At 36.5% G+C, this 115,343-nt stretch carries 111 protein-coding genes, 1 pseudogene and 1 riboswitch (2 of these 113 cut by a window edge); of the genes and pseudogenes, 97 read left to right on the plus strand and 15 right to left on the minus strand.

Features of this window, described 5'->3' with window-relative positions; genetic code table 11:
- From ezrA to mreD, 10 genes are all read left to right on the plus strand, one after another.
- Positions 1-806: the final stretch of a septation ring formation regulator EzrA gene (gene ezrA / locus OZX59_RS01250; protein WP_277126332.1), read on the plus strand. Its footprint begins 910 nt before the window's first position; only the last 806 of its 1,716 coding nucleotides appear in the window; its start codon lies off the left edge, out of view; its stop codon occupies positions 804-806.
- A gap of 140 nt (positions 807-946) precedes the next feature.
- Positions 947-2,104: a cysteine desulfurase family protein gene (locus OZX59_RS01255; RefSeq protein ID WP_277126333.1), complete on the plus strand. Its 1,158-nt coding sequence runs from the start codon at positions 947-949 to the stop codon at positions 2,102-2,104.
- A gap of 4 nt (positions 2,105-2,108) precedes the next feature.
- Positions 2,109-3,326, plus strand: a complete 1,218-nt coding sequence (thiI, locus tag OZX59_RS01260; RefSeq protein ID WP_277126334.1) for a tRNA uracil 4-sulfurtransferase ThiI — start codon at positions 2,109-2,111, stop codon at positions 3,324-3,326.
- Between the two features lie 274 nt (positions 3,327-3,600).
- Complete coding sequence (locus OZX59_RS01265; protein WP_277126335.1) at positions 3,601-6,240, plus strand: valine--tRNA ligase; 2,640 nt, start codon at positions 3,601-3,603, stop codon at positions 6,238-6,240.
- A 1-nt stretch (position 6,241) separates the two neighbouring features.
- Positions 6,242-7,504: a folylpolyglutamate synthase/dihydrofolate synthase family protein gene (locus OZX59_RS01270; RefSeq protein ID WP_277126336.1), complete on the plus strand. Its 1,263-nt coding sequence runs from the start codon at positions 6,242-6,244 to the stop codon at positions 7,502-7,504.
- Positions 7,504-8,181: an HAD family phosphatase gene (locus OZX59_RS01275; RefSeq protein WP_277126337.1), complete on the plus strand. Its 678-nt coding sequence runs from the start codon at positions 7,504-7,506 to the stop codon at positions 8,179-8,181. The genes OZX59_RS01270 and OZX59_RS01275 overlap by 1 nt, the downstream gene beginning before the upstream one ends.
- A gap of 39 nt (positions 8,182-8,220) precedes the next feature.
- Complete coding sequence (radC, locus tag OZX59_RS01280) at positions 8,221-8,844, plus strand: DNA repair protein RadC (RefSeq protein ID WP_277126338.1); 624 nt, start codon at positions 8,221-8,223, stop codon at positions 8,842-8,844.
- Positions 8,845-9,005: 161 nt separating this feature from the next.
- Entirely contained in the window at positions 9,006-10,010 is a 1,005-nt protein-coding gene (locus tag OZX59_RS01285) for a rod shape-determining protein (protein ID WP_277126339.1), read from the plus strand.
- A gap of 48 nt (positions 10,011-10,058) precedes the next feature.
- A complete protein-coding gene (gene mreC, locus OZX59_RS01290; protein WP_277126340.1) occupies positions 10,059-10,910 on the plus strand; it encodes a rod shape-determining protein MreC in 852 nt (283 codons plus the stop codon).
- Positions 10,910-11,440 carry a rod shape-determining protein MreD gene (mreD, locus tag OZX59_RS01295; RefSeq protein ID WP_277126967.1) on the plus strand — a complete coding sequence of 177 codons (531 nt, stop codon included), beginning with the start codon at positions 10,910-10,912 and terminating at the stop codon, positions 11,438-11,440. The genes mreC and mreD overlap by 1 nt, the downstream gene beginning before the upstream one ends.
- Before the next feature lie 34 nt (positions 11,441-11,474).
- Here the strand turns inward: mreD and OZX59_RS01300 are convergent, their stop codons facing one another.
- The gene (locus tag OZX59_RS01300; protein WP_277126341.1) at positions 11,475-11,615 is read right to left on the minus strand and encodes a DUF4044 domain-containing protein; all 141 of its coding nucleotides are present in this window, start codon (positions 11,613-11,615) and stop codon (positions 11,475-11,477) included.
- 87 nt (positions 11,616-11,702) lie between these two features.
- Here OZX59_RS01300 and OZX59_RS01305 point away from each other — a divergent pair, with 87 nt between their 5' ends.
- The 29 genes from OZX59_RS01305 to OZX59_RS01445 all read left to right on the plus strand — a co-directional run bounded on the left by OZX59_RS01305 (position 11,703) and on the right by OZX59_RS01445 (position 38,810).
- Positions 11,703-12,029: a DUF3397 domain-containing protein gene (locus OZX59_RS01305; RefSeq protein ID WP_277126342.1), complete on the plus strand. Its 327-nt coding sequence runs from the start codon at positions 11,703-11,705 to the stop codon at positions 12,027-12,029.
- A gap of 172 nt (positions 12,030-12,201) precedes the next feature.
- Positions 12,202-12,633 carry a division/cell wall cluster transcriptional repressor MraZ gene (gene mraZ, locus OZX59_RS01310; RefSeq protein ID WP_277126343.1) on the plus strand — a complete coding sequence of 144 codons (432 nt, stop codon included), beginning with the start codon at positions 12,202-12,204 and terminating at the stop codon, positions 12,631-12,633.
- 2 nt (positions 12,634-12,635) lie between these two features.
- Positions 12,636-13,583 (plus strand): 16S rRNA (cytosine(1402)-N(4))-methyltransferase RsmH, encoded by a 948-nt coding sequence (rsmH, locus tag OZX59_RS01315; RefSeq protein ID WP_277126344.1) that lies wholly within the window; start codon positions 12,636-12,638, stop codon positions 13,581-13,583.
- Positions 13,584-13,596: 13 nt separating this feature from the next.
- Positions 13,597-13,959: a cell division protein FtsL gene (gene ftsL / locus OZX59_RS01320; RefSeq protein ID WP_277126345.1), complete on the plus strand. Its 363-nt coding sequence runs from the start codon at positions 13,597-13,599 to the stop codon at positions 13,957-13,959.
- Positions 13,959-16,115 carry a penicillin-binding transpeptidase domain-containing protein gene (locus tag OZX59_RS01325; protein ID WP_277126346.1) on the plus strand — a complete coding sequence of 719 codons (2,157 nt, stop codon included), beginning with the start codon at positions 13,959-13,961 and terminating at the stop codon, positions 16,113-16,115. The genes ftsL and OZX59_RS01325 overlap by 1 nt, the downstream gene beginning before the upstream one ends.
- Positions 16,116-16,121: 6 nt before the next feature.
- Entirely contained in the window at positions 16,122-17,084 is a 963-nt protein-coding gene (gene mraY / locus OZX59_RS01330; RefSeq protein ID WP_277126347.1) for a phospho-N-acetylmuramoyl-pentapeptide-transferase, read from the plus strand.
- A 10-nt stretch (positions 17,085-17,094) separates the two neighbouring features.
- Positions 17,095-18,474 (plus strand): UDP-N-acetylmuramoyl-L-alanine--D-glutamate ligase, encoded by a 1,380-nt coding sequence (gene murD / locus OZX59_RS01335; RefSeq protein ID WP_277126348.1) that lies wholly within the window; start codon positions 17,095-17,097, stop codon positions 18,472-18,474.
- A 1-nt stretch (position 18,475) separates the two neighbouring features.
- The gene (gene murG / locus OZX59_RS01340; protein ID WP_277126349.1) at positions 18,476-19,585 is read left to right on the plus strand and encodes an undecaprenyldiphospho-muramoylpentapeptide beta-N-acetylglucosaminyltransferase; all 1,110 of its coding nucleotides are present in this window, start codon (positions 18,476-18,478) and stop codon (positions 19,583-19,585) included.
- Positions 19,586-19,603: 18 nt separating this feature from the next.
- On the plus strand, positions 19,604-20,458 hold the full coding sequence (locus OZX59_RS01345; protein WP_277126350.1) for an FtsQ-type POTRA domain-containing protein: 855 nt from the start codon (positions 19,604-19,606) through the stop codon (positions 20,456-20,458).
- A gap of 60 nt (positions 20,459-20,518) precedes the next feature.
- A complete protein-coding gene (gene ftsA / locus OZX59_RS01350) occupies positions 20,519-21,865 on the plus strand; it encodes a cell division protein FtsA (protein WP_277126351.1) in 1,347 nt (448 codons plus the stop codon).
- A gap of 14 nt (positions 21,866-21,879) precedes the next feature.
- Positions 21,880-23,226, plus strand: coding sequence for a cell division protein FtsZ (gene ftsZ / locus OZX59_RS01355; protein WP_277126352.1), 1,347 nt, complete (start codon positions 21,880-21,882; stop codon positions 23,224-23,226).
- Between the two features lie 13 nt (positions 23,227-23,239).
- On the plus strand, positions 23,240-23,683 hold the full coding sequence (locus OZX59_RS01360) for a cell division protein SepF (protein WP_277126353.1): 444 nt from the start codon (positions 23,240-23,242) through the stop codon (positions 23,681-23,683).
- Positions 23,683-23,973, plus strand: coding sequence for a YggT family protein (locus OZX59_RS01365; protein ID WP_277126354.1), 291 nt, complete (start codon positions 23,683-23,685; stop codon positions 23,971-23,973). Before OZX59_RS01360 ends, OZX59_RS01365 begins: the two co-directional genes overlap by 1 nt.
- Positions 23,973-24,755, plus strand: coding sequence for a YlmH/Sll1252 family protein (locus OZX59_RS01370; RefSeq protein ID WP_277126968.1), 783 nt, complete (start codon positions 23,973-23,975; stop codon positions 24,753-24,755). Before OZX59_RS01365 ends, OZX59_RS01370 begins: the two co-directional genes overlap by 1 nt.
- A 29-nt stretch (positions 24,756-24,784) precedes the next feature.
- Complete coding sequence (locus OZX59_RS01375) at positions 24,785-25,525, plus strand: DivIVA domain-containing protein (protein ID WP_277126969.1); 741 nt, start codon at positions 24,785-24,787, stop codon at positions 25,523-25,525.
- 223 nt (positions 25,526-25,748) lie between these two features.
- Positions 25,749-28,538, plus strand: coding sequence for an isoleucine--tRNA ligase (gene ileS, locus OZX59_RS01380; RefSeq protein WP_277126355.1), 2,790 nt, complete (start codon positions 25,749-25,751; stop codon positions 28,536-28,538).
- A complete protein-coding gene (locus OZX59_RS01385) occupies positions 28,538-28,759 on the plus strand; it encodes a cold shock domain-containing protein (protein WP_277126356.1) in 222 nt (73 codons plus the stop codon). The genes ileS and OZX59_RS01385 overlap by 1 nt, the downstream gene beginning before the upstream one ends.
- The gene (locus OZX59_RS01390) at positions 28,759-29,331 is read left to right on the plus strand and encodes an NUDIX hydrolase (protein WP_277126357.1); all 573 of its coding nucleotides are present in this window, start codon (positions 28,759-28,761) and stop codon (positions 29,329-29,331) included. The genes OZX59_RS01385 and OZX59_RS01390 overlap by 1 nt, the downstream gene beginning before the upstream one ends.
- Entirely contained in the window at positions 29,324-29,638 is a 315-nt protein-coding gene (locus OZX59_RS01395) for a hypothetical protein (protein WP_277126358.1), read from the plus strand. The genes OZX59_RS01390 and OZX59_RS01395 overlap by 8 nt, the downstream gene beginning before the upstream one ends.
- A gap of 18 nt (positions 29,639-29,656) precedes the next feature.
- The gene (locus OZX59_RS01400) at positions 29,657-30,376 is read left to right on the plus strand and encodes a 5'-methylthioadenosine/adenosylhomocysteine nucleosidase (RefSeq protein ID WP_277126359.1); all 720 of its coding nucleotides are present in this window, start codon (positions 29,657-29,659) and stop codon (positions 30,374-30,376) included.
- On the plus strand, positions 30,354-31,511 hold the full coding sequence (locus tag OZX59_RS01405) for a cysteine desulfurase family protein (RefSeq protein ID WP_277126360.1): 1,158 nt from the start codon (positions 30,354-30,356) through the stop codon (positions 31,509-31,511). The genes OZX59_RS01400 and OZX59_RS01405 overlap by 23 nt, the downstream gene beginning before the upstream one ends.
- 47 nt (positions 31,512-31,558) lie before the next feature.
- Positions 31,559-31,900 (plus strand): DUF1831 domain-containing protein, encoded by a 342-nt coding sequence (locus OZX59_RS01410; protein WP_277126361.1) that lies wholly within the window; start codon positions 31,559-31,561, stop codon positions 31,898-31,900.
- Positions 31,901-31,906: 6 nt separating this feature from the next.
- Complete coding sequence (gene mnmA / locus OZX59_RS01415; protein ID WP_277126362.1) at positions 31,907-33,028, plus strand: tRNA 2-thiouridine(34) synthase MnmA; 1,122 nt, start codon at positions 31,907-31,909, stop codon at positions 33,026-33,028.
- A 104-nt stretch (positions 33,029-33,132) separates the two neighbouring features.
- Complete coding sequence (locus OZX59_RS01420) at positions 33,133-33,792, plus strand: histidine phosphatase family protein (RefSeq protein ID WP_277126363.1); 660 nt, start codon at positions 33,133-33,135, stop codon at positions 33,790-33,792.
- A complete protein-coding gene (locus tag OZX59_RS01425; protein ID WP_277126364.1) occupies positions 33,792-34,442 on the plus strand; it encodes a CDC27 family protein in 651 nt (216 codons plus the stop codon). Before OZX59_RS01420 ends, OZX59_RS01425 begins: the two co-directional genes overlap by 1 nt.
- Positions 34,435-36,807, plus strand: a complete 2,373-nt coding sequence (locus tag OZX59_RS01430; RefSeq protein WP_277126365.1) for an ATP-dependent RecD-like DNA helicase — start codon at positions 34,435-34,437, stop codon at positions 36,805-36,807. The genes OZX59_RS01425 and OZX59_RS01430 overlap by 8 nt, the downstream gene beginning before the upstream one ends.
- Complete coding sequence (locus tag OZX59_RS01435) at positions 36,797-37,186, plus strand: DUF1828 domain-containing protein (RefSeq protein WP_277126366.1); 390 nt, start codon at positions 36,797-36,799, stop codon at positions 37,184-37,186. Before OZX59_RS01430 ends, OZX59_RS01435 begins: the two co-directional genes overlap by 11 nt.
- A gap of 109 nt (positions 37,187-37,295) precedes the next feature.
- Positions 37,296-38,003, plus strand: a complete 708-nt coding sequence (locus OZX59_RS01440) for an ABC transporter ATP-binding protein (RefSeq protein ID WP_277126367.1) — start codon at positions 37,296-37,298, stop codon at positions 38,001-38,003.
- Between the two features lie 15 nt (positions 38,004-38,018).
- Entirely contained in the window at positions 38,019-38,810 is a 792-nt protein-coding gene (locus OZX59_RS01445) for a hypothetical protein (protein ID WP_277126368.1), read from the plus strand.
- A 45-nt stretch (positions 38,811-38,855) separates the two neighbouring features.
- Here OZX59_RS01445 and OZX59_RS01450 read toward each other — a convergent pair whose 3' ends face one another.
- From OZX59_RS01450 to def, 4 genes are all read right to left on the minus strand, one after another.
- Positions 38,856-39,791 carry a YegS/Rv2252/BmrU family lipid kinase gene (locus tag OZX59_RS01450; protein WP_277126369.1) on the minus strand — a complete coding sequence of 312 codons (936 nt, stop codon included), beginning with the start codon at positions 39,789-39,791 and terminating at the stop codon, positions 38,856-38,858.
- A gap of 60 nt (positions 39,792-39,851) precedes the next feature.
- Complete coding sequence (locus tag OZX59_RS01455; protein WP_277126370.1) at positions 39,852-41,531, minus strand: ribonuclease J; 1,680 nt, start codon at positions 41,529-41,531, stop codon at positions 39,852-39,854.
- 6 nt (positions 41,532-41,537) lie between these two features.
- Positions 41,538-41,762 carry a DNA-dependent RNA polymerase subunit epsilon gene (locus tag OZX59_RS01460; protein WP_277126371.1) on the minus strand — a complete coding sequence of 75 codons (225 nt, stop codon included), beginning with the start codon at positions 41,760-41,762 and terminating at the stop codon, positions 41,538-41,540.
- Between the two features lie 183 nt (positions 41,763-41,945).
- Complete coding sequence (def, locus tag OZX59_RS01465; RefSeq protein WP_277126372.1) at positions 41,946-42,500, minus strand: peptide deformylase; 555 nt, start codon at positions 42,498-42,500, stop codon at positions 41,946-41,948.
- Positions 42,501-42,791: 291 nt separating this feature from the next.
- Between def and typA the strand changes: the two genes are divergently transcribed.
- From typA to holA, 9 genes are all read left to right on the plus strand, one after another.
- Positions 42,792-44,633 carry a translational GTPase TypA gene (gene typA / locus OZX59_RS01470; RefSeq protein WP_277126373.1) on the plus strand — a complete coding sequence of 614 codons (1,842 nt, stop codon included), beginning with the start codon at positions 42,792-42,794 and terminating at the stop codon, positions 44,631-44,633.
- 95 nt (positions 44,634-44,728) lie between these two features.
- Positions 44,729-45,916 (plus strand): FtsW/RodA/SpoVE family cell cycle protein, encoded by a 1,188-nt coding sequence (locus tag OZX59_RS01475; protein ID WP_277126374.1) that lies wholly within the window; start codon positions 44,729-44,731, stop codon positions 45,914-45,916.
- On the plus strand, positions 45,906-46,250 hold the full coding sequence (locus tag OZX59_RS01480; RefSeq protein WP_277126375.1) for a YlbG family protein: 345 nt from the start codon (positions 45,906-45,908) through the stop codon (positions 46,248-46,250). Before OZX59_RS01475 ends, OZX59_RS01480 begins: the two co-directional genes overlap by 11 nt.
- Entirely contained in the window at positions 46,247-46,798 is a 552-nt protein-coding gene (gene rsmD / locus OZX59_RS01485) for a 16S rRNA (guanine(966)-N(2))-methyltransferase RsmD (RefSeq protein ID WP_277126376.1), read from the plus strand. The genes OZX59_RS01480 and rsmD overlap by 4 nt, the downstream gene beginning before the upstream one ends.
- A complete protein-coding gene (gene coaD / locus OZX59_RS01490; RefSeq protein ID WP_277126377.1) occupies positions 46,799-47,299 on the plus strand; it encodes a pantetheine-phosphate adenylyltransferase in 501 nt (166 codons plus the stop codon).
- Positions 47,286-48,320 carry a SepM family pheromone-processing serine protease gene (locus OZX59_RS01495; RefSeq protein ID WP_277126378.1) on the plus strand — a complete coding sequence of 345 codons (1,035 nt, stop codon included), beginning with the start codon at positions 47,286-47,288 and terminating at the stop codon, positions 48,318-48,320. Before coaD ends, OZX59_RS01495 begins: the two co-directional genes overlap by 14 nt.
- Positions 48,321-48,378: 58 nt before the next feature.
- Positions 48,379-49,104 carry a helix-hairpin-helix domain-containing protein gene (locus OZX59_RS01500; protein ID WP_277126379.1) on the plus strand — a complete coding sequence of 242 codons (726 nt, stop codon included), beginning with the start codon at positions 48,379-48,381 and terminating at the stop codon, positions 49,102-49,104.
- Positions 49,073-51,361: a DNA internalization-related competence protein ComEC/Rec2 gene (locus OZX59_RS01505; RefSeq protein WP_277126970.1), complete on the plus strand. Its 2,289-nt coding sequence runs from the start codon at positions 49,073-49,075 to the stop codon at positions 51,359-51,361. The genes OZX59_RS01500 and OZX59_RS01505 overlap by 32 nt, the downstream gene beginning before the upstream one ends.
- Positions 51,358-52,344: a DNA polymerase III subunit delta gene (gene holA / locus OZX59_RS01510; RefSeq protein ID WP_277126380.1), complete on the plus strand. Its 987-nt coding sequence runs from the start codon at positions 51,358-51,360 to the stop codon at positions 52,342-52,344. The genes OZX59_RS01505 and holA overlap by 4 nt, the downstream gene beginning before the upstream one ends.
- 47 nt (positions 52,345-52,391) lie before the next feature.
- Here the strand turns inward: holA and rpsT are convergent, their stop codons facing one another.
- Positions 52,392-52,643, minus strand: coding sequence for a 30S ribosomal protein S20 (rpsT, locus tag OZX59_RS01515; RefSeq protein ID WP_277126381.1), 252 nt, complete (start codon positions 52,641-52,643; stop codon positions 52,392-52,394).
- A 199-nt stretch (positions 52,644-52,842) separates the two neighbouring features.
- Here rpsT and rpsO point away from each other — a divergent pair, with 199 nt between their 5' ends.
- The 7 genes from rpsO (at position 52,843) to yihA (ending at position 60,702) form a co-directional block, all read left to right on the plus strand.
- Positions 52,843-53,112, plus strand: coding sequence for a 30S ribosomal protein S15 (gene rpsO / locus OZX59_RS01520; RefSeq protein WP_277126382.1), 270 nt, complete (start codon positions 52,843-52,845; stop codon positions 53,110-53,112).
- A gap of 150 nt (positions 53,113-53,262) precedes the next feature.
- Positions 53,263-55,044 carry a ribonuclease J gene (locus OZX59_RS01525; protein WP_277126383.1) on the plus strand — a complete coding sequence of 594 codons (1,782 nt, stop codon included), beginning with the start codon at positions 53,263-53,265 and terminating at the stop codon, positions 55,042-55,044.
- Between the two features lie 2 nt (positions 55,045-55,046).
- A complete protein-coding gene (locus tag OZX59_RS01530; RefSeq protein WP_277126384.1) occupies positions 55,047-55,880 on the plus strand; it encodes a tetratricopeptide repeat protein in 834 nt (277 codons plus the stop codon).
- A gap of 185 nt (positions 55,881-56,065) precedes the next feature.
- Complete coding sequence (gene tuf, locus OZX59_RS01535; RefSeq protein ID WP_277126385.1) at positions 56,066-57,256, plus strand: elongation factor Tu; 1,191 nt, start codon at positions 56,066-56,068, stop codon at positions 57,254-57,256.
- A gap of 144 nt (positions 57,257-57,400) precedes the next feature.
- Positions 57,401-58,723 (plus strand): trigger factor, encoded by a 1,323-nt coding sequence (gene tig / locus OZX59_RS01540; RefSeq protein WP_277126386.1) that lies wholly within the window; start codon positions 57,401-57,403, stop codon positions 58,721-58,723.
- A gap of 124 nt (positions 58,724-58,847) precedes the next feature.
- Positions 58,848-60,128 (plus strand): ATP-dependent Clp protease ATP-binding subunit ClpX, encoded by a 1,281-nt coding sequence (gene clpX / locus OZX59_RS01545; protein WP_277126387.1) that lies wholly within the window; start codon positions 58,848-58,850, stop codon positions 60,126-60,128.
- Positions 60,118-60,702: a ribosome biogenesis GTP-binding protein YihA/YsxC gene (yihA, locus tag OZX59_RS01550; RefSeq protein WP_277126388.1), complete on the plus strand. Its 585-nt coding sequence runs from the start codon at positions 60,118-60,120 to the stop codon at positions 60,700-60,702. Before clpX ends, yihA begins: the two co-directional genes overlap by 11 nt.
- 35 nt (positions 60,703-60,737) lie before the next feature.
- Here the strand turns inward: yihA and OZX59_RS01555 are convergent, their stop codons facing one another.
- A complete protein-coding gene (locus OZX59_RS01555; RefSeq protein ID WP_277126389.1) occupies positions 60,738-60,860 on the minus strand; it encodes an SPJ_0845 family protein in 123 nt (40 codons plus the stop codon).
- 169 nt (positions 60,861-61,029) lie between these two features.
- On the opposite strand from OZX59_RS01555, the gene uvrC reads away from it, so the two are divergent.
- The 8 genes from uvrC (at position 61,030) to OZX59_RS01595 (ending at position 70,063) form a co-directional block, all read left to right on the plus strand.
- Positions 61,030-62,832: an excinuclease ABC subunit UvrC gene (gene uvrC, locus OZX59_RS01560; protein ID WP_277126390.1), complete on the plus strand. Its 1,803-nt coding sequence runs from the start codon at positions 61,030-61,032 to the stop codon at positions 62,830-62,832.
- Between the two features lie 85 nt (positions 62,833-62,917).
- A complete protein-coding gene (gene obgE / locus OZX59_RS01565; protein WP_277126391.1) occupies positions 62,918-64,222 on the plus strand; it encodes a GTPase ObgE in 1,305 nt (434 codons plus the stop codon).
- Positions 64,223-64,252: 30 nt separating this feature from the next.
- A complete protein-coding gene (locus OZX59_RS01570) occupies positions 64,253-66,172 on the plus strand; it encodes an acyltransferase family protein (RefSeq protein ID WP_277126392.1) in 1,920 nt (639 codons plus the stop codon).
- A 14-nt stretch (positions 66,173-66,186) separates the two neighbouring features.
- Positions 66,187-67,122 (plus strand): ribonuclease Z, encoded by a 936-nt coding sequence (gene rnz / locus OZX59_RS01575; RefSeq protein ID WP_277126393.1) that lies wholly within the window; start codon positions 66,187-66,189, stop codon positions 67,120-67,122.
- The gene (locus OZX59_RS01580; protein ID WP_277126394.1) at positions 67,122-67,916 is read left to right on the plus strand and encodes an SDR family oxidoreductase; all 795 of its coding nucleotides are present in this window, start codon (positions 67,122-67,124) and stop codon (positions 67,914-67,916) included. Before rnz ends, OZX59_RS01580 begins: the two co-directional genes overlap by 1 nt.
- Before the next feature lie 10 nt (positions 67,917-67,926).
- On the plus strand, positions 67,927-68,148 hold the full coding sequence (locus OZX59_RS01585) for a LapA family protein (RefSeq protein ID WP_277126395.1): 222 nt from the start codon (positions 67,927-67,929) through the stop codon (positions 68,146-68,148).
- A 113-nt stretch (positions 68,149-68,261) separates the two neighbouring features.
- Positions 68,262-68,450: a 50S ribosomal protein L32 gene (gene rpmF / locus OZX59_RS01590; protein WP_277126396.1), complete on the plus strand. Its 189-nt coding sequence runs from the start codon at positions 68,262-68,264 to the stop codon at positions 68,448-68,450.
- Positions 68,451-68,518: 68 nt separating this feature from the next.
- Positions 68,519-70,063: a bifunctional UDP-sugar hydrolase/5'-nucleotidase gene (locus OZX59_RS01595; RefSeq protein WP_277126397.1), complete on the plus strand. Its 1,545-nt coding sequence runs from the start codon at positions 68,519-68,521 to the stop codon at positions 70,061-70,063.
- A 37-nt stretch (positions 70,064-70,100) separates the two neighbouring features.
- Here OZX59_RS01595 and OZX59_RS01600 read toward each other — a convergent pair whose 3' ends face one another.
- Positions 70,101-70,307, minus strand: a complete 207-nt coding sequence (locus tag OZX59_RS01600) for a YjzD family protein (protein ID WP_277126398.1) — start codon at positions 70,305-70,307, stop codon at positions 70,101-70,103.
- A 106-nt stretch (positions 70,308-70,413) separates the two neighbouring features.
- On the opposite strand from OZX59_RS01600, the gene OZX59_RS01605 reads away from it, so the two are divergent.
- The 17 genes from OZX59_RS01605 (at position 70,414) to OZX59_RS01685 (ending at position 88,808) form a co-directional block, all read left to right on the plus strand.
- On the plus strand, positions 70,414-73,542 hold the full coding sequence (locus OZX59_RS01605; RefSeq protein WP_277126399.1) for a DNA polymerase III subunit alpha: 3,129 nt from the start codon (positions 70,414-70,416) through the stop codon (positions 73,540-73,542).
- Between the two features lie 166 nt (positions 73,543-73,708).
- Positions 73,709-74,668: a 6-phosphofructokinase gene (gene pfkA / locus OZX59_RS01610; protein WP_277126400.1), complete on the plus strand. Its 960-nt coding sequence runs from the start codon at positions 73,709-73,711 to the stop codon at positions 74,666-74,668.
- A 30-nt stretch (positions 74,669-74,698) separates the two neighbouring features.
- A complete protein-coding gene (pyk, locus tag OZX59_RS01615; protein WP_277126401.1) occupies positions 74,699-76,468 on the plus strand; it encodes a pyruvate kinase in 1,770 nt (589 codons plus the stop codon).
- Between the two features lie 110 nt (positions 76,469-76,578).
- On the plus strand, positions 76,579-77,466 hold the full coding sequence (locus OZX59_RS01620) for a S1-like domain-containing RNA-binding protein (protein WP_277126402.1): 888 nt from the start codon (positions 76,579-76,581) through the stop codon (positions 77,464-77,466).
- A complete protein-coding gene (gene xerD, locus OZX59_RS01625; RefSeq protein ID WP_277126403.1) occupies positions 77,459-78,358 on the plus strand; it encodes a site-specific tyrosine recombinase XerD in 900 nt (299 codons plus the stop codon). The genes OZX59_RS01620 and xerD overlap by 8 nt, the downstream gene beginning before the upstream one ends.
- Positions 78,359-78,366: 8 nt before the next feature.
- A complete protein-coding gene (locus tag OZX59_RS01630) occupies positions 78,367-78,729 on the plus strand; it encodes a reductase (protein WP_277126404.1) in 363 nt (120 codons plus the stop codon).
- Positions 78,722-79,459 (plus strand): segregation/condensation protein A, encoded by a 738-nt coding sequence (locus OZX59_RS01635; protein WP_277126405.1) that lies wholly within the window; start codon positions 78,722-78,724, stop codon positions 79,457-79,459. Before OZX59_RS01630 ends, OZX59_RS01635 begins: the two co-directional genes overlap by 8 nt.
- Positions 79,449-80,057 carry an SMC-Scp complex subunit ScpB gene (gene scpB / locus OZX59_RS01640; RefSeq protein WP_277126406.1) on the plus strand — a complete coding sequence of 203 codons (609 nt, stop codon included), beginning with the start codon at positions 79,449-79,451 and terminating at the stop codon, positions 80,055-80,057. Before OZX59_RS01635 ends, scpB begins: the two co-directional genes overlap by 11 nt.
- The gene (locus tag OZX59_RS01645) at positions 80,058-80,777 is read left to right on the plus strand and encodes a pseudouridine synthase (RefSeq protein WP_277126407.1); all 720 of its coding nucleotides are present in this window, start codon (positions 80,058-80,060) and stop codon (positions 80,775-80,777) included.
- 28 nt (positions 80,778-80,805) lie between these two features.
- Positions 80,806-80,921: riboswitch (FMN riboswitch) on the plus strand.
- Between the two features lie 88 nt (positions 80,922-81,009).
- Entirely contained in the window at positions 81,010-81,690 is a 681-nt protein-coding gene (locus OZX59_RS01650; protein ID WP_277126408.1) for an ECF transporter S component, read from the plus strand.
- Positions 81,691-81,815: 125 nt separating this feature from the next.
- Positions 81,816-82,289, plus strand: coding sequence for a LysM domain-containing protein (locus OZX59_RS01655; RefSeq protein ID WP_277126409.1), 474 nt, complete (start codon positions 81,816-81,818; stop codon positions 82,287-82,289).
- Between the two features lie 42 nt (positions 82,290-82,331).
- Entirely contained in the window at positions 82,332-83,003 is a 672-nt protein-coding gene (cmk, locus tag OZX59_RS01660; protein WP_277126971.1) for a (d)CMP kinase, read from the plus strand.
- A 74-nt stretch (positions 83,004-83,077) separates the two neighbouring features.
- Complete coding sequence (rpsA, locus tag OZX59_RS01665; protein ID WP_277126410.1) at positions 83,078-84,283, plus strand: 30S ribosomal protein S1; 1,206 nt, start codon at positions 83,078-83,080, stop codon at positions 84,281-84,283.
- A 67-nt stretch (positions 84,284-84,350) separates the two neighbouring features.
- Positions 84,351-85,661: a ribosome biogenesis GTPase Der gene (der, locus tag OZX59_RS01670; RefSeq protein WP_277126411.1), complete on the plus strand. Its 1,311-nt coding sequence runs from the start codon at positions 84,351-84,353 to the stop codon at positions 85,659-85,661.
- A gap of 186 nt (positions 85,662-85,847) precedes the next feature.
- Positions 85,848-86,123: an HU family DNA-binding protein gene (locus OZX59_RS01675; RefSeq protein WP_277126412.1), complete on the plus strand. Its 276-nt coding sequence runs from the start codon at positions 85,848-85,850 to the stop codon at positions 86,121-86,123.
- 86 nt (positions 86,124-86,209) lie between these two features.
- A complete protein-coding gene (locus OZX59_RS01680) occupies positions 86,210-87,466 on the plus strand; it encodes a tetratricopeptide repeat protein (protein ID WP_277126413.1) in 1,257 nt (418 codons plus the stop codon).
- A 148-nt stretch (positions 87,467-87,614) separates the two neighbouring features.
- Positions 87,615-88,808, plus strand: coding sequence for a CCA tRNA nucleotidyltransferase (locus tag OZX59_RS01685; protein WP_277126414.1), 1,194 nt, complete (start codon positions 87,615-87,617; stop codon positions 88,806-88,808).
- 5 nt (positions 88,809-88,813) lie between these two features.
- Here OZX59_RS01685 and OZX59_RS01690 read toward each other — a convergent pair whose 3' ends face one another.
- The gene (locus tag OZX59_RS01690) at positions 88,814-89,479 is read right to left on the minus strand and encodes a hemolysin III family protein (protein ID WP_277126415.1); all 666 of its coding nucleotides are present in this window, start codon (positions 89,477-89,479) and stop codon (positions 88,814-88,816) included.
- Between the two features lie 119 nt (positions 89,480-89,598).
- Here OZX59_RS01690 and OZX59_RS01695 point away from each other — a divergent pair, with 119 nt between their 5' ends.
- The 11 genes from OZX59_RS01695 to OZX59_RS01745 all read left to right on the plus strand — a co-directional run bounded on the left by OZX59_RS01695 (position 89,599) and on the right by OZX59_RS01745 (position 100,595).
- On the plus strand, positions 89,599-90,453 hold the full coding sequence (locus tag OZX59_RS01695) for a DegV family protein (protein WP_277126972.1): 855 nt from the start codon (positions 89,599-89,601) through the stop codon (positions 90,451-90,453).
- Between the two features lie 6 nt (positions 90,454-90,459).
- Positions 90,460-90,690, plus strand: coding sequence for a YozE family protein (locus tag OZX59_RS01700; protein ID WP_277126416.1), 231 nt, complete (start codon positions 90,460-90,462; stop codon positions 90,688-90,690).
- 46 nt (positions 90,691-90,736) lie between these two features.
- Positions 90,737-91,576, plus strand: a complete 840-nt coding sequence (ylqF, locus tag OZX59_RS01705) for a ribosome biogenesis GTPase YlqF (protein WP_277126417.1) — start codon at positions 90,737-90,739, stop codon at positions 91,574-91,576.
- Complete coding sequence (locus OZX59_RS01710) at positions 91,573-92,334, plus strand: ribonuclease HII (RefSeq protein ID WP_277126418.1); 762 nt, start codon at positions 91,573-91,575, stop codon at positions 92,332-92,334. The genes ylqF and OZX59_RS01710 overlap by 4 nt, the downstream gene beginning before the upstream one ends.
- Before the next feature lie 46 nt (positions 92,335-92,380).
- On the plus strand, positions 92,381-93,217 hold the full coding sequence (gene dprA, locus OZX59_RS01715; RefSeq protein WP_277126419.1) for a DNA-processing protein DprA: 837 nt from the start codon (positions 92,381-92,383) through the stop codon (positions 93,215-93,217).
- 79 nt (positions 93,218-93,296) lie between these two features.
- Positions 93,297-95,402 carry a type I DNA topoisomerase gene (gene topA / locus OZX59_RS01720; RefSeq protein WP_277126420.1) on the plus strand — a complete coding sequence of 702 codons (2,106 nt, stop codon included), beginning with the start codon at positions 93,297-93,299 and terminating at the stop codon, positions 95,400-95,402.
- Positions 95,403-95,491: 89 nt separating this feature from the next.
- Positions 95,492-96,817 (plus strand): methylenetetrahydrofolate--tRNA-(uracil(54)-C(5))-methyltransferase (FADH(2)-oxidizing) TrmFO, encoded by a 1,326-nt coding sequence (gene trmFO / locus OZX59_RS01725; protein WP_277126421.1) that lies wholly within the window; start codon positions 95,492-95,494, stop codon positions 96,815-96,817.
- Complete coding sequence (xerA, locus tag OZX59_RS01730; RefSeq protein WP_277126422.1) at positions 96,810-97,736, plus strand: site-specific tyrosine recombinase/integron integrase; 927 nt, start codon at positions 96,810-96,812, stop codon at positions 97,734-97,736. The genes trmFO and xerA overlap by 8 nt, the downstream gene beginning before the upstream one ends.
- Positions 97,736-98,260, plus strand: coding sequence for an HslU--HslV peptidase proteolytic subunit (hslV, locus tag OZX59_RS01735; protein WP_277126423.1), 525 nt, complete (start codon positions 97,736-97,738; stop codon positions 98,258-98,260). The genes xerA and hslV overlap by 1 nt, the downstream gene beginning before the upstream one ends.
- Before the next feature lie 19 nt (positions 98,261-98,279).
- Complete coding sequence (hslU, locus tag OZX59_RS01740; protein WP_277126424.1) at positions 98,280-99,689, plus strand: ATP-dependent protease ATPase subunit HslU; 1,410 nt, start codon at positions 98,280-98,282, stop codon at positions 99,687-99,689.
- Positions 99,690-99,710: 21 nt separating this feature from the next.
- The gene (locus OZX59_RS01745; protein ID WP_277126425.1) at positions 99,711-100,595 is read left to right on the plus strand and encodes an aldose 1-epimerase family protein; all 885 of its coding nucleotides are present in this window, start codon (positions 99,711-99,713) and stop codon (positions 100,593-100,595) included.
- Between the two features lie 26 nt (positions 100,596-100,621).
- On the opposite strand, the gene OZX59_RS01750 is transcribed toward OZX59_RS01745, so the two are convergent.
- Complete coding sequence (locus tag OZX59_RS01750; protein WP_277126426.1) at positions 100,622-102,286, minus strand: IS1182 family transposase; 1,665 nt, start codon at positions 102,284-102,286, stop codon at positions 100,622-100,624.
- 218 nt (positions 102,287-102,504) lie between these two features.
- Complete coding sequence (gene plsY, locus OZX59_RS01755; RefSeq protein WP_277126427.1) at positions 102,505-103,137, minus strand: glycerol-3-phosphate 1-O-acyltransferase PlsY; 633 nt, start codon at positions 103,135-103,137, stop codon at positions 102,505-102,507.
- 95 nt (positions 103,138-103,232) lie between these two features.
- Here plsY and parE point away from each other — a divergent pair, with 95 nt between their 5' ends.
- The 4 genes and pseudogenes from parE (at position 103,233) to OZX59_RS01775 (ending at position 109,739) form a co-directional block, all read left to right on the plus strand.
- A complete protein-coding gene (gene parE / locus OZX59_RS01760) occupies positions 103,233-105,188 on the plus strand; it encodes a DNA topoisomerase IV subunit B (protein WP_277126428.1) in 1,956 nt (651 codons plus the stop codon).
- Between the two features lie 15 nt (positions 105,189-105,203).
- The gene (gene parC, locus OZX59_RS01765) at positions 105,204-107,654 is read left to right on the plus strand and encodes a DNA topoisomerase IV subunit A (RefSeq protein WP_277126429.1); all 2,451 of its coding nucleotides are present in this window, start codon (positions 105,204-105,206) and stop codon (positions 107,652-107,654) included.
- Between the two features lie 151 nt (positions 107,655-107,805).
- Positions 107,806-108,742 (plus strand): annotated as a pseudogene (locus OZX59_RS01770) (LysR family transcriptional regulator).
- 67 nt (positions 108,743-108,809) lie between these two features.
- Complete coding sequence (locus tag OZX59_RS01775) at positions 108,810-109,739, plus strand: manganese-dependent inorganic pyrophosphatase (RefSeq protein ID WP_277126430.1); 930 nt, start codon at positions 108,810-108,812, stop codon at positions 109,737-109,739.
- A 52-nt stretch (positions 109,740-109,791) separates the two neighbouring features.
- On the opposite strand, the gene OZX59_RS01780 is transcribed toward OZX59_RS01775, so the two are convergent.
- Positions 109,792-110,151 (minus strand): helix-turn-helix transcriptional regulator, encoded by a 360-nt coding sequence (locus OZX59_RS01780; protein ID WP_277126431.1) that lies wholly within the window; start codon positions 110,149-110,151, stop codon positions 109,792-109,794.
- 1,096 nt (positions 110,152-111,247) lie between these two features.
- Between OZX59_RS01780 and xerS the strand changes: the two genes are divergently transcribed.
- Positions 111,248-112,315, plus strand: a complete 1,068-nt coding sequence (xerS, locus tag OZX59_RS01785; RefSeq protein ID WP_277126432.1) for a tyrosine recombinase XerS — start codon at positions 111,248-111,250, stop codon at positions 112,313-112,315.
- A gap of 29 nt (positions 112,316-112,344) precedes the next feature.
- On the opposite strand, the gene OZX59_RS01790 is transcribed toward xerS, so the two are convergent.
- The 3 genes from OZX59_RS01790 to OZX59_RS01800 form a co-directional block, all read right to left on the minus strand.
- Complete coding sequence (locus tag OZX59_RS01790) at positions 112,345-112,968, minus strand: NUDIX hydrolase N-terminal domain-containing protein (RefSeq protein WP_277126433.1); 624 nt, start codon at positions 112,966-112,968, stop codon at positions 112,345-112,347.
- 43 nt (positions 112,969-113,011) lie between these two features.
- Positions 113,012-113,890, minus strand: a complete 879-nt coding sequence (locus tag OZX59_RS01795) for a DegV family protein (RefSeq protein ID WP_277126434.1) — start codon at positions 113,888-113,890, stop codon at positions 113,012-113,014.
- Positions 113,891-114,017: 127 nt separating this feature from the next.
- Positions 114,018-114,404, minus strand: a complete 387-nt coding sequence (locus OZX59_RS01800) for a MarR family transcriptional regulator (protein ID WP_277126435.1) — start codon at positions 114,402-114,404, stop codon at positions 114,018-114,020.
- A 267-nt stretch (positions 114,405-114,671) separates the two neighbouring features.
- Here OZX59_RS01800 and OZX59_RS01805 point away from each other — a divergent pair, with 267 nt between their 5' ends.
- On the plus strand, positions 114,672-115,343 hold the 5' portion of the coding sequence (locus OZX59_RS01805) for an NFACT RNA binding domain-containing protein (RefSeq protein WP_277126436.1). 1,017 nt of this gene lie beyond the right edge of the window; 672 of the gene's 1,689 nt are visible here — the first part of the coding sequence; its start codon is at positions 114,672-114,674; its stop codon lies off the right edge, out of view.

Genomic DNA, 115,343 nt, shown 5'->3' on the forward strand with positions numbered 1-115,343 from the left:
AATATCAGGCCAAACCATTTATCGAAGAAAACCAGGATAAGATTCAGCGTTTGCTAGCACGTGGTCAAGTTGAATCTAAAAATTTGGTTGAAAAATTGCGTCATATTGATGAAAGCTATGAATTAACTCATGGTGAACTTGATGAAAGTCGTGAGCTAGAACAAGAAGTTAATGATTTGAATCGGCAATATACGGTTGATACCCAAAATATTGCCGATGGCAAAGGCGTTTACTCTGAAATCAAAAATTCTTGGCTGGACTTACTTGATCGTTTGCGCGCAATTAGCGAACGGCAAAAGCAAATGGCGCAGGATGTTGAGGGACTTTATGATTCTGAGAATGTTGCCAATGATTCAATTAAGCGATTTAAACAGGAAATTTCGTTAGTATATCGTCGCTTAGAACGTAAAAATTTACCTGGTAATCCAGATACTTTTATTCAGATGTATACCTTAGTAGTTAATGAAGTTGGTCATGTTGCTGAAGAACTAAGTCAGGTTCGCATAAATATGGAAAAAATATCAACAGAATTAATTCAAATTTCCGATGATGTTGAGCGCTTAAAACGTGAAGCGGATGACATTATTAATTCTGCTGATCTAGTTGAGTTAACTCTCCAATATTCTAATAAATATTCTGGTAATGATGCTGTAAAACAGGCTCAACAAAAGGCGATGCAGCTTTATAGTCAAGACTTCAATTATAAAGAAGCTTTAGATACAATTGCAACGGCCATTGAAAAGGTAGAGCCTGGGTCATATCAACGTTTGGAAAATATTTATTATTCTGAACGTAAAAATAGTTAAACAAGTAAACTAAGCAGTTTTAGAATTGATACTAAAACTGTTTTTTATTGGTAAATATTGTTTGCTGGAAAGTTTAATTTAAGTTACAATTTATAAGTTAACGAATGCCTATTTATGGCTTTTTGAAGGGAAGTAAATCTGTGATTTATTTTGATAATAGCGCTACTACAAAAATTGATGATACAGTTTTGAGTACGTATAACACCGTTGCACGAGATATTTGGGGCAATCCGTCAAGCTTACACCAAATGGGCGACCGAGCGGCTCAATTGCTAACTAGTTCGCGTCAGCAAATTGCCCAACTCTTAGGTGTTAAGCAGGAAGAAGTTTTCTTTACATCTGGTGGAACTGAGTCTAATAATACTGCGATTAAGGGAACAGCTATTCAAAAACGTGAATTTGGTAAGCACCTGATTACTTCAAGCGTTGAACATGCTTCTGTGATGAATGCTTTTAATGCGTTAGAAAATTTAGGTTATCGGGTCACCAGATTGCCTGTTGATCGCCATGGTAGGGTTAATGTTAACGACTTACGTCAGGCGATTGATACAGATACTACTTTGGTTTCAATTATGGGAGTTAATAATGAAATTGGAACTATTCAGCCAATTGATGACATTAGCGATCTTTTAACTAATTATCCGACAATTCAATTTCATGTTGATAACGTTCAAGCTTTAGGTAAAAATATCTGGTCACAGGTATTTACTGAGCGAGTAGATCTAGCTAGTTTTTCTGCACATAAGTTTCATGCTCCTCGCGGAATTGGTATTTTATATAAAAAAACTGGTAAAATGTTGAGTCCATTGCTAGATGGTGGTGGTCAGGAAAAAGGCTTGCGTTCTGGAACTGAAAATTTACCAGCTATTGCTGCAATGGCTAAGGCAATTCGTTTGTTGTTAACTGATGAACAAGCTAAAGCTGAACAAGAATTAGCAATTAAAAGTAAAATTAATGATTATTTGCAAACCAAGCCCGGAGTAAAAATTTTTTCGGAACTTGATACTGGCTTTGCCCCGCACATTCTTTGTTTTGCTTTAAAGGGAATCCGGGGAGAAACTTTAGTTCATACGCTTGAAGACTATGATATTTACACTTCGACTACTTCAGCTTGTGCTTCAACTCGAAGTGATGAGGCCAGTACTTTAGCTGCTATGCATATTGATAATGATTTAGCAACCAGTGCAATTCGCCTAAGTTTTGATGAGAGTAATACCTTGGCTGAAGCGACAGAGTTTATCCATACTTTTGAACAAATTTATAATCATTTTGCGCAAATTAATCATTTAGGAGATTGAATTAATGAAATATACTGAAATTATGGTTCGTTATGGTGAACTGTCAACTAAAGGCAAGAATCGTAAGGACTTTATTGGCCGATTGGCAGGCAATGTGACCAAGGTGTTGCATGATTTTCCTGAAATTGAAATTCATCCTCGTCATGATCGGATGCATATTGTGCTTAATGGAGCGTCTTTTAGTGAAGTTGATCAACGTTTGCGTAAGGTGTTTGGTATCCAAACTTATTCACCAACGATTAAGGTAGAAAAAACACTGCAAGCAATTGAAGAAACTTCTCTGGAATTGATGAAAGAAACTTTTAAGCCAGGCATGACTTTTAAAGTAAATACTAGGCGTAGCGATCATCATTTTACCTATGATACCAACGAATTGAATACCATGGTTGGTGATTATTTATTTAAACATATGGCAGACTTAAAGGTAGAAATGAAGCATCCCGACTTAACATTAAGAATTGAAGTTCGCCAGGATGCTATTTATATTTCTAATCAATTATTGCATGGTGCAGGCGGGATGCCAGTTGGAACTGGAGGTCGCGCCGTGATGATGCTATCAGGTGGGATTGATTCACCGGTGGCATCATATTTGGCATTAAAGCGAGGTGTTGATATCGAAATGATCCATTTCTACAGTCCACCATATACAACGCAAAAAGCACTAAATAAAGCCAAAGAATTAACGGGTATCCTGGCCAACTATTCAGGACGGATTAATTTTATTGCAGTACCGTTTGCTGAAATCCAAGAGACTATCAAAGAAAAACTACCAGAAGGCTATTTAATGACGGTCCAGCGGCGGTTTATGCTGCGGCTAGCTGATAGAATTCGTGCTCAAAGAAATGAATTAGCAATTTTTAATGGTGAGTCTGTTGGTCAAGTTGCTTCACAAACTTTAGAGTCGATGGCGGCAATTAATGATGTAACCACAACACCAGTAGTACGACCGGTAGCAACGATGGATAAGACTGAAATTATTAAATTAGCTGAAGAAATTGGTACTTTTGACCTATCAATTGAGCCATTTGAAGATTGTTGCACCATTTTTGCACCACCAAGACCGAAGACAAGGCCCAAAATTGATAAGGCACGAGAATTTGAAGCAAGACTTGATGTTGAAGGCTTAATAGAGCGAGCTTTATCTGGAATTAAAGTGACAACAATTCATCCAAATGAAAAGTTTTTAGCAGATAAAGCTGAAGAAGATGCTGCTTTATTATAAAAGTCGTGCTATAATACCCTCAAAGCAATAATCAAGAGGAATTAATTTTATTAACAGAGAAAGGCCAGAATGCTGAAAGGCTGAAAATTAATTGGTAGCTTGGTTTTGACGCTGATTGACTGAACTAGTAGTAAGTTAATCCGGCCAAGATGTCGTTATCACGCTTATTAAGAGAAGCAATTATTGCTTAACTTAGGTGGTACCGCGGTAATTTAATCGTCCTAGACAGATATGTTCTAGGGCGATTTTTGTTTAAAAGAAAAGAGGAAAGCTTATGACTGATTTAGCAGCAAAGTATGACCATAAAGAAGTTGAAGAGGGAAGATACCAAGATTGGCTTGATCAAGGGCTGTTCAAACCATCGGGTGATAAAAAAGCCAAGCCATATTCGATTGTTATTCCCCCACCAAATGTTACGGGAAAATTACATTTGGGGCATGCCTGGGACACTGCGATTCAAGATACTTTAATTCGTTTTAAACGAATGCAAGGTTATGATACTTTATATTTGCCTGGAATGGACCATGCTGGGATTGCAACTCAAGCTAAAGTTGAAGCAAAGTTGCGTGATCAGGGCAAGGATCGTCACGAAATGGGACGAGAAGCCTTTGTCAAGCAAGTTTGGGACTGGAAAGATGAATATGCTAATATCATCAAAGGCCAATGGGGTAAGATGGGGTTGTCACTTGACTATTCTCGTGAGCGTTTTACTCTTGATGAAGGTTTATCTAAGGCAGTCCGCAGAGTATTTGTGCAACTTTACAATGAAGGCTTGATTTATCGCGGTGAATATATCATTAACTGGGATCCAGCTCTGCAGACCGCTTTGAGTGATATTGAGGTTATTCATCAAGACGATGAAGGTGCTTTTTATCATATTAAGTATCCATTTGCTGATGGGTCTGGATATGTTGATATTGCTACGACTCGTCCAGAAACGATGTTTGGTGATACCGCGGTTGCTGTTGCTCCAGGGGATGAACGCTACAAAGATTTAGTTGGTAAAGAGTTAGTTTTACCAATAGTTGGTCGTCATTTACCAATTATTGAAGATCAGCATGTTGATCCTGATTTTGGTTCTGGGTTAGTAAAAATTACACCAGCTCATGATCCCAATGATTTTGCTGTTGGTAATCGGCATAATCTAAAGCGGATTAATGTTATGAATGCTGACGGATCTATGAACGAAGAATGTGGCAAATATGCTGGAATGGATCGGTTTGACTGCCGTGAGCAATTAGTGGCTGACTTAAAAGAAGCTGGCTATTTGATTAAGGTCGATCCAATTGTCCATTCAGTTGGACATTCTGAACGTTCAGGAGTTCAGGTTGAACCGCGTTTGTCTAAGCAATGGTTTGTTAAAATGAAGCCATTAGCTGAAAAGGCTTTGGCTAACCAAAAAACTCAAGATAAGGTTAATTTTGTTCCGGAACGCTTCGAAGAAACGTTTAATCAGTGGATGGAAAACGTTCATGATTGGGTAATTTCACGTCAATTGTGGTGGGGACATCGCATTCCAGCTTGGTACAACAAGGAAACTCGTGAAATGTATGTTGGTGAAGAAGCACCTAAAGATATCGAGAATTGGGATCAAGATCCAGATGTGCTGGACACTTGGTTTTCAAGTGCATTGTGGCCATTTTCAACAATGGGCTGGCCAGATGAAGGAGCATCTGATTTTCAACGGTATTTCCCAACTGATACGTTAGTAACTGGCTATGATATCATTTTCTTTTGGGTTTCTAGAATGGTGTTCCAAAGTTTAGAGTTTACCAATAAAAGACCATTTAAAGATGTAGTTCTGCATGGATTAATTCGTGACGAGCAAGGCCGTAAGATGAGTAAATCTTTAGGTAATGGTGTCGATCCGATGGATGTAGTTGATCAGTACGGTGCTGATGCATTAAGATGGTTTTTGTTAAACGGAACTGCGCCTGGTCAAGATACTCGTTATAATCCTAAGAAACTTTCTGCTGCTTGGAACTTTATCAATAAGATTTGGAATGCCGCGCGTTTTGTGATAATGAACTTACCAGACGATGCTCAACCAGCTAAAATGCCAGATACAAGTAAGTTTGACTTAGCAGATAGTTGGATCTTTGATCGTCTAAATACAACAGTGGCTAACGTGATTCGTCTATTTGATGAATATCAATTTGGTGAAGCCGGCAGAGAATTATATAACTTTATTTGGAACGATTTCTGTGATTGGTATATTGAAATTGCTAAGGTTGATTTAAACAGCGATGATTCAGAACTTAAAACTAGAAAGCAAGAGAATCTAATTTGGATTCTTGATCAAACTTTACGTTTGCTTCATCCAATCATGCCATTTGTAACTGAAAAACTATGGTTATCAATGCCGCATACTGGGAAATCGATTATGGTTGCTAAGTATCCTGAGCCACATAAAGAATTTGCAAATCAGAGTGCTAGGGAAGACATGGCCTTTTTAATTGAAATTATTAAAGCGGTTCGAAAAATTCGTTTGGAAGTTAATGCGCCAATGTCGTCAGCAATTGATATTATGATTCAACTTTCAGAGCAGAAGAATGAACGGATTTTGACGGATAACGAAAACTACGTTAAAAACTTCTTGCATCCAAAGCATTTAGAAATTGCTACAAAGATTACAGCGCCAAAACTAGCTAAAACTGCTGTTGTTTCTGGAGCACAGATTTTTGTTCCATTGAGTGAACTAGTTAATATTGATGATGAAATTAACCGGATGGAAAAGGAGCAAGCTAGTCTCCAGCAAGAAGTAGCTCGTGCGACTAAAAAGCTTGCTAATGAAGGCTTCGTTGCCCATGCTCCGGAAGCGGTAATTAACAAAGAAAAGGCCAAACAAGCTGATTATGAAAATCAACTTGCTGGTGTTCAAAAGCGGATTCAAGAATTGAAAGAGAGTAAGTAATGTGATTTTTACCAATGCTCAAGCTGTAGTTTCATATTTATATTCATTACCTAAACTGCATGACAAAGCTGATTTATCTTATATTAAGCGTGTACTAGCAGTTCTAGATAATCCCCAAAATAAAGTAAAGACGATTCATGTTACGGGCACTAATGGTAAAGGCTCAACTTCTTATTATTTGAGTAATTTATTACAAAAGGCTGGTCAAAAGACCGGCCTTTTTGTCTCACCGTATGTCTTTGCCTTTGGCGAACGAATGCAGGTCAATGGCCAAAATATAAGTGATAACCAGCTTGTAATAGTTGCTAATCAAGTTGAAAGAGCTCTGTCCAAAATTAGCCGTAAAGAAAGTAACTTTGCTTTATCTACTTTTGAATATGAAGTTGCCATGGCTTTTACTTTTTTTGCTCAAGTAAAGTGTGATTATGCTGTAATTGAAGTTGGAATTGGCGGCAAACGAGATCAGACTAACGTAATAACTCCAGAAGTTAGCATAATTACCACTGTTGGCCTAGATCATGAAAAGTTGATTGGTCCAACTATCGAAGATATTGCTCGTGAAAAGAGTGGAATAATTAAAGCTAATCGACCAGTTGTCCTAGGCAATATTCCCACTAGTGTCTTGCCAATTATTGAGCAGCAGGCTAATCAAATGCATGCTCCGTGCTATCTGTTGAGCCGTGACTTCACAGTTAACTCTAATCAAAGATTATCTTATCAAGATAAGCAGCATAAGCTAGAATTTTTTATTAAGCCCGAAGTAGAAAGTTATGATATCGCAGTTGCCGTTCAAGCTTTTAACTTATTAAAAATCCCACTAACTGCTGCAGAAATTGTTGCAGCTATCAATCAAACTGTTATTCCCGGTCGTTACCAAATTTTGCAAAATGATCCGCTAATCATCCTTGATGGTGCTCATAATTTGCAAGCAATGAGCAATTTATTGGAGTTTGTGCATCAGGAACAAAAAAAACGTCATGGGCAAGTTAGAATTTTGATTATGATGATGAAAGATAAGGATCTTGGTCCAGTATTTTCACTATTCAGTGATACTGATCAAGTCGAATTAACGACAATTGATTATCCACGCGCGGCAAAAAAACAGGATTTTCCTAAGTCAATCCAGGCAAAGTATTCTTATCATGAAGATTGGCAACAAGCCTATAACAAGCTAAAACGAGTTAGTACTTCTCATGATATATTATTAGTAACGGGTTCTTTTTATTTGGTAGGCAATGTTTTACAAATGGAGGCAGGTAAATAATGCGAGTCAAAGGAATAGACAAAGAGATTACTGGTATCCTATTTGATATGGATGGCTTGCTAATTAATTCGGAGAATTTATACTGGCAGGCTAATATTCAAGCTGCACGAGAAGCAGGACTCAATATGCCAGATGATACATATTTAAAATTAGTAGGTTCAACTACTAATGATATGCAGGATTTTTATCATCGTTATTTTAAAAATCAAGACCAAAAGCAGCAGTTTATTGATCGCACTAATGAATTAGTTAAACAATGGAGCGAAGCAGGGCAGCTAAAACTGCGTTCAGGGGTTCAAGCTGCACTTGATACTTTTCAAAAGTTGGGCTTACCTATGGCAGTTGTCTCAAGCAATGACGAAGCAGTAATTGAATATGACTTATGGCAAACAGGAATTCGAAATTACTTTAAGTTTCATCTAAATTATGATGACGTTAAACGTGAGCAGCTTAAACCTAAACCAGCTCCGGATATTTATTTATGGGCTGCTAAAAAGTTGCAGATTCCTAAAGAAAATATTTTAGCTTTTGAAGATTCGGGAACTGGCCTTGCTGCTGCTAAAAATGCGGGGCTTAAATGCGTCATGGTACCCGACTTATTGCCTGCGACTGAAGTAGATCAAAAAAATGCGGTGTTTATTTGCGATGACTTTTTTAAATTTTTACAAAAAATATAGTCGATTTTGCGTATGTAAATACTGAAGGGAGTGATTTTGATGAATATCATCAAGTCCAAGCAATATTTGGTAGATACGGATATAGAGCTGCTAGATAATTTGGTTAAACAATTAGAAGAGGTGGAGATTTGTAACTTTGGTCAGTTAATCAGCCAGTTGCGGCAGTTACAAATTGCTGATTTTAATGATTTATTGCAATATCTTTCTAGCGCTAAATGTAATGATCAGCTTGCAATTCTTAGTGAGGAAGTATTAGAGCGCTTGCGTTTGGCGATCCCAGATCGTGAATCGGTTTTAACTTCGAGTAATGAGGTAGGCACTTATTTAGCTAATAAATTAGCAGGACGTAAACAAGAGGAACTTTGGGCAATCTATATTGATAACAGTAACCATATTATTGCTGAAAAGAAGTTATTTAAGGGTACTTTAGATAAGTCAGTGGTCCATCCACGTGAGATTTTTCGATGGGCGATGATTTATGCGTGTGCGGGAATATTCGTTGTCCATAATCACCCAAGCGGGAACGTTGCTCCCTCACAGAGCGATCTAAAATTAACCAAGATGCTACAAGAAGGTGCTGATTTATTGCAGATCGATTTTCTTGATCATTTTATTGTTGGTAAGGGTCATTATGTAAGCTTAAGAGAGCATGAGGTCTTTTAATAATGATAGAATTTTGTTGATTATTAACTACCTAAAATACTATCATAATGATTCGAATTAATTTAAATTCATCTTAAGCTTGAACTGAAAATTTTTTTGCTACGTGCTTTATGCTATAATTATTGAAGATTAAAGACTGCAATAATGAAGGAGAGATTTTCGTGTTTGGATTAGGAACAAAAAATATTGGTATTGATTTGGGTACTGCCAATACCCTTGTTTATATGGAAGGTAAGGGGATTGTTCTTAGAGAGCCATCAGTCGTTGCCAAAAATACCCAGACTAACAAGGTGATCGCGGTTGGTTCAGAGGCTAGAGAAATGATTGGTCGAACACCTGCCAGCATCGTTGCAATTCGTCCAATGAAAGATGGGGTAATTGCTGATTATGACACAACAGCAGCTATGCTAAAATATTTCATCGAGAAAACTGTTGGAACCTCAAAACCGTCTGCAATGATTTGTGTTCCTTCCGGAGTAACAGGTGTGGAAAAACGTGCTGTAATTGATGCTGCACGGGTAGCTGGTACTCGCGAGGCTTATGTAATTGAAGAACCATTCGCTGCAGCAATTGGTGCTGGGTTACCTGTAATGGATCCTACTGGTTCAATGGTAGTTGATATTGGTGGTGGAACTACTGATGTAGCAACTATTTCGCTTGGTGGGATAGTTTCATCTACCTCGATTCGACAAGCTGGCGATAAATTTAATGCGGCGATTGTTAATTATATTCACTCTAATTTTAATTTGTTAATTGGTGAACGAACCGCTGAAGATATTAAAATGCAAATTGGTTCTGCTTCAATTGAAAAAGCTAAGGGAATTGAAGCAGTTAATATTCGTGGACGTGACTTAGTCACTGGGTTACCAAAATCTGTTGATGTTAAAGCTGTTGACGTTGCTGAAGCGATTCAGGATGTAGTCCAGGATATTATTATTGCAATCAAAGAAACATTGGAACAAACTTCTCCTGAAATTGCTGCTGATGTAATTGATCACGGAATTGTACTAACTGGTGGTGGTGCATTACTTAAGAATTTACCGGATGTTATTTCTGAAGCAACTAAGGTACCGGTCTTTATTGCACAAGATCCGCTAGATTGTGTTGCTGTCGGAACTGGCGAATCTTTGAAGAACATTGATGTAATCCGCAGAAGTCATAAATAGTATAGAAGCTGGTAGATTTATTGCCAGCTTTTTTAGGAACGATTCCAAATGAAGAAATTTCTACAAAATAAAAAATTATTGTCAGTTTGTATTGTAATTATTATCATCCTCTCTTTTATGGGTGTTAGTGTTAATTTGCGTAATAAACGTAATACTCCAATAATTATTCAGAGTTTAGGAAACGATATAGTTAGCGTAGGTACTCGGATTGTTGATTTGCCAGTTAGTTTAGTATCTAATGGTTTGAATAATGTTCATGATTTATTAGAAACACAAAATGAAAATAATTATTTAAAGAGTAAGGTAATACAACTAGAGCAAACAAAGGCACGAAACTCAAGTCTGGAAGCTGAAAATAAACAATTAAAAGCAACATTAAAATTAAAGGCAACGTTGACTGACTATACAATGATTGATGCGTCAGTTATTTCGCGAACACCAACTAGTTGGACTGATTTATTAGTTATTAATAAGGGAACAACGGCTGGTATTCGAAAAAATATGGCAGTCATGTGCGCGGGTGGTTTGATTGGGCGTGTAATTGAGGTAGATGCTGCATCTGCTAAAGTTGAACTGATTACCACTAGCGATAAGGCTGCTAATCGATTTGCTGTCGAGGCAACTGCTACAGATGGTAAAAAAATTCATGGAATTGTTACTGTAATGAACAATAATGACTTAGCATTTACCCAGGCTCTTGATAATAAGAAGTTAGTTAAAGGTACTAAAGTTTATACTAGTGGATTGGGAGGCAATTCTCCTAAAGGACTGTTAGTTGGTAAAGTTGCTAGCACAACTCGTGATTCTTTTGGCTTGTCTGACCTAATTAAGATTACTCCGGCTGGTGAACTAAATGATCCTTCGGTGGTGACTGTAATTAAGCGGGAGGTAGCAGATTGATACACTCTTTGCGCAGATTTGTTCTAGCGTTTGCACTATATGTTGCCTTGGTGCTTGATGGTAGCTTGTCATTTTATTTACACCAATTTATGGTTATTGGGAACGGCGCATGTTTAATATTACCGATAGGAGTAATGTTGATTGCCTTATTTGATGATACCAATGAAAAAGAAATTTGGTTGGCTCTTATAGTTGGAATTATCAGTGACTTATATTTTTGGGGTTTTATTGGAATTTATGCTGTCGGCTTGCCTTTTTGCTGTTGGCTTTTACAAAAGGTGGCTCGGTTTTTGCCAGAAGTTTTCTGGGTAAAAATACTAGTAGTTTTGTTAACTTTAGCAGTTTTGAATATCTATAGTTGGTTGGTTTTGAATATTGTAGGATTAATTAATGTATCCATAAGAGCAATGTTAGCTGGCATATTGCCAACTTTAGGCTGGTCACTGATATTTACGCTATTGTCATATCCAATTTGGGCAAAGTTAGCTCAAAGTTATCCTTTCATGGTTAACTTAGATAATTATCGCTAATTAAAAAGCGTGAGAATTTAGTTCTCACGCTTTTTTAGCCGATTGTACCGTTGTTAATTAGTGCAGGGATAACTGCAACTAAGATACCTGCTAATGTAATAAAAGCCATTAGCCATGCCATAAAAATAGTCAATTTTTGAAATCCAGATTTTTTCTTCTTTTTTCTTCGAGCCATGTTTGTCCTCCTTACTTGAACAATATTTTATCCTTATTAATGTTTTTTTTCAATTATGTAGTAAAATAGATCTTTAGGAGGATGATCATGTTTTTGATTTTTTTTGCACCAATAATTGGCTTGGCCTTAGCATTTATGTTGAATAAAGCTTTTCCTAAGGCACTTTTTCGGGGATATGATGTTTTACCATTATTTTTTTGTTTTGCCTGTCATTTGATTACGACAAAGGAGCGAAAACCTGAATTTTTGCCCTATGGATTTTTGCTTTTCTTTATCTTAGTAATTGTAGTTGCAGTGTCTGAAACGATAAAGTACAAAAATATTTCTTTGCAAAAAACACTACGTCAATTGTGGGATTATCTGACTGCGTGCACAATTTTTTGGTATATCGGTTTGTTATTCTTAATGATTTAGTTTCCCCCACTTATTAAAAGTAAATTTTTAGCTATAAATGGCTTAGGATTAATATTAATCCTAAGCTGTTTTTTTAAGCTTGTTAAAATATTAAATAACTTAAGTTTTTTGGTAAAAATGTGGTAGAAAGTGGTGAATTGTGGTAAATTATTCTTTGGAAGGGGGCTAGGTCATGTTCATGGGTGAATACCATCACAATCTTGATAGCAAAGGGCGATTAATTATCCCTGCCCATTTGCGTGAAGAGATTGGAGAAAAAATGGTATTTACTCGTGGCATGGAGGGTTGCATTTTTGGTTATACTATTGCAGAATGGCAAAAAATGGAATCTAAACTGGCCCGTCTTCCGTTAACTAAGAGAAATGCGCGTAGTTTTACGCGATTGTTTTATTCTGGTGCGATGGAATGCGAATTCGATAAACAGGGGCGTGTTAATCTGACCACAACTTTGAAGAAACACGCGGCTTTAATAAAAGAATGTGTTATTGTAGGCGTTTCAGATCGAATAGAAATTTGGTCAAGTGAACGTTGGGAAAGCTTTAGCGATGAAGCTAACGAAAACTATGATAATATCGCAGAAGATTTGGATGATATTGAGCTTTAACTATGGAATTCAAACACACTAGTGTACTTTTACATGAAACAATAGATAATTTAAAACCAAAAAACCATGGCCTTTATGTTGATGCAACTTTTGGTGGTGGTGGTCATGCAAAATATTTGTTAAGCAAGCTTAATTCAGGTACTTTGATTGGTTTTGACCAAGATGAATTTGCAATAAAATCGGCTCGTTTAAACTTTGCGGATGTATTGGCAAATAATAGTAAACCGAGATTAGAATTAGTCCATGACAATTTTAGCCATTTGAATATGAACCTGGTTAAGCTAGGCTATGTTGATGGAATTGATGGAATATATTATGATCTTGGGGTATCTTCTCCTCAGTTTGATCAAGCAGCGCGGGGATTTTCATATCGCTTCAATGCTCGATTAGACATGAGAATGGATCAACAGCAATCACTTGATGCCTACCAGTTGATAAACAACTCAAGTCAAAAAGAGTTAGCAAATATTTTGTATAAATATGGTGATGAAAAATTTTCGCGTCAGATAGCCAGTAAAATTGTTATTAGAAGACAAGCTAAACCAATTGAAACAACTTTTGAGTTAGTGGAAGTTATTAAAGAAGCAATTCCGGCATATGCTAGGCGTAGCGGAGGCCATCCGGCTAAGAAAACTTTTCAGGCATTGCGCGTTGCAGTAAATCATGAGCTTGAGGTTCTTGAGCAATCGCTTGAAGAAGCCATTAAGCTGCTAAAACCTAAAGGTAGAATTAGCGTAATTACTTTTCAGTCTGATGAGGATAAAATAGTAAAAAAGATTTTTAAAAAATATTCAGAAGTTGAAGTACCACGTGGGATGCCAATGATACCAGATAGCATGAAGCCTACTCTTCGTTTAATCAATCGTAAACCTATTGTTGCTTCGACTAAAGAATTAGAGAACAATAACCGCTCACACAGTGCAAAGTTACGGATCGCGGAAAAGTTGTAAAGAGGAAAAGCCGATGGCTGATAATTTAGCAAGAAAAGTTACATTTAACCCTAATGAAAAAGATAAACCAAATGCTAAGCAACGAGTGTCTCTTAACCAAGAACACGTTGTTTGGTCTGGTTTTGAAAAAGTCTTGCTAATTTTAGGAACATTAATTACATTAGGACTAATGTTTACATTAGTTTCAGCTAGTGTTTCAGCCACGTCAGCTCAACATGAGCTGACTAATGTTCAGCAAACAGTTGTTAAAGAGCAAAATAAAGTTAGTGATTTACACCAAGAAATTGGTGAATTAACTTCAAGTGCAAGAATGAACAAAATTGCTCGAAGTAAAGGACTAACTTTAATTGAAAAAAACATTAGGAATGTTCACTAATGAAACAAAATATTAATAATTTGCGATCACAAAAATCCAAAGCCCACGGCTACCGTTTTACAGTGGGGAGATGTCTCCAAGTAGCTGCGGCTTTGGTTTTTCTTGTATTTGTAGGAAGATTTTTATATTTAGGAATTTCACAAACCGTTAATGGCAGAAACTTGAGTCAAAGAACTGAACAGTTATATAAACGGAATCAGGTTTTAAAGGCATCTCGCGGTACGATCTATGATCGGAATGGATTAGCAGTGGCACAAGACTCACATCTTTATACGGTTTATGCGATCTTAGATAAAACTTCAATAAATTATAAAAATAAACCAGAATATGTGGTTAATAAATCTAAAACAGCTGATAAATTAGCGACTGTACTACCTATATCTGCAAGTAAAATTTTGCAATATCTGAATCCTAGTCATTCAGCTTTCCAGGTTCAGTTTGGTGCAGCTGGAAGTGGACTGACTAAACGTCAGCGTGATCAAATAGTCAAGATGAAGTTGCCAGGAATTAAGTTTTTTGAGACGCCAGCTAGGTTGTATCCCAATGGTAATTTTGCTTCTCACATAGTTGGCTATGCTGAACCAAAGTATGATAAAAAGACTAATACTGAGAATTTAGTTGGTACAATGGGATTAGAAGCATGGTATAATGACTTGCTTTCGGGTAAAGATGGTACGCAAATTTCATCAGTTGATGCGGCAAATTATCAAGCTCCGAATCATGCACAATCTTATCGTGCCCCTAAGAATGGTAATGACTTGTATTTGACGATTGATTCACAATTACAAGACTATTTGGAAAATCGTCTTTCAGATGTGCAACAAACATATAATCCAGTTTCTATGACTGCAGTAGTTGAAGACATGAAAACTGGTAAAATTTTAGCTGCTTCTCAAAGACCTACTTTTAATCCACAGACAAAAAAGGGAATGGACAAATCCTATCGTAATATTCTGGTACAGGATACCTTTGAACCTGGTTCAGTTTTTAAAGTTTTAACTTTATCTGCGGCTGTTGATAGTGGAAATTACCATCCTAATCAGTATTACAATTCTGGTTCGGTTTCGGTTGGAGGATCCGTAATACATGATTGGCAGTCATCAGGTTGGGGTAGTATTCCCTTTTCACAAGCTTTTCCAAGATCTAGTAATACAGGGTTCGTACACCTTGAACAACAAATGGGTGCGAAAACCTGGCATAAATATTTGAAAAAGTTTCGAATTAATCAAAAAACTGGAGTTACTCTCCCTGGTGAACAATCAGGATTGCTAGCTTTTAAATCTCCAGTTGATCAGGCAGTAACTAGTTTTGGTCAAGGAGTTAATGTTAATGTTATGCAAATGATGCAGGCCTTTAGCAGTTTGGCTAATGAAGGACAAATGGTGAAGCCGCAGTTTGTTGAAAAAGAAACTAATGCTAGTGGTAAGACAATTAAATCGTACCAAGTTCAAGATGTTGGAGATCCTGTATATTCTAAGCAAACTGCCCAAGTTGTCTTAAAAAATATGAAACGGGTTCTCAATAAGCGAATAGGGACTGGTGCAACTTATCGAATGGATCATCAAAGTATTGCTATTAAAACAGGTACTGCACAAATAGCGAATCCACATGGAGGTTATCTTAAGGGCGATAATAATTATATCTTCTCAGTTGTCGGAGTTACCCCGGCTAAAAAACCACGTTATTGTGTTTATATCACAATGAAACAACCAAGACGGATGGTGAAGCCAGCAGAAACTATTTTGGCATCAATTTTTAAGCCAGTAATGAATCGTACTATTTTAATGTCAAAAAATGAGCACGATACTACTAAATTAGTTACTGTGCCTAATCTTACTAAAATGTCGTTTCAAAGCGCAAAACAAAAAGCTAGTCAATTGGGGATCAAACTGGTTAAGCTTGGACGGGGGGATAAGATAACTGCCCAGGCTGAAAATAAAAAAATTCAAGTTGGTAATAAGCTGTTTGTTCGTACAACCAAAAAAATCACTTGTCCAGAGATGCATGGATGGACACTTAACGATTTGCAGCAGTTTGCAACATTGGCTGATATTAAGCTAGATTTAAAAGGCAGTGGAGTAGTTCAAAAGCAGAGTATTAAACCTGGCGCGACTATTAAGCCTGGAACAAAATTAAAAATAGAATTAAAGGAGTAGCACTATATGCTCATTAATAGTATTATTGCATTGGTTAGTTCACTAGTATTAACAGGATTTATTTTACCTTGGATGATTATTTTTATGCGTAGTCATCATGAAGGACAGGAAATTCGCGATGAGGGTCCTAAATGGCATCAAAAAAAGTCAGGTACGCCAACAATGGGAGGAGTCGTTTTTGTTTTAGCAGCGGCTGTTTCTACTATTTGGGTGGCAATGTGGCAACATGAGCTAAATAAAAGTATTTGGATTTTAGTAATTAGTCTGTTAGGTTATGGTGTTATTGGCTTTCTTGATGATGCGATCAAGCTCTTTTTTAAGCGTAATTTAGGTTTGCGGGCATGGCAAAAGTTGCTGCTGCAAATTTTAATTGCGGCAGTAGTAGTAGGATTAGCCGCTAGTGATGGCTTTAAGTTTAAGCTATTTATTCCGTTTGTAGGAACTATAACCAGCGTAATTTTATTTATTGCCTTTGTTGTATTTTGGTTAGTTGGATTTTCTAATGCAGTCAATCTTTCGGATGGCCTAGATGGCCTAGCTACTGGGCTATCGATTCTGGCATATGGTACTTATGCTTATTTAGCTATTAAGCAGCACAATTCTGCTGTTTTATTCTTTTGTATGAGTGTGATTGGCGGATTAATTTCGTTCTTTATTTTTAATCATAAACCGGCTAAGATTTTTATGGGTGATGCTGGTTCACTTGCTTTAGGAGGCGGATTGGCCGTAGTCAGTATCCTCTTGAATCGGCCATGGTCTTTATTATTGATTGGCATTGTATTTGTTTGTGAAACCGCAAGTGTTATTTTACAAGTAATTTCGTTTCAAACTACAGGGAAAAGAATTTTTAAAATGACACCAGTTCATCATCATTTTGAAATGATTGGTTGGAGTGAATGGAAAGTTGATGGAGTCTTTTGGTTAATTGGCTTAATCGGTAGTTTTTTATATATAGTAATCTGGGGCTAAACAGAAACAAATGAAGCAACTAAATAAATATCGAAATAAAAATATTTTAGTGTTAGGATTAGGTAAAAGTGGTTTTGCAGTAAGTAATTTATTGCTGAAACTTGGTGCAAAGCTAACTTTAAATGATCGGGCAGATCTAAATGATAATCAGCAGGCGCAGCAACTAGCCCAAAAAGGTGTTCACATTATTGGTGGGTATCATCCACTTGAATTGTTAGCGCAGGAGCAATTTGACTATTTGGTAAAGAACCCCGGAATTCCTTATGATAATCCGTTGGTAAAAAAGGCACAGGAATTACAAATTCCGATTATTACAGAACCAGAAGTTGCTTTAAGTGTAAGCGATGCGCCCTATGTCTGTATTACTGGATCAAATGGTAAAACTACGACAGTAATGCTAACTCAACAGATTTTGGAGCGCCACTTGTCTGATAGTGGACACCATGCATACGCTGTTGGTAACATTGGCAAGCCAATTTCTGAAGTTGTTGATCATGTAACCAAAGATGATGTTTTAGTAGTTGAAATGTCAAGTTTTCAACTACTAGGAGTAACTGATCTTGATCCTAAAATAGCGGCAATTATCGATATTTATGATAATGTCCATCTTGATTATCATAAGACCTTTGCCAACTATGTAGCTGCCAAGTTAAATGTCACTAAAACTCAGAGTAGTGAGCATTATCTAATCGCCAATTATGATCAGAAAGAAATTTTTGCTCAAGAACAACAAATAACTAAAGCGAAGATTCAAACTTTTTCCGAAAAAGATAGCCAAGCTGATTATTTTATTGCTGATGGTTATTTACAAAGTAAAACTGGCAAAATTATGCCAATATCAGAAATGAGATTACCTGGTATACACAACCAACAAAATGCGTTAGTTGCGATTGCAATTGCGAATTTGTTGGGCGCAAGTAATTCAGATATTTGTAGTGTTTTGAAGACATTTACTGGAGCTAAACATCGATTGCAATATGTGACAACGCTAGCAGGTCGAAAAGTTTATAATGATTCTAAGTCTACTAATATTGAAGCAGCTTCTGTTGCGATTCCGTCTTTTGATCAGCCTGAAATCTTGATTGCTGGAGGTTTAGATCGAGGTTTTAGTTTCGACGCACTAGTTCCATTACTAAAAAAACACGTTAAGGCTGTTGTACTTTATGGAGAAACACGATATTTGCTGGCAGATGCGGCACGTAAGGCTGGAATTAAGCAAATTGAGATTGAAGACACCTTGCAAGTTGCTGTACCTAAGGCATATGAACTTTCTAGTGTTGGTGATGTATTGCTGTTTTCTCCTGCCTGTGCTTCATGGGATCAATTTAAAACCTTTGAAGAACGTGGCGATTGTTTTATAAAATTAATTGAGGATTTAAAGACAAATTAAAATGAAAGTTATTTTTACTGGCGGTGGCACAGGTGGCCATATTTATCCAATTATGGCGATTATCGAACGTTTAAAGCAGCGTGAATTAGCCACAAATGATGAAATCTTGTTTGTAGGTACTAAAAAAGGACTCGAAGCTAAGATTGTCCCTAGTGCAGGGGTTAATTTTGAAACAATTGAAATTCAAGGGTTTAATCGCAAGCATTTACTTAAAAATTTTGCTACTATTAGTTTATTCATCAAAGCAACTAAACGGGCAAAGCAAATTTTACATGACTTCAAGCCAGATATTGTAGTTGGGACTGGGGGATATGTCAGTGCTGCAGTTGTTTATGAAGCAGCTAAAATGCATATACCGACAATGATCCATGAATCTAACTCTGTAGTGGGATTGGCTAACAAATATTTAGGTCATTATGTAGACAAGATTTGTTATAGTTTTGATGATGCTGCCAAGCAATTTTCTGAAAAAAACAAGTTAGTTAAAACAGGTAATCCACGCTCCCAGCAAGTTTTAGCATTACCTGAAGTTAAAATTGATTTACATAAACAATGGCAACTTAATCCCAAGGTACCAACTGTGTTAATTTTTGGCGGTTCTCGTGGCGCTCTAGCAATCAATCGAATTGTGCTACAATCAATTATCAAGCTAAGTAAAAAGCCATATCAAATTATTTGGGCTACAGGAACTTACTATTATGACGAGGTCAAAGAAAAGCTGGCTGGAGTTGATTATGGTGATCAGTTAAAAATTACTCCATATATTAAGGATATGCCTGCTTTATTGCCAGAGATGACCTGTGTTGTTTCGCGGTCTGGTGCAACGAGTATTGCAGAGTTTACGGCATTAGGAGTTCCAGCAATTTTAATTCCTAGTCCTAATGTTACGCATAATCATCAAATGAAAAATGCAATTGATTTAGAAAAAGCGGGGGCGGCTTTGGTAATACCTGAAGACGACCTGAATCCTAACAATTTTATTTCTTCAATTGATCATATTTTGCTTGATGATAAGTATGCTCATGATATGAGGAAAGCTTCAAAATCATTGGGGATACCTGATGCATCAGATCAAGTAATTAAAGTAATGCAAGAGTTGGTAAATAAATAGAAAGTAAGGTGAGACTATATGACGAAGAGACGGGTTACTAAAATAGATCCAAAAGAAAAACTGTCACGTTATTTAGCTCACCAAACTAGTCAAAGCAAAAAGCAGTCTACTAAACATAAGGCTTCAGATTCGCTTGCTAAGTTGCGTAACGAGCGACGTTCAGCAATTGTTAAACGTTTAGGATCGATTATTATTATTTCTTTGGTGATGATAATTATATTGGGATATTATATTTCACCGCTAGCTATAATTAAGCAAGTAAAAATCCAGGGAGTTGCCGATCTGCCAGCTAATGAAATTGTTCAAACTTCTGGAATTAAAGCAGGCGATAAAGTGGTCAATTGTTTGTTTAATCAAAAGCAGTTAAGCAATAATTTAATGGACAAATATACAGAGATTCAAAGGGTTGAAGTTAAAGCAGATAAGCTTAATCGTCTGACCTTAGCAATAACTGAACATCCTCCAATCGGCTATATTAAAACGGGTAATAAATACCGTAAAATTCTAGCACACGGCAAACTTGGTACCAAACTTTTACCTTGGAATAAGGTAAATCAAGACAAGCCAATCTTTGTTGGTTATAATAAGCAGTTTTCTTTAAAAAAAGATTTGCAGCTATTTAATAGTTTACCTGATGAATTTAGATCTCAGGTTAAACTATTAAGTGGTAATACTAGACGTAAATCACAAGTTATTTTTCTAATGAAAGATGGCAATGTTGTAGTTGGTAATATCGCAACATTAAAAGATAAAATACATTATTATAATAAAATTAAAACAAAAACCGTGAAAAATAGTTTGATTGATTTGGAAGTAGGGGCATTTACTCGCCCACTTACCGTTAAAGAAAAGCAAAATTATGGTTTAACGTAAGCTGAATTTATGATTTTTTTATGGTAAAATTTCCTAGAGAGCGTTGATGGGGGATTAATTTTGGATAACACGAATCTTCTAGTGGGCCTAGACATCGGTACTACTAGTGTAAAAGCCGTTGTAGCTGATTCTGGTAAGGTAATTGGAGCAGTGGCAGTGCCTAATAAAGGTATGCGACATGGCAATATTACTGATATTGATGAAACAGCAAGTGCAATTGGACAAGCTTTAAAAGAAATTTCGAAGAAGACCAACTCAAATATTTATCGGGTGGTTACTGGCATTCCAGTTGGAATGTTGCAGTTAGAAACAGCCAGCGATTTAATTAATGTAAGTGATGTTGGACAAGAAGTAGGTGATCGTGATGTTCGTCGGCTTTTGCAAGCAGCAATTAAATCTGCAAGTAAAAGTGAACGTGAACCAATTGCGTTCTTGACTACACGATTTTTAATTGATGGCAAAGTTGAAGTTGACGATCCACGAAAAATGATTGCGCACTCGCTTGCTGTTCAAGGGATACTATTAACCGCTCCAGCTGGCCCACTACATAATATTAAGAAGGCAATCGAACGAGCTGGTTATCAAAATAACTTCTTTGTGCCAATCCCGTTGGCAATTGCTAGTGTCGCACTTGATGAAAGTGAACGAACATTCGGCTCGATTATTCTAGAATTAGGTGGTGGGGTTGCGACGGCAACCGTTATCCATGATGGTCAGATTAAGTATGCGAATATTGATTTAGAAGGTGGTAGTGATATTAGTAATGATATCTCTAGCGTACTAAGTACTTCTAAAAAGGATGCGGAGCAGATCAAACTTGATTATGGCTATGCTGATCCGGCTTTGGCCTCGGTTAAAGATAAGTTTGCGGTCAATAGTGTTGGTGCAGATGGCCAGGAAATGATTGACGAAGTTTATCTTAGTAAAATAATTAATGCCCGGCTAATGCAAATTATTGAGCGAATTGGTAAGGGATTAGATAAGCATGATGCATTGAAACTACCTGGAGGAATTGTAATTACTGGTGGTAATAGCCTGTTACAAGGAATTGATGATTTAGTTGCCAATTCCTTAAACATAAAAACTCGTGTCTATCAGCCAGATCAGATTGGTATGCGTAATCCAGTATATTCGGCTGCATACGGTATTGTTAATTATGCATATAATTTATCTGATATTGATTTTTTGGCAATCAATGCAATTTATGGTAAGAAAATAACAGATCAAGTCCAAGTTGCACCAGCAGAAAATAATTCTAAAAATTTAAAAAGATCTACTCATGTTAGTGAAACCAATACAAAAGAAGAATATAATAGACGGCAGAAGGCTGTGCAAAGCAGGCCCAAAAATAGCAATAAAAAAAGTGAAAATGGCATAAAGAGCTTCTTTAAAAAGTTCTTTGATTAAAGGTGGTTAATTAGATGGATTTTACATTCGATTCAGATGACAATAAAAATGCTGTCATTAAAGTGATAGGTGTTGGTGGTGCTGGAGGAAATGCAGTTAATCGGATGATTGATGATGGCGTTCAAGGGGTTTCCTTCGTTGCAGCTAATACAGATGTACAGGCGCTTAATAGCAATAAAGCAGAAAATAAAATTCAATTAGGCCCAAAGCTAACTAGAGGTTTAGGCGCAGGGTCTCATCCTGAAGTTGGACAAAAAGCTGCTGAAGAAAGTGAACAAACAATTGAAGATGCACTCAAAGGTGCAGATATGATTTTTATTACTGCTGGTATGGGCGGTGGAACTGGGACTGGTGCTGCACCAATTGTTGCTAAAATTGCTCGAGAAACTGGTGCTTTGACAGTTGGCGTTGTTACACGTCCATTTACTTTTGAGGGACCCAAGCGTTCAAAGAATGCTGCATCAGGGATTGCAGAATTAAAGCAATATGTTGATACTCTGGTGATCATTGCCAATAACCGCTTGCTTGAGATGGTTGATAAAAAGACTCCAATGATGGATGCTTTTAAAGAAGCCGATAATGTTTTAAAACAAGGTGTGCAAGGAATTTCGGATTTAATTACGTCAACAGATTATGTTAACCTAGATTTTGCTGATGTTAAGACTGTGATGGCTAACCAAGGTGCTGCCTTAATGGGTATTGGTCGCGCTAATGGTGAGAACAGAACTGTTGAGGCAACCAAACTAGCTATTTCTTCGCCATTACTTGAGGTTTCAATTGATGGTGCTCAGCAGGTGTTACTAAATATTACTGGTGGACCTGATTTAACTTTGTTTGAGGCTCAGGATGCTTCTGAAATAGTTTCTAAAGCTGCTGGTGACGATGTAAATATCATTTTTGGTACTTCAATTAATTCTAACTTGGGTGATGAAGTTGTCGTTACTGTAATTGCAACGGGGATAAATCCTGATGCTGAAGAAGAAGCGTCAAAGCAGTTACCAGGGCGTAGTCATCAAATCAAGTCACAGCCAGTATCAGCTCAAGCGGCTGATGATGTTCAGCAAGACGAAGTTGCACATGAATCACAACCGAATGTTCAATCAGAACAACCATTAAATCAATCAACTGTAGTTCAGCCAGCTCCTAAGCATAAGCCGATGGTTGATCCTACTAGTGTCTGGGGTCTAGATAATGATGATAACCGTGAACCTAGACGTGTTTCACCAACTGATTTTGACAAAAATGATGATATAAATTCATTTACTGCTGATGATCAAAATAGTATTTCACAAATTGAGACTAATGCACAAGATGACGATGTAGATGATATTCCATTTTTTAAGCATCGCGGTGAAAATTAACTAGGAGGCAAACATGTCGTTTAATAAAATAGGTAAATTTTTCGGCATTTCTGATGAAGATGAAGAAATGTATGATAGCGAAGACTATATTGATGATCAACAAAATGAAACCGAAAATACTGTCCCACTTGGTGCGATAGATCGAGATAAAGTTGTTTCGATTAAGTCAGGTGCAGATTCGGTTAAGAGTAAGATAGTCTTGTATGAACCGCGAGTTTATTCAGATGCTAAAGATGTTGCTCAAAACTTGTTAAATAATAAGGCTGTGATCATTAATTTTAGTCGAATGGATGATGCTTCTGCTAGAAGAATTGTTGACTTCATTACTGGGACTGTTTATGCACTAAGTGGAGAAATTCAACGAGTTGGTGATAAAATATTTTTAGCTACACCGCCAAAGTTTGTTACCAACGGCAAGATTAGCGATTTAGTTGATAAGAAAGATAATTTAAGCTGATGTGGCAGGCATTCTTTTATATTTTAAATGCGTTAGAACAGCTTATTGGGCTATATAGTCTTATTATGGTTTTTGATGCAATTATGAGCTGGATACCGTTTTTGAGAGATTCTGCTGTGGGTCGATTGTTTGATAAATTGATTGATCCATATTTAAGAATCTTTCGCAAAGGACCAATTCAACGTTTTTCTTATTCAACTGGGTTAGATTTATCCTTTCTAATTGGCTTATTGTTGTTATACTTTGCACAAGATCTGCTAAAAAGTATCTTGTTTAGGTTGTTTTCATGATTGAGAAAAGACAAGCAAGTAGTTTTTATGCATATTTTGAGCCTGAAGAAAAATCGACTATCGATCAAATGGTCGGTTTTTTTAATAGGGTAGTCTATCGTCACCAGCCTATCCTGACTGATTTTTTAGATCCTGGTCAAAGAAATATCCTGAAAACTGTTGTTGGTAAGGATTTAGTTGTGCAAGAATTCGGTGGTTATCAAAATGCTGAAAAAAAGCGTGTTTGGATTGGTTTAGATTGGCAAGAACTAGCCTTAGAGGATTTTTTGGTTACTCCTTGTGAAGTTAATTATCCAAGTAAGTTTGCCAAGTTGAATCATAGTGCAATTTTAGGTAGTTTGGCTAATTCAGGAGTTGAAGTAGATACTTTTGGTGATATCATTACTGATGGAAATGGAAAGTGGCAGTTTTTTGTAAAAACTACATTGTTAAATTTCTTTACTGAACAGATTACACGTATTGGCCGCAATCAAGTCAGAATTCTCCCAATTGATCAAAAAGATGTTTTAATACCAGAAGATGATAGTCGCGAGGTTACAATTGTTGTAGCATCATTGAGATTAGATGCAGTTTTAGCTGGACTCAGTAACCAAAGTCGTGGCCAAGTAAAAGCTGCAATTACGCAGAGAAATGTTAAATTAAATTGGCATGTAGTTCAAGATTCTAATATAATAGTAAAAGTAGCGGATATTTTCAGTTTAAGACACTTTGGTAGAAGTGAAATTGTCGATATTGTTACAACCAAAAAAGGAAAATATAGGGTGGTGCTGAAACTGTGGTAAACGAAGAAAAACAAGTAAAAATAACGCCAATGGATATTCATAATCAAGACTTTAAAAAACGGGGGCTTAATGGCTATGATCGCCGTGAAGTTGATAGTTTTTTGGATCAAGTGGTTGAAGATTATGGTAATGCTTTGGACCAAATGGTTGATTTAAAAAATGAAGTTGTCAATTTACAACAACAAGTCAAAGATGCACGCCAGCAAGCCGAGCAAGCAAAAGCCGAGGCGGATACAGCTAAACAAAATGAACAAGCTGCTAAACAGACAATTGTTGGAGCACAAAAACGAGCACAGGAAATTATTAATGAGGCCACTGAACAGGCGAAAGTTGATGCTAATTATCAGCGTCAACAAGAAGCAACGATCAGGGCTGATTATGAACGTTTAAAAAAGGAAGTATCCGGCTATCGTATTCATATTCAAGATTTACTGCAGATTGCAATTGATAATTTAAATGATGAAAAATGGCAAAAGGCTTTAGATAAATACTTTGATACTGAGCGTTTTTATCCACCAGATGGTTCTGAACCAATCACTTTAGCAGATGACGATGATGAAGAAGACCTTGACAATGATGATGAAGATGAAGTAGACTTTGATGAGGAGGACATTGACGAAGCTGATGATCTTGATGACTTAGATGAGCCTCAGCCATTGGCTGGAGACAGTCTAAATCATGAGACAATTAGTCAGTCAGAAATCACCCCTACAAACAATGGCTCTGAGCCAACAATTGTTTTTCCAGATGATTATAAAGATCATAAATAATAAACTAACAGTAAAACTTGCAGGCAATTCAGCGAATTAGCGAAGGTGGGAGGCTAATATAAGAGCCTAATGGTTGATCAGCTGTTTAGGATAGGTTTATTACGTCTTTTGCACGATACGCAAGATTTAAGTGGAGTGTAGCAACTCAATTTAGGTGGTACCACGGATAATGAACCTCGCCCTAATTTAGGACGAGGTTTTTTGTATAGAAAGGAATTTTATTATGAAAGTAAAAGATACGCTCAACTTGGGCAAAACAAAATTTAAAATGAGGGGTAATCTACCTGTTCGCGAAGTACAATGGCAAAAAGAATGGGAAGAAAATAACTTATATGAACAAAGATTAAAACTAAATGAGGGTAAGCCACGTTTTGATCTGCATGACGGTCCTCCATTTGCTAATGGTAATATTCATATGGGGCATGCAATGAACAAAATTTCTAAGGATATTATTGTTCGCTTCAAAAATATGAACGGCTATTATGCACCATATGTACCAGGTTGGGATACTCATGGTCTACCAATTGAGCAACAGCTTGCCAAGCAAGGTGTTAATCGTAAGACGATGAGTCGTGCTGAGTATCGTAAACTTTGTGAAGAATATGCCAGAAAAGAAATTGAAAAGCAAAAGGCTGATTTCAAGCGTTTAGGAGTAATGGGCGACTGGGATCATCCGTATATTACTTTGCAACCAGAATATGAAGCAGAAGAAATTCGTGTTTTTGGTAAAATGTATGAAAAAGGCTATATTTACAAGGGGAAACGACCAGTTTATTGGTCACCATCAAGCGAATCAACATTAGCAGAAGCAGAGGTAGAATATCATGATATTAAATCACCTTCAATTTATGTTGCATTTCCAGTTAAAGATGGTAAAGGTCTGTTAGATGCAAAAGATACTTACTTTTTAATTTGGACTACAACTCCGTGGACTATTCCATCAAATCAAGGAATTACTGTTAATCCAAAGTTTGATTACTCGGTAGTTAAAGTTGGCGATAAGCGTTATGTAGTTGGTACAGACGCTTTGGAATCTGTGGCAAAGGACTTGGATTGGACAGACTACCAAGTTGTGCAGCATCTCAAAGGTACGCAAATGGATCGAATGGTAGCAAAGCACCCGTTATATGATCAAGATTCGTTGCTAATGAATGCTTTGCACGTTACCGCAGATGACGGTACTGGATTAGTTCATACTGCGTCAGGATTTGGTGAGGATGACTGTAATGTTGCTCAAAAGTACGGTCTTCCTGTCTTTAGTCCAATGGATGATAAGGGTTGCTTCACTGAAGATATTCCTGATCCGGACCTAGTTGGCATGTTTTACAATGATGCTAATAAAGTGGTTAGTGAAAAATTAGAAAAATCTGGTAATTTACTAAAATTGAGTTTCTTTACGCACTCTTATCCACATGATTGGCGGACTAAAAAACCAGTTATTTATCGTGCTACTACTCAATGGTTTGCCTCTATTGATAAGTGTCGTGATCAAATCTTGGATCAAATTGAGCAAGTTGATTTTGTGCCTTCTTGGGGTAAATTACGCTTACATAATATGATTAAAGATCGCGGGGACTGGGTCATTTCTCGTCAGCGAGTTTGGGGTGTTCCACTACCAATTTTTTATGCTGAAGATGGCACTGCAATTGTTACTCCAGAGACCATTGAGCATGTTGCGGAACTTTTTGCTAAAGAGGGATCTAATGCATGGTATACTCATCCAGTTGAAGAATTATTACCGGCTGGTTTTACTTCTGAACATTCGCCAAATGGTAAGTTTACCAAGGAAAATGATATTTTAGATGTCTGGTTTGATTCTGGGTCTTCTCACAAGTCCGTTATGGATCATCGCCCTGGTTTGCATTATCCAGCCGATCTTTACCTTGAAGGTAGTGACCAATATCGTGGTTGGTTTAACTCTAGCCTGATTACCTCAGTTGCTACTACTGGCAAAGCACCATACAAAGGAATTTTATCTCAAGGATTTGTGCTAGATGACAAAGGACATAAGATGTCGAAATCGCTAGGCAACATAATTGCTCCTAATGATGTAATTAAGAAAATGGGTGCGGAAATTATTCGCTTGTGGGTAGCTTCAGTTGATGCCACTTCTGATGTCGCTGTTTCAAATGAGATTCTGCAACAAACATCTGAAAGTTACCGTAAGATTAGAAATACTTTCCGCTATATGCTGGCTAATACGACTGATTTTGATCCAAATAAGAATCGAGTTGCATATGAAAAACTCACTCCTGTTGATCAATATCTAGAAGTTCGGTTAAATGACTTGGTTGAGAGTTGTTTAGCTGATTATGAGAAATACGACTTTAATGCTGTTTATAAGAAGGTCTTTGCCTTTATTGCTAATGACTTATCAGCCTTTTATTTGGACTTTGCTAAAGATGTTTTGTACATTGAGAGTAAAGATGGTCAAGCTAGACGTTCAATGCAGACAGTTATCTATGATGCAACAGTTAAAATCGCGAAAATTCTGACGCCAATTTTGCCACATACTATGGAGGAAATTTGGTCATTCTTGAAAGAAAAAGAAGATTATATTCAACTATCCGATATGCCAGAGGTTGAGCAATACGCTAATCATGATGATGTCTTGGCTAATTGGAAGCAGTTTATGAACCTGCGTGATGATGTTCTTAAAGCCTTGGAGCTGGCTCGTGATCAAAAATTAATCGGTAAATCATTTGAAGCAGCTGTAACTATTTATCCTACTAAAGAAACTAAGGCAGTTCTTGATACTTTAGATGCTGACTTTAGACAAATTCTGATTGTTTCAAAATTAACGATTGCTGATGGTGATGCACCAGCTGATGCAGAAGAACTACCAAACGCAGCTATTAAGGTTGAAAAAGCAACTGGTGAGGTTTGTCCACGTTGTCGGATGGTTAGATCTGATATTGGCGTTGATCAAAGTTTGCCAATGCTTTGTGGACGGTGTGCTACAATTGTTAAAGAAGATTATCCTGAAGTAGTTCAAGAAGGATTAGAAGATTAATGCGACTAGGTACAGTAAAGCAATTTGACCAAGGCAGTAGTTTTGGATTTATTGAAGATCAAGAAAATCATAAGGCCTATTTTGTCTTTTATACTGCGATTAAAGAGGCCGGCTATCGGCGTTTGCAAGTTGGCCAAAAAGTAAAATACCAACTTGCCCAAGGCAAAAACGGTTTACAATGTGTCAATGTTTATTTGGCTGAGTCACAGGAAAGTGAATAATGGACTTAAAAGAAACAGAAATTTCTGCAAAACAAATCTTTAAGGGGCGAATTGTTGATCTTTCAGTTAGGACAGTTAATTTGCCAAATGGTGTCACTACTACAAGAGAAGTGGTTGAACATCAACCAGCCGCTGCTGTTCTTGCTGTTAATGACCAGCAGAAAATGCTATTAGTTGAGCAGTGGCGTGAACCGATTAAGCAATTGACTTTAGAAATTCCTGCTGGTTTAGTTGACGCTACGGATGCTAGTCCACTAGATGCGATGAAGCGTGAATTAAACGAGGAAGGCGGCTACCGGGCAGATTATTGGGAAAAAATCACTGAATTTTATTCTTCTCCTGGCTTTTCTAGTGAGCAGCTGCATTTGTTTTATTGTGATACTTTAACTAAATTAGCTGAGAAACGTCCGTTGGATGACGACGAGTTTTTAACTAGTCATTGGTATGATTTGGCGCAGCTAAAGCAGCTGTTTGCGCAAGGGAAAATCGTTGATCTAAAAACATTATATGCGATGAGTCTCTGGGAAAATATGCTGTTGACCGGTACAGATGTAAAGGGAAAAAATGACTGAGAAACGTTCAGATTACCGTAAAAAAGTTAAGCAGCAAAAAAATAAAAAAGTTTTGCATAAAATTAAGTCAGCTTTTAATGATGAAGCAGAGCTTGATGTAAATGCCGATTTTAAACGTGATCCAGTAACAGACCAGACCACTCAGCAAAAGCGAACTAGCCAAGAAAAGCAAACGCCGCCAGCAACTACCTCCAAAAAAGAAGGCGTAGCTGATAAAGGTTTGCGACTCAAGCGAAGATTGAATCAAGCTATTTTGATTGTCTTGGTTTTAATTGTTTTGGTACTATTAGCATTGTTTCATTTATAAAATAATTTGAGGATAAAGATGAAAATAGCGATTATTGTTCCAATGGAAATTGAAGCAACATATTATCAGAAATATTTTCACTCAGGTACTAAGGAAGTGTTCGGATCTTGTGTGTTCGAGCACTTTTCTGGTACTAAAAACGATATTTATATTGGTCTGAGTGGAATTGGTAAAGTCCAGGCTGCAATGAACCTAACTAGTTTATTGAGCCAAATAAAAATTGATTTGGTATTGATGACTGGAACTGCTGGTTCATTGCAGACTTTTGTTCATCGGTCAGATTTAATTCTGGCTGACTCATTCAGCTATCACGATGCACATAATACGCTTGCGGGAAATTATGTTGAGGGACAAATTCCGGGTGAGCCTGCTGAATTTAGATTGGAGTCTCCTGCAAAAACAGCTTTTGCCGACTTTTTGCAAGCAGAAAATATCAAAGTACAAACTGGCTTAATTGTGACCGGTGATTCCTTTATTGGTTCGGATGAACAAAAGGTGATAATTAAAACCAATTTTCCTGATGCTTTAGGAGTAGAGATGGAAGGGGCTGCTTTTGCACAAGTTGCTGACCATTTTAAAACGCCGTTAATTGCTTTGCGGGCGATTTCTGATAATGGTGATCAAGAAGCTGATGGTGACTTTGATCATTTTGCCCAAGAAGTGGGTGCCAAGGCAGCTAAATTAATTTGTAAATATTTAAAGAAGATGATGAAAAATGACGCAAGTTTATTTGGATAATGCGGCAACTACACCAATGTCGCCCACAGTAATCGACACAATTACTGAACAAATGAAGCAAAATTTTGGCAATGCATCTAGTACTTATGAATTAGGCCGCGTTGCTCGTAGAGTCATTGAGCAAGCTCGCAGCCAAATTAGTCAGGCAATCAATGCCCAAGCTAACGAGATTATTTTTACTTCGGGAGGGTCAGAAAGCAATAATACGGCAATCTTTGGAATTGCCCGTATGCAAAGGGAAGTTGGCCACAGAATCATTACTACGAAAGTTGAACATCCGTCTGTGTTAGAACCGCTGCGTCAATTAGAAAAAAACGGTTTTGATGTAGTTTATCTGGATGTTGATGCAACTGGGCATATTTCGCTTGCTGATTTAAAAGCTGCCTTAACTCCAGAAACAATTCTGGTATCAATTATGGCTGTTAATAACGAAGTTGGCAGTATCAACCCGTTACAAGAGATTGGTGAAATTGTCGCTGATAGCAATGCCTATTTTCACGTCGATGCTGTGCAAGGATTAGGTAATATTGATCTAGATGTACAGAAAATGCAGATTGATTTATTATCTACTTCGGCTCATAAAATTAATGGCCCCAAATTTCTTGGTTTTTTATATAAAAATGCTCGCATTAACTTACCGCCACTGATATATGGTGGTGAGCAAGAGACTAAGCGTCGTGCAGGTACGGAAAATGTTCCTGGGATTGCAGGCTTTGGTGAAGCGGTAAATGAACTTAGCAAGATTAATAAGCAGGAATTGCAGGCTAAATATAGCAAGTTTCAGGAGATTATCTTGCATGAATTAGATGAAGCTGGAATTAGCTATCAAGTCAATGGCGGACGCGGCAAGAATGTTTCGCACCATGTTCTAAACTTGCGAATTAATGGTGTTTCCACCACAATTTTGCAAGCTAATCTTGATTTAGCTGGTTACGCCGTTTCGGGCGGATCAGCTTGTACAGCGGGTTCACTTGAACCGTCACATGTATTAGTGGCCTGTTTTGGTCAAAAGTCGTCAAGAATTGATGAATCAATTAGAATTTCGTTTGGTCGCTATAATACGGTTGCAGAAATCCGAGCATTTGCTTTGGAATTAGTGAAAATTGCTCAAAAAACGCAATGGAAAAATAAATAGTTGCATTCTTAAGTAAGTTAACTTATTATTAGTAAGTGAGGTAAATTATGGCAAATACAGTGATATTGAATGGTGATACACGTAAGTTCACCTTAAGTCCAGACTTAAAGCTCTATGCATTGCTTGATGCGGGTTTTGTAAAAACTGCTAAGGGAAATTATAATTATGAACATCCACTTTATAATGACTCACCTTATGATGCGCCTACTAAACTTAAGATGACGATTAATCAAGCAATGACCCACTTTACCATGGTGGTTACTGATCGTAATGGCTTAAAGAAAGTGAATATTTTTAAGAATCAACAATTAGCACAAACTGTGGATCTTTTAAATTATATTTTAAAAGACTTAATAGAGCGTAACATTATTATGGCAGTAAAGGATTGATGATAATTGGCAAAGAAGACTAGAGTTGTTGTTGGAATGAGTGGCGGCGTTGATTCTTCCGTATCTGCGCTGTTACTTAAGCAGCAAGGTTATGATGTAATTGGTGTCTTTATGAAGAACTGGGATGATACCGACGATGCTGGTGTTTGTACAGCAACTGAAGACTATGATGATGTCAAAAAAGTTGCCGATCAAATTGGCATTCCCTATTATTCAATTAATTTTGAAAAGGAATATTGGCATCGGGTTTTCGAATATTTCTTAAGTGAATATAAAAAAGGTCGAACTCCCAATCCTGATGTTATGTGTAATAGCCAAATTAAATTTAAGTCGTTTTTAGAGTTTGCACTTAATTTAGACGCAGATTATATTGCCATGGGTCATTACGCCAAAACAGTAACTGATCAAAATGGTCTTACTCATATGATGCGTCCTAAGGATGGCAATAAGGATCAAACTTATTTTTTGAGTCAACTAAGTCAAGAGCAGATTAATAAGGTAATTTTCCCGTTAGCAGATTTAACTAAGCCGCAAGTACGTGAAATTGCGATTAAGGCAGGTTTAGCTACGGCTAAGAAGAAGGATTCAACCGGGATTTGTTTTATCGGTGAGCGTAATTTTAGAAAGTTTTTAACAGAGTTTTTGCCCGCTAAATCAGGTAAAATGGTTACTCCAACCGGAAAAGTGGTTGGTGAACATGCCGGACTAATGTATTATACAATTGGTCAGCGTTCAGGATTAGGTTTAGGCTCAACTAAAGAATCAACTGATCCCTGGTTTGTTGTCGGTAAAGATTTAACCAAAAACGAGTTAATTGTTGAACAGGGTTATGATAGTGAATTGTTATATGCAACTAAGCTTGAAGCTAGTGAAATGTCATTTTTTGCTGGGCAACCTGATCATGATTTTAAAATTCATTGTAGTGCTAAGTTCCGTTATCGCCAACCAGATGTGGCAGTGACTGCTGAGTACCATGCTCAAAGTAACAGCGTAACCGTCTACTTTGATGAGCCAGCACGTGCAGTAACGCCCGGCCAGGCTTTAGTATTATATCGCGGTGAAGAGTGTCTTGGTGGTGGCAATATTGATGCTGCGTATCAAGATGAACAGCAATTACAGTTAGTTTAAATGATGATAGAGAAAAGATAAATTGTTGTCTTTTCTCTTTTTCTTTTAGCAAAATTAAATGATAAACTAGATAAGTAATCCAAAAGAAAAGGCAGGGCATAGCAATGCAGATTTATTTTGTACGGCATGGAAAAACTGAGTGGAATCTTGAGGGACGTTTTCAAGGTGGGCATGGCGATTCACCACTATTAGAGCAAAGTTTGACAGATATTAAGAAGTTAGGCCAACATTTACGTGGAGTGAAATTTGCTGGAGTTTATTCCAGTCCTCTAAAGCGGGCAATTGATACTGCTAATGGAATTACGATTAGTGCGGGAATTGATCTGCCTGTGACAATTGATGAACGACTGCGTGAATTTGATTTGGGACAGATGGAGGGACTTAACTTTGCTCAGGCTAAGCAGCGCTTTCCTAAGCAAGTTGACGATTTATGGAATCATCCAGAATGTTATGATGGTAAAGCAATTGACGGCGAAGATTATCCTGAAGTAATTAATCGTGGTAAGAGTTTTGCTCATGATGTTGCCCAAAAATTTCCAACTGCAACTGACAAAGTACTCGCTATTAGTCATGGCGCCGCTTTATCTGGTATGATGGGTGGCTTGCTGGGCTTTTCTTTAAAAAATGTCAGGCAAAATGGTAGTTTAAGTAATACTAGTCTGACTATTTTGGAAACAAAAGATCAAGGTAAAAATTTTCAGACCATAGTTTGGAATGAAACAGATTTTTTAGAAAGAAAATTAGCAGAAACGGATTCATTATAATGACTAAAAAAGAAGCAAAAACTGAGGCTGAAAAGCAAAAAATTAACCAAAAAGTTCATCAACTAATTACTAAAATTGATGCTAACCCGCAAAAAACGGAAAATTATTTGGAATTAGCAACTTATTTACTCGAACAGGGCAGCTTTGTTCAAGCTACTCAATTGTTGGAGCAAGCAAAGTCACTAGTTAAAGAGCCGCAAGATTTAGATTATGATTTAGCTGTGTGTTATTATATGCAAGGTGAATTTGATAAAGCATTAGGCTTACTTGACCAAATTCCTAATGATGATTTGGTTTTATACCAAAAGGCGCTAGTTTATTTGAAACTAGGGCAGCCGCAAAAAGCACTCGCTTATGCCTTAACTATTAAGCAAATTGATGAACGAGTAAATGAATTACTGGGTGATATCTGGTTGAATTTAGGTGAAATGCAGCAAGCTGCAGCTAGTTATTGCCAGATTCCAGATAATAAACGTAGTGCTAAGGTTAATTTCTTACTGGGAATTACGGTTTTAGCTACCGATAAGGAACAGGCGAAGCAATATCTGGCTAAATCACGTGAATTAGATTCCAAATATTATGAGCAAGCGCTTGAGCAATATGCAGCAATTTTGAGTAACATTGATAATCAGGACAAACAAGATGACTGAATTTACTGGTAAACTAACAGGAATTGTATTTGAAGCTGACCAAGATTTATATAAGATTCTTAATATTTTAATTGTTGGTAAATTAGCTGGCTATGATGAAGACGAAATCAAGGTTACTGGTAATTTTGGTGAGGTTCAGCTAGGTGCGACTTATCATTTTACAGGTAAGTTAATCATGCATAATAAGTTTGGCTTGCAGTTTCGTTGTGATAGCTATGAGCAAGCTCTTCCTAATGAAGAGGGGAGTTTAACTAAGTATTTAAGTTCTGATCAGTTTCCTGGTATTGGTAAAAAAGCTGCCAATACGATTATCGCAGAATTGGGAGTTGACGCGTTAAAGATTCTAAAGGAGCAGCCTGCTAAGATTGCGACGCTATCTTTAACTCAAAAACAAAAGAATAGTTTGCTAACTGGTGTCAATGCAATGGATTCTTATTCAGAAATTGTCTTAAAATTGGCGCAATTTGGTCTGAATAAAAAAGTTGCTGGGCAATTATATCAAGTTTATCATGGTGAGACCCTTACAAAATTGCAAGCGGATCCTTATGGGCCAATTGTTGAAGTAACTGGGTACGGGTTTAAAAATGCTGACCGAATGGGGCAGGAGCTCGGTTTTAAACCCGATGATGAACACCGGATTAAGGGTGCAGTTTATCAGGTGTTACTTGATGAAGTTAGCAAAGCTGGGAATACTTATATTAAATTAGCCCAGTTACTGACAGACACTAGCAAGCTATTGCATATCACAGAATATGATCCCATTGCTACTTGTGTGAATCAGCTTCAGCAGACCGGTAAGATAGTAGTTACCGGTGAAAATGCGGCCTTGCAAAGTATTTTTGAAACGGAAAATGACATTGCACTAACGATGAAGCAGGTTACTGATCACCAGCAAAAGACCACTCCATATAGTGAAGCGGCTTTAAACAAAGCAATAACTCAAGCGGAAAAACAATTGCACATAAAATATGATGAAACCCAAAAGGTTGCCATTAAAAATGCAGTTAATGAGCCATTATCTATCTTAACTGGTGGTCCTGGTACTGGAAAAACCACTATTGTCAATGGCATTTTGCTCTGTTTACGCGATTTAGCTGAAATTCCCAATTCGGCCTTATACAGCAGTGATCCACCGTTTTTATTGGCGGCTCCAACAGGTCGGGCTGCTAAAAGAATGGAGGAAATTACGGGTATCAGCGCTAAGACAATCCATCGGTTACTAGGAATGGGAATAGGGCCAAGTAATGATGTAGATTTGAACGAACTCAATGGTGAAGTTCTCATCATTGATGAAATGTCGATGGTTGATATGTTTTTGTTTAAACAGTTACTTAACAGTATCAATCAAATTAAGCATATTGTTTTTGTTGGTGATAAAGATCAGTTGCCTTCAGTTGGTGCAGGAAATGTCTTTAGTGATTTGATTAAGTCCGAAGTTTTTCCGACTACGGTTTTAACGCAAATTCACCGACAGGGTGATGATTCTAGTATTATTACCTTAGCACATGAAATTAATGCAGGTCAGGACCAAACAGCTTTATTCAAGAAAACTCAAAATTATTCCTTTATCTCTTGTCCACCACATGAAATTGGTCATGTAGTTAGCCAAGTTGTTGAACGAGCTCTAGCTAAAGGATTTGCTAAAGATGATATCCAGGTTCTAGGAGCAATGTATCATGGCGAAGGTGGCGTAACTAATTTAAATAATATTATCCAAGAAATTATGAATCCGCCCAAACCCAATAGTAAACATATAGAGGCGCACGATGAGCAATTTCGGATTGGTGATCGCGTTTTGCAATTACAAAATAATCCTGAAAAGGATATCTATAACGGCCAAATTGGTAAGGTGATAGCACTTGATGAAAAAAGTTCTAAGAAGTGTCTAATTGCTGATTTTGATGGACGAGAAATTACTTTTAGCAAAAAAGACTTGTTTGACTTAACCCGAGCTTATGCAATTACAATTCATAAGGCACAGGGCTCAGAATTTCCATTAGTCATCTTAAACTTGACTATGCAAAACTATATCATGCTTAAGCGCAATTTATTATATACCGCGGTAACTAGAGCTGAAAAAAATTTGGTTTTAATTGGTGATCAACGTGCTTACACAATGGCTCTGAATACTTCAGGCAACGATCGGAAAACTGGCTTAACTGAAAAATTGCAAAAGCAATTTACAAAAACGGATCAGCAAACTGTGACTGGGGATTTAGTAGCTGATGAACAGGAAACTAGTTCAGATAAGGTAGCAGAAACGATTTTGACACCGCAATTGATCTATTCTGGTCAAATTGATCCCATGATTGGGATGCAGGGGATTACGCTAGTAACGCAAGATAGAGGAAATTATGAACAATAAAACGATACTTGACAGCGAGTTTGTACAAAAATCAATTAGTGATTGGGTAATTGATAATACCAAGGTTATACAAGTTAGTGAAGATACACTAGAAGTGGCAACTACTGAAATTGATGCCTATGGTGATACCGTTTATTGTTTTGTTAAAAGTCTTACTGATACTTATCAGGTAAGTGATGATGGCCGTCTGCTTTTTAAGTTAGATCCAGGAGCTAGTGATGAAGAATTAATCCAAACTGCTACGGAACTAGTGCTTAGTAGTGGCTTTGATTTTGATGATGTGACAAATGAAATTTCGATAACAATACCTAAGTCTGAACTTGCAAGTTCGATTATGAAGTTGGCACAGTTGCAAGTGGCAATTTCATATTTAGGGTAAACCAAAGCAGTAGTTACTACTGTTTTTTTATTGCTTAGATAAACTAAAAGTGCTTTAATTAAATTATATTTTTAATAAAAAATAATTAGCTTTTAGGAGGATAAACTTAATGGCAATTATCTTTGATAAGGTCAATAAGGCTTATAGCAAAAAAGTAGTCTTGCATGACATAAACTTGACTATAGCTCAAGAGCCTTCTGTAATTGGTCTAGTTGGTCCTAATGGTGCTGGTAAGTCAACGATGCTGCGCTTATTAAGTGGAGTATTGGCAGCAACTAGTGGTAGGATTAGTATTGATCAAACAGGACAAAGTTATGCTAATTGGGCTAGTAAACAAACCACCTTTGTTGTTTCGGGTGAACGCGGACTGCGCAATAAATTGACTATTTTGGAAAATGAATTATATTTTGCTTCATTAAAAGGTCAAAATTTGAATAAAACTCGGGAAAAATTGATTCAGTTAGCCGAAGTTTTTAACTTTAATAATAATTTATCTACTACCTTTGAAAAGTTATCAACTGGACAAAAGAAAAAAGCAGCTATTTTGGTGGCAGCCGCACTGCAGACGGAGCTAATACTGTTAGATGAGCCTTCAAATGGTCTAGATATTTCTGCTCAAGCAGAATTAGTTACTCTTATTAAGCAACTCAGGACTAAGACTAAAAAGCTGCAAGTGATCTCTTCTCATGATACACATATGTTAGCAGCAGTGGCTGATTATTATATATTTTTGCAAAATGGAACGATTGCACAAACAATTACGCATCCGTTAGCTGAGTCGCAATTAATTGCCATGTATCATGAATTGTATGATTAATGAGGGAGATAAACTTTGCGAAGAATTAAAAAAGTCTGGCAACTATTTTGGGTACAACTTTATTTAGAACTAAAAAGCAATTTACGATATTTACCAGCAACCCTTAGTCAATTTTTAATTTATGCTGGTGCGCTGGTTGCTATTATGTTGTTTTCTGATACTAGCGAAATGGGTAAGCTATATCATACTAATAATGGGGTTTTTATTATTTTAATCGGCTATCTCTTTTGGAGTTTGGGAATTTCACAGCTTGGGAGCTGTGCTATGGCAATTGAAAGTAATGAAAAGGCTGGTATCTTAGAAAGCGAGGTACAATCAGTTTTCCCATTATGGTTATTATATTTGATTCAAGCTTTAGCAGATAGTGCTATTACTTGGCTTTACTTGATAGTGCTTAGTATAGGAACTTGTCTGTTTACGTCATATTCTCTAGGGGAAATGATCTGGCTTTTAATTTTGACCTTTATTTTGTCGTTAATTTCAAATGTTGGTATGTTTGGTTTGGGTTTAATCTTTGCTGCTGGATCACTGCGTTTCAAACAACTTGGGCAATGGTCAACTATTTTTCAAGCTATTTTATTAATGGTTTCAAATGTCTATCTTCCTATTTGTAGCGTTTGGCAAGAATTAGTACCATATGTCGGAGGAGTAGAATTAGTCCGAAAGTTATTTTTGGGACAAAGAATTTTCACGATGCAGATAGTTAACTATTTACTCGTCAACCTAGTCTGGTTAATAATCGGTATTTTTATTTTTAATTACTTCTTTAAAAAAGAACGTAAGAATGGCTCGTTTGAAGCTTTTTAGGACAAACAAAGACCGCTTTTCACTAACTGCGAAAAGCGGTTTTGTTCATTTTAATAAGTTAAAGTGATTAACTGTTAGCTCAAGTTCAAAGGCTCTTGGATGAATTTCTTCACCATCAACTTGACCAAATTCAGGTTGATAAGTTCTAATAGTAATTTTTTTTGCTTCAAGATAATGAAATTGCGGATCTTTAATATGCGAACCATCTTTGAGTAGGTTAATAAACAGTTTGATTAACTTAGGGATACTGCGTTTTTCTACAATGACAGTAGCAATCTGATGATTAGTAACAGATGCACTAGGAAGTAGTGGAATACCGCCGCCTAAGTATGGATGGTTAGTTGTGGTTACCAAGAAAGCATCATTAAAATGTAGTTTGTGCGACTTACTTTGAACATCTACCTGAAATGTATCCTGCTTACTAACCGCTTTCAAGATATAGGATATATAGCTTAATTTTCCTTGCTTAAGCGTGTTAAGTAACTTTTTTAAATTGGAATGGTTGCTATAATGATTAACATAAGCATCAAACCCAATACCTAAATTATTGGCAAAATAATAAGTCTGCTGTGAACGATTAATTATTTTAAAAGCGCCGCAATCCATTAAGGTGGGAGTAGGCCGCTTTTTTAATTGCTTGAGTAAAGTTTTCGGCTGATTAGTTAGGTTTGCAGCTCGACCAAAATCGTTACCAGTACCAGCTGGTAAATAAGCAAAAGGCAAATTGGGTTGGCTTGATCGCTTAATGCCGTTTAAGACTTCATTAAGTGAGCCATCGCCGCCAATAACTATCAGATATTCATTATCAGAATGGGTTAGGTTGCCATACGCTTCAGCTAATGTAATTAACTCGCCAGCATAGTTGCTTTTTTCAAAGCTAAATGCAATATCTTGATCAATTAAGAGTAAAACGGTTTGATCGAATATTTTTTTAGCATGGCCATTGCCAGCTGACTCATTGACTAAGAGATGTATTTTCATATTTTTGATCTATCTTTACTAAACTTTACTAAAAATAAAAAGCCCACTTGGGCTTTTTATTTATTTCTTTTCAACAATCATTGGTAAAATCATTGGTCTACGTTTGGTTCGCGAATATAAAAAGTCGGAGAGATTTTCTACGATCGCCTTGCGAATAACACTATCTTTAGGATGATCGGTTTTATCCATTTCAGTTTTAATAATGTGATAGATGTGCTTTTGCGCTTGGCTAATCAAATCTGTCGATTCGCGCATATAAACAAAACCACGACTTAGGACATCAGGTCCTGCCAATACTCGTTTATGTTTGTAATCAACGGTTGCTACCGCTACTACTAAGCCATCCTCAGATAAAATCTGACGATCATGGACTACGACGTTACCAACATCAGCAGTTCCTGAAGTGTCAACGTAGACATCACCTGCAGGAATTCGTCCAGCAATCCTGGATCCGTCTGGACCGAAACACAAGACCTCACCATTATCTAAGACAAAAGTGTGATCAGCAGGAACGCCAGCCGCTTGAGCCAATTCAGTATGAACTACTTGCATCCTGTATTCTCCATGGACTGGAATCATATATTGCGGGTGAGTTAAGCGAACCATCATTTTGAGTTCTTCTTGACCACCGTGACCAGAAGTATGAATGTTATTAACACGACCGTGGACTACGTTGGCGCCACCTTCCATTAGTTTATTAATGAGGTGATTAACGCTAAGCGTATTCCCAGGAATTGGGTTAGATGAAAAGATGACTGTATCATCTGGTTGCAGACTGATCTGCCGATGAGTACCATTGGCAATTCGTGATAATGCGGCAAGTGGCTCGCCTTGAGAACCAGTACACAGAATCATGACTTGGTCAGGTGGTGTGTGGTTAATTTCGTTGGCATCAACGATTAGTCCCTCGGGAACATTTAGATAACCCAGATCAATACCGTTTTGGACACCATTTTCCATGCTACGACCAAAAATAGCCACTTTTCTACCAGTATCAATCGCTGCTTGAATAGCGGTTGATACTCGGTAAAGATTAGAAGCGAAAGTCGCAAAGATAATTCGTCCATGAATTCCCGTGATAATATCATGGAGTGATTTAGCTACAAAACGTTCAGATTTAGTGAACTGACTGACTTCAGCATTTGTTGAGTCAGATAATAATGCTAAAACGCCTTCGCTACCTAGCTTAGCCATTTTCTGAAAATCTGGTGCAGGCTGATTCATTACTGGAGTTAAATCAAATTTAAAATCACCAGTAAACACTACAGCACCCAGTGGAGTATGGACGGCAATACCTAGAGTATCAGGGATAGAGTGAGTAGTTCTAAAAAATTCAACAGATAACTTTTTAAATTTTAAAACGGTATCTTCATGTTCTTCATGTAATTCGGTCGTTCTGAGTAATCCGTGTTCTTCAAGTTTACCTTTAATCAGCGATAGTGCAAATGGCGTTGCATATACCGGAATTTCAGGAATCTTTTCAAGTAAGAAGGGAATACCACCGATATGGTCTTCGTGACCGTGGCTAACGACTAGTGCCTTAATTTTCTTGCGATTCTTAACTAGGTATGAATAGTCTGAGATAACGTAATTGATGCCTAATAGATCATCTTCAGGAAACTTGATGCCGCAGTCCATAATGACAATCTCATCTTGGTACTGCACACAATACATATTTTTGCCAATTTCATGCAACCCCCCGATTGCAAAAACAGCTACTTCGTTATTTTTAATACGCACAGATAATTACTTCTTGCTTTCAAAGGACGTCAATTTAAAGTTAGCGTTCTCTTTTTCATATGTTAGTGAGTTGCCGGTCAATTCTTGAATGAGTTCAATGTTATAGGGGGTATTGTCCTCAACCAAGGTTCTTGCTGTAACTAGATTATCTGCTTCTAGATAAAGAGTCTGAGTGGCTTCTCTTCTAGGATTGACAATCTTGTCTTTTTGATACAAAACTTTGTAGATCATATTTGTATTCTCCTTATTCAGTTATTTAAACGTTCTTAATTTGAATATTAACTAAAATATCCAATAGCTAATAAAATTCTACCATATTTATAAATTCAAGTATAGAAACATGGACTAATCGTTTAATTAAAAAAGACCGCCAAACTAAGTTGTCGGTTCAATTAATGTATTAATTTTAATAATTTAATACACAACTACTGTATCTTCAGCTAACTTAAACGGATCTTGTTGATTAATGCGATCATAAAATAGGTGACCACGTAAGTGTTCGATTTCATGTGAGGCAACAATGGCTGGATAGTCCTTTAGGCGAATAGTTTTTTCTTTACCGTCAACGGTGTAATAATGGATTTTTAATCTATCAGGTCGTGGGACATAGCCATCGATTTCTTGATCAACACTTAAACAGCCTTCACCTTCACTTAAGCAGGCTTGCTGGACAGATTCTGATAAAATTTCGGGATTAACGAAGGTCTCTTTAAAAACAATTTCGTTCTTATCATTTGGGACAAGCAATGAAGCCATCTGAACACTTTCACCAACTTGTGGAGCAGCTAGGCCCACGCCAGCACGCAATTGGTGTTTTTTAGCAATCTCGGGATTTTGGGAATTAACAAGATATTCCATCATCTCATCGGCTAGCTTTTGGTAATGGCTGCTTAACGGAAAGGTTAGCGGCTCAGCAACTTTGCGCAACACAGGATTACCATCACGGGTAATATTCTTCATTAAAATCAATTAAATTCACTCTTTCATTAAAAGTTTACAGTTTACATTTTTACCATAAAGTTAACTTACTCGTCTAACTTTTATTTTATACTAAATTTTAAATTTGAAAAAGCTCTAGCCCAAATTGATCTTGTATTTTTTTAAGGTCTACGTATTTGTTGACCTAAATATACATAGGTGGTAAAATCAATGAGCGTAAATATACAGATAAGAAACACTTCGATCAGCATATTAGTAATGTGCCGCCGAAACTGTGACCAGGTCACAGTTTTTTTATTGAGGAGTGGAGGAGGAATACTTTTGTCAGAAAAAAGAAGAGACGATACTAGAAATATAGCAATTATTGCTCACGTTGACCATGGTAAGACAACTTTAGTTAACCAATTATTGAAACAATCCGACACTCTTCCTGAGCACATGGCTTTGGAAGATCGGGCAATGGATTCAAATGATATTGAACGTGAACGTGGAATTACTATTTTATCTAAGAATACTGCGGTTAAGTATGGTGATACAACGATCAATATTTTAGATACCCCAGGACATGCGGACTTTGGTGGTGAAGTTGAACGTATCATGCACATGGTTGATGGGGCATTGCTATTAGTTGATGCTTATGAAGGTACCATGCCACAGACTCGTTTCGTTTTGAAAAAAGCTTTGGATGCTGGAGTTAAGCCAATTGTTGTGGTTAACAAGATTGATCGCCCAGGTGCACGTCCTAAGCAAGTTATGGATGAAGTATTAGAACTTTTTATTGAGTTAGGTGCAAATGATGAGCAATTGGATTTCCCAGTTGTTTATGCTTCTGCATTAAATGGTACAACTTCTTATGAAGCCGATCTAGACACTCAAAAAGAGACGATGGATCCAATTTTTGACACAATTATTAAATCTATTCCTGCTCCACTTGATAATGCTGATCAACCTTTACAGTTCCAAATCACTATGCTTGATTGGGATGATTATGTTGGCCGAATCGGTGTTGGCCGGATTTATCGTGGTCAAGTTAAAGTTGGCGATAACATTACCGTGATGAAGCATGATGGTTCAACTAAGAACTTCCGAGTTACCAAGTTGTTTGGGTTCTTTGGATTAAAGCGAAATGAAATCAAAGAGGCTAAAGCTGGTGATATTATTGCGATCAGCGGAATTGACGATATTTTTGTTGGTGATACGATTGCTTCAGCTGAAAATCCAGAAGCATTGCCGCTATTGAAGATCGATCCGCCAACTTTGCAGATGGACTTTGTGGCTAGTGATTCACCGTTTGCTGGACGCGAAGGTGACAAGGTAACTCCTAAGAAGTTAGAGGATCGTTTAATTCGGCAAACTCGGACTGATGTTTCATTAAAAGTAGAACCAACTGATCAATTAAATGCTTGGACAGTTTCTGGCCGTGGTGAACTACACTTGTCAATTTTAGTTGAAGAATTACGGCGTGAAGGCTTTGAATTACAATTATCACGTCCTAAGGTTATCTATCGTGAAATAGATGGTAAAATGTGTGAACCATTTGAAGCTGTCCAAATTGATACTCCTGATGAATACGTTGGTTCAGTAATTGATTCTCTTTCACAAAGAAAAGGTGAAATGAAGAATATGGAATCAACTGGCAATGGTCAAACTCGCCTAGATTTCTTAGTACCTTCACGTGGTTTAATTGGTTATAACAATGAATTTATGTCACAAACTGGTGGTTATGGAATTATGAACCATAGTTTTGATTCCTATAAACCAGAAGTTAAGAACTGGGAACCGGGACGTAAAAACGGTGCATTGGTGGCAATTAGTCAAGGTAAGTCGACAACTTACTCATTGCAAACGGTTGAGCAGCGTGGAGAATTGTTTATTGGTGCTGGTGTTGAAGTATATGAGGGGATGATTGTTGGTCAATCTTCTCGTGATCGTGATATTGCGGTTAACGTAATTAAAGGTAAGAACTTAACTAATACGCGTGCTGCTGGTAAAGATCATGCAGCTGCCATTAGAACTCCTAAAGCAATGACTCTCGAAGAAGCGATCGAATTCTTGAATGATGATGAGTACTGTGAAGTAACACCTGAATCAATTCGTTTGCGTAAAAAGATTTTGAATACTTCTGAGCGTCAAAAGGCTGATAAGAAGCGTAATCGTAAATAATAAAAATTATTAAATTAATCAGAGTGCCATGATGAAGTGGTGCTCTTTTTGTTTTATAATATATTTATTGTTTATGCTAAAGGAGAAATCTGCTTGTGCGAGAAAAATTTCACCATTTAGACTATAAAATTTTAATTCCCTATCTGTTACTAACTATTTTTGGAATCATCATGGTTTATTCAGCCAGTTCGGATATTTTATTAGTCAATAATTTTAAACCATCAACATACGGTATTAGACAAGCAATTTATGCAATAGTAGCACTTTTGTTATTTGCTGTGCCTACTTTTGCTTTAAAGTTAGCTCTTTTTAGAAATAAAAAATTCGTTGCGCTTGGTATTGGCTTGGCGGTATTTTTATTAGTCGTTTTGCTAATTAGAAAGTTGGTTATGGGTGAAGCGGCTGAAATCAATGGGGCTGCGGGTTGGATAGATTTAGGTTTTATTAAAATTCAGCCACTTGAACTTGCCAAATTGGCCTTAGTCATTTACCTAGCTTATTATTTAGATCGTCACGATGGGCGTTTGCGCAAAGGACAAATTATTCAAAATTTATCAAGGCCAGCAGTGATGGCAATGGTAGTCATCTTTTTAGTCGTGCTAGAGCCGGATTTTGGTGGTGCTGCTATTTTGGCAATGATTGTGATAGTGATGTTTTCGGTATCTGGAGTTCCTGCTAAAACTGCACTTACTTGGCTTATTGCTATTGGTCTTGGAGTTTTCATACTGAGCTTTATCGTAATTCAGTGGAACCCAAAGTTTTTACACGATCATTATCAGTATCAAAGATTTTTGTCATTTTTACATCCCTTTGAATTACAACAAAAGGGTGGTGCACAGCTAGTTAACTCATACTATGCAATTCATAATGGTGGTTTGTTTGGTGTAGGGCTTGGTAATAGCATGCAAAAGCGCGGTTACTTACCTGAGCCATATACTGATTTTATCTTAGCAGTTATTGCTGAAGAAATCGGTGTTTTGGGGGCATTAGTCGTAATCGGATTACTATTTTATTTAATTTGGCAAATTATGGAAGTGGGATTGCACGCTAGTTCACAGTTTAATGCTTTGGTATGTTTTGGTGTAGCTACCATTATTTTCACTCAAGCATTATTTAATATTGGTGCAGTTCTAGGTTTATTGCCAATTACAGGAGTGACCTTGCCATTTATTTCATATGGTGGTTCGTCGTTAATTGTCTTATCTATGGCAATTGGTCTAGTTTTAAATATTGCAGCTAATGAAAGGGTTAAACAAGAAGAGGTGAAAGCAAATGAGTATTAATCAAGACATAACTGGTACGCCAATTCAAAAAAGGCAAGGGTTAATTGTTTATCTAAATTCGGCTGGTAATCAGTATAAATTGCGATACTATGGCGATATAATCTATTTTTCAAAAAAATTATGTTATTGCATTATGTATGTTGATTATGCACTTGCTAAGCAAACTGTACAGACACTTAACTCGCTTGATTTTGTAGAAAAAGTAGAATTTGCCCAAACACAAAATGTTGATTTAACTAGTAGCCATATTGAACAGCAAATTACTGATTTAGCTCAGGCTGCTGAAGAAAAGTTGTTAACTAAAAATACAGAACACACGGAACAATATTCATGAGAATTATTTCAGGTAAGTTTGCCAAAAGAAATTTATACACTTTAAAAAGTCAAAAGACTAGACCTACAAGTGACAAGGTCAAAGAGTCGCTGTTTAATAGCTTAGGACAATTTTTCAGTGGTGGTGAAGTACTAGACTTATATGGTGGTAGTGGCGCACTGGCGATAGAAGCTGTTTCAAGAGGTTGCGACCATGCAGTTATTACTGATATTAACTATGCTGCAATTGAAATTATTCGAAAAAATGTTGCTTTAACCAGAGAGCCAGATCGATTCTTAGTTAAAAAGATGTCCAGCAATCAAGCGCTTAAGTATTTGGCACAAGCTAGTAAACAATTTGATTTGATTTTTTTAGATCCGCCTTATGCTAAGCAACAAATTGTTCATGATATGGCAAAGATGTTGAGTCTTGACTTGTTAGCAGATCAGGCTATCGTGGTTGCTGAAACAGATGATGAGACCAGTTTAGGAGAAGTTAGTGGTTTTACCTTAACTAAGAAGCATCATTTAGGAAAAACCTTAGTTCACTTTTATCGAAAGGATTCATAAATGGCAATTGCACTATTTCCTGGCAGTTTTGACCCAATTACTAACGGTCATGTGGATGTGATTAAACAAGCTAGTAAATTGTTTGCTCAAGTTTATGTGGTCGCAATGACTAATACGAGCAAAAATTATTTATTTTCAATTGATCAGCGTGTTAGTCTGATTGAAGATGCAGTTCAAGATTATGGCAATGTAACAGTTTTATCGAAGCCCGATGCTTTAACTGTCGATGTTGCTCGAGAAATTTCCGCTTCGGTTATTGTTCGCGGGGTACGTAATAGTTCAGACTTTTTGTATGAACAGCAAATTGCTGCTACTAACAAACAAATTGCTCCGGAAATTACTACTGCCTTGTTGTTTACTAAAGTAGAAAATAGTTTTGTTGCTTCGAGTATTGTCAAAGAAGTGGCTCAATTTGGTGGTCAAATTGACGCTTTTTTACCTAAAATGGCGGCAAGCGCCTTAAAGGATAAGCTAGGACCTGATAATAATGAAAAAGACTAAAGGCTCACACCATATTCGAAATTGGTTATTAGTCATAGTAACTTTTCTATTAATAGTGATTGGCTTAAGTTGGCCAACAAATTATTACATTGAAATGCCTGGATCTGCAGTCAATACTAGCCAATTTGTTAAAAGTAAAGATCCCAAGCCTAATAATTACTATTTAGTTACGGTAAGTTCAACCAGTAAGCCCGCTACGGTATTGCAATATCTGCTAAGTTATACGCAAAAATTTGCTACTCGTGTTTCAGCTAAAGAAATGTTAGGTGGCTCTACTAGTAGTCAATATGAGGAATTGCAGAATTGGTACATGGAAACAAGTCAACAAAATGCCATTTATTGCGCTGCTAAAAAGGCTCATTTAAATCCTAAGCTTCATTATCAGGGAGTTTATGTGATGCAAGTGCAAAAAAATTCTAGTTTTAAGCAAAAGTTGCAAATTGGGGATACCATTTTGGGGGCTGATGGTCACCGATTTCATTCAACGCAGGCAATGATGAAGTATTTTAGACATCAAAGAATTGGTTCTCAAGTAAATATTTCGGTTTTACGTAATCAGCATAGGCGGAATTTTACTGGTAAAATTGTTAAAGTGGCAGGTACTAATCAACCAGGAATCGGTATTCAATTAGTTGAACGCGTCAAAGTAGAGACTAATCCTAAGATAGATATTGATGCCGGTGCGATTGGAGGACCTTCTGCTGGTTTGATGTTTGCTCTTACTAGTTATCAGGTATTTACTGGTCATAATTTGGCTAAGGGACATAAAATTGCTGGAACTGGAACTATTACAGCAACTGGCAAAGTTGGAATTATTGGTGGAGTTGATAAAAAGGTGGTAGCAGCCGATCAGGCAGGTGCTGAAGTCTTTTTTGCACCAACTGATACTACTGGTGTTAAAAAGAATGCTAGTAATTATTTAGAAGCTAAAAAGACAGCTAAGCAGATCAAAACCAAGATGAAAGTAGTACCTATTGCGACGTTTGATGATGCTGTGAAATATTTGAAAACTAATTATTAAGTAAAAGTCCAGAAAATTTTCTGGACTTTTTTCGTATGTCATAATTGAGGTGAGTAAAGTGAACTGGGAAGAAATCAAAGATTTTATTTTAGCGCATAAACAATATGTTATTGCTGGTTTGATAGTTACTGGAATCGTTATTTGGACTAAAGTAGGTAATGCTGGTGATGCTAATCAGCAAAATACTAGTGACTTTAACGAAGTTGCTTCAACTACTACAGCTGATAATAAAGCAGCAACCAAAGATTCCGATACTGAACCAGCAAAAACGCAAAGTGAACCTACTAAGACTCAAACTAATTCAGAAGTAACTTGCGATATTTCTGGTGCTGTAAAAAAGCAAGGTGTTTATACATTAAAGACAGGGGCACGTCTACAAGAATTGATTGAGGCAGCTGGTGGTACCGCAGAAAATGCGCAACTTAAGCATGTTAATCGCGCACTGATTTTGCAAGATCAAGATAAAGTCCATATTCCGTATCGTGGAGAGAAAATCAAAGCTGATGATATTATTTCATCAGTTAATGGAACTAAAACCTCGTCTACATCTGCTTCAGCTGATACGACTACTTCAGATGGAGCTAATACTAGCGGTAAGATTAATCTTAATACTGCAACTGCCGCTGATTTACAGAAGCTTAATGGAATTGGCGAAAAAAAAGCTGAACAAATTATTGCGTATCGTGAAAAGAGTGGTCAATTTAAAAAGATAGAAGATTTAAAAGAAGTTTCTGGAATTGGGGATAAAACCTTTGCCGCACTCAAAGATCAGCTGGAAGTCTGAGATTCTTAGTCCGGGCTTTTTGGTGTTGACTGCATTATTATTAATTGATTTGAGTTTTTTAGTCTATCAATGTGCAACTAAGCTATCAGTCTTAGTTTGTTTGCTTTTTGCATTTGGGCTGGTAATCCTAATTTTGCATAATTATCGTGGGTTAGGTTGGGTGTTAATACTTTTACTTATTACTAGCAGCTTATTTGTTAAGTTGCACCAAAACAAGACAGACTTTACAATTAACGATCAAGCTAATATTAAACTTTATCCTGATCAAATAAAAGTTGAGGATAATTGGTTATCAGGTACAGGAAAAGTTGCTGGAGGACATGTTTTAGTCTCTACTAATATTACAAATAAGCAAACTGAACAGCTTAAACAAGGCCATCAAATTGTCTTAACTAACCTGGTTGGGGATGTTTCGCCAATTATACCGGCAACTAACTATGGACAATTTAACTTGAAAAGTTACTATGCTGGAAAAAATATTTGGCAACAAGTAAAACTTAAAAGCTGCGAATTGACAATTAATAGTGGAGGCATATTAGATTATGTTCATTATTTACGCTATACTCTACAACGGTATTTTAGTAAAATGCCTAAAATATTGGACTTCTTTAGTAATGAATTAATTTTAGGAGAAAATCCTAGTCAAGCTAACCAGCAAATTCTGGATAACTATCGAAACTTGGGTGTTATTCATATTCTCAGTATTTCTGGATTACACGTTGGCATTTATGTTTTGGTAATCAGCTCAATTTGTTTTTATTTCAAATTAACTGAAAAGGAAACTTTTATTTGCTGTACAATGATTCTGTTAATTGGAATTTTTCTTAGTAATGGACAGGCAGGTTTTGTACGAGCTTGTCTAAATTATTTATTGGGGCAACTATTTAAGTTTAAAAAGTTGCAAATAAGACAATATGATTTGCTTGGTTTAACCTGTATTTTACATTTATTAATTCAACCCAGGTTGATGATGGGAGTAGGAGCAGTTCTAAGTTATACTTTAACTTTTGGTTTAGTTGCAACTGATAAAATGACTAATATTAAGCAGTCAATGTTCCTCAATTTGTTGCTCACGCCATTATTACTACTGTATTTTTTTCAATTTAACTTGTTAACTGTTATTTTTAATTTACTGATTGTGCCTTATTTTAACTGGATAGTTATGCCAATAACCTTCATTAACTTGGTTATTTTTGCGATATTGCCAGATATCTCAAAGCTGTTCTCATTAATCTTGGATTATGGTGAAATCATAATTGGCAAGATTTCTGCTACTAAGGTTGGACTACTAACTTTTGGTAAGATTAATTGGTGGCAGTGTTTAGTTTTACTTGTTTTAAGTTTGGCTTTATTACTTTATTTAAACGATAAAACGAAAAAACATAAAATAATTAGGCGACTTTCGGTTAGTTTAGGTATCTTTTATGTTACTTTGTTTGCAATGATTCATTTTCCCCTGACTGGTCAAGTCAGTCTAATTGATGTGGGTCAGGGGGATAGCATCTTGATTACCACCCCATTTCCACGCCGTGTGTATCTGATTGATGTCGGAGGAAAACTGAATTTTTCTGGTAAAAAACTGACCCCACAGGTTAATAAAATCACTATTCCGTTGCTTAAAGCTCAAGGTATTGGGCGAATTAACGGCATTTTTGTAACTCATCAAGATAGTGATCACGTTGGTGATCTTGGTCCGATACTCGAACAAGTCCAAGTGGATAAATTGTATATGGCACAAGGACTGCTTAATAATCCTTCTTTTCAAAAACGTATTAATGGTAGAATCAATGAGAATCAAATAATACAACTATTAGCTGGTAAGCAAGTAATTGAACCACAAATTAATTTTCAGGTAGTTTATCCGTTTGAACCTGGCCCAGGAAAAAATGAAGATTCGCTTTCTTTAACGTTCAATTTAGCTGGTAAAAGATGGCTTTTTACGGGTGATTTGGGTCAAGCGGGTGAAGCAGAACTGATGACTAAATATCAACTTCACGCTGATTATTTCAAATTAGGACATCATGGTAGTAGAACAGCTTCTAATCCAGATTTTTTGCAAAAGTTACACCCAGAAAAGGTGTTTATTTCAGCAGGTCGCAATAATCGGTTTGGGCATCCGCATCCAGAAACGCTTGCTACTTTGAAAAAGCAACAGATACCGTGGGCATCAACACAAGACTGTGGTATGATTACTTGGACGTACGGCAAATTTGTTAAGCCTAAATTTAAAAGCTTTCTATCGGTGAATCATCAATGACTTTACTTTCTTTATTTAAAAACTCTAATAATCAGAATCCTCAAACACTGCTGTTAGGAGAAGATAGTATCTTAAATGATTATCTTGCTCGTTCATTTATCCACGAAAAAAGATTTGCGGGCTTGGATAAGGTAACGATTGACTGTACAGTTGACGGCATAGACGAATTGATTGCAAATCTTAGTGAATCTAGTTTATTCAGTCAGCAAAAAATGATCATCGTTAAGAATCCTTTTTTTCTGACTACCAAGTCACCTAAAAAGCTGCAAAAGCAGCTGGTTCGTTTACAGGATATTTTTACTAAAATGAACCAATTAGACGATTTGGTTATTATAATTGCTTCTTATAGCAAAATTGATCGCCGCAAAAAACTTACAAAAACGGTGCTAAAACAATTTAATGTGATTGAAACTAATGTTAAAAGCTACGAAATTGGGACGATAATTAAGAATTTGATCAAGGCTGAAGGCTATCAAATATCGTCTGTCGGCTTACAGCTACTGCTTGAACGCAGTGATCAGGTACTTGATACAGTTTTGGAGAATTATAATAAACTAAAAATGCTGGCAGTTGATGGTAAAATCACTGATGAAGTAGTTGCGCAAAATGTTGATTTATCATTTGCACAAAATGTATTCGCAATTTTGGAAACGGCACTAGAACACAATTATCAAGAGGCAATTGATCGATTAGAAAATCAATTACGTGAAGGTACCTCTCCGATTCAAGTATTAGCAGTTTTTGAAAACCAATTAGAACTTATCTTGGTAGTTAAACTTTTGAAAAAAAGAGGTAGAAATGAAAACCAAATTGTAAAAGAATTGGGAATTCATCCTTATCGAGTGAAATTGGCTTTGCAGTATCAATTAGCAGTTGAGAAAGTAGCAGACTTATTAAAATTAGCCATTGAGCTTGATTTCAAATATAAAAGCGGCCAGTATCAGGAGAGTACCTTTTTAAAATTATTTATTTTAGATATCTAAAAAGGACGAGAATCAATTGATTCTCGTCCTTTTTGATGATAATTAAATTATTTAGCTAACTTGGCTAAACGGCTCTTATCACGGCTGGCCTTGTTCTTATGAATAAGGCCTTTTGAAGCAGCCTTGTCCAAAGCACGAGCAGCAGCAACATGTAATTCGGAGGCGTCTTCAGCACCAGCTGCTTGAGCAACCTTGAACTTCTTGACAGCAGTTCTTAATTGGTTCATTTGAGCAGCGTTACGCTTTTTAGCAGCATCTTGAGTTTTAACACGCTTAATAGCTGATTTGATTTGTGGCATAAGATTCACCTCCATTAATCGTAATCTACTTAGATGATTATACTGAAGAATAAACGCAGATGCAAGGTAATTATACTTGCTTTTTTAAAAAATAATCTGTATTATACTATTGTTGTGAACCGTTAACGCTGTTTGTACGCTCACACCTGACGTTTAACGTTGTTAACGGCAATTTATTTTAGTGAAAGGTGAAAATTTCATGGCAATTTCAAAAACCGAAAAAGACGAAATCATTAAGAAGTATGCTACTCACGAGGGTGATACTGGTTCAACAGAAGTTCAAGTTGCATTATTGACCGCAGATATTAATAACTTAACTGATCATATGAAGAGTCACTCACATGATCACCACTCTTATGTTGGTTTACTTAAGAAGATTGGTCATCGTCGTAACTTACTTCGTTACTTACAAGATAATGATATTAATCGTTACCGTGAATTAATTAAGCAATTAGGTTTACGTCGTTAATTAATAAAAATAAGAGAGTCAGCTCATGAAGCTGACTTTTTTATTTTTGTCATATTACATTTTATGCTAAAATTAATAAAGACACTTTTTACGTTGTGATCTAATGATCCATAAAATAAAAAACTGAATAATAATAGAAAAGGAAATAAAATGGCTGATCAAGTTAAGATAATGATTTTGAGCGGCGTACGTGAACAAGGAAAAGATATGTTCGCTGTGCAAGTCAATGATGAAATTTTTGTTCTTGATGCTGGACTCAAGTATCCTGATAGTTCTTTGTTTGGAATCGATTTGGTAATACCAGATCTAGATTTTTTTGAACAATATGGAGATCAAGTTGTCGGCATCTTTTTAACTCATGGACATGCTGATTCAATTGGCGCTTTACCATATATTTTGAGAAAGTATGATATTCCTGTTTTTGGTTCACGCTTAACAATCGAACTGGCTAAAATTACGGTTAAAAGGGAAAATAAACGTTGTAAAAATAGTCTATTTCATATAATCGATGCAGAGACAGAAATCGATTTTAAACATGCGAATATTTCGTTTTTCCATACAACGCATTCGATCCCAGATTCTTTAGGAATTGATGTTCATACTCCTGCTGGAGAAGTGGTATATACTGGTGATTTTAAGTTTGATCCGACTGCTGCACCAAAGTATCGCACAGATTTAGATCGCTTGGCTGAAATAGCACGAAAGGGCGTTTTAGCCTTGCTGAGTGATTCATCCAATGCTGAGTCAACTGCACCCAATGTCTCTGAGCAGGATATTGGTGATTATGTAACCAATGTTTTTCGTAATGCACAAGGCAGGGTAATAGTTGCAGCTAAGGCTTCGAATTTACTTAGAATACAAGAAGTACTTAATGCAGCAGCTAAAACCAATAAGCGAGTGCTGTTAACAGGACGTGATGTAGCTAAAATTGTGCGTACGGCAATGGAACTAGGGTATTTGGATGTCCCTAAAGGACTATTGATGCGCGTCAAAGATCTAAAAACTACTCCTGAAAATAAGACAGTCATCTTGGAAACAGGCCAAATGGGAGAACCACTAAATTCGCTTCAGAAAATGGCCCAAAAGCGTCACAGTATGATTTCTATTCATCAAGGTGACTTAGTCTTTATTTCAACTACGCCATCACATGCAGTGGAAACTATGGTAGCTCAAACAAGTGACTTAGTTTATCGTGCCGGGGGCACAGTAATTGAATTAGGTCGTCAAAAACATACGACAGGACATGCTACCGGGCGTGATTTGCAATTGTTGATTGACACATTAAAGCCGAAATTCGTAATTCCAGTTATTGGTGAATATCGATTACTAGAAGTTCATAAAACCTTGGCGCAAAAGGCAGGTATTAAAGCGGAAAATATTTTTATTACCAAAAATGGTGATTGCTTAAATTATGACTTTAAGCAGCAAAAACTGTACTTAACTGACCCTGTGCCAGGCGAAGATACAATGATTGATGGCTCAGGCATTGGCGATGTTGGTAATATTGTTTTACGCGACCGAGAAGTCTTGTCGGATGATGGGATTTTTATTGCTGTGGTAACTATTGATCGGCGTAAAAAGAAAATTGTTGCGCAGCCACAGGTTACTAGTAGGGGTTTTGTCTACATTAAGGCTAATCATCAGCTGATGCATGATAGTGTTGAATTAATTAAAAAGACAATTAACAATAATTTTGAACATAAGAAGTTTGATTGGACAGAGATTAAGCAAGATGTACGTAATGATTTAGAGAGATTTTTGTACAAAAAGACGAATCGTCGTCCAGTGGTTTTACCTGTAGTAATGGAAGTCAATCAAAATCGTCATCGTGCAATGCAAAGGCGCAATAATAAACCTGATGGTGACCAACGTAACTCTCATCATCCAGTAGATCTGAATAGTACTGGTCAGAAGATAGTCAAGAAAGATTAATTATGCCTTCACCAAGTCAAGAAAATTTATTTAAATTAGCTCTAAAAAGTGAAGCAGCAGGCGAATTTAAGCAAGCAATCGATTATTTGGAACAGGCTTTGCAACTCAAGCGTACACAGAAAATTGTATTGCAGCTTTGTGAACTGTATCTTGAAGACTCTGAACCATATGCCGCATATGCTTTGATCAAAGAAGAGACAGATCTTTTTACAGATAGTGCATTATTCGATGAGTATCGCAAAGTTTTGCAAGCGAATCATTTTGTAATTGAGGCACTCGAATTGCAAAATCTAAGTAGTGATAAAATAGCTATTTCAATTACAGCTATCGATCAGACAGTTCAGCAGGAAATTATGCGAGATTTTAGACAGAAAAAGCAAATTTCACAGTATGATTATGAACAGCTCTTTAAATTAGATTTGACCAATTTTAAAACTTTTGCCCAAAGTTTATTATTGGATCCGTCACTGCTGTTTGCTGTGCGCATTTCTCTATGTGAGGATCTAGTGCGCCTAGGTGTAACTGAATCAATCAAAGTGTTAATAATGGGAAATTTAGAGGAATTTATACCGCAGACTACTGAACTACTTGAAAAGGGCTCAATTTATCAAGAAGTAGTTTCGGCAATTGGTTCTCGTTATTATCATCGACCCAATCAATTGCCATCTGTACTAGGTGAAGTAAACTTGGTTTTAGGTAGCCTTTATCCAAAGTTGCATAAATATATTGACGAACCAGATAGTTTTGCAAGTGATTTAGCATCTTATCTTGAAAACCATGACGGTAGGGGACATCAGCAACTATTTGACCAAATTTATCAAAATTTACCCAAATAAATTTAGGCAAAAGGGCTTTACTTTTTTATGCTATTTAGTATAATAGCAAAGGACGTTTTCATTAGGCATGGCTCTATGCATTAAAATACTAGGCATTTGCCGATGAAAGTAGTACAATATTCAACAGAGAACTATCCGTTACTAACTCAACGGACTTCTTGCAAATTTACAGGAGGGTCATTTTAATGGCAGAAAAAGAACATTACGTTAGAACGAAGCCACACGTAAACATTGGTACTATCGGTCACGTTGACCATGGTAAGACAACTTTAACTGCGGCTATTACTAAAGTTTTATCAGAAAAAGGATTGGCAAAAGCTGAAGATTATTCAGAAATTGATGCTGCTCCAGAAGAAAAAGAACGTGGTATTACTATTAATACCGCTCACGTAGAGTACGAAACTGAAAAGCGTCACTACGCTCATATGGATGCTCCAGGTCACGCTGACTACATCAAGAACATGATTACTGGTGCTGCTCAAATGGATGGTGCCATCTTAGTTGTTGCTGCAACTGATGGTCCTATGCCACAAACTCGTGAGCACATCTTGCTTGCTCGTCAAGTTGGTGTTGAACATATCGTTGTCTTCTTAAACAAGATTGATTTAGTTGACGATCCAGAACTAGTAGATCTAGTTGAAATGGAAGTTCGTGACTTATTAACTGAATACGATTATCCTGGTGATGACATTCCAGTACTTCGCGGTTCAGCTTTGAAGGCTTTACAAGGCGATAAAGAACAACAAGACGTCATTATGAAGTTAATGGATACTGTTGATGAATACATTCCAACTCCAGAACGTGAAACTGACAAGCCATTCTTAATGCCAGTTGAAGATGTCTTCACTATCACTGGTCGTGGTACTGTTGCTTCTGGTCGTATTGATCGTGGTCAAGTTAAAGTCGGTGACGAAGTAGAAATCGTTGGTATTGTTGAAGAAGTTCGTAAATCAGTTGTTACTGGTTTGGAAATGTTCCACAAGACTTTAGACTTGGGTGAAGCCGGCGATAACGTTGGTGTGTTGCTTCGTGGTATTGATCGTGATCAAGTAGAACGTGGTCAAGTATTGGCTGCACCTGGCTCAATCCAAACTCATAACAAGTTTAAGGGTCAAGTTTACGTTTTGAAGAAGGACGAAGGCGGACGTCACACTCCATTCTTCTCAGATTACCGTCCACAATTTTATTTCCACACTACTGATATTACTGGTGAAATTGAATTACCAGAAGGTACTGAAATGGTTATGCCTGGTGATAATACTGAATTCACTGTTGACTTGATTAAACCAGCAGCCATTGAAAAAGGTACTAAGTTCACTATCCGTGAAGGTGGTCGTACTGTTGGTGCTGGTCAAGTTACTGAAATTCTTGACTAGTTTTTAACAAAACAGTTTAGAGAGATGTACTTCTTCATAGAAGTACATCTTTTTTTGCCTAAATTTGTTTTTTGTGGGCGTTTAATGTAAGATAATTTAGTACGCAACTAAGCAAAGTAACTTGACATTGGAGGTATTTAATTAATGTCTGTAAAATGGAATAAAACTGGAAAGACTGCTGGAGAACTGACTTTTGATATTTCTCAAGCTGAAATTGAACGTGGTTTAGATCAAGCTTTCAAAAAAGTAAAGAATAACTTACGTGTTCCTGGCTTTAGAAAGGGACACGTTTCTCGAGTTATTTTTAATCAATATTATGGCGAAGAAGCTCTATATGAAGATGCTTTAAACATTGTTTTACCTGATGCATATTCTGCAGCAGTTAAAGAAGCAGATATTTCTGCTGTTGGTCAACCACAAATTTTGCCTGTGTCAATGGAAAGTGGCAAAGACTGGACGATGAAAGCAGTTGTATCTGTTGAGCCAGAAGTAAAATTAGGTGACTATAAGGGAATTGAAGTTCCTAAGCAAAATACACGCGTATACGCTAAAGACGTTGATGCTGAACTTGAAAAAGACCGTGAAAAGAACGCTGAATTAGTGCTTAAAAAAGACGCAGCAGCTAAAGGTGATACAGTAACCATTGATTATAAGGGTACTATTGATGGTGAAGCCTTTGATGGTGGCGCAGCTGATGACTATGCACTTGAACTTGGGTCTAATACTTTTATTCCTGGTTTTGAAGATCAACTTATTGGTCATAAAGCTGACGATGATGTTGACGTAGTAGTAACTTTCCCAGAAGATTACAATGCTAAAGACTTGGCTGGTAAAGAAGCCCACTTTGCAACTAAGGTGCATGAAGTTAAATCTAAGCAACTACCAAAATTAGATGATGAATTTGCCAAAGATGTTGATGATTCAGTTGAAACCCTTGATGCATTAAAAGATAAGATCAAGAAAAACTTGAAAGAACAAAAAGAAACTGCAGCCAAAGAAGCAATTGAGCAAGCAGCCATTGAAGGTGCAGTTGCCAATGCTACAATTGATGAAATTCCTGATGCAATGATTCAAGAAGATGTTTCAACTCAAATGAACCAATATCTTGGTAATATGCAACGCCAAGGAATTAGTCCTGACATGTATTACAAGATTACTAATACTACAGAAGACCAATTACGCAGTCAATTTAGTCAAGACGCTGATCAAAGAGTTAAGACTAATCTGGTTCTTGAAGCAATTGTTAAGCAAGAAAATTTACAAGCATCACAAGAAGAACTTGATCAAGAGATTAAGGATCTTGCTAGCGAATACAATATGGACGAAAAAACTGTTCGTAGCACTTTGACAGACGAAATGCTCTCACATGACATTAACGTTCGTAAGGCAATTGATTTGGTTGCTGACAATGCTAAGCAAGTCGCAAAATCAAAAATCAAAGAAGAAAAAAGTGATGACAAAGATTAATTAAATCTTTAATGAGGAGGCAACTATTTAGTTGCCTTTTTATTTTTAAGCAAATAATTCTGATACTTGTCTACTTGTCAGATTTTATGATACTCTTAAACATGGAGTTTTTAGGAGGAATAGTATGGCAACACAATTTACTGATCAAGAAGAAATTAAATGTTCTTTCTGTGGTAAGACACAAGATCAAGTTAAAAAAATGATTGCTGGTAATGGTGTTTATATTTGTAATGAATGTGTCGGTTTGTCTAAAAAAATCATTGATGATGAACTAAAGTCAGATTCATTTAAAAAGATGCAAGATTTGCCAAAGCCAATGGAGATTAAGCAGCAGCTTGATCAATATGTAGTTGGGCAAGAGCGTGCCAAGAAGGTATTATCAGTCGCCGTGTATAATCATTACAAGCGTATTAGCCAAATGGACGTTGATTCATCTATTGAATTACAAAAATCTAACATTGCTTTGATAGGACCTACTGGATCAGGAAAAACCTATTTAGCACAGACTTTAGCACGTATTTTGGATGTTCCATTTGCAATCGCTGATGCCACAACACTAACTGAAGCTGGTTATGTAGGTGAAGATGTTGAGAATATCTTGCTGAAACTGTTACAAAATGCTGATTATGATATTGAAAGAGCACAACGTGGAATAGTTTATATTGATGAGATTGATAAAATTTCTAAAAAATCAGAAAATGTTTCTATCACTAGAGATGTATCTGGTGAAGGTGTTCAGCAATCTTTGTTGAAGATATTAGAAGGAACCGTCGCTTCAGTTCCACCACAAGGTGGTCGCAAACATCCGCAACAAGAACTAATTCAAATTGATACTACTAATATTCTGTTTATCGTCGGTGGTGCCTTTGATGGAATTGAGCAAATTGTTAAAGGACGTCTCGGTAAAAAGATAATTGGTTTTAGTGCTGAAAATGAATTGGATAAGGTACAGGATGATTCTTGGACACAGCATTTAACTACTAGTGATTTGGTTAAATTTGGAATGATCCCTGAATTTATTGGTCGAATTCCCATTATTGCTACACTAGATAAACTTGATAGTAAAGATTTAGTTAGAATTCTAACTGAACCAAAAAATGCTCTAGTTAAACAATATCAGAAATTATTATCCTTCGATGAAGTTAAGCTAAACTTTACTGCTGGAGCACTCACTGCGATTGCAGATCTAGCTATTGAACGCGATATGGGAGCGCGTGGTTTAAGAACAATTATCGAAAATGCGATGATGAGTATTATGTATCAAATTCCTAGTCAATCAGATATTGCTGAGGTTGAAGTTACTAAAAAGGTTATCACGGAACAGGCACAACCACGAGTTATTCGGAAAAAGGCAACTGATGGAACAACAGCAACTAGTGATCAGGTAAGTGCTAATGATCATTAAAAGTAGTGATTATGCGATTAGTGCTGTTCGCGAGGATCAGTATCCAAAAGATAATTTACCAGAAATCGCACTTGCTGGTCGCTCTAATGTTGGCAAATCTAGCTTGATTAATTCGTTACTTAATCGTAAAAATTTAGCTAGGACATCTGCTAGACCTGGTAAAACCCAAACTCTTAACTTTTATATCATTAATGAAGCTTTTTATTTAGTTGATGTACCAGGTTATGGCTATGCCAAAGTCTCTCAAACACAGCGTGAGCAGTTCGGCGAGATGATTCAGGATTATCTTGAAACCAGGGAGAATTTAAAGGGATTAATCTTACTAGTTGATTCACGCCATGAGCCAACTAAAGATGATGTAACTATGTATAATTATGTTCAATACTTAAACCTCCCAATTTTGCTTGTCTGTACCAAAGTTGACAAGGTAAAAAAAAGCCAAGTTAACAAAATTATGGCTAATTTAAATAAAAAGCTGGATCTGTCATACGAAAATGTCAATGTACTTACTTATAGTGCAGTTAATAAGTTGCATGTTAAGGAATTGGGTAACTGGATTGAGGATTTAGTTTAAAAAATAAAAATGGCTCTCAAAAGTGAGAGCCATTTTTAATTGTCTTTTTTATTTTGGTTATTTTTCTGTTTAATTTTTTTCTTTTTATCCTCAGGAACGGTTGCAAATTTATCAAATAATTTTTCTAATTCATCTTGTTTTTTAAAAGTTAAGCCCATTTTTATTTTCCTTTCGTTTTTATCATTATAATAAAAAAAGAAGCTAATAACTAGTAGTAAGTTTTTTAATTTGCTTTAAATAATAAAAATTATGTAAAGCAATTTTTGACAAATGGGTAAAAACTCGAATTTGTGCTAGAATAATAAGGCAATTTTAAGGAGTGATTTTTTGGCAACAGAATTAATAGAAAACAAATTAAAGCTTTTACCTGCCAAACCTGGTTGTTATTTGATGAAAGACATTAATGGTACAGTTATATATGTTGGTAAGTCAAAAAATCTTAAAAACAGAGTGCGATCTTACTTTAAAAGTAAACAATATGGTCGAAGGGCAGAATTAGTTCAAGAAATTCGAGATTACGATATCATTACTGTTTCAACTGATAAGGAGGCTTTTTTACTTGAAGTTACACTGATTAAGCGTTATCAGCCATACTACAACGTGCAGCTCAAACAAGGTACAGGATATCCATATATTGAGATTACTAATGAACGTGATCCGCAGACTAAACTTACTAGTATTGTTCATAAGGATGGTGGGTATTATTTTGGGCCATATCCTAATGTTTACGCTGCACAGGCAACATTAAAATTTATTCAAAAAGTATTTCCTTTGCGACGGTGCACTGGTAAGCAGGGACGACCTTGTTTGTATTATCATATGGGGCAATGTTTGGGAGCTTGTTTTAAGACGGTACCTAAGGATGAATATGATAAACAAATTAAAAAAATAAAAAGCTTTTTAAATGGTGATATTGACTGGGTTAAGCATGATTTAAACCAAAAAATGCTAAAGGCATCTGAAAAGTTGGAATTTGAGCGTGCAGCTGATATTCGTGACCAGTTGAAGTATATTGAAGAGACAGTTGAGAAACAAAAAATCATTTCTAATGATAGTACTCAACGTGATATTTTTAATTTTTATGTAGACAAGTCTTGGATTTCAATTCAGATTTTTTTCTTAAGGCAGGCAAAGTTGTTACGTAGAGAAACACGGATGTATCCCTTAACTAATACAGATGATCCAGAAGATGCTTTTAGTTCATTTATTGTTCAATTCTACGGTCAAAAAAATCGCATTTTACCCAAAGAAGTATTAGTGCCAACAGGAATTGATAATGAGGCCTTGTCTGAAGTTTTACATGTTCCTGTTAGAACGCCACAGCGAGGACAAAAGCGCTCATTACTTGAGATGGCTAAGGATAACGCTAAGCTAAAACTAGATGACAAATTTCGGCTGTTAGAACTTGATAATCGTAAAACCAAAGGAGCTCAACAAGAAATCTTTAAAGCTCTAGGCTTACCATATGGTCATATCATTGAGAGCTTCGATCATTCACACATTCAGGGTGTTGATCCCGTTTCTGCTTTGGTTGTTTTTAAAGATGGTGAACCAGAAAAGAATGCTTATCGTAAATACAAATTAAAAGGGGAAGTAGAACACCAAAATGGTGGAGATGAAGTTCGAAATACTCGTGAAGTAGTACGTAGACGCTATGGCCGTTTATTGCGTGAACACCAAGCGATGCCCGACCTAATTTTGATGGACGGAGGACAGATTCAAGTAGAAGCCTGCCAAGATGTTCTTCATAATGAATTAAATCTCAATATTCCGGTAGCTGGAATGGTAAAAGATGATAAGCACCGGACTAATCACTTGTTATTTGGTGACCCAATTAATGGTATTCCCTTAAAATTAATTCCTATGGATCCTAAATCTCAAGGATTCTATCTTATGACTCGAATTCAGGATGAAGTACACCGGTTTGCGATCACTTTTCATCGAAAGACGCATGCCAAAAATTCTTTATCAAGCAAGTTGGATTCAATTAAAGGAATTGGTCCGAAAAGTAGAAATAAATTGTTGCGTCATTTTGGTTCAATTAAAAAAATCAAAGAAGCATCGATTGATGAATTACGTTCAGCAGGTTTAACTTTACCTCAAGCACAGACGATTAAATTAACATTATAGTTTTTGAGATAGATGATTTTTACCACGATTGTTGACCTCTTTTGTGGTATAGTATTTAAGTTAGGTAAGACGGAGGAGAAATAACATGCCCACATTTGTCGATCAAACTAAGATTGAAGTACAAGCCGGTAAAGGTGGCGACGGTATGGTTGCTTTCCGCCATGAAAAATATGTTCCCAATGGAGGCCCAGCCGGTGGCGATGGCGGTCATGGTGGTAGTATTATTTTTGTTGCAGATAGCGGCTTAAGAACCTTAATGGACTTTCGCTATCGACGTAAATTTAAGGCAGCTAATGGTGAGAATGGCCGTATCAAGTCTCAATACGGGCGTGGTGCTAAGGATCTATATTTACGTGTGCCAATAGGTACAACTGTTTACGATTTTGATACCAATGAAGAGATCGGAGACTTAACTGAAAATAAGCAAGAGTTGGAAGTTGCTCGCGGTGGTCGCGGTGGTCGCGGTAATATCCATTTTGCTACTAGTGTTAATACTGCACCTGAAATTGCCGAAAATGGGGAACCAGGCGAAGATCGAGTTCTGCGATTAGAATTGAAAATGCTAGCAGATGTTGGTTTAGTAGGTTTTCCTTCTGTTGGTAAGTCAACATTGTTGTCAGTAGTAACCAAGGCTAAACCCAAAATAGCTGCCTATTCCTTTACTACTTTGACTCCTAACTTAGGGATGGTCATTTTACCTGACGGTCGTGATTTCTCATTAGCCGATTTGCCTGGACTAATTGAAGGTGCCAGTACAGGTGTTGGTTTAGGAATTCAATTTTTGCGTCATATTGAACGTACTAAAGTAATTTTACATTTAGTCTCAATGGATCCCAATAATGGTCGCAAAGCGATTGCAGATTATCAAGCGATTCGCAAGGAATTAATTTCTTATGATGCAAGTTTGCAAAATAAAAGGGAATTAATTGTTGCTTCACAAATGGATTTGGCCGGATCCCAAGAAAAATTAATTGAGTTTAAGCATGACTTGGTTGAAGCTGGAATCGATGAACCAGTTTATGCAATTTCGAGTGTGTCTCATCGAGGTGTTGAAATTCTCATGCAGGCAACTGCAACTATTGTCGATCAGGTTGAAAATGAGCAAGCGGTGGTTCAGCAACAAACAGTTGACCAAGTTAAAGAATATAAATACGAAGCACCTAAGAAACATGAATTTACTGTTACTAGGTTAGAAGAGCATGTTTTTGAAGTAAAAGGTGAAAGTTTAGAACGTTTAGTTGAGCGGACTAATCTTGATTACCACGATGGTGTGATGCGCTTAGCACGTAAATTAAAGAATTTGGGTGTGGATGATGCTTTACGTCAAAAAGGTGCTGTCGATGGTGATGATGTGATTATCGGTACGTTTACCTTTGAATTTGTACAATAATAAATAGTTAAAATAGAAAAGTTTGAAAATATGACAAAAAATCGGTTTATTACGGGATATTCTGGACTTAGAGCATTGGCAGTTATTGGTGTGATTTTATATCACCTGGACCCTAATACTTTTGTTGGTGGTTATCTGGGAGTGCCGATTTTTTTTACATTAACCGGCTATTTAGTGACTGATCATATACTCAAGTCCTATCGAGAAACAGGATTTTATGATATTAAGACCTTTTATTTAGGTCGACTAAAAAAGCTTTACCCTGCACTAATTGCGCTTTTGTGGACTGCTGCAGCCTATATCATTCTGTTTCAACGAAACCTATTAGCTAAACTAGGGCAAGTCGTTGTCACCAATCTGTTTAATGTTTATAACTTTTGGCAAATTTTAAATGGTCAAAGTTATTTTGAACGATTTGCGACCAATGAATCCCCTTTTACTCATCTTTGGACAATGTCAATAAATGGTCAATTTTATTTTTTATGGCCAATAATCATTTTCTTGCTGATCAAATTAGTTAAAAAAAGAAAACCGATCTTTTGGATTATTTTAGTAGGCTCGCTTGCATCTGCACTTGAGATGGCAATAATGTATCATACAGGTACTGATATCAACCGGATCTATTATGGTACTGATACGCGCTTTTTTGCATTGGGTTTAGGTGCTGCTTTAGCAGTGGTTTGGCCAATTGCAGATTTAAAGGATACGGTTAAGCCAAGTGATAGTCTTCTATTAGATGGAGTTGGATTAGTAGCGTTGCTAGGAATGCTAGGATTGTTTTTTAGTTCTGGTATGAATGCGGAAACAGCCTTTCCCTATTATGGCGGAATGCTGTTATTTACAATTTTTACAGTTGTTCTAGTTGGTATTGTTGCTCATCCAGGGAGCCATTGGAATAAGTGGCTGACTAATCCATTATTTAATTGGCTTGGTTCACGCAGCTATGGTATCTATCTTTATCAATTTCCAGTAATGATTTTTTTCGAAGATAAAGTTTTGAACATGGCCGATCATGTTTTATTATACAGGATGATCGAAGTAGTACTAATTTTGGTATTAAGTGAATTATCATATCGCTTAGTCGAACGTCCTTTAGGCAAAATAACCTGGTCAAAGGTTAAACAATGCTTGGTTAAAGCATTCGACTTGCATAACAAAAATTATGTTATAAAAGGTCAAATCTTAATTGCTGGGATTATTTTTTTAATTGGAAGTATTGCGATTGGTGTTTCTCCAGCTGTTAAAGCTGATGACTTTAATAAATCACAGTTAGCGCGCAGAATTAAGACTAATCGTCAAAAACAGAACAAAGATAATCAAGCATTGATCGCTAACCTTAAAAAAGCCAAAAAACATCCTAGTCAAAGAACTAAATTAATCAACAAAGCTAAAAAGACTGCTAAAAAAAGACCGGTTAACCGATCTTTTAGAAAATATGGGATATCGCAAGTTGATTTGCAATTATTGCAAAAAGTGCAGCTGACTGCGATCGGTGATTCAGTCATGGCTGGATCCAGTGCTGATTTAAAGCAATTGATGCCTAAGGCAATCATTGATGCGGCAGTTTCACGTCAGGTTAATATTGCAGGTAGTTTGCTTAATCAATATCAGAAGCAGGGTGTTTTAGCTAATAACATTTTAATTGGACTAGGAACTAATGGTCCATTTTCAATGACAGATTTAGCCCAAATAATGAAACAATTAGGACCTAAAAAGCAAGTTTTTTGGATCAATGTCCATGTTCCGACTAGATCATGGCAAACTCCAGTAAATGCGTTGTTAACTAAAGCAGCTAAGCGCTATCACAATCTAACTGTAATTGATTGGTACGGTTATGCTAAGCCACATGAAAAATGGTTTTATCAAGATAGAACACATCCAACAACGATTGGATCCAAGTATTATAGTGCTTATATTGCTAAAACAGTAGTTAAGCATGCAAAGTTTTAGAACAGGAAAAGTAGATGGAATTACAATTTCTAGGTACAGGGGCAGGTCAGCCGTCAAAGCAGCGCAATGTCTCAAGCATTGCCTTAAAAATGCTTGATGAGATAAATGAGATTTGGTTATTCGATGTGGGAGAGGCTACTCAGCATCAAATTTTACGGACTAATATTAGAATGCGCAAAATTACTAAAATTTTCATTTCACATAATCATGGTGACCATATTTTTGGCCTACCTGGATTATTGGCAACGAGGTCATTTCAAGGAGAAGTTGGTCCGTTAACTATCTATGGTCCTGCTGGATTAGAACAATTTGTGCGTACAGCATTACGAGTATCGCGAACAAAGATATCTTATCCGATTAAATTTGTACAACTTGAGCAGGGGGGTCTTATTTATGAAGGCAAAGGCTTCAAGGTATATGCGGAAAAACTAGCTCATAGAGTGCCTAGTTTTGGCTTTCGGGTAGTTGAGCAGGAGCATCAAGGTGAATTGCTAATGGAAAAGTTAGCACAATATAATATTCCTAACGGTCCTTTACTGGGTAAACTAAAAAATGGTGAACAGGTAGCATTAAGTGATGGAACTATATTAGATGGCAATGATTTCTTGGGACCTAACAAGCCTGGGCGAATTGTGACGATTATATATGATACTCGAGCAACGCCAACAATTGCTAAATTAGCTAAAAATGCTGATGTGTTAGTTCATGAATCTACTTTTGCAGGTAATGAAGCTAATTTAGCACATGCCTATTATCATTCCACAGCAGTTGAAGCGGCTAAAATTGCGTGCGATAATGGTGTTAAGAGCCTATACTTAGATCATATTTCAGCAAGATATTTAGGAGCTAAGGCTCATCATCTAGAAAAACAAGCGAAGAAAGTATTTGCTAATACCAAATTAGCGAATGATTTTGATCGGGTGGAGATTCCGATGAAAGGTGAAAAATAATGAGCGATTCGTTAAGAAATAAAGTAGTGGTTGTAACTGGTGCGTCAAGTGGTATTGGCCGTTCAATTGCCTTAGAAACAGCTGGACGCGGCGCTACCGTCATTTTAATTGCCAGAAATGCGGTTAAACTAGAGCAAATTGCAGCAGAAGCCCAAGAAGTTTCTGGTGCAGCAACTTATAGTTTTCCCACTGATATTGGTGAGAGTAGTGAAATTGATGCAACTTTTAATAAAATCATTCAGGTTACTAAGCATGTCGATTACTTAGTTAACTGTGCAGGTTTTGGTAAGTTTGAACAATTTATGGAAACAGAGCGTCGAGAAGTTACGGAAATGTTTCAAGTTAATGTACTTGGCTTAATGTACTTTACACGGCTAATTGGTCGGGTAATGATGGATCAAAAGCAAGGTCAGATTATTAACTTTGGATCAATTGCTGGTAAAATTCCTACGGTAAAATCAGCTGCATACAGTGCCTCAAAAGCAGCTGTTATTCAATTTTCTAATGTTTTAAGATTAGAGTTAAAACCATTTGGTATCAAGGTAATGACTGTTAATCCGGGTCCGGTTTATACTAATTTCTTTAATATCGCGGATAAGAGTGGTAATTATGTTAAAAATGTCCAACAATTTATGCTTGATCCTGATGACGTTGCTTGGCAGGTAGTGCATTACTTTGGTAGCAATAAGCGTGAACTCAATTTACCAATTAGTTTAGCAGTGATGGCTAAATTGTATAATCTGTTTCCGCAAATTGGTGATGCATTATCATTAAAATTTGCATCCAGAAAGTAGAGGCCTAAAAGTGAAAGATAGAAAACAACAAATAAAGTTAATCGCTAGTTTAGTTTTATTGTTATTAGCAGTAATTTTTGTTGTACTCAATACTAATAAAGTAGCGATTAGCTTCGGATTGTTTGAGTTTAAATTACCTTTAATTATTGTATTGGTAGTTATGTTGATAATAGGGGTCTTATTTGGTTGGTTTTGGGGATCAAATCGACATAATCAACGTAAGAATGACTAATAAATCTTGATTTATTTACGATACAATAGTATTATTAAAACACGTGAGGTAATTTAGTGGCACTTTAACTGGTGCTATTAAAACTTAAATCTACAATAAAGGAGATCAAGTAAATGGCAGTTCCTAAGAGACATACTTCTAAGCAAAAGAAACGTTCGCGTCGTGGCCATATCAAGTTAACTGTTCCAGCAATGCATTATGATGCAACTACTGGTGAATATCGTTTGAGTCACCGTGTTTCACCTAAAGGTTATTACAAGGGTCGTCAAGTTGTTAGTGACAACGCAAATGGCAATAATTAACTAAAAGACACCGAATTTGGTTGGTGTCTTTTTTTGCGGCCAAAAACAATTTTTAGAAAGGTAAGACAATGAAACTAGTTTTTTTGCATACAAGTGATATTCATGGCTATTTGTTATCTTCTACTTATCAAAATAAGACTGATTATGATGCTAAGCTTGGCTTAGATCGGGTGAGCAGTGTAGTTAAAGCTAAGCGAGCTGAGTATGGAGCTAATCACGTGATAGTTACCGATGCAGGAGATTGCTTGCAAGGTTCTCCTTTGGCAGCATACGTTCATGCAAGTAATCAAGCTAGTGCGCTAAAGCAATATGCGGCTGCTTATAATGCTCTTGACTATGATGCACGCTGTCTTGGTAATCATGACTTTAATTATGGATTAGGATATCTAAAAGATTATCTGACAGCTACTAATACTCCGATTTTAAATAGCAACATCCTACCAATGCAGCAGGATATATCTCATATGGGCCAGCCTTATCAAATTATTGAAAAGCAGGGAATAAAAATTGGACTTTTGGGTATTACTACGCAATATGTTCCTCATTGGGAACCGGCAGATCATGTTGCTGGTTTAAAATTTGTTTCAGCTTATGAGCAAGTTAAAAGTTATGCTAAACTTTTGCGACCGCAGGTCGATGTTTTAGCAGTTATTTATCATGGTGGATTTGAAGATGACCCAGTAAGTGGTAAGCAGCAGGAACCGCATACCGGAGAAAATGAAGGTTATCAAATTTTAACCAAAATTCCTGAAGTAGATGTGTTATTAACAGGTCATCAGCATCAGCAATTAGCGTTAACTGTCAACAATACAGCAATCGTGCAACCGGGTTATCGGGGCGAAGCAGTTGCTGAAGTAATTATTGAAATTGATGATACAACTAAAACTATTAAGCACATGAAAACTGAATTGATTTCAACCGAAAATTTTAAACCCGATCCTGTGATTGTTGCACTAAGTTCAAAACTAGACGCAGCAACACAGGATTGGCTAGATCAACCAATTGCACAATTAGATCAAGCTGCTCCAATTGGTGATGTCAATCAGGCACGTTTGCATGGCGCACCATTCATTAATTTACTGCAACAGATGCAGTTATCTTTTACAAAAGCGGATATTTCTGCTACTGCCGTAATGAGCGAAACTGCACCAGGATTTGGTAAGCAGGTTACAATGCGGGATATTTTACTTAATTATCCATTTTCAAATCAGTTGTGTAAGGTAGCTGTAACGGGTTCTCAATTGCGACAAATTGTAGAATATAGTTTGTCGTTTTTAATTAAAGATGGGGGTAAGGTCTTATTTGCTCCCAAATGGCATCACGCACTGTTTAACTTTGACGTATTTTATCCACTTGAATATCAAGCTGATATTGCACGTCCAGTTGGAAACAGATTGACGAAATTTTCATTAAATAACCAACCAATTGATGATAAACGTGTATATTATTTGGCCGTCAATAACTATCGGGTAATGGGTGGTGGTTTTTATCCCGTATATAGCATGGATAAAATAGTAGAAGTTTTGGATAAAGATTATGTACAAATGTTTCAAGAATTTCTGACTAAACAACAAGTAAAAGTTGATTATCAGACCAATTATCGTTTTTATTAAAAAATCCATTAGCAGTTATCTGCTAATGGATTTTTACTTATTTAAGCTTGGAATATTCACTGTCATCTTTAACAGAATGGCTAGTAATTGGTGGTATAATTGCCGCGAATAATATTCCGAAGACTACACCTAAGACGGCTGCTTCTCCTAAATTAAAAGCGTTTTGAGTTAATGGAGCAGCAATAAAGCCTACAATTAACATGTAGATTTCGCTCCAGAAGATACTAACTAGATAACGACCCATAACAATCCCTCTTTCATAGGAGAATTTTAACAAAATTTGCGCAGGTTTTCAAACTAAAGTTTTGGTTTTTGTTATAATTATTTTTAAGTAGAAAGGTGGCTGCAAGATGAAGATTGCTGCATTACAAAATATTAGTGCTTATACACTGCTCGAAAGTCCAGTTAAAATTCGAGATTTGTTAGTGATGGCCCAAAAGTATGGTTATGAAGCAATTGCGCTAACTGACATCAATGTTACTTATGGCTTAGTTAACTTTTATGAAGTCGCACAAGAAGTTGGAATAAAGCCGTTATTAGGGATGCAATTACGTTTGAATGGTCTAATTGATAGCGCTCATCAATATGACCTAATTGCGTTAGCTAAAACAGATGAGGGATACCGCAATCTTTTACGCTTGTCGAGTGCGATTAACTTATTAACGGAGAATGGCACTAATGACAAAGTTTTAACCCTAATCGAATTGACTAAATATTTGAACGATCTAGTGTTCATTGTGCCAGCAAATCAAACTAGTGAATTAGTCAATTTGCAAGCACAAAACGAACAATTTGGTCATAATTTAATTCGAAAATTAATGCGGCTAATTCCATCGTCTAGCGATCTTTATTTAGGAGTTTATGCGCAAAAAAGTCAGGCGGCCTATTATAATTATGTTGCAGCATTAGCTAAACAGTTTGAAATCCAGACAGTTTGTGTGGAAGATAATCAATATTTAAAGCCGCAAGACCAGTTTTTAAAACATACATTGCAAGCAATTAAGCATGGACAGCAGCTACCAGATGTTGAACAGATGTCCCATCAGGCAGGTTCACATGCCTTGGTAGATACCCAGGAATTTAGTGAACGCTGTCATAATTTGGAACTCGATAATTCGTTAGCCACCACTTGGCAAATTGCTGAAGATTGTCATGCTAAGATAGTTTTTCAAACACCTGTTTTGCCAAAATATCAGCAGGATAAATTTACCACTTCTAAAGAATACCTCGATTATTTGGCACAAAAGGGCTTAAAAGGACGTTTTAGTGGGCATAAAGTGCCGGCTAATTATCAAAAGCAGCTTGATTATGAACTTAAAGTAATTGACCAAATGGGATTTAACGATTATTTTTTGATCGTTTGGGATGTTATCAATTACTGTCACCGTGTTGGCATCACTACAGGACCGGGTCGCGGTTCAGCCTGTGGATCTCTTGTTTCATATAGCTTAAGGATTACAGAGGTTGATCCACTGAAATATCATTTGTTATTTGAGCGTTTTTTAAATCCTGCACGCCACGAAATGCCCGATATTGACCTAGATATTCCTGACAATCGTCGTGATGATGTCATTAAGTATATGTTTAATAAGTATGGGATGGATCATGCAGCCCAAATTCTGACCTTTGGGACACTGGCTGCTAAACAAGCCTTGCGTGATACGGGTCGTGTTTTTGGTTTAAGCGAAGCTGAATTAAGTAAATGGTCACAAAGCGTCCCATATGCTAAAGGTAAAATTACGTTAAAAGAAGCTTACCAAAATTCAGCTGAAATGCGGTTATTAGTCGGTGCAAGTCCTAAAAATAAGTTGCTATATCAAACTGCAGCTAATTTAGAGGGCCTCCCGCGCCACTATTCTATTCACGCAGCTGGATTGGTACTCAGTGATGATTCAATTGCGGGGATTTCGGGTTTACAAAGTGGACAATTGGGTATTCCGGTAACTCAACAAACTAAGAAGTATGTCGAAGCACTTGGCTTGCTCAAGATTGACTTTTTAGGATTACGCAACTTAACCATTCTAGGGGATACCTTAGCAATGATTAATCAGCAAGGTGCAAAAATTGATCCGCAGCAGATTCCGTTAGATGATCCTAAGACGCTAAAAGCATTTCAAAATGGTGATACCGAGTTAGTCTTTCAATTTGAATCTAGTGGTATCAGGAAAGTTTTACGCGAATTACATCCTGATAATTTTGAAGATTTAGTGGCTGTCAATGCGTTATATCGACCAGGTCCAATGCAGAATATCGCCACTTTTATTGCGCGCAAAAAGGGGCAGGAGCCAGTTATTTATCCTGATCCAAGCCTAAAAGAAATTTTAGCTCCAACTTATGGTATTTTAGTTTACCAAGAGCAGGTTATGGAAACAGCCCAAGTATTAGCTGGCTTTTCTTTAGGTGAAGCTGATCTCTTGCGACGAGCAATGTCAAAAAAGAACCAAATGGTAATTGAGCAAGAAAAAGATAAGTTTATTTCTGGAGCTATTCAAAAAGGGCATTCGCGGCAAGTTGCTACCCAAGTTTATAGTTATATTGAGCAGTTTGCCAATTATGGCTTTAATCGATCACATGCGGTAGCGTATACTCAGATTGCCTTTTGGCTTGCTTATCTTAAGTTACACTACCCAGCTGAGTTTTATGCCGCGATGCTTAACTCGAGTTTGGCTAATCACGCTAAAAGTCAGGATTATATTATGCAGGTGCAAAATGCAGGGGGTAAAATTTTACCACCTGATATTAACCGCAGTGGACTTAACTATCAACTGCAGTCTGGCAAAATCTTGGTTGGCTTAAGAGCAATTAAGGGACTGCCCAAGGATTTACTTAGTCAAATAATTACATTGCGTAAGCATAAAACCATTAAATCCTTTGAAGGCTTCTTGCGTCAAATCGATGTTAAATTTGTCAAACCTAAATTGGTACAAATTATGATTAAGTCAGGTTTATTTGATAGTCTAAATCCTAATCGTAATGAACTGCTAGTCAATTGCCAGGAAATTATTGAAAATGTTGAGTTAACTGGACAAAACTTGGCATTATCGGAAAGTTTAGGTGGTATTCCGCTTAAACCCGCTCAGGCACCAACTAAAACTGAAAAAGCTGAGATGGAAATTGAAGTCTTGGGCTTTTCAACGATGACTTCACCGCTAATAGCAGTACAAAAATATGCGCAAAAATTTCATGCTCGGTCGTTAGCTGATTTTGAAGTCACTGATATAGGCGTAGCTGTTGGCAAATTGATGAAATTGAAATTGATTCGCACTAAAAAAGGTGCAACAATGGCATTTGGCATTTTTGCTGATTCGACTAGTAGACAGGATGTCGTTATTTTTCCTAATGTTTATGACCAAGTTCATAATAATCTTAAAGAAGGGCAAATTTATTTATTAGGGATCAAAGTTCAAAGCGATCGCTATGATTCTAGTAAAAAGCAGTACGTCTTAACTAATTTAAAAGTGGTTAATTTTACTGGTTAAACAAATTTTGAGCAAATGTTAACGATAATTTTTTGTTAACGCTAACAACTGTAAACGCCGCTAAATCAATAAAATTTATTAATTTTGGTGAGATTTTTAATTGAAATAATGGTAAAATTTAAATGATGTGAGAAATTACACAATAGATTCTTGATGAGGTGAATTCATGAAACGAATTGGTATTTTAACTAGTGGTGGCGATGCCCCAGGGATGAATGCGGCTGTTAGAGCTGTTACGAAGACCGCAATCCATCATGGACTGGGGGTTGTTGGTATTCGCTATGGTTTTGCTGGCTTGGTTGCTGGCGACTTTGTTCCACTGACTGCTGAAGACGTTGACCACAAAATTAACTTAGGCGGCACTTTTTTGTATAGTGCACGCTATCCTGAATTTGCACAAAAAGAGGTGCAAGAAAAGGGAGTAGAGCAACTTAAGAAGCATGATATTGATACAGTAATCGTAATTGGCGGTGACGGTTCATACCATGGCGCGTTAGCTTTGACTAGACTGGGAATTAATTCAATTGGCTTACCTGGAACTATCGATAATGACGTTCCGTGTACTGATTATACTATTGGACTAGATACTGCCTGCACAACTGCGATGGAAGCAATTGATAAAATCCGGGATACTGCAAGTAGTCACCACCGGGTTTTTATTGTTAATGTTATGGGTCGTGGATGTGGTGATATCGCGATGCGTGTTGGCTTAGCAAGTGGTGCAGATGCCATCGTTGTTCCTGAAAGGGCATACGATATTAAAGAAATTGCAACGACTTTGAAGCGCGGCTTTTCAGATGGTAAGGATCATGGTATTATCGTATTAGCGGAAGGCGTAATGAATGCCGAAGACTTCAAGGATGAACTTTTGAAGTACGGTGATTTTGATGCGCGCGCTAGTATCTTAGGTCACATGCAACGTGGTGGTTCGCCGACTGTAACGGATCGGATCAATGCAACTAAGATGGGAAATTATGCGGTTAAGTTACTTCTTGATGGTAAAGGCGGTTTAGCTGTCGGCATGGAGAATGGCAAGTTGAATACTCATGATATTCTTGACTTATTTGATGAAAAGCACCATAGTGATGAGACGTTGTTAGATATAAATGAAGAAATGACTAAATAATTAGTCGATTTTTGGGGAGATTTTTATATAATGAAGAAAACTAAAATTGTTAGTACGTTAGGGCCAGCTTCCAATGATGTTGAAACTATTACTGCTTTAGCAAAAGCTGGTGCGAATGTATTCCGGTTTAACTTTTCGCATGGTGATCATGCAGAACATCTTTCAAGAATGAAGATGGTTCGCCAAGTTGAAAAGGAGACTGGATTAGTTCTCGGCATCGACCTTGATACCAAGGGTGCTGAAATTAGAACTACTGAACAAGAAGGTGGCAAATTCACTATTAACACTGGTGATGAGATTCGGGTTTCAATGGACGATTCCAAGAAAGGTAACAAAGAAAAGATTCATGTTACTTATGAAGGTTTGTATGATGATACTCATGTTGGCGGTCACGTTTTAATTGATGATGGTTTAGTTGACTTATTAATTACTGCTAAAGATGATCAAAATAAAGAATTGGTCTGTGAAGCTCAAAATACTGGTGTTATTGGTTCTATGAAGGGTGTTAATGCGCCAGGCGTTGAACTGCGTCTCCCAGGAATTACTGAAAAAGATACTGATGATATTAACTTTGGTTTGCAACATGGTATCAACTTTATTACTGCTTCATTTGCTCGTAAAGCACAGGATATTTTAGATATTCGGAAACTTTGTGAAGATGCTGGTTGTGATTACGTTAAGATTTATCCTAAGATCGAATCACAAGAAGGTATTGATAACGCTGACGAAATCTTGCAAGTTTCAGATGGTTTAATGGTTGCTCGTGGAGACATGGGTGTAGAAATTCCATTTATCGATGTGCCGTTTGTTCAAAAAGACTTGATTAAGAAAGCCAATGCATTAGGCAAGCCAGTAATCACGGCTACACAAATGCTTGATTCAATGCAAGAAAATCCACGTCCAACACGTGCTGAAGTTTCTGACGTTGCTAATGCTGTACTTGATGGTACAGATGCTACAATGCTTTCAGGTGAATCAGCCAATGGCTTATATCCAGTTAAGGCTGTTAGTGCCATGGCTGAAATTGATGAAAGAACTGAACAAGAACTGTTGAAGCGTAATACTTTGGCATTGCAACGCTTTGAAGAATACCAAGGTTCAAACGTTACTGAAGCTATTGGTGAATCAGTAGTTCGGACCGCTCAAGAGTTAGGTGTTAAGACAATTATTACAGCTACTAACTCAGGTTATACTGCAAGAATGATTTCTAAGTATCGTCCTAATGCTGATATTTTAGCTTTAACGTTTGATGAAAAGATTCAGCATTCATTAGGGATTACCTGGGGTGTTCAACCAATGCTGACTGAAAAGCCAGAATCAACTGATGATATGTTTGAATTAGCTACAAAAGTCGCTAAGGAAAATGGCTATGTTAAAGATGGTGACTTAGTCATCGTTGTTGCAGGTGTGCCGGTTGGCGATTCAGGTACCACTAACTTGATGAAGTTACAAATTGTTGGTAATAAGTTGGCTCAAGGCTTAGGCGTTGGTAACGGTTCAGTTGTTGGTAAGACTATAGTAGTTAACAGTGCCGAAGAAGCTAACAGTAAAGTTAAAGAAGGCGATATTCTTGTTGCCAAAACGACTGATCCAGATTACTTGCCCGCAATTAAGAAAGCATCCGGTTTGGTAGTTGAAGCTTCTGGACTTACTTCACACGCTGCTGTTGTAGGCTTATCACTAGGTATCCCAGTTGTAGTTGGTGTAACAGATGCAACTGAAAAGATTGCTGAAGCTGCAACGATTACTGTTGATGCTCGTCGTGGTGCAATTTACCAAGGTGAAGTTTCTAATCTGTAATTAAAAAAGTTAATAAAATAAGTAGTCAGCCCAATGCTGGCTATTTTATTTTGGATGGTTTTCTTTTATACTTAGGTAAAGATGAAATCTGTAAAATTAGGAGAATGATTATGCTAGGGACGATTGCAACTGGAAAAATAATTGATCAAAATACGGATGCTTATTTTGTCCAGATTGAGGGCATTACTTATGAATTGAAACGTAAGGAGATTGCACAAGAAGAAAAACTTGTAGTTGGTGCTGAAGTTCGTGGCTTTATTTATGATAATAAACAGCATAATCGTGAAATGACGCAATTTTTACCACATGTACAAGCTGACCAATATGGTTGGGGCAAGGTAACAGATGTTAAATTTGGATTAGGGGTATTTATTGATATTGGTTTACCAGATAAAGACGTTGTTTTATCTGGTGATGATTTACCATTTGATAAAACTCATTGGCCGCAAAAAGATGATCAGTTGTTAGTTCACTTAATTACTGATGCTAAAGATCGAATTTGGGCTGAGCTAGCTGATGAAAATATTTTTGAACAGTTAGCAGCACATTTTCCGGCCGATATGAAAAATAAAGATGTATTTGCTACAGTATACTCTAGTCGTGAAGTAGGCGCATTTGTGATCACGAGCCAATATTACTTAGGTTTTGTACATGCTTCTCAAATGGAAGCTCCGCTGCGTGTGGGTCAACAATTTAAAGGTCGGGTAATTGGAACTAGTCAATATGGTAGATTAAATTTAAGCAGCTTACCTCGAGCTTTTGAAGAGATTGACGATGATGCTCAGATGATTTTAATGAGTTTACGACGTAAACAAACTAAGACATTACCTTTTTCCGATAAGTCTGCTGCAAGTGAAATCAAGAATTACTTTGGCATTTCAAAATCTGCTTTTAAAAGAGCTTTAGGGCATCTATTAAAGGCAGATTATATTGCGGAAGATAAAACAGCTGGCACGATCAGTTTAATTAATGATCCAGAAGATAATGAACATGAATAAGTTACAGGAACAGGTTGAAGATTACTTGCGATACTGTCAGCTTGAGCGAGGTCTTAGTGCTAATACAATAACGGCCTACCGACAAGATTTAACTGAGTTTTTGGCTTTTTTGAAAAAAGAAAATTTGTCATCTTGGCCAACTAAAGCTGTTGATATTGACGCTTTTTTGGCGCAACAGCGTGATTTGAATAAAGCAACTAGTTCAATTAGTCGCATGATTTCAAGCTTACGTAAATTTTATCAATGGTTAGCACGTCAAAATATTCAAAAAATCAACCCTATGTTAGAAATTGATCCGCCAAAAAAAGAACAGCGTTTGCCGGTCGCGTTGAGTGTGGCAGAAGTGACACAATTATTGCAACAACCAGATACTACACGAAAGTTAGGCTTACGCGATCGGGCTTTACTGGAAACTTTGTATGCGACTGGAATTAGGGTCAGTGAATTAATTAACCTCAAGTTTGATGATTTGCATGAAGATTTAAAACTATTGAAAGTTTTTGGTAAAGGCTCTAAGGAGCGCTTGATCCCAATTAGCGGCGTGGCAATTTCTTGGATAAAAAGTTATCAGCAAAAAGTTCGTGATCCATTAGTGTTAAAAGTTGGTAAAAATAGTGATTTTATTTTTCTTAATAATCGCGGTGGATCGTTGTCTAGGCAGGCAGTTTGGCAAATTATCAAGCGCTATTGCCAGTTAGCAGGCATTAAAAAAGATGTCACTCCGCATACATTACGACACACATTTGCCACCCATCTGCTAGAAAACGGTGCTGATTTGCGAATTGTTCAGGAAATCTTGGGACATTCAGATATCAGTACGACACAAATTTATACGAATTTATCGCAAAAGCATATTTTACAGGTTTATGCGAAGACACATCCACGAGTTTAGGTGATTAAATGCTGATTGAATGTAAGAATGATCAAGAAAAGGTAGCCATGGGATTGTTATCTTATTTACCCGATTTCAAAAACTTGGCCAATTTAAAAGATGAAATAAATTTAAACAAAACTAGTACTGAATTTCAGTTGTATTTGTTCCGTTGTGAAAGTGCTAATTTTATTGGAGTGCTTGGTACACAATTTGATCAAAATTTTGTTATTGTTCGTTATATTTCGTTTGCCCCTGATTTTCGTCTAGAAAAATATCAAGCACAAGCAATTTGTGAGTTGGCAGCAAATAATCCAACGAAGAAAATAACTGCAGTACCAGAGTATGCGTATCTAACTAAATATCTAAAAACAAATAATAACTATGAGTGATAACTTAACTTTAGAATTACCAAATTTTGAAGGGCCACTTGACTTGCTGCTTCATTTAATTAATCGTCAAAAGATTGATATTTATGATATCCCCATTGCCAAAATAACGAGTCAATATCTTGCATATCTACAAGAAATGAAGCAGTTAAATTTGCAAATTGCTGGAGAATATTTTGTAATGTCCTCGACTCTATTGAGAATCAAATCCCAGTCTTTATTGCCTCAAAATGATTTTGTTAATGAAGATGAGCCAGTCGAAGATCCACGTGACGAGTTAGTCCAGCAATTGGTCCAATATTCAGTTTTTAAAAAAATATCAGTTTATTTTAAGCAGCGTAATGAGTCAGTACCTGTTGTGGTTGCTAAAGAAGAGAGTGTACCGCAGACCAAAAGTGTGCAACCATTGCCTTTGGGACAGATTACTTCATCTCAACTTGCTAATACCTTTAGTGTTGTTTGGCAAAGATTAAAATTGCGGCAACCAGATATCGCATCAGTTAACGTAGAGCAGACGCCAATTACTGCTATGATAGAGCTGTTAGAAAGTAACCTTGTCAAATATCAGAAAGTTAGCTTTTTTTGGTGTAGCAAACAATTGCATAGTTTATCTGATGTAATTGGCTTATTTTTAGCTTTGCTAGAATTATGTAAAAACCAAAAAGTAAAAGTGAGTCAGACGCGCACGTTTGGTGATCTTGAATTAGAAAGAATTGATGCGAATGACGAGTAAATTGGCAGAATTAGAAGCATTACTATACCTTGCAGGTGATAATGGCATAGCTAGTGATAATTTAGGTGAATTATTGCAAATAGAACAACCAGCATTACGTGAATTAACTAGTAAGTTAGCAGCCAATTTGCAGCAAGATCAAGACTCAGGACTACAGTTATTGCAGCTTAATCATCAGTATAAGTTAACAACTAGACCCGAAGTAAGTAAGATTGTGACAAATTATTTTCAAAAAGATCTTACTAAGTCGCTCAGTCAATCTGCTTTAGAAATTTTATCGATTGTCGCTTACAAGCAGCCAATCACGCGGATTGAGATTGATGAAATCCGGGGTGTTAATTCATCAGGTGCTTTGCAAACATTAATTTGGCGTGATTTAATTAAGACTGATGGCAAAAAGGAAGCACCTGGTCATCCAAATTTGTATGTGACTAGTGATTACTTTTTACAATATTTTGGCTACCAAAGTTTAGCTGATTTACCATTAATTGAAGATTTTGAAGATGATAGCATTGATGCTGAAGGACAAATGGATTTATTTGCTGCTAAAGGACAAATGGATCAGAAATTAGCTGAGACTAAAAAACAAGGAGAATAGATGGTTTTACAACGTTTACAAAAGGTAATTGCTGAAGCGGGAATTGCTTCAAGACGAAAAGCGGAGAAAATGATTGTCGCAGGCCGAGTAACTGTTGATGGTGAGCCAGTTACTAAGCTAGGAACTAAAGTTGATACTTTTAGCAATATTGCTGTTGATGGGGAACCGATTGAGCGCGAAAGTTTGCACACATATCTTTTTTATAAACCGCGCGGTGTCGTGTCTACCGCTAATGATGATAAAGGTAGAAAAACGGTAGTAGATTATTTTAAAGACGTTCCTTATCGTTTGTATCCAATTGGTAGATTAGATTATGATACTTCAGGATTATTATTGATGACCAATGATGGTGAATTAGCTAATTTAATGATGCATCCACGCAACAATGTTGCTAAAGTGTATGTTGCTAAAATTACTGGTCATCTGTTACCAGAAGAAATTGCACAGTTGACTCATGGTGTAAAATTTGATCAACACAAAAGCGCGCCAGCTAAGGTTAAGATTATCCGCAGCGACAAAAAGAAGAATATGCAAATTGTACAATTAACGATTCATGAGGGGCATTATCATCAAGTTAAACGGATGTTTAAGGCAGTTAATCATCAAGTAGAAAAACTTTCGCGCGAGAAGTACGCTTTTTTGACTTTAGATTCATTGGTTTCTGGTAAATATCGTGAATTATCACATGCTGAAGTTGACAGATTAAAGCATGTAGATTAGTATGTTATACAGAATTTGAATATAAGTTTGTTGTCTTCATGGCAGGGTGTAAGTCCCGACCGGTGGTGTGAGTCCACGACCCACGTATTGTGGTGGAATCGATTAAGATACCGATAGTTAGAGTCTAGATGAAAGAAGACAGACTAAACTAAAGGTTTACGATGAAGAATTGAATCATTTACTTTTATTAAGTCTGTTGCTAGAAGCAGCAGACTTTTTTGGAGGTAATTTTTTGAAAAGAAAAAATTCAAGCAGTTTAGCTAATATTATTGCTTATGTTTTGATTGGGACAATTGCTTTTGTAGTGATGCAGTTGGCGTTTCCGCTGCCGATTGCTAGTTTTTTAAAGTTTGATTTCTCTGACGTTGTTATTACCATTGGAACCTTCTTATTTGGTGCGGGCCCAGGTATCTTTATTGCAATAATTAGAATGGCAATTCATTTGATTTATAAGGGAATTGCCCTGCCAAGTATTGTTGGTCAGTTAGCCTCATTATTTGCCACATTATCATTTGCTTTACCGTTTTATTTTGTCACTAAAAACATTTCTAAAGAAGAACAAAATATGGGGAAACGACATCTGAAACCACTTGTTGGGATTATTTTGGGTATCATCGCCATGACTATTGTTCTGGCAACTCTGAATGCGCTAGTTTTAACACCAATGTATGCAGTTACATCAATTCCTAATCCGCCAGCTATTAGTAGTTATTCAGGATTACTAAGTTTTACGGAAAAAGTATACTTAGGTCAATTACTTCATCTTCCATCAATGAGTACTTATATTTTTGGCATTATTGTTCCATTTAATTTGTTAAAAGGTTCAATCAACGGAATTGCAGTTTATTTGTTATTTGAAACAGTCTTACGTAATTTAAAACCATTTGTGCAAAAGCGTTTTAACCTAAAATAAATAGCTTCAGATTAAAAAGGTAATATTCTTGCTAATCGGTCATGAAAATGACCGATTTTTTGTCCAATTTTTAGATTAAATATGCTAAAATGAAACGGGTTAGTGATAAATGGAGGTATTTTTCGATGAAGCAGACACAAGATAAACCATATAAATACTATCAACGACCAACTGATAAGCGTGTTGATGCGCAGCATTCAAGCGCAAAAGGCTGGTTAGCAATGCTGGCAATTTTGTTAATTATCTGTGCTGCTCTTGTGCCTATTGTTCATCAATTGGCTACTAACTCTAAACCGGCCGAACAGGCTGTTGAGCTGCGAACTTCTAAGCATAAAAGCTCTAGGACTAAAAAATCAACAGCAACTACTGCTAAAAGAGCAACTAAGAAGAAAACTAAACAGCTTAAAGTTGATAAAACTGAGAATCAACAGCCTAAAACTAAGACAGTGACTACTCCTAAACAATACGTGGTGAAGAGTGGTGAAACTTTAACTAGTATTGCGGATAAGTTTAATACAACTGTTGGTAAATTGGCTGAGCTCAATAACTTAAGCATTGATGCGCAAGTTGATGAGGGACAAAATTTGACGTTAAGGTAATTTAAAGAAAGGTTAGGGACTTTATGTCCCTTTTTGATTGGGATGCAGATAGCAATTGATGGCCCAGCTTCAGCTGGCAAAAGTACGGTCGCAAAAATTATTGCGCAAAAATTAGGTTTTATTTATATTGATACTGGAGCAATGTATCGCGCCTGCACGCTGATTGCGAGAAAGCATCAGCTTGATTATGGTGATGAAGCAGCAATTTTAACTGCTCTTGACCATGAAAAAATTGAATTAAGAGCAGAAAATAGCGTGCAGAAGGTCTATGTAAGTGGTCAAGATGTCTCGCAAGAAATTAGAACGCCTGAAATTTCGGCTAATGTCTCACAAGTATCTGCTTTAGCTGGAGTTCGAACTAAAATGGTAGCTTTGCAAAGACAATTAGCTGGCAAAACCGATGTAATCATGGATGGTCGCGATATTGGTACCACTGTTTTACCTAATGCTGAAGTTAAAATATTTTTAGTAGCATCAGCCAAATCGCGTGCTCAAAGAAGAATGCTTGACTTTAAACAGCGAGGCATCAAGACCGAACGAACAGTTGCTGAAATTGAACAAGATATTTCAATGAGAGATTATAAGGATTCACATCGGGCTATTTCACCATTAAAAAAAGCCCAGGATGCAATTGAAATCGATACAACTAGGATGACAATTGACCAAGTTGTCACTGAAATTTTGTCCAAAATAAAAAAATTCAAAAAAAACTAAAAAAAAGGGTTAAAACAGTAGAAAAATATCTCAGTTTCATTTAGAATTAGATTTATGATATTGGGAGGTAAATAATGTCAGAAAACAGTAATCAATTTTTAGATGCATTGAAGCAAATGCAAGGAGTTGAGGTCGGAGATATTGTCGATGTCGAAGTATTAGACGTTGAAGATGGTCAGATCGATGTTGGGGTAGAAAACGCCGGTGTTGAAGGTGTCGTTCCTCGTCGTGAATACACTTCAGATCGCAATGCCGATTTACGTGAACTTGTTAAGCCAGGAGATAAATTCAAAGCTTTAGTTTTGAGAAAAGCTGGTGGTGACAAGGAAAATGGTGAATTCTTCTTTTCAGTTACCCGCTTGAAAGAAAGAGAAGCTTACGATGAGTTACAAAAGGACTTTGAAGCAGGAAATGCTATTGAAGGTACTGTAACTTCATCAGTTCGTGGTGGTTTATTAGTTGATGTTGGTACTAGAGGATTTTTACCAGCTTCATTGATTTCTAACCGTTACGTTTCAGATCTTAAGCCATACATTGGTAAAACAATGAAACTTAAGATTACTGAAATCGATCCAAGCAAGAATCGGTTAATTCTTTCTCATAAGGATTTAATTGAAGAAGAACGTGAAGAAGCCTTTGATAATGTTGCATCACAACTAGTTGTTGGTGATGTCGTTGAAGGTAAAGTTTCTCGTTTGACTAACTTCGGTGCATTTGTTGACGTTGGTGGTGTAGATGGTTTAGTCCACATTTCCGAAATTTCATATAAGCATGTTGATAAGCCTAGTGATGTCTTAAAAGCTGGTCAAGATGTTAAAGTTAAAGTTATTGGTATTGATGATGACAGACATCGTATCTCCCTTTCAATTAAGCAAACTGAACCTTCTCCGTTTGAACAAGCAACGGCTGAATTACATGAAGGTGACATTTTCGAGGGTGAAGTTAAGTCACTAACTAACTTTGGTGCCTTTGTCGAAGTTGCCGATGGTATTCAAGGCTTAGTTCATGTTTCTGAAATTTCATATAAGCATGTTGACAAGCCTAGTGATGTTTTAGAAATCGGCCAAACTGTTAAGGTTAAGGTTTTGAACATTGATCCAAACGAACGTCGGATCTCACTTTCAATGAAGGCTGCTGATTCTAAAGGCTCTGATAATGAGGGCTCACATTCACACGGTTCTTACAACAGAAGTTCTGTTAACAAGAAATACATGAATAATGATGATAATGGCTTTGCTTTGGGTGATCTGATTGGTGATCAACTAAAAGATCGTCGTTAAACTTAGATAAAAAAGTCGACTTTTGTGAAGCCGACTTTTTTATTTTTATTAGAGGAGGCTGAAAAATATGGTTTTACCAGTAGTTGCGATTGTTGGACAACCTAATGTTGGTAAATCAACTCTTTTCAACCGGATTATTAATGAGCGCTTAGCTATTGTTGAAGACAAGCCAGGAGTTACCCGTGATCGTAACTATGCGCAAGCAGAATGGATGGGGCACAAGTTTGATTTAATTGATACAGGTGGTATTACTTGGGAAAACGGTCGAATTGAAGATGAGATTCGTGCGCAAGCAGAAATTGCAATCGATGAAGCTGATGTGATTATTATGATAACCAGTGTAGCTAATCATTTAACTGATTTAGATGAACGTATTGCCCATCTGTTATATCAAACTGATAAGCCAGTTATCTTGGCAGTTAACAAGGCTGACAATCCAGAGCAACGTGCTGATATCTATGATTTTTACAGTTTAGGTTTAGGAGATCCCGTACCAATTTCCAGTAGTCATGGGACAGGGATTGGTGATTTACTTGATCGCGTCGTTAGTGAACTTCCTAAAGATTTGGCCAAAAAGAATGACGAGCAGATTTCATTTAGTATTATCGGTCGCCCTAATGTTGGTAAATCTTCGATCGTTAATCGTTTGGTCGGTGAAAAGCGAGTGATTGTTAACGATGAAGAAGGAACAACACGTGATGCTGTCGATACACCTTTTGTCGGTGCAGACGGTACTAAGTATCGCATTGTTGATACTGCAGGAATTAGACGCCGCGGTAAAGTTTATGAAAAGACTGAGAAGTATTCTGTAATGCGCGCAATGGGAGCCATTGAGCACTCAGACGTGGTTTGTCTAGTCTTAGACGCCAGTAGTGGAATTCGCGAGCAAGACAAGCATGTAGCAGGGTATGCTCATGATGCTGGTCGCGGAATGGTAATCATTGTTAATAAATGGGATCTACCTAAGAAAAACAGTAATAGTGGTAAAGACTTTGAACAGACTATTCGTCAAGAGTTTCAATATTTGGATTATGCTTCAATAATCTTTGTTTCTGCTAAAACTGGACAAAATTTAGAGCAGATTCCGCAAGTTGTAAAGCAGGTATATCATAATCAAAATCAACGCATTCAATCTAGTGTTTTAAACGATTTATTGCTAGAAGCTAGTAAGCTAGTCCCAACTCCAATGGTCAAGGGCAAACGGCTAAGGGTGTATTATATGACTCAAGTGGCTACTAATCCACCAACTTTTGTGGTGTTCGTTAATGATCCCGAATTGATGCACTTTTCGTATCGCCGATTTTTAATTAATCAATTAAGAGAAAATTTTGACTTTAGGGGTACTCCAATTAAGATAATTGCCCGTAAACGAAAATAACTTCGGCCATTGAAATGCTAAAAAACACATTTTTTGATAAAATAACTTGTTGTGACAAGGCTTTTGTGCTATTTTGAGTGAAGGAAGACTGGTGAATAAAAATCATTATTCTTCATTCCTCGTCATTGGAGGAGAAAGCTGTTAAACTTCAAGTTGGAGTTTAAATTTTGGGAGGTGAATTTCCAGATGGCAAATAAGGCAGAATTAGTTTCTGAAGTAGCTTCAAAAACTAAATTAACTAAGAAAGATGCTGCTACTGCTGTTGACGCTATTTTTAGTTCAATTCAAGATGATTTGGCTAAAGGTGAAAAAGTCCAATTAATTGGTTTTGGAACTTTTGAAGTACGGCAACGTGCAGCTCGTAAAGGTCGTAACCCACAAACTGGTGATGAAATTGAAATCCCAGCTAGTGTCGTTCCCGCATTTAAACCGGGCAAGGCTTTGAAAGAAGCTGTTAAATAATTTAATAGTTTTTTTACTAGAGAAACGATGGCTGGTGCTGTCGTTTTTTTAGTTTTAATCTAAAAATATAAATGGAGAAACTAACGATGAGTTATTCAGAACAATTACTATCAACAATTGAGAAACAAGATTTTTCACAAGAAAAGGTCCTACTTAAGAAGGCATTGGACAATGATGAACCAGAAGTTTTAGCTTCGTTAGCTGAAAACTTGACGGGTTTAGGTTTGACTGATTTATCTAAAGAGATTTATCGAAGCTTGATTGCTAAATTTCCCCGAGAAGACTTATTTAAAGTATATTTAGCTGAAATTTTATTAAATGATGGCCAAGAGGATGATGGTCTTACTCTGCTTTATGATGTACCAGAAGATTCTGATGCATACTTAGAGAGCTTGTTAGTGCAGGCTGATTACTATCAAACTAATGGCTTGCTCGAAACGGCTCGTAATAAGCTCATGAAGGCATTAAAGATTGCACCTGAAGAAGATACAATAAAATTTGGCTTAGCCGAGCTAGACTATCTGAGTGGCAATTATGAGCAAGCTCTAATCCGATATCAGGATCTACTAGAGCGGCAAGAAACTTTTAGTGAAGTAAATTTGAATAATCGATTGTTTCAAACCTTAGCTAAGCTTGGCAATTATGAAGCAGCAGCTGATGTAATTGAAAAGCATAGTGGCGATATTATTGATATTGACAGCAAATATCAGGCGGCCTTAGTTATGCTAGTACTTAAAAAAGATGAGCAAGCAATTTCATACTTAAAAGATGTAATTGGGCAAAGTCCAGATTATGTGAATGCCTATCAATTGTTGGCTACAGCTTACGAACACTTAAATGACTATCAGCAAGTTTTACAAACAGCGCAAACTGGCTTGACTTATAATGAATATGATCCGATTTTGTATTCACAAGGAGCCAGAGCAGCCACTAAACTTGATGATCTGGCAACAGCAGAAGATTTACTGAAGCGTGGCTTAAAAGTCGCTCCAGAAAATGATGACCTACTGTTGCAATTATCAAATTTATATTTACATCAGCGACGTGATGAAGAAAACCTCAAATTATTTGCTAAAATGGCTGAGGATGATCTAGAACCACAAATTCATTGGAATATGGCTTTATCCTATGAGCGGCTGGATAATAGTGATCAGGCCAAAAGTGAGTTCTTGCTTGCTTATCCTGAATTTAAACAAAATGCGACTTTTTTACGACAAATGATTGAATTTTTTGTAACTGAAGCAAATTCAACGGAGGTCACTATTCAATTGCTAGAAAGTTACTTAAAGCTTGCTCCTACTGATACAGAAATGCAGGATTTATACAACAGATTAACGGTTTAAGTTCTAAATTCCTATTAAGAAATTGTCGAGTTCTGTCTTTAAAAGCGATATAATCATTAATGAAGTTAAGTTGTAAGCAAAAATTTTGCTACAAAACCATAAAGCTACTTAATTAAAAATAAATATAATCAATGGGTTGATTAATTAAATGATGAAAATAGATAATTTACCAGAAATTTTTACGGTAGCAGTACCGGTACTAGAAAAACTGGAACAAGCTGGGTTCGAAGCCTATTTTGTCGGCGGATCTGTGCGTGACTTACTTTTAAAACGTCAGATCCATGACATTGATATTGCTACCAGTGCTTATCCTGAAGAGGTCAAGGAGCTTTTTTCTAGATCAATTGATACTGGTATCAAACATGGCACAGTAACTGTTTTATATCATGGGCAAAGCTATGAAATAACCACTTTTAGGACAGAATCAGGTTATCAAGATTATCGACGACCTGATCATGTTACTTTTGTGCAAAATCTAAGTGAAGATCTTAAGCGACGTGATTTTACCATTAATGCTTTAGCAATGAATAGACATGGCGAAGTTATTGATTTATTTGATGGCTTGGGTGATTTGCATAAGTGTCTGATTAAAGCAGTTGGTAATCCTGAACAAAGATTTAATGAAGATGCATTGCGGATGATGCGAGCAGTGCGGTTTATGAGTCAACTGAAGTTTCAACTTGAACCACAGACTGAGCAGGCGATTGCTGATCATCATCAACTTTTAAGTCAAATTTCGATTGAGCGTATTCGGGATGAATTTGTTAAGTTGGGGACAGGTAAGTCTTCTGCAGAAGCCTTTCGAATTTTTTTAGATACAAATCTAAGCGAAGAAGTGCCTGGATTTGCTGGACACAAAGAGTTATTGAAAATTTATTCAAGTTTGGAATTTAATCCTAGCAATGAACAGAGCTTTTGGGCAATAATAATTATTTTGCTTAAGTTGCAGGATGACCAAATTAAGCAGTTTATGCGTGCTTGGAAAAATTCTAATGCCATGACAGCTATGGTCGAACAAATTGTAGCGTTATTTGATATAATTTCGCAACGGCCACCAACTGATTTTGAATTATTTGAAGCAGGTCAGGACATTTTATTTAGCACTATCGACGTAGCACGTATTCTCGGACAACCAATTAATTCTGAGATTCTAGTCGATCGCTATTTAGCTTTACCAATCAAAACTTCAGCTGAACTAGCTGTTGATGGCCGTTTTTTAATTAAAACAGGAATCGAGCCGGGACCTAGATTAGGACAACTATTAACTGAGATCAAAAAAATGGTAGTTGCTGGAAAACTAGAAAATAGTGAAGAAGCTGTAAAAGAATATTTAGCTGGTTAACTGAATTAAACAAAGAATAAAATTGAGAAATACATTAAGCTTGAACCTAGCATAACGAATAGATGCCAGATGACGTGAATGTAGGGAATTCCTCTCATGGTATATAAGATAGCGCCAAAAGTGTAGGCAATTCCGCCACTAACTAATAGCCAAAAGCCAACTAAGCCAAGGCGAACGTAAAGATAAGGCCCTGAAAGGATAATTAACCAACCCATTGCGATATACAAAATAGTATCTAAAATGGTGTGTTTACCGCGATTAAAGATATAATAAATAATTCCAAAAATCGTAAGTAACCAGATCAAGCAGAATAATACTTGACCCCAAATTCTGCCGATGGCAACTAAAGAGTACGGAGTATAAGTACCAGCAATTAATAAAAAAATTGATGAATGGTCAAAAATTTGGAAAACATTGCGTGCTCTAGTAAAAATTAGACTGTGAAATAGTGTCGAGAAGAGATACAGTAAGACCAAACATACTCCATAAATGGTAAAGGTTACTATCCGAAGGATACTGCCACTTGCTGCGGCTTTAATGATTAATATGATTAAGCCAGCGATTGCTAAAAGGCAACCAATGCCATGAGTAATTGCACTAAAAATGTTGTCTAGCAGGTAGTAGTGTTTTGACTGAGTTTGTGGTTCTTGCCAAATTTTCCGTAAATTCATCCTAAAAGATCCAATCAATTTCTTATTTTTAAGTTTTTTTTGCTATAATGACCTATATAATTTATATTTTAGCATAAAGTTATTGCAATTTAGAATTGAGGGCGAACACGTTGTCAGAGATGATAAAAATCATGACCGATTCTTCCGTGCAGTTGACACCGGAGGAAATAAAAAAATTTAATATTACAGTGGTGCCTTTATCGGTGACGATTGATAATGAGACCTATTTAGATGGAGTTGAAATTACTAGGCAGGAATTTGTTCAGAAGATGAAAACTGCTAATGAGCTACCGAAAACTAGTCAGCCATCGATTGGGCGATTAGTTGATACAATTAATGAGCTTACTGCTGATGGTAGTCAGGTGATTGGAATCTTTTTAGCTAAAGCTTTAAGTGGAACAATTGACGCTGCTAAGCAAGCAGTAGCTCTTTGTGAGAAAAAGGAATTGGTACATTTAGTTGATTCACAATTAACGGATCGAATGGAAGGATTCCAAGTTTTAGCTGCGGCAAAGGATGCTGCTGCTGGCAAATCTGTAGCTCAAATTTTGACACATCTACAAAAGATGCAGAAAACCCAACGTTTACAGATGATGATTGTTAATTTAGAAAACATAGTCAAAGGTGGTAGGTTGGGCCCACTTGCTGGTAAAGTTGCTGGGATGCTAAATATTAGAATTGAATTGCAAATGCCCGATGGACAGCTTAAAGTGGCTAAAAAAGGACGAGGCAAGAAGTTTTCGTTAAATTTCAATAATCGAATTTTAGCAGATATTGCCGCAAATAAAGAAAAAATCAAAGAAGTAGGTATTTCCTATGTAGCGGATGGTGGTGCTCCTGAAGAACTAAAAAAATTCGCACAAAAGATTAGAGAAATCAATCAAAATATTGATGTTTTATTGCGCGAAACGAGTCCAATTATTGCTACACATGCTGGTATGGGTGCCTATGCAATTTTATATTATACGGAGTAAATAAATTTGGCTTATCGAGAAAGTTTTTATCGGTTTTTGATGACACAACGGGATGCGGATTCTAATGATGAAATTGCACAATTTGCAAATAATGCCCAAAATGATCAGACTTTTCCTAAGCAGGAACAAGATTATGATAAGCTGTCCAATTATTTAGAGTTAAATGCTGGTTACTTATCCAGTATGAGTATTTTTGACCGAGCTTATCAAAATTATCAAGATAAAATGGCATATTAGGAGTAGCTCTTTTTAGGGCTTTTTTAGTGTTAAAGAAGGCAAAAAAATGGCAACAATTCAGTGGTATCCAGGACATATGAATAAAGCGCGCAATCAGCTCGAGGAAAAACTTGGGTTAATTGATGTGTTAGTTGAGGTGCTGGATGCTCGTATTCCGCAATCGTCTAGAAATCCAATGATTGAACAATTAGTCGCAGACAAGCCGCATTTGATTATTTTAAATAAAGCTGATTTGGCCGATCCGATTATGACCAAAAAATGGCAGAAAAAATTAGCTGGTAAGGACAAACTGGTTATGGCAGTGGATTCTCTGCATAATACTAATGTACAGGCAATTGTACACATGATAAAAAAGCTAGCTGCTAAAAAAGTTCAAAAGTTAGAAGCTCGTGGTGCGTCGAATCCAGTAATTAGAATTGCTTTGGTTGGTGTACCGAATTGTGGTAAATCAACTATTATCAATCGTTTGGTTGGACATAATGTAGCAGCTGTTGGTAATAAACCAGGTGTAACTAAAGGCCAATCATGGTTGAAGACTAATACTAATATTCAGATCTTAGATACTCCCGGGATTCTTTGGCCAAAATTTGACGATCAAGATGTTGGGTACAAATTAGCTATTTTTGGAGCAATTAAAGATAGTATTTTTCATGCAGATGATGTGGCACTGTTCCTAGTTCAACTTTTGCGAAAGTACTATTTTAACGATTTAGTTAAGTTTGCTCGTTCATCCACTGAAGTAGTTAAAAATATCAATGATACTGACTTGCTTTTAGCAATGACAGAAATGTATGGAATGCGCGATGATTATGAGCGTTTTTCTCTATATTTACTTCAAAGACTGCGTAAGGGCAAAGCAGGTAGAATCACCCTTGACCGCCTATGACTATCAATGAAATTAAGCAGTTGTTAATGACTGAGCAGGTTAGTAAGACTGAGTTACAAACATTAGCTGATGATCCAAGAAGCGGTGTTCAAAAGTTACTAGTGAGTTACTATCGTCGCCAAGAAAAATTGCAACAAAAAAAGGCCGCTTTTTTAAGTAGGTTTCGGTATGAAAAAACTTTTTGGACCAAAGGCCAAGTAGTTGCTGGTGTAGACGAAGTTGGTCGTGGTCCCTTGGCTGGCCCAGTGGTGACTGCGGCAGTGGTAATTGACGCTGATTTTGATTTAATTGAAGTTAATGATTCCAAAAAATTAAGTGCTAGCAAGCGCCTGGAGCTTTATCCTAAAATCTTACAAACAGCAGTGAGCGTTGCTATCGGAGTAAAAAGTGCCCAGGTAATTGATGAAGTTAATATTTATGAAGCAGACAGATTAGCTATGGCACAAGCAGTTACTAATCTTGATCGTCAACCTGATGCCTTGTTAGTTGATGCAATGAATGTTCCAGTTGCTATACCTCAAGTCGAACTCATTAAGGGTGATGCAAAGTCAAACTCGATTGCTGCAGCGTCGATCGTAGCGAAGGTTTTCCGCGATAAGTTAATGGCGGATTATGCCAAAATTTATCCTGAATATGATTTTGACCATAATGCAGGGTATGGTACTAGTAAACATTTGGCTGCGCTTAAAAAGTATGGACCTACTCCAATTCACCGCAAAACTTTTGCCCCTGTAAGTGATTTTTTTATTGAAGATTAAAATCGAATCCCTTCTTTTTACGTAATTGTAAATAGGAGGTTTTTTTATGAAAACAACAAATTTCCTTTTGCGTTTAAAATTACAAAAGGGCATTGGCTATGTTAAGATGTTACAAATCGCCAGTCAATTAGGCGAAGATGAAGTCAATGTTCCAATGATTGAGAAGATGGATTTGCCTAGCAGTTTAAAAGCGGCAGCAATTAGCGCATATCGAGATTTAAAGGCAGATGACACAATTAAGCGAATTAAGCAGCAATGTCAGGTAATCAGTTTTTTTGATGATAGCTATCCCGAAAAATTACGTCAGATTTATCAGCCGCCTTTAATCTTATTTGCACAAGGAAATGTGGCTTTGTTAAAAGCTGAAACTTTTACTGTTGTCGGAGCTAGGTTAGCAACTAACTATAGCCAATCGGTTTTAGATAGTTTAATTCCACAATTAGTTAAGCAAAATATTGTAATTGCTAGTGGTCTAGCAAAAGGGGTTGATGTAATGGCACATCAGGCAACACTTAAAAGTCATGGTCAGACAATTGCGGTTGTTGGTAATGGGCTTAATCACTTCTATCCTCAGGAAAATCAAAGAGTTCAAAAACGAATTGCTCATGAAGGATTAATCTTAAGTGAATATCTGCCTGATACACCACCCCGTCCATTTCGTTTTCCAGAACGTAATCGGATTCTGGCAGGATTGGCTAAGGGCGTAATTGTTACTGAAGCTAAAGCTAAGTCAGGTTCATTAATTACTGCCAATCTAGCTTTACAGGAAAATCGCGATGTTTATGCTGTTCCTGGTCCTATCACTAGTGAATTGTCAGTTGGACCTAACAAGTTGATCGAGGTGGGCGCCACGCCAATCACTGATTTTGGAATACAATTGTAGAAAGATTTGACAAGTGGCTGTAAAATATTCTATTCTCAATCTAGTGTTTTTAAAATAGTATTTAATGAGGAGGCTTTTGATGCCTACAAAATCAAAGCCAAAAAAGAATAAAAAAATTTTGGTGATTGTTGAGTCACCTGCTAAAGCCAAGACAATTGAAAAATATTTAGGTCGTAATTATCGAGTAATTGCTTCAAAGGGTCACATTCGTGATTTACCTAAATCGCAAATGGGAATAGATTTTGATAACAATTATCAACCGAAATATATTTCAATCCGAGGTAAAGGTGATACGATCAAAGAATTAAAAGCTGAAGCGAAAAAGGCTAAAGAAGTTTATTTGGCTTCTGACCCCGATCGTGAAGGTGAAGCCATTGCTTGGCATGTTGCTCATGCTTTGAATCTTGATGATACTGCTAAAAATAGAGTGACTTTCAATGAAGTTACTAAAGATGCAGTTAAGAATAGCTTTAAACATCCCCGAGCAATCGATATGGATACGGTTGATGCCCAACAAGCACGCCGAATTTTAGATAGAATTGTTGGTTATTCTTTATCACCTATTTTGTGGGATAAAGTTAAAAAAGGCCTAAGTGCTGGTCGGGTACAATCGGTTGCTTTAAAGCTGGTTATTGATCGCGAAAAAGAAATTAAAGACTTTAAACCTCAAGAGTATTGGACGATAGAAGCGGAATTTAAAAAAGGTCGTAAACAATTCAAGTCACAGTTTTGGGGAGTTGATGGCAAGAAGCAAGAACTACCTAACAATGATGCTGTCCAAGCTGTATTAGCCAAAATAGCTAAAGATCAAGATTTTGAGGTTAACCAAGTAGTTAAAAGTGAGCGCCGCCGGCAACCAGCAGCACCTTTTACTACCTCGACTTTGCAACAAGAAGCAAATAAACGGTTGAACTATCGGACTCGTAGGACAATGAGCATTGCTCAACAGCTATATGAAGGAATTAGTTTAGGTAAACAAGGAACTGTCGGACTTATTACCTATATGAGAACTGACTCTAAACGGACTTCGCCTGTTGCACAGGCGGAAGCATCCAAGTTTTTAAATGAGAAATATGGTCAGGAATACGCTGCTAAGGGGCAGAGACACTTTAAAAATAAGCAAGACGCTCAAGATGCCCATGAAGCTATCAGACCTACTAGTGTTTATCGAACTCCTGAGTCTCTTAAGTCTGTATTGACTACTGAACAGTATCGGCTTTATAAGTTGATTTGGTCACGTTTTTTAGCTAGTGAAATGACCCCAGCTGTTTATGATACTGTTAGAGCAGATATTCAACAAAATGGAGTTATCTTTAGAACAACTGGTTCACAGATGAAGTTTCCTGGATTTACTAAGGTCTATGATAATCAGCAAGAAAAAAATGTCGAGCTGCCTGATTTAACTGAAGGTGATTTAGTTAAGTTAGCAAAGTCAGATAATAAGCAACATTTCACTTTACCACCAGCCCGTTATACTGAGGCTAGCTTAGTTCGCTCGTTGGAAGAAAATGGGGTTGGCCGACCATCAACTTATGCACCAACTATTGATACTATCCAGCGTCGATACTATGTTAAGCTCGAAGGCAAGGCAATTGTTCCTACGGAATTAGGAGAAATAGTTGATGATTTAATCGAAAAGTTCTTCCCAGATATTGTTAGTGTTGACTTTACTGCCCAACTAGAAAATGATCTTGATAGTGTGGAAGCAGGTAAGAAAAATTGGGTTAAAGTAATTGATGATTATTATCATCCATTTAAAAAAGAACTAGATCGGGCAGATGCTGATATTAAAAAAGTCCAAATTAAAGACGAGCCCGCAGGATTCAATTGTGATATCTGTGGCGCGCCAATGGTGATTAAAATGGGCCGTTATGGCAAATTCTATGCCTGTTCACGTTTTCCCGATTGTAGAAATACTAAGGCAATTGTTAAAAAGGTTGGCGTTACTTGTCCTAAATGTGGCAAGGGGGATGTCGTTGAAAAGAAGTCTAAACGGAATCGGAAATTTTATGGTTGTTCCCGTTATCCAGAATGTGACTTTGTCTCTTGGGATAAGCCGATTAATAGAGTGTGCCCTAATGATGGTCACTTTTTAATTGAGAAAAAGACCAAAAAAGGCTTAATCGTTCAATGTCCTAATGGTGATTATAAAGAAGAACCTAAGGACGAAGCCATGGCAAAATAAAATTAAATTTATGTTAATATCATCAAATCTTCACGGTTTGGTGATATTCTTATCTTTAAAAATAATTTTATAGTAAAGGAATAATTTTTATGCCTAAAAGTGTAACAGTAATTGGCGGTGGACTAGCCGGAAGTGAGGCCACTTGGCAGCTAGGCAAACGTGGAATTAAAGTTGACCTATATGAAATGCGACCAAATAAGATGACCCCTGCTCATAAAACGGGAAATCTGGCAGAGTTGGTTTGCACTAACTCTATGCGATCTGATCAGCTTTCCAATGCAGTTGGCTTGCTAAAAGAAGAAATGCGACAGCTTGATTCACTAATTTTGACAGCAGCTGATGCAACTCAAGTACCAGCTGGAGGTGCTTTGGCAGTGGATCGTGATAAGTTTAGTGCATATGTAACTGAAAAGTTGCATTCATTACCAAGCGTAACTTTTCATGATGAAGAAATCACGCAAATACCGCCAACAGGCATTACTATTATCGCAACTGGCCCACTTACTAGTGATAGTTTAGCAGAGCAAATTCAGCAATTTTCCGGGACTACTAGTTTACATTTCTTTGATGCGGCTGCCCCGATTGTAGCAGCTGACTCGATTAATACTGAGATTGTCTACAAAAAGTCGCGATATGATCGAGGAGAGGCTGCATACCTTAATTGTCCGATGACTAAAGCTGAGTATGAAGCTTTTACACGAGAATTAATAAATGCTGAAACAGCACAAATGCATGGCTTTGAAAAAGCAGATGTTTTTGAAGGTTGTATGCCAATCGAAGTTATGGCGGCACGTGGGTCTAAGACCATGTTGTTTGGTCCTTTAAAACCAGTTGGTTTGGAAAATCCTCACACAGGTAAAATTCCATATGCGGTGGTGCAACTACGACAAGATGACGCAGCTGCATCAATGTACAATATTGTTGGTTTTCAGACCCATCTTAAATATCCAGAACAAAAACGAGTATTTTCGATGATTCCTGGATTAGAGCATGCCCGATTTGTTCGCTATGGTAAAATGCATCGTAATACTTATATGGCTTCTCCTGATATTTTAACTGCAAGTTATGAAGCAAAGAAACGACCAGGATTATTTTTTGCTGGTCAAATGACGGGAGTAGAGGGTTATGTTGAAAGTGCAGGAAGTGGTTTAGTCGCTGGTATTAATGCCGCTAGACTCATACAAAATGAACCAACAGTTGCTTTTCCTAAAGATACAGCTCTGGGTTCAATGGCTAATTATGTTACTACAACTAGTAGCAAGCATTTTCAGCCAATGAATGCAAGCTTTGCCCTAATTCCAGGACTTGAGGGTAAAAAAATCCGTAATAAACGTGAGCGCCATGAAAAGATTAGTGAACGGGCACTAGCAAGTTTAGCGCAGTTCAATGAAGCAGTCTTAACCCAAAATGAATAATGCTCTAGATAAAGGATTATCCAGTTTTGTTAGTTACTTGCAAAATGAGCGGCATTACAGCCCCAGGACTATTGAGTCTTACCAAACTGATTTGCTTGAGGCAAAGTCATTTTGGCAGACTAATGGCGGTTTTACAACCTGGGAGTCCATTACTGAACGGGATGTTGAGCTTTTTTTACAAAATCTCGCAGAGCAACAGGTAACGCAAACTACTCAGGCACGCAAGTTATCAAGTCTAAAGTCGTTTTATCGATTTTTAACTAGGCGCAAACTGATTAAGGTTAATCCTACTCAAGGACTAACCATTCATACTAAGCAGAAAAAATTACCACAATTTTTCTATGCTCCTGAACTTAAACAAGTATTCGCTACACTAAGTGGTAGTGATCCTCTTACTATGCGTAACCTAGCGATGTTTGAATTGTTTTATACAACTGGCATGCGGGTAAGTGAGGTTAGTGAATTAAAATTAGCTCAAATTGATTTGGAATTAAATTTAGTTTTGGTTCATGGTAAAGGAAATAAAGATCGTTATACCGCTTTTGATGAAGCAACTAAGCAAGCATTGACCAATTATTTACACGATGCGCGTTCTAAGTTATTACATCAGTTTCAAGACTGTGACTACGTTTTTTTAAATAATCGAGGTAAGCAATTAACGACACGTGGAATTGAATATATTATGCAAAAAGTGTTTAATAAAGCAGGGGTTAGTGGAAAAGTTCATCCCCATGAATTGCGGCACTCGTTTGCAACCGCAATGCTAAATAATGGGGCTGATTTGCGTAGTGTACAGGAATTGCTAGGGCATAGTAATCTTTCAACTACCCAGATCTATACCCATGTAACTACTCAAAATTTACAAACTAATTATGAGCGATTTTTTACTCGTAATAATAAGAAAGATGAGGCAAAGTAATGACAACTATTTGTTCAGTAAAATTTAATGGCCATACTGCAATAGCAGGTGATGGACAGGTTACCTTAGGCGAAAAAGTAATTGCTAAGGCGACTGCTAAAAAAATTAGAAGGATTTATCATGACCGAGTAGTAATCGGGTTTGCTGGCGGAGTTGCTGATGCAGTTAGCTTGCAAGACATGTTAGAAGATAAGTTAGAAGCATTTAGTGGAGATCTGCGTAGAGCTGCCGTTGAAATGGCACAGGCTTGGCGTAAAGATGCGACTTTACAAAAATTAGATGCTATGCTGATTGCTTTTAATGAGCAAGATTTATTATTGATCTCAGGAAATGGCGAAGTGCTTGAACCTGATGAAAATGTAGTGGCAATTGGTTCCGGAGGTAATTTTGCTCAAGCAGCTGCGATTGCTTTAACTAGACATGCAGGTGAAATGAGTGCGAGTGAAATTGCTCATGAAGCAGTTGAAATTGCTTCTGGAATTGATATCTTTACAGATGATCAAATTAAGACGGATGAACTATAAGTATTAGGAGAAAAAGTCTATGGATAACAAAACGCCTAAACAAATTGTTAGTTTGTTAAACGAATATATTATCGGACAAGATGAAGCTAAAAAGGCAGTGGCAGTAGCTTTGTATAATCGATATCGGCGAATGCAACTATCGCCTAAGATGCAAGAGGATATAACTCCTAAAAATATGCTAATGGCAGGGCCAACTGGTGTTGGTAAAACAGAAATTGCCCGCCGTTTAGCAGCGATTGTGGATGCACCATTTGTAAAAGTAGAAGCAACCAAGTTCACTGAGGTTGGCTATGTCGGCCGTGATGTTGAATCAATGGTACGTGACTTGGTTAATGAAGCAGTAAGAATGGAGGAAAAGGATCAATTCGACCATGTACGCACTCAAGCAACCAAAGAAGCTAACAAAATTTTAGTTCGGTTATTAGTTCCTGGAATTAAACACGAAAAACATCAAAATCAAATGCAAGAAATGCAAAATATGATGTCTGCACTAATGGGTGGCAATCAAGAAGATGAACATCAGCAAACAGATAATCAGGAAGAAGTAACTGATGAGATTCGTAATGAGCGTTTAACGGTAGCTGAACAGTTGGATAAAGGCTTATTAGAAGAGCGCGAAGTCACTATTGAGGTCGAACAAACACCTAAAGTTAATCCAATGGGTGATATGATGGGCCAAATGGGAATTGACATGGGATCAATGCTAAGCAGCTTGACACCAAAGAAGAAAGTAAAGCGAACTCTTAGCGTACGCGATGCTCGTGAAGTCTTAATTCAAGAAGAGTCCCGTAAGCTAATTGATTATGATACTCTTTACCAAAAAGCGATTGAGCGTACAACTAACAATGGGATAATTTTTATTGATGAAATTGATAAAGTTACCTCAGGTAATAAGAAGAACTCTGGTGAGGTCTCACGAGAGGGTGTTCAACGTGACATTTTGCCAATTGTTGAAGGCTCTACTGTACAAACCAAGTATGGTCCAGTTAGTACTGATCATATTCTCTTCATTGCTGCTGGAGCTTTTGCCGAGACTAAGCCAAGTGATTTAATTCCAGAATTACAAGGTCGTTTCCCAATTAGAGTTGAACTTAATGCGTTGACTAAAGATGACTTTGTAAGAATTCTTAAAGATCCAGCAAATTCACTTTTACAACAATACATTGCTCTATTAAAGGCAGACGGAATCAAATTGATTTTTACCCAAGAAGCAATTGATAAGATTGCTCAAATTGCATATGATGTCAATCAAGGAACTGATAATATTGGTGCTAGACGTTTAGCAACTATTTTAGAAAAGTTACTTGAAGATGTCTTATATGAAGGTCCTGATATGACGATGGGTGAAATTACTATTACCGAGTCTTATGTTGATGACAAACTCAATGACATTATCATGAACAAAGACTTGGCCAAGTTTATTCTTTAGTGTAAAGGCGATGAATTAAACATGGATTACACTATTCAAAATAGTATTTTACAAGTTACTATTTCTGATCATGGGGCTGAAATACAAAGTGTAAAAAGTAAGCATAGCGGTTACGAATATATTTGGCAGGCTAACCCTGAAGTTTGGGGTCGACATGCTCCAATTCTTTTTCCAATTGTTGGTAAGCTAAAAGATAATCAGTATACTTATCAGGGTAAGACTTATCATCTCAACCAGCATGGCTTTGCTCGTGATTCTCAATTTGTAGTTGAGCAACAAACTGCTGAAAGCATCACTTTTTTATTAAAAGAGAATGCTGCAACTCTTAAAGTTTATCCATTTAAGTTTGAATTGCGAGTTAATTATAATTTACTCAATAATCTGCTAGAAGAGAATTTTAGTGTAACTAATAATTCTACTGATGAAGAAATGATTTTTGGGATTGGGGGACACCCTGGATTTAATTTACCAACCGATGATTCATTAAACAAACAGGATTATTATTTTAGCAGCCAACCATCTGTTTCTAGAGTGCAGATACCGCTTGCTGGAGCATATTTAGATTGGCCTAGGCGGTCACTGGCGCCAACGGATAGTTTGATTACTTTAAGCGATCATCTATTTAAAAATGATGCTCTTATTTTTGAATTAAAAGGCCACGACAACAAGTTTACATTAAGAACAGAAACTAGTAATTTTCATGTTAATGTTTGGTTAAGGGATGCTCCATTTGTAGGAGTTTGGTCTCAATATCCTCAAACAGCTGATTTTGTCTGCATTGAGCCTTGGTGGGGAATTGCGGATAGAGCTGATACTGATGGTGAATTAACAACTAAATATGGAATGAATCACCTTGAACCTAACGGTAACTTTACCGCGGGTTTCAGCATGGCATTTCATGATTAAGATTAAATAAAGTGTCTGGGAAAAAACTAGCTTTTCAGACTTAAAAACAGACCAAGTTTTCGTAATAAGAAAATCTTGATCTGTTTTTTATTGCTTATTTCCTGTAAAAGAAGTTTTCCGCCACCTCTTCTACTCCAATATTTGCTCAAATTCATCATCATGAACATCAAGCCTACATCGGTTTCGACCTTTTTCTTCCCTCGCAAGTGTGTTCTGCGCATGCCAAAAACGTTCTTCATATGTCCAAAGACTGGCTCTACGTCAGTTTTTCTATAGCCATAGATCCGTTTGCCTTCGCTACTTTGAAGAGTTTGTTTAGCTTTTTCCTTTAAATATTGCCAATTGGGATTGTATTGCACCTGCCTTTGGCGTCCGCTTTTAGTTTTGGCTAGCTCAGTTAATTCAGCTGTTAACTGAAACTCATCTGCTTCATATATTTTTAGATCAGAGATTAACCCCGTACTCTTATTCCTCCGCTTACCATACCGTTTGAAATTAAAACGCACACCTTGCCAGTCAAGGTAATAATCTTCTTGCTCATTATAAGTCCAATTCGCCAGCTTGGTGGGATCATTTTGATACTTTCTAGTCTGCTCCTTATCGTAAAGGCTGTAAGGAATAAAATATTGTTTATCTTCATACTCATTTTCAAGCATAGAATAATTATATTCGCTGCCATAGCCGGCATCGGCAACGATGTTCTGGAACTTGTCTAAATTTGTCATTTGCTTTAAGAAAGGTTCTAAAGTCTTGAAGTCTGTTGGATTAGGGTAAAGTGCATAATCTACTACATATTGGTTGGTAGTTGCCACTTGAATATTATATCCGGGTTTAAGCTGACCATTCCTCATATGATCTTCTTTCATATGCATAAAAGTGGCATCATGATCGGTCTTTGAGTAGCTATTACGCTCACCAAAAGTTGCTTGCGCCTGTTCATACTTTTCTGCTCTGGGGATAAAATCCTGACGCAACTTATGCAAGACTTTTTTGGCTACTCGCCTTTGGCGTTTTTTAGTTGAACCTCCAGGAATTACTTTCGGCTCAGCCGCGATTGCTTCATCTAGTTGCTTGATGGCAGTTTCTGTTTGTTCTGCCATGATTGCCAGACCCTGACTAGTTTGTGCTTCTTCTTCAGTAATCGCTTGGATTACTTCTTTTTGAATCAATTCGTCATAAAGCTCAACTGCATTAGCCTTTAACTTAGTATGAAACTTTTCGACAGCTCTTTTCCAAACGAAAGTATACTTGTTAGCATCAGCTTCAATTTTGGTCCCATCAATAAAGATGGCATCTTCTCTAAGCAACCCTTCTGCTTGCAAAAGATTAGTAAAATAGACAAAAGCTTGTTTAATCAGCTGATTGGTATGGCTACTAGCTCTAAAGTTATTGATCGTATGATATGAAATATGTTTACCACTAGCTATGACCATCATCGGGAGGTTTTCTGTGAGCATCCGCTCAATTTTTCTACCAGAGAAAACGCGTCTAGAATAGGCAAAGAGTAGTATTTTGAGCATCATTGCTGGGTGATAGGCAGGCCGACCAGTATTTGAATTGTCTTCCAGCAACACATCGGCAGGAATCGAGTCGACAAAATCACTGATAACCTGAGCAAGATGATTTTTAGGAATAGAAAAGTCAAAGTTAAGTGTTAAAGCAGTTTGACCTGTGATATAATTTTGATACATGAAAAGCCCACCTTTTTTGTTTTTTGTAGTAATTTAATAATAACAAGGTTAGGCTAGAATGTATATGAAAAATCCGCTAGAACGCAAAGGTTCTAACGGATTTTTTGCTTTTAAGGGTCTAGTTTTTTCCCAGACACTTGTTTTTTCAAAAAGTCTTGCGAACTATCGTTCGAATAGAGTATAATATTTGTTAGCTGGGAACAAATGTTTTGTTAGCACTATTTATTGTGGCGTCTCCGATACCAATAATAGAGGCCAAATGGAATAATATTTTCTTCATGATTTCGTAAACGACTAATGTTGTCTTTATGCCGAGTAAACAAAACAATCATAATAATTCCTACGACTATTTCAAGAAAAATGTCATGGAAGAAAAATGTTACGATGAAGATCAAAATTACCGCAATTAAGCTAGATAAACTAACGTAAGAAGTAATAAATACTAACGGTAAAAAGATTAGTGCACATACACCGAAAAATTGTAAATTGTACCCTAAGAAAACTCCAGCACTAGTTGCCACTGCTTTACCTCCTTTAAACTTAAGAAAGACTGAGCAGGTATGTCCTAGAATAGCTAAGCCCCCACAAACTAGAAGTAGATATTTAGGAGCTTTTAGGTGCAATATTCTTGGTAAACTAGTAGCAAGTGTGCCTTTTAAAACATCAATAATTAGGACAACGCTACCAGCTAGTGGTCCAAAAACGCGAAAAGAGTTTGTGGTACCAATGTTGCCAGAACCGTATTGACGAATATCTTCGTGAAAAAATATTTTCCCAATTATGACTCCTGTCGGGAAGGACCCAATTAAGTATGCTAGAATAAATACCAGTATTAATTTCAAATTTATCATTTATATCCTACTCTCTAAGTGTCTAAAGCTATTTTAGCAAAAAAAGATTAAGTTGGGGTAATTAAAATAAATGATTTACCACTGGAGGAGTTTATTTGGTTAAAGCAAATAAAAAAACAAATTTTTATGACGATTCGTCAATTCAAATTTTACATGGCTTAGAAGCTGTACGTAAAAGACCTGGAATGTATATCGGATCAACAGATATTCATGGCTTAAATCAATTGGTTTATGAAATTGTCGATAATTCAGTTGATGAGGCCATGGCTGGATTTGGGCAAGAAATTGATGTAACAATCCATCAGGATAATAGTGTGACTGTTCGTGACTTTGGTCGCGGAATGCCAACTGGAATGCATAAATCTGGTAAACCAACAATTGAAGTCATTTTAACAGTCCTGCATGCTGGAGGTAAATTTACTGAGCAAAATTATAAAACCTCAGGTGGTTTACATGGAGTTGGCTCGTCTGTAGTTAATGCCTTATCCAGCTATTTAAAAGTACGAGTAGTTCGCTCTGGTAAAGCTTATGAGGAAGAATTTGCAAATGGCGGGCAGCCAATCGGTACCCTAAAGAGTTTAGGTAAAACTAAAGATAAATCAGGAACCACAATTACTTTTAAGCCTGATGAAACTATCTTTTCAACAATCAAATTTAATTATGAGACGATTAAAGAGCGTATTCGCGAATCAGCTTTTTTATTAAAGGGGGTTCACTTTGTTTTAACTGATGAACGTGAGCCTAATCATCATGATGAATTTAAGTATGATGATGGAATCAAATCATTTGTTGCATACTTAAATGAAGGCAAAGACACTTTGAGTGATATTTTCTATTTTACGGGTAAACAAGATGAAATAGAAATTGAATTCAGTGGTCAATATAGCGATAGTTATTCAGAAAGCCTCGTTTCTTTTGTTAACAATGTGCGTACATCTGATGGTGGTACTCACGAGATTGGCGCTCGCAGTGGTTTTACTAAGGCTTTTAATGATTATGCTAAAAAACAAGGTTTGCTTAGTAAAAAGGATAAAAATATCGATGGTTCTGATTATCGCGAAGGTTTAAGTGCAGTCTTATCGGTAAAGATTCCTGAAGAACTGCTAGAGTTTGAAGGTCAAACTAAAGGTAAACTTGGAACTCCACAAGCAAGGTCAATTGTTGATGCAGTAGTTTACGAAAAAATGTCCTATTACTTAATGGAAAATGGTGAACTTGCACAGGAATTAGTTAAAAAAGCTCAACGCGCTCGCGATGCTCGTGAAGCCGCTAAGAAAGCCCGCAATGAAAGTCGTAATGGCAAAAAGCGTCGTAAAAAAGAGGTTTTATCTGGCAAGTTAACACCTGCACAATCACGCAATCCTAAGAAGAATGAACTATTCTTAGTTGAAGGAGATTCAGCTGGTGGATCTGCAAAACAGGGACGAGACCGAAAATTTCAAGCAATTTTACCGTTACGTGGCAAAGTTTTAAATACCCAAAAGGCGAAATTACAAGATATTTTTAAAAACGAAGAAATCAACACCATGATTTATACAATTGGTGCAGGTGTTGGCACTGAATTTAAAGCTGAAGATTCCAATTATGACAAGGTCATTATCATGACTGATGCCGATGATGATGGAGCGCATATTCAAATTCTGTTATTAACTTTCTTTTATCGTTATATGCGACCAATGATTGAAGAGGGCAAAGTTTATATTGCCTTACCACCACTTTATCGTTTACAAAAAGGGCACGGAAAAAAAGCTCAAGTTAAGTATTCTTGGACTGATGAAGATCTAGCTAAGGATGAGCGTGAAATGGGCCGCGGATATGCCTTGCAACGTTTCAAAGGTCTAGGTGAAATGAATGCTGAACAGTTATGGCAGACAACTATGAATCCTGAATCAAGAATGTTAATTCGGGTGAAAATTGATGATGCTGCACTGGCCGAGAGACGCGTTACTACTTTAATGGGCGACAAAGCCACAGCAAGAAGAAAATGGATTGAAGAAAATGTTAAGTTCACGATGGGCGAAAATGCTTCAATTTTGGAAGAAAATGAATAAAGAGGTTTTTAATTAATGGCGACACAAGAACGTATTCGTGAAATGCCCCTTGAGCAAGTAATGGGGGAACGCTTTGGACGATACTCTAAATATATCATTCAAGAAAGAGCGCTGCCGGATATTCGTGATGGCTTAAAACCAGTGCAAAGAAGAATTCTTTACGCAATGTATCAGGATAATAATACTTACGATAAGGCATTTAAAAAGGCGGCTAAAGCTGTCGGTAATATTATGGGTAACTATCATCCTCATGGAGATAGTTCAATCTACGGTGCATTAGTTCACTTGTCACAAGATTGGAAAATGCGTGAGACATTAGTTGAAATGCATGGTAATAACGGCTCAATGGATGGCGATGGACCTGCTGCAATGCGGTATACGGAGTCACGACTAAGCAAAATTTCTAATATGTTGTTGCAAGATATTGATAAAGATACCGTCAAAATGGTACTTAACTTTGATGATACCGAGTATGAGCCTACTGTATTGCCAGCAAGATTTCCTAATTTGTTAGTTAATGGTTCAACTGGGATTTCTGCTGGCTATGCAACTGAAATTCCCCCTCACAATTTATCTGAAGTAATTGATGCAACAATATACTTATTAAAGCATCCGGATACCAGTTTAAGTGATCTTATGCAGTATGTTAAAGGACCAGATTTTCCGACTGGGGCTATTGTCATGGGACAAAAAGGCTTACGAGAAGCATATGAAACCGGACGTGGAAGAATTCAGGTTAGGGCCAAGACAAGTATTCAAGAGATTCGCGGTCATCGCCAAGAAATCGTAATTACTGAAATTCCATTTAATGTCAATAAAGCTCTGATGGTCAAAAAGATGGATGAGATTCGTCTTAATAAAGAAATAGACGGAATTGCTGAAGTACGTGATGAAACCGATAGACATGGACTATCAATTGTAGTTGAACTAAAAAAGGATGCTGATGCCCAAAACATTCTAAATTACTTATTTAAGAATACAGAACTGCAAGTTGCTTATAATTTCAATATGGTTGCAATTGATCATATGACTCCAGTTCAAGTAGGGCTAAAACATATTCTTAGTTCATATTTGGAACATGAAAAAGATGTTGTGGTTAAACGCACTAAATTTGACTTAAATAAGGCTCAGAGTCGGTTAGAAATTATCCAAGGCCTAATTCATGCTATGGATATTTTGGATCAAGTGATCAGCCTAATTCGTGCTTCTAAAAATAAAACTGATGCTAAGAAAAATTTAACTGTTAAATTTGGTTTTACAGCAAAACAAGCAGAAGCAATTGTTTCATTGCAATTATATCGATTAACTAATACTGATGTAGATGCCTTAATTGCCGAACAGGCTGATTTGGATCAAAAGGTAGCCCAGTTTCAACAGCTACTAGCCGATCCACAAATTTTAGAAAAGCAGTTAATTAAAGAATTAACTGAAGTTAAACGTGCTTTTGGTAATCCGCGTAAAACAGAAATCTCATCGGAAAATGCTAAAATCCAAATAGATGAAAAAGCGTTAGTTTCAGATGAGCAAGTTCGTGTTTTAATTAGTCGAGATGGTTATTTGAAGCGTTCATCGCTGCGCTCTTGGCAATCAAGCGATGATAGTGATAATGGGCTACCAGATGGTGATGAGATTATCTACGAAAAAACTTTGTCAACCTTAATGAACTTATATCTATTTACCAATCGTGGAAATGTTATCTTCAGACCAGTACACGAATTAATTGAAACAAAATGGAAGGAAACAGGTCAGCATTTATCGCAAGAAATTGGTTTAAGTAGTGATGAACGGATTATTAGGGTCTTTTCATTTAAACAACTTGATCAAAACTGCAACTTTTTACTGGCTACAAATGACGGATATATCAAGCAACTACAATTAGCTAATTTACAACCAACTAGAACGTATCGCTCACGAGCAATGATGGCAATGAAGATGAAGCATACTGATAGTACGGTTCTTCGTGTTGATTTAATCAGGCCAGATACGAATGATGAAATCGTTCTTTTCACACATGATGCATACGCTGTTCGCTATGACATATGCGAAATTCCTACTTCTGGTGCTAAAGCAGTAGGCGTTAAATCAGTAAATCTTAAAGATGATGATTATGTTATTTCATATGTGTTAGCTAAACCAGAAGAACTAGATTTATTAAGAGTTGGTATAATTACACAGCGTGGCTCCTTTAAACAATTTAAAGTTAAGTTGATTAATAAAGTTTCGCGAGCAAGGCGGGGAGTTTTGGTGTTGCGTGAGCTTAAAAATAAACCACACAGAATTGCTGCGCTCACTTCCTATGGGCAAGATCATACCTTAATAATAACAACAAGTAGTAAGCGACAAATAAAATTAAATACAAATACTTATCCAATAAGTGATCGATATTCTAACGGATCGTTTGTTATTGATACTATGAGTGATGGGGTTCCTAAGTGTTTGCTTCTAGGCAATCCTACTAATAAATAGTTAAAAGTATAGTTTCATGTTAGTGTTATGTAATCCTATTGTAAAAGGAGTTTACTGATTATTTGAGTTATATTTTGACATAGGCTATTTTTTGTTTAATAATAAACATATAAATAAAGTAATATTATTGTTAAAATAGAAGGAAAGACTTATGCCTAAACCAAATACAATACTTTCAACGAAGTCGCTACATTATTTTTTACAGCTAATTGATACCATGAATTATACGCAAGCTGCACAAATTCTGGGCATCACGCAGCCAGCTTTGACACAGCAAATTAAAAAGCTGGAACGCTCAATTGGAACACCTTTGTTTGGTCAGATGGGAAAAAAGCTTTATCTGACTGAAGCAGGTAAAGAATTACAGACGGGTGCAATTAAGTTATTGGGAACAATTAATTCAGTCGTAAGTGATATTCAGGAATTTACGCAAGCTGATAAAGGAAATATTACCATTGGTGTTTTAGATGGTATTAATTCTGATCTTTTGCAGCAATTTTTGGTTAACTTTAATCAAACCAATCCTGAAATTACGGTTAGTGTGATTTATTATAGTCGTAAAGATTTGTGGTATAACCTTGATAATAATCAGATTGATTTAGCAATTATGTACTTCCCCGATAGTACTAAAAAGAGTCATGGGGAATTGCAACATCAGTATGAGCACCTGCAGCTTTATGAAGATGATTTAACGATTTTAACTCATCGTGATAGTCTTGAGGCAGGTGAGTCATACCCAATTTCTCGATTTAAAAATAGAAAATGGGTAACGTATCCTGAAGATTTCTATTTAACACGGGTAATGTTAGATAAGTTTTGTGATAAAAATAATTCTAATCAGAGTTTGCTTGCACCATTGGTGTTCTCAGCAACTAAGCAAGTAGTCGCAACAGCCGAACAAACTGATTACGATACATTTGTAAGTGAATCATATTATCAAAGCCCATAAAGATGAAATTAATTTGACGCCCGTTCATTTGAAAGGCATTAAGCATTTTGATGTTTCAATGATATATCGTAAAGGTAAGAAGGATGTACCAAGAATTAATAATATCTTGACGGCATTTAAAGAATTTTTAGCTGAATAATTTTTATAATTAAACTATAATAAGGTAGTAAGATTAAGTTATTTAGAAGAAATGAGGAAGTTTACGAATGGAAAAAGAATTAGTTTTTGGACATCAAAGTCCTGATACTGACGCAATTGGTACAGCAATTGCATATTCATATTTGCAAAATCAGCGGGGATTTAATACGGAAGCAGTTGCTCTAGGAAAGCCTAATGATGAAACTACCTTTGCACTAAAATATTTTGGTTTTGAAGCACCGCGTGTAATTCAAACTGCAGCTAATGAAGTAGAAAAAGTGATGCTGGTTGATCATAATGAACCGCAACAAAGTGTGTCAGATATTGACCAAGTATCTGTAACACACGTGGTTGACCATCACCGAATCATGAATTTTAAAACAAACTTGCCACTGTTTTATCTGGCTCAACCAGTTGGTTGTACTAGTACTATTGTTTGGAAGTTATTTCAACATTATGGGATAGAAATTCCTAAAAATATTGCTGGAATAATGTTATCAGCTATTATTTCTGACACTTTATTGCTTAAGTCGCCAACTACGACCAAGGATGATCATCAAGCTGTTGAAGCACTGGCTAAGATTGCTGAAGTTGATTATCAAAAATATGGTTTAGAAGAATTAAAAGCTGGGACCAATATTGCTGATAAGTCGGAACAAGATTTAATCAATTTGGATGCTAAAAGTTTTACCCTTAATGGTAAAAATGTTCGAGTTGCTCAAATTAACGTAGTTGATCTACCAGAAGCCATGGAACGTAAAGCGGAATTTTTACAAGCCATGGAAGCAGAGTCTGCAGCAAATAATTACGATTTGTTCATGTTATTAATTACTAATGTGCTAGATTCTGATTCAACAGCCTTGGTAACTGGTTCAACTGCAGCAGTGCAGCTGTTTGAGCGTGCCTTTGGTGAGATAACTGATTCAGAAGTTAGTTTACCTGGAGTGGTTTCACGTAAAAAGCAAGTTGTTCCGCCTTTAACGGAAGCTTTTAATTAAAACAAAAAAATAGCTAGGGGAATTAATCCACTAGCTATTTTTTTGTTTTAAATTAATCTTTATTAATTTCTTTAGTTAAGATAATGAAAGCCTTGCACACTCTTTCAGCTTTTTCTGGTTCCATTTTTCTTAGTTCGTTAAGAACTTTTTTAATGAACACAGGTGTATTATCTTGATGATTTTCTGCCTTAACTTCTTTAAAGCGGTAAGCATTCATAATAATATCAGGTGTAGTGGTATTCAAAGCTCTAGCAATTGAATCCAATTTCTGAATACTAATATTTTGATTCTTAGTCCGCTCAAGACGTGAGATAAAGTTAACTGACAAATCGCTTAGTTCTGCAAGATCTTCTTGTGTTAACTTTTGTTCCCGTCGACGACGGCAAATTTCTTTTCCTAAATTTATACTCATGGAATAAATCAACCCTTTCAAAAATATGATTCCATAATATCCATAATAACAGATTATTGTAGAATAAAACAATAAAAATAATAAGTAAAACAACTAATTCTCAAAAAGAAATAGATCAAATAAAATGTTTTAAATTTATACCCCAAATAATATTCTATGTTAATTTCGAAATAATTCAAATAAAATGCACTTATAAAAAGTGTACTTAAAATGAAATGCCAAAAATTAATTGATTTTAATTTAAAGCGGGTAATTACTTGCTATAAAAGCAGGTTACATTTTAATCAATAATTATTTCTACCCATTAAATGTACCTATATAAATTTTAACAGAAAACGCTTAAAATTGCATCCTGAAAATTTATTTTAGTAAAAAATAAATTTTTTGATGAGAATCTATCAGTTTTAGCTAGTACTAGTATGTAACATCATTGATCAATTAGCAAGCAAGTAAAATATATGTAAAATAATGGCAACACCTGAAATAGGATGTGCTTTAATTATCATCGTTGCAACTTCGTATAATGCGTATTATGTAAAGTTACTCTGAAAAATATTCAGAATAAAGCATATTGAGATCACAGTTGTTTAAAACCATTAAATTTTAAATTTAGCGTTAAGATCATGCCAAGCTTGTTGAGCGCATAGCTATATTTAAAATTAGTAAGTTAGCTCTCGCATAGTTCAGAGATTGTTCGTTTATATTTACTATTTAAGCATCATAATTATTTAAATTTATCTTGAAATGTTAACATTACTTACTGTGATGAATGCTCGGTTTTTAAGCTAGCAAATTAATAAACGGTATTACAAGGTAAAATTAGTAAGTTAATAGTAATGAACAATAATAGATTTTTACAGAACTTATGAAAATAAGTGACTTGCATGAGCTTTTTTCATCTGCTATCATTAAAACTGTAATTTTAATGATAGGTACAAAGCAAACTTATTCTTTCCAGTGAATACTTTTTTATTAATCAAACTTCAAAACGACGCTTATTCCTAGTTATTAATTTTAATGAACGATTTAAAAATTAATCTGTCAACCTACTCTCTTGACCCATGTTATCGGATCGCTATATTTAAGGAGATTTATCGTGGAAACCAAAAAATATTTAAACTTAATTGAAGCCGAATTAACTCGGTTACCCGACTTTGTTAAAGAATATAATTTTGGCACTACTCATTCTTTAACCACTACTTATCAATACTTAACCGAAATTCGTCGCTTTTTTGATTGGTTGCGCAATCAGGGAATTTCCCCAGCCAAAAATAATCGTCAAGTAACCACTACTACATTGGCCAACTTAAGGCGCAATGACATTATGCTCTATATTGAATATTTAGGTCATATTAAAAACCAACAGGGACACTTGAATTCTCCAACTACAATTAACCGCTCGATTAATGCATTACGTTCCCTTTTCAAATATTTAACTATTACATCGGACGATAACCATGGAAAGCCATACTTTGAACGCAATGTTATGCTAAAGATTGACTCGTTGAATAATACTAAGACGTTGAATTACCGGGCACATGTCTTGGAATCCCATATGTACACTGGAGAATTAAAGTATCAATTTTTAGATTTTATCGAGCAAAAATACGAGCATGTTTGTAATAAACAAGCTTTGCCTGCCTTTAAAATTAATAAGGAACGAGATTTAGCCATTGTTGCCTTAATTTTAGGAACTGGTATTAGAGTTTCAGAATGTGCTGGGGTAAATTTAGCAGATTTGAACTTTAAGCAAGCGAGCCTTGATGTGACTCGTAAAGGAGGGCAACGAGACAGTGTACCGATTGCTGAATGGACTTTAGACTATCTTACCAGTTATCAAAAAATACGCCGTAAGCGATACTCTGCTAGTAAAAATGAACATGCTTTTTTTCTAACTCGTTGGCATAATCAAACAAAACGCATCACTACTAATGCAATTGAAAAGATGGTCAATAAATACTCCGCTAGCTTTGGGCATCCTCTAACTCCCCATAAATTGCGTCACACGCTAGCTTCTGAATTGTATAGTGTCACTAAGGACCAAGTGTTAGTTGCTCAGCAGTTGGGGCAAAAAGGCACTTCCGCAACAGATTTATACACTCATGTTGACCAAGGAAAGCAGCGAGCTGCTCTAAATGAAATATCTTCTAATAAAGGAGAATAAAAAAATGCTTGTAACAAGCATTTTTTTATTTATTCAAATGTCGTTTGCCAGTTTGCATCTTCATTAGCTGCAAAACACATAGCAAGTTCTTGTTTACTATTTCTTTCTTCAGATAATTTAGGTAAATCGTTAAAAGCAAAATACTGACAGTCATCTGTTTCTGTGTTCTTAACGAAATTTCCTTTAACTTCCTGGCACAGAAAAAAGATATTGCAGACGTTAATAATTCGTTCCTGACGTATTTTATGTGTGTGATTACGTAAAGCTATGACTCGTTTTACAACAACTTTTCTGCCTGCTTCTTCTTCAACCTCTTTAAGACAATTAGCTTCCACAGAAACATTGGGTTCACACCAGCCGCCTGGTAGTGACCATTTACCATCTGTAGTTTCGCGTACTAATAAAATTTGTTTGTCTTTAAAAATTGCAGCTCTTGTTCCTAATTTAGGTGTTTGATAGCCATCTTCACTACTAAATAAATTTTTTACTTGCTCAAGTGGTAAATTAGACTTAGCAGTCATCATTTCACTAGCAATCTCACGAATTCTTTCATATCGTTCTAAGTCAAATCGATCATGACCATATTCTAAGCCATTTTGAGCAATGCTTTGCAATTCAACTGCCCAATTAATTAACTCATCTTTTTTAATCATTGTTATTCCCCCCACAGAAAAAAGCAGCTCTGATATGCTGCTTTTATTTAGTTAAATCTATTTGATCAATATCAATCATCCAACCAATTGCTAATGATTTTTCACCCAAGTGAGTAGCAATTACTGGACTAAATTTGGTTTCTGAAATTGTTTTACCTGGGAAATTCTTTAACAGAAACTTTTTAGCTTCTTGCGCTTGACTTTCATCATTTGAGTCAATAACAAATAATTTTAGCTGATCTTTATATGGTAAGCCGTTAATCTTTTTCAAAGTCAACGATTCGATTTTAGTGAAAGCACGTTTAATAGACCTGATTTTGTCAAAAGCTACAATATTTCCATCTTCAAAAGTTAACAATGGTTTAATATTAAGCATTGAGCCAATAAAAGCACCTGCATTACTTAGCCGACCACCATGACTTAGATTGTTTAAATCATTGACAACAAATAATTCGTCGATTGTATCATCGATTTTAGCTAAATTAGCTAGGATGCAATCTAATTTAACATTATTTTTAATCATCTTGGCAGCCGCTAAAACTAAATCTCCTTGCAAACGAACCGTCATTTTAGAATCAAACGGGTGTAAATTATATTCTGGATTATTTTTCGCAATATTAGTTAAATTCTGGTAAAAGCCAGAAATTCCACTTGATAATGTAATCGCAATAATTGCTTCATAGCCTTCACTATGCAGTCTATTAAACAGTGAAATCATTTCACCCATGCTAGGTTGAGAAGTCTTGGGAAATTCTGCTCCTTGACGTTGTAGTTCAAATAATTGTTCAGAAGTAATATCTACGCCTTCTAAATATTCTTTACTACCAATAATAATTGGAATGGGAACAACAATAATTTGATTTTCCGCTGCTTCCTGCTCAGTTATACCACTAGTACTATCCGTAACCAATGCAATCTTCATCTATAATTTACCTTCCACATTTAAAATCTTGATATGATACAAGAATTATAGCATACAACGGCTAGTGTTTCGAGTTACCAAGAGCAAAGCGCTAGCTAGCGTGAATGGTGATATAGATTTGCTTTATTTATAATAGCTTGGTAAGTACTTCATCTAACATAGCTGTTTCTGGATTACTTAATTTACTGAATAGAGAATTTTCAATTTCAACCAAGGCTTGTTTTAATTCATTAACTTTTTGCAAACCTTGCTTATTTAGACTAATCAGCTTACTCGAATCTCTATCAGAGTGACCAATAGCTATTAAAGTTTCTGTTTGATTTTGATGCAGCTGTCTACTGAGTGTTGATAATGCAATTCCTAGTTCAGTAGCTAACTTGCCAATCGTTAGTTCATGATTATGATGTTGATCAAAATATAGCAAAATTCTAGTTTGTGAAAGGTTCAGATCACACTTTTGTTTAATGGCACTTGTGATATTGTTTGCAATCGTATTAAAAACCAAAATATTCATATGTTTAAAATTTCTCCCAAAAACAGTTCTGTGAAACATTTATGAATTAGTGTTTCGCATTAAATCACTTATTAATTTAATCTTATAGTTATTACTTATAGATAATCATTAAGCTATATTAACAGTATACCAGTTTTTTACAATAATTTCTTCATTAAAATCAAAAATGTTAATATATTTATATAAGTAACTTATTTTAAGACTTGTAACTAATATACATCTTCTTGAATAATTGCTATAATAGAAGTCATACTTTGAGGTGATATTATGGCATTTGATGGCTTATTTATTCATAGCCTATTAAAAGACTTACGACCAATTTTAGTAAACAGTCGTTTAGCAAAAATTTACCAACCTTTCAATCAAGATTTGGTATTAACTTTTAGAAAAGAACGTAAAAATTATCAATTATTGCTCTCTGCTAATGCACAAAATCCAAGGTTTTATTTAACTAACCAAACGATTACTAATCCAGACAAAGCTCCAACTTTTGTAATGGTGCTACGTAAGTATTTAGAGGGCTCAATTCTGTTAGCAATTGATCAAGTAAGCGTTGATCGCATTGTGAACTTTCGTTTTAGTAACCACAACGAACTTGGCGATCAAGTCCAGTTAATTTTATCTGTTGAATTGATGGGACGTCACAGTAATGTTATTCTCTATAATGAACAAACTAAGCAGATTATTGACTTGTTAAAGCGAGTTAATCCGGACGAAAATCGGGCGCGCCTGTTGTTACCTAAAGCAAAATATGAGCTGCCTCCCCTTACTCCTGGAATTAACGGTTTTGACCTTTCAGAGACTGAATTTAAGCAAAAGACTTTAAATAGTAATTTTGAAGAATTTGCTGGCCAAATTAGTGGACTTGATCGTGATGATCGCAATGAGTTAATCAGATATTTAGAAGATAACAATTCATATTCGTCATTTCGCACTTTT

Origin of the sequence: Lactobacillus sp. ESL0681 (assembly GCF_029392835.1) — a bacterium.
Classification (GTDB): Bacteria; Bacillota; Bacilli; order Lactobacillales; family Lactobacillaceae; genus Lactobacillus.

Bases quoted from the DNA above. Each gene is read 5' to 3' on its own strand.
- thiI (WP_277126334.1), top strand. From the start codon at position 2,109: ATGAAATATACTGAAATTATGGTTCGTTATGGTGAACTGTCAACTAAA.
- OZX59_RS01265 (WP_277126335.1), top strand. From the start codon at position 3,601: ATGACTGATTTAGCAGCAAAGTATGACCATAAAGAAGTTGAAGAGGGA.
- OZX59_RS01275 (WP_277126337.1), top strand. From the start codon at position 7,504: ATGCGAGTCAAAGGAATAGACAAAGAGATTACTGGTATCCTATTTGAT.
- radC (WP_277126338.1), top strand. From the start codon at position 8,221: ATGAATATCATCAAGTCCAAGCAATATTTGGTAGATACGGATATAGAG.
- mreC (WP_277126340.1), top strand. From the start codon at position 10,059: ATGAAGAAATTTCTACAAAATAAAAAATTATTGTCAGTTTGTATTGTA.
- OZX59_RS01300 (WP_277126341.1), bottom strand. From the start codon at position 11,615: ATGGCTCGAAGAAAAAAGAAGAAAAAATCTGGATTTCAAAAATTGACT.
- OZX59_RS01305 (WP_277126342.1), top strand. From the start codon at position 11,703: ATGTTTTTGATTTTTTTTGCACCAATAATTGGCTTGGCCTTAGCATTT.
- mraZ (WP_277126343.1), top strand. From the start codon at position 12,202: ATGTTCATGGGTGAATACCATCACAATCTTGATAGCAAAGGGCGATTA.
- rsmH (WP_277126344.1), top strand. From the start codon at position 12,636: ATGGAATTCAAACACACTAGTGTACTTTTACATGAAACAATAGATAAT.
- ftsL (WP_277126345.1), top strand. From the start codon at position 13,597: ATGGCTGATAATTTAGCAAGAAAAGTTACATTTAACCCTAATGAAAAA.
- OZX59_RS01325 (WP_277126346.1), top strand. From the start codon at position 13,959: ATGAAACAAAATATTAATAATTTGCGATCACAAAAATCCAAAGCCCAC.
- mraY (WP_277126347.1), top strand. From the start codon at position 16,122: ATGCTCATTAATAGTATTATTGCATTGGTTAGTTCACTAGTATTAACA.
- murD (WP_277126348.1), top strand. From the start codon at position 17,095: ATGAAGCAACTAAATAAATATCGAAATAAAAATATTTTAGTGTTAGGA.
- murG (WP_277126349.1), top strand. From the start codon at position 18,476: ATGAAAGTTATTTTTACTGGCGGTGGCACAGGTGGCCATATTTATCCA.
- OZX59_RS01345 (WP_277126350.1), top strand. From the start codon at position 19,604: ATGACGAAGAGACGGGTTACTAAAATAGATCCAAAAGAAAAACTGTCA.
- ftsZ (WP_277126352.1), top strand. From the start codon at position 21,880: ATGGATTTTACATTCGATTCAGATGACAATAAAAATGCTGTCATTAAA.
- OZX59_RS01360 (WP_277126353.1), top strand. From the start codon at position 23,240: ATGTCGTTTAATAAAATAGGTAAATTTTTCGGCATTTCTGATGAAGAT.
- OZX59_RS01365 (WP_277126354.1), top strand. From the start codon at position 23,683: ATGTGGCAGGCATTCTTTTATATTTTAAATGCGTTAGAACAGCTTATT.
- OZX59_RS01375 (WP_277126969.1), top strand. From the start codon at position 24,785: ATGGATATTCATAATCAAGACTTTAAAAAACGGGGGCTTAATGGCTAT.
- ileS (WP_277126355.1), top strand. From the start codon at position 25,749: ATGAAAGTAAAAGATACGCTCAACTTGGGCAAAACAAAATTTAAAATG.
- OZX59_RS01385 (WP_277126356.1), top strand. From the start codon at position 28,538: ATGCGACTAGGTACAGTAAAGCAATTTGACCAAGGCAGTAGTTTTGGA.
- OZX59_RS01390 (WP_277126357.1), top strand. From the start codon at position 28,759: ATGGACTTAAAAGAAACAGAAATTTCTGCAAAACAAATCTTTAAGGGG.
- OZX59_RS01395 (WP_277126358.1), top strand. From the start codon at position 29,324: ATGACTGAGAAACGTTCAGATTACCGTAAAAAAGTTAAGCAGCAAAAA.
- OZX59_RS01400 (WP_277126359.1), top strand. From the start codon at position 29,657: ATGAAAATAGCGATTATTGTTCCAATGGAAATTGAAGCAACATATTAT.
- OZX59_RS01405 (WP_277126360.1), top strand. From the start codon at position 30,354: ATGACGCAAGTTTATTTGGATAATGCGGCAACTACACCAATGTCGCCC.
- OZX59_RS01410 (WP_277126361.1), top strand. From the start codon at position 31,559: ATGGCAAATACAGTGATATTGAATGGTGATACACGTAAGTTCACCTTA.
- OZX59_RS01420 (WP_277126363.1), top strand. From the start codon at position 33,133: ATGCAGATTTATTTTGTACGGCATGGAAAAACTGAGTGGAATCTTGAG.
- OZX59_RS01425 (WP_277126364.1), top strand. From the start codon at position 33,792: ATGACTAAAAAAGAAGCAAAAACTGAGGCTGAAAAGCAAAAAATTAAC.
- OZX59_RS01430 (WP_277126365.1), top strand. From the start codon at position 34,435: ATGACTGAATTTACTGGTAAACTAACAGGAATTGTATTTGAAGCTGAC.
- OZX59_RS01435 (WP_277126366.1), top strand. From the start codon at position 36,797: ATGAACAATAAAACGATACTTGACAGCGAGTTTGTACAAAAATCAATT.
- OZX59_RS01440 (WP_277126367.1), top strand. From the start codon at position 37,296: ATGGCAATTATCTTTGATAAGGTCAATAAGGCTTATAGCAAAAAAGTA.
- OZX59_RS01450 (WP_277126369.1), bottom strand. From the start codon at position 39,791: ATGAAAATACATCTCTTAGTCAATGAGTCAGCTGGCAATGGCCATGCT.
- OZX59_RS01460 (WP_277126371.1), bottom strand. From the start codon at position 41,762: ATGATCTACAAAGTTTTGTATCAAAAAGACAAGATTGTCAATCCTAGA.
- OZX59_RS01480 (WP_277126375.1), top strand. From the start codon at position 45,906: ATGAGTATTAATCAAGACATAACTGGTACGCCAATTCAAAAAAGGCAA.
- rsmD (WP_277126376.1), top strand. From the start codon at position 46,247: ATGAGAATTATTTCAGGTAAGTTTGCCAAAAGAAATTTATACACTTTA.
- coaD (WP_277126377.1), top strand. From the start codon at position 46,799: ATGGCAATTGCACTATTTCCTGGCAGTTTTGACCCAATTACTAACGGT.
- OZX59_RS01495 (WP_277126378.1), top strand. From the start codon at position 47,286: ATGAAAAAGACTAAAGGCTCACACCATATTCGAAATTGGTTATTAGTC.
- holA (WP_277126380.1), top strand. From the start codon at position 51,358: ATGACTTTACTTTCTTTATTTAAAAACTCTAATAATCAGAATCCTCAA.
- rpsT (WP_277126381.1), bottom strand. From the start codon at position 52,643: ATGCCACAAATCAAATCAGCTATTAAGCGTGTTAAAACTCAAGATGCT.
- rpsO (WP_277126382.1), top strand. From the start codon at position 52,843: ATGGCAATTTCAAAAACCGAAAAAGACGAAATCATTAAGAAGTATGCT.
- OZX59_RS01525 (WP_277126383.1), top strand. From the start codon at position 53,263: ATGGCTGATCAAGTTAAGATAATGATTTTGAGCGGCGTACGTGAACAA.
- OZX59_RS01530 (WP_277126384.1), top strand. From the start codon at position 55,047: ATGCCTTCACCAAGTCAAGAAAATTTATTTAAATTAGCTCTAAAAAGT.
- tuf (WP_277126385.1), top strand. From the start codon at position 56,066: ATGGCAGAAAAAGAACATTACGTTAGAACGAAGCCACACGTAAACATT.
- tig (WP_277126386.1), top strand. From the start codon at position 57,401: ATGTCTGTAAAATGGAATAAAACTGGAAAGACTGCTGGAGAACTGACT.
- clpX (WP_277126387.1), top strand. From the start codon at position 58,848: ATGGCAACACAATTTACTGATCAAGAAGAAATTAAATGTTCTTTCTGT.
- yihA (WP_277126388.1), top strand. From the start codon at position 60,118: ATGATCATTAAAAGTAGTGATTATGCGATTAGTGCTGTTCGCGAGGAT.
- OZX59_RS01555 (WP_277126389.1), bottom strand. From the start codon at position 60,860: ATGGGCTTAACTTTTAAAAAACAAGATGAATTAGAAAAATTATTTGAT.
- obgE (WP_277126391.1), top strand. From the start codon at position 62,918: ATGCCCACATTTGTCGATCAAACTAAGATTGAAGTACAAGCCGGTAAA.
- OZX59_RS01570 (WP_277126392.1), top strand. From the start codon at position 64,253: ATGACAAAAAATCGGTTTATTACGGGATATTCTGGACTTAGAGCATTG.
- rnz (WP_277126393.1), top strand. From the start codon at position 66,187: ATGGAATTACAATTTCTAGGTACAGGGGCAGGTCAGCCGTCAAAGCAG.
- OZX59_RS01580 (WP_277126394.1), top strand. From the start codon at position 67,122: ATGAGCGATTCGTTAAGAAATAAAGTAGTGGTTGTAACTGGTGCGTCA.
- rpmF (WP_277126396.1), top strand. From the start codon at position 68,262: ATGGCAGTTCCTAAGAGACATACTTCTAAGCAAAAGAAACGTTCGCGT.
- OZX59_RS01595 (WP_277126397.1), top strand. From the start codon at position 68,519: ATGAAACTAGTTTTTTTGCATACAAGTGATATTCATGGCTATTTGTTA.
- OZX59_RS01600 (WP_277126398.1), bottom strand. From the start codon at position 70,307: ATGGGTCGTTATCTAGTTAGTATCTTCTGGAGCGAAATCTACATGTTA.
- OZX59_RS01605 (WP_277126399.1), top strand. From the start codon at position 70,414: ATGAAGATTGCTGCATTACAAAATATTAGTGCTTATACACTGCTCGAA.
- pfkA (WP_277126400.1), top strand. From the start codon at position 73,709: ATGAAACGAATTGGTATTTTAACTAGTGGTGGCGATGCCCCAGGGATG.
- pyk (WP_277126401.1), top strand. From the start codon at position 74,699: ATGAAGAAAACTAAAATTGTTAGTACGTTAGGGCCAGCTTCCAATGAT.
- OZX59_RS01620 (WP_277126402.1), top strand. From the start codon at position 76,579: ATGCTAGGGACGATTGCAACTGGAAAAATAATTGATCAAAATACGGAT.
- xerD (WP_277126403.1), top strand. From the start codon at position 77,459: ATGAATAAGTTACAGGAACAGGTTGAAGATTACTTGCGATACTGTCAG.
- OZX59_RS01630 (WP_277126404.1), top strand. From the start codon at position 78,367: ATGCTGATTGAATGTAAGAATGATCAAGAAAAGGTAGCCATGGGATTG.
- OZX59_RS01635 (WP_277126405.1), top strand. From the start codon at position 78,722: ATGAGTGATAACTTAACTTTAGAATTACCAAATTTTGAAGGGCCACTT.
- scpB (WP_277126406.1), top strand. From the start codon at position 79,449: ATGACGAGTAAATTGGCAGAATTAGAAGCATTACTATACCTTGCAGGT.
- OZX59_RS01645 (WP_277126407.1), top strand. From the start codon at position 80,058: ATGGTTTTACAACGTTTACAAAAGGTAATTGCTGAAGCGGGAATTGCT.
- OZX59_RS01655 (WP_277126409.1), top strand. From the start codon at position 81,816: ATGAAGCAGACACAAGATAAACCATATAAATACTATCAACGACCAACT.
- cmk (WP_277126971.1), top strand. From the start codon at position 82,332: ATGCAGATAGCAATTGATGGCCCAGCTTCAGCTGGCAAAAGTACGGTC.
- rpsA (WP_277126410.1), top strand. From the start codon at position 83,078: ATGTCAGAAAACAGTAATCAATTTTTAGATGCATTGAAGCAAATGCAA.
- der (WP_277126411.1), top strand. From the start codon at position 84,351: ATGGTTTTACCAGTAGTTGCGATTGTTGGACAACCTAATGTTGGTAAA.
- OZX59_RS01675 (WP_277126412.1), top strand. From the start codon at position 85,848: ATGGCAAATAAGGCAGAATTAGTTTCTGAAGTAGCTTCAAAAACTAAA.
- OZX59_RS01680 (WP_277126413.1), top strand. From the start codon at position 86,210: ATGAGTTATTCAGAACAATTACTATCAACAATTGAGAAACAAGATTTT.
- OZX59_RS01685 (WP_277126414.1), top strand. From the start codon at position 87,615: ATGATGAAAATAGATAATTTACCAGAAATTTTTACGGTAGCAGTACCG.
- OZX59_RS01690 (WP_277126415.1), bottom strand. From the start codon at position 89,479: ATGAATTTACGGAAAATTTGGCAAGAACCACAAACTCAGTCAAAACAC.
- OZX59_RS01695 (WP_277126972.1), top strand. From the start codon at position 89,599: ATGATAAAAATCATGACCGATTCTTCCGTGCAGTTGACACCGGAGGAA.
- ylqF (WP_277126417.1), top strand. From the start codon at position 90,737: ATGGCAACAATTCAGTGGTATCCAGGACATATGAATAAAGCGCGCAAT.
- OZX59_RS01710 (WP_277126418.1), top strand. From the start codon at position 91,573: ATGACTATCAATGAAATTAAGCAGTTGTTAATGACTGAGCAGGTTAGT.
- dprA (WP_277126419.1), top strand. From the start codon at position 92,381: ATGAAAACAACAAATTTCCTTTTGCGTTTAAAATTACAAAAGGGCATT.
- topA (WP_277126420.1), top strand. From the start codon at position 93,297: ATGCCTACAAAATCAAAGCCAAAAAAGAATAAAAAAATTTTGGTGATT.
- trmFO (WP_277126421.1), top strand. From the start codon at position 95,492: ATGCCTAAAAGTGTAACAGTAATTGGCGGTGGACTAGCCGGAAGTGAG.
- xerA (WP_277126422.1), top strand. From the start codon at position 96,810: ATGAATAATGCTCTAGATAAAGGATTATCCAGTTTTGTTAGTTACTTG.
- hslV (WP_277126423.1), top strand. From the start codon at position 97,736: ATGACAACTATTTGTTCAGTAAAATTTAATGGCCATACTGCAATAGCA.
- hslU (WP_277126424.1), top strand. From the start codon at position 98,280: ATGGATAACAAAACGCCTAAACAAATTGTTAGTTTGTTAAACGAATAT.
- OZX59_RS01745 (WP_277126425.1), top strand. From the start codon at position 99,711: ATGGATTACACTATTCAAAATAGTATTTTACAAGTTACTATTTCTGAT.
- OZX59_RS01750 (WP_277126426.1), bottom strand. From the start codon at position 102,286: ATGTATCAAAATTATATCACAGGTCAAACTGCTTTAACACTTAACTTT.
- plsY (WP_277126427.1), bottom strand. From the start codon at position 103,137: ATGATAAATTTGAAATTAATACTGGTATTTATTCTAGCATACTTAATT.
- parC (WP_277126429.1), top strand. From the start codon at position 105,204: ATGGCGACACAAGAACGTATTCGTGAAATGCCCCTTGAGCAAGTAATG.
- OZX59_RS01775 (WP_277126430.1), top strand. From the start codon at position 108,810: ATGGAAAAAGAATTAGTTTTTGGACATCAAAGTCCTGATACTGACGCA.
- OZX59_RS01780 (WP_277126431.1), bottom strand. From the start codon at position 110,151: ATGAGTATAAATTTAGGAAAAGAAATTTGCCGTCGTCGACGGGAACAA.
- OZX59_RS01790 (WP_277126433.1), bottom strand. From the start codon at position 112,968: ATGATTAAAAAAGATGAGTTAATTAATTGGGCAGTTGAATTGCAAAGC.
- OZX59_RS01795 (WP_277126434.1), bottom strand. From the start codon at position 113,890: ATGAAGATTGCATTGGTTACGGATAGTACTAGTGGTATAACTGAGCAG.
- OZX59_RS01800 (WP_277126435.1), bottom strand. From the start codon at position 114,404: ATGAATATTTTGGTTTTTAATACGATTGCAAACAATATCACAAGTGCC.